The organism is Komagataeibacter saccharivorans (assembly GCF_003207825.1).
Taxonomy (GTDB): Bacteria; Pseudomonadota; Alphaproteobacteria; order Acetobacterales; family Acetobacteraceae; genus Komagataeibacter; species Komagataeibacter saccharivorans.
On sequence record NZ_NKTY01000001.1, the window covers coordinates 113,505 to 228,847 of the forward strand.

General features: G+C 63.5%; 114 protein-coding genes (1 of these 114 only partly in view). 36 read left to right on the top strand and 78 right to left on the bottom strand.

All coding sequences use genetic code 11. From position 1 onward, the window contains the following. Positions 1-64 precede the first annotated feature (64 nt). Positions 65-274: a heavy-metal-associated domain-containing protein gene (locus tag CFR79_RS00555; RefSeq protein WP_102323252.1), complete on the top strand. Its 210-nt coding sequence runs from the start codon at positions 65-67 to the stop codon at positions 272-274. A 49-nt stretch (positions 275-323) separates the two neighbouring features. On the opposite strand, the gene CFR79_RS00560 is transcribed toward CFR79_RS00555, so the two are convergent. From CFR79_RS00560 to CFR79_RS00610, 11 genes are all read right to left on the bottom strand, one after another. Continuing rightward, positions 324-770, bottom strand: a complete 447-nt coding sequence (locus tag CFR79_RS00560; RefSeq protein ID WP_174234152.1) for a SufE family protein — start codon at positions 768-770, stop codon at positions 324-326. 102 nt (positions 771-872) lie between these two features. Then, positions 873-2,186 carry an ATP-dependent protease ATPase subunit HslU gene (gene hslU / locus CFR79_RS00565; protein ID WP_110546443.1) on the bottom strand — a complete coding sequence of 438 codons (1,314 nt, stop codon included), beginning with the start codon at positions 2,184-2,186 and terminating at the stop codon, positions 873-875. Then, on the bottom strand, positions 2,186-2,779 hold the full coding sequence (gene hslV, locus CFR79_RS00570) for an ATP-dependent protease subunit HslV (RefSeq protein WP_110546740.1): 594 nt from the start codon (positions 2,777-2,779) through the stop codon (positions 2,186-2,188). Before hslV ends, hslU begins: the two co-directional genes overlap by 1 nt. A gap of 65 nt (positions 2,780-2,844) precedes the next feature. Beyond that, positions 2,845-4,812, bottom strand: a complete 1,968-nt coding sequence (locus CFR79_RS00575) for a response regulator (RefSeq protein ID WP_110546445.1) — start codon at positions 4,810-4,812, stop codon at positions 2,845-2,847. Continuing rightward, entirely contained in the window at positions 4,809-6,713 is a 1,905-nt protein-coding gene (locus tag CFR79_RS00580; protein WP_258373324.1) for a response regulator, read from the bottom strand. Before CFR79_RS00580 ends, CFR79_RS00575 begins: the two co-directional genes overlap by 4 nt. Positions 6,714-6,723: 10 nt before the next feature. Continuing rightward, entirely contained in the window at positions 6,724-7,815 is a 1,092-nt protein-coding gene (gene cheB, locus CFR79_RS00585) for a chemotaxis-specific protein-glutamate methyltransferase CheB (RefSeq protein ID WP_110546448.1), read from the bottom strand. Further along, entirely contained in the window at positions 7,812-9,914 is a 2,103-nt protein-coding gene (locus tag CFR79_RS00590) for a hybrid sensor histidine kinase/response regulator (RefSeq protein ID WP_102323247.1), read from the bottom strand. The genes cheB and CFR79_RS00590 overlap by 4 nt, the downstream gene beginning before the upstream one ends. Before the next feature lie 10 nt (positions 9,915-9,924). Then, complete coding sequence (locus tag CFR79_RS00595; RefSeq protein ID WP_102323246.1) at positions 9,925-11,607, bottom strand: methyl-accepting chemotaxis protein; 1,683 nt, start codon at positions 11,605-11,607, stop codon at positions 9,925-9,927. 6 nt (positions 11,608-11,613) lie between these two features. Then, entirely contained in the window at positions 11,614-12,150 is a 537-nt protein-coding gene (locus tag CFR79_RS00600; protein WP_110546451.1) for a chemotaxis protein CheW, read from the bottom strand. Beyond that, positions 12,150-13,517, bottom strand: a complete 1,368-nt coding sequence (locus CFR79_RS00605; protein ID WP_110546742.1) for a CheR family methyltransferase — start codon at positions 13,515-13,517, stop codon at positions 12,150-12,152. Before CFR79_RS00605 ends, CFR79_RS00600 begins: the two co-directional genes overlap by 1 nt. Then, positions 13,514-14,095 carry a chemotaxis protein CheW gene (locus CFR79_RS00610; protein WP_110546453.1) on the bottom strand — a complete coding sequence of 194 codons (582 nt, stop codon included), beginning with the start codon at positions 14,093-14,095 and terminating at the stop codon, positions 13,514-13,516. Before CFR79_RS00610 ends, CFR79_RS00605 begins: the two co-directional genes overlap by 4 nt. Before the next feature lie 134 nt (positions 14,096-14,229). Between CFR79_RS00610 and CFR79_RS00615 the strand changes: the two genes are divergently transcribed. The 5 genes from CFR79_RS00615 to CFR79_RS00635 all read left to right on the top strand — a co-directional run bounded on the left by CFR79_RS00615 (position 14,230) and on the right by CFR79_RS00635 (position 17,745). Beyond that, positions 14,230-14,637: a hypothetical protein gene (locus CFR79_RS00615; protein WP_102323244.1), complete on the top strand. Its 408-nt coding sequence runs from the start codon at positions 14,230-14,232 to the stop codon at positions 14,635-14,637. A gap of 21 nt (positions 14,638-14,658) precedes the next feature. Continuing rightward, positions 14,659-15,330, top strand: coding sequence for a cell division ATP-binding protein FtsE (locus CFR79_RS00620; RefSeq protein WP_110546456.1), 672 nt, complete (start codon positions 14,659-14,661; stop codon positions 15,328-15,330). Continuing rightward, complete coding sequence (locus tag CFR79_RS00625) at positions 15,330-16,277, top strand: cell division protein FtsX (RefSeq protein ID WP_110546460.1); 948 nt, start codon at positions 15,330-15,332, stop codon at positions 16,275-16,277. Before CFR79_RS00620 ends, CFR79_RS00625 begins: the two co-directional genes overlap by 1 nt. Continuing rightward, positions 16,256-16,936 (top strand): YdcF family protein, encoded by a 681-nt coding sequence (locus CFR79_RS00630; protein ID WP_408884549.1) that lies wholly within the window; start codon positions 16,256-16,258, stop codon positions 16,934-16,936. Before CFR79_RS00625 ends, CFR79_RS00630 begins: the two co-directional genes overlap by 22 nt. A 77-nt stretch (positions 16,937-17,013) precedes the next feature. Continuing rightward, positions 17,014-17,745, top strand: a complete 732-nt coding sequence (locus tag CFR79_RS00635; protein ID WP_181417325.1) for a lysophospholipid acyltransferase family protein — start codon at positions 17,014-17,016, stop codon at positions 17,743-17,745. A gap of 24 nt (positions 17,746-17,769) precedes the next feature. Here the strand turns inward: CFR79_RS00635 and phaR are convergent, their stop codons facing one another. Both phaR and gloB read right to left on the bottom strand, forming a co-directional pair. Beyond that, the gene (gene phaR, locus CFR79_RS00640) at positions 17,770-18,306 is read right to left on the bottom strand and encodes a polyhydroxyalkanoate synthesis repressor PhaR (protein WP_102323239.1); all 537 of its coding nucleotides are present in this window, start codon (positions 18,304-18,306) and stop codon (positions 17,770-17,772) included. A gap of 324 nt (positions 18,307-18,630) precedes the next feature. Continuing rightward, positions 18,631-19,362, bottom strand: coding sequence for a hydroxyacylglutathione hydrolase (gloB, locus tag CFR79_RS00645; RefSeq protein WP_110546468.1), 732 nt, complete (start codon positions 19,360-19,362; stop codon positions 18,631-18,633). Positions 19,363-19,445: 83 nt separating this feature from the next. On the opposite strand from gloB, the gene CFR79_RS00650 reads away from it, so the two are divergent. Genes CFR79_RS00650 through CFR79_RS00660 form a run of 3 tightly spaced genes read left to right on the top strand, consistent with a single transcriptional unit; the run spans position 19,446 to position 21,798 of the window. Next, positions 19,446-20,210: a class I SAM-dependent methyltransferase gene (locus CFR79_RS00650; protein WP_258373328.1), complete on the top strand. Its 765-nt coding sequence runs from the start codon at positions 19,446-19,448 to the stop codon at positions 20,208-20,210. Continuing rightward, complete coding sequence (locus CFR79_RS00655) at positions 20,194-20,922, top strand: phosphatidylserine decarboxylase (RefSeq protein ID WP_257997491.1); 729 nt, start codon at positions 20,194-20,196, stop codon at positions 20,920-20,922. The genes CFR79_RS00650 and CFR79_RS00655 overlap by 17 nt, the downstream gene beginning before the upstream one ends. 6 nt (positions 20,923-20,928) lie before the next feature. Continuing rightward, on the top strand, positions 20,929-21,798 hold the full coding sequence (locus tag CFR79_RS00660) for a CDP-alcohol phosphatidyltransferase family protein (protein ID WP_174234105.1): 870 nt from the start codon (positions 20,929-20,931) through the stop codon (positions 21,796-21,798). Positions 21,799-21,850: 52 nt separating this feature from the next. Here the strand turns inward: CFR79_RS00660 and CFR79_RS00665 are convergent, their stop codons facing one another. The 9 genes from CFR79_RS00665 to CFR79_RS00705 all read right to left on the bottom strand — a co-directional run bounded on the left by CFR79_RS00665 (position 21,851) and on the right by CFR79_RS00705 (position 31,062). Next, positions 21,851-22,303 carry an NADH-quinone oxidoreductase subunit B family protein gene (locus CFR79_RS00665; protein WP_110546471.1) on the bottom strand — a complete coding sequence of 151 codons (453 nt, stop codon included), beginning with the start codon at positions 22,301-22,303 and terminating at the stop codon, positions 21,851-21,853. A gap of 10 nt (positions 22,304-22,313) precedes the next feature. After that, on the bottom strand, positions 22,314-23,801 hold the full coding sequence (locus CFR79_RS00670) for an NADH-quinone oxidoreductase subunit D-related protein (protein WP_258373329.1): 1,488 nt from the start codon (positions 23,799-23,801) through the stop codon (positions 22,314-22,316). After that, positions 23,798-24,859: a hypothetical protein gene (locus tag CFR79_RS00675; protein ID WP_110546474.1), complete on the bottom strand. Its 1,062-nt coding sequence runs from the start codon at positions 24,857-24,859 to the stop codon at positions 23,798-23,800. Before CFR79_RS00675 ends, CFR79_RS00670 begins: the two co-directional genes overlap by 4 nt. Further along, positions 24,856-25,401, bottom strand: a complete 546-nt coding sequence (locus CFR79_RS00680) for a hypothetical protein (RefSeq protein WP_110546476.1) — start codon at positions 25,399-25,401, stop codon at positions 24,856-24,858. Before CFR79_RS00680 ends, CFR79_RS00675 begins: the two co-directional genes overlap by 4 nt. A gap of 2 nt (positions 25,402-25,403) precedes the next feature. Continuing rightward, positions 25,404-26,372: a hypothetical protein gene (locus CFR79_RS00685; RefSeq protein WP_258373331.1), complete on the bottom strand. Its 969-nt coding sequence runs from the start codon at positions 26,370-26,372 to the stop codon at positions 25,404-25,406. 6 nt (positions 26,373-26,378) lie between these two features. Further along, positions 26,379-28,070, bottom strand: coding sequence for a hypothetical protein (locus CFR79_RS00690; RefSeq protein ID WP_110546479.1), 1,692 nt, complete (start codon positions 28,068-28,070; stop codon positions 26,379-26,381). Between the two features lie 120 nt (positions 28,071-28,190). Further along, positions 28,191-29,042 carry an aldo/keto reductase gene (locus tag CFR79_RS00695; RefSeq protein ID WP_110546481.1) on the bottom strand — a complete coding sequence of 284 codons (852 nt, stop codon included), beginning with the start codon at positions 29,040-29,042 and terminating at the stop codon, positions 28,191-28,193. A 55-nt stretch (positions 29,043-29,097) separates the two neighbouring features. Beyond that, on the bottom strand, positions 29,098-29,544 hold the full coding sequence (locus tag CFR79_RS00700) for a DNA polymerase III subunit chi (protein ID WP_102323231.1): 447 nt from the start codon (positions 29,542-29,544) through the stop codon (positions 29,098-29,100). Positions 29,545-29,586: 42 nt separating this feature from the next. After that, the gene (locus CFR79_RS00705) at positions 29,587-31,062 is read right to left on the bottom strand and encodes a leucyl aminopeptidase (protein WP_174234151.1); all 1,476 of its coding nucleotides are present in this window, start codon (positions 31,060-31,062) and stop codon (positions 29,587-29,589) included. A 152-nt stretch (positions 31,063-31,214) separates the two neighbouring features. Between CFR79_RS00705 and cysQ the strand changes: the two genes are divergently transcribed. The 9 genes from cysQ to rsmA all read left to right on the top strand — a co-directional run bounded on the left by cysQ (position 31,215) and on the right by rsmA (position 42,142). After that, complete coding sequence (cysQ, locus tag CFR79_RS00710; RefSeq protein WP_110546486.1) at positions 31,215-32,000, top strand: 3'(2'),5'-bisphosphate nucleotidase CysQ; 786 nt, start codon at positions 31,215-31,217, stop codon at positions 31,998-32,000. 13 nt (positions 32,001-32,013) lie between these two features. Continuing rightward, on the top strand, positions 32,014-32,988 hold the full coding sequence (locus tag CFR79_RS00715) for an L-threonylcarbamoyladenylate synthase (protein ID WP_110546489.1): 975 nt from the start codon (positions 32,014-32,016) through the stop codon (positions 32,986-32,988). 37 nt (positions 32,989-33,025) lie between these two features. Continuing rightward, positions 33,026-33,658 carry a hypothetical protein gene (locus tag CFR79_RS00720; protein ID WP_110546491.1) on the top strand — a complete coding sequence of 211 codons (633 nt, stop codon included), beginning with the start codon at positions 33,026-33,028 and terminating at the stop codon, positions 33,656-33,658. Further along, the gene (locus CFR79_RS00725) at positions 33,655-35,112 is read left to right on the top strand and encodes an FAD-binding oxidoreductase (protein WP_110546494.1); all 1,458 of its coding nucleotides are present in this window, start codon (positions 33,655-33,657) and stop codon (positions 35,110-35,112) included. Before CFR79_RS00720 ends, CFR79_RS00725 begins: the two co-directional genes overlap by 4 nt. A gap of 99 nt (positions 35,113-35,211) precedes the next feature. After that, positions 35,212-36,378: an LPS export ABC transporter permease LptF gene (gene lptF / locus CFR79_RS00730; RefSeq protein ID WP_102323225.1), complete on the top strand. Its 1,167-nt coding sequence runs from the start codon at positions 35,212-35,214 to the stop codon at positions 36,376-36,378. Then, on the top strand, positions 36,375-37,490 hold the full coding sequence (gene lptG / locus CFR79_RS00735) for an LPS export ABC transporter permease LptG (protein ID WP_102323224.1): 1,116 nt from the start codon (positions 36,375-36,377) through the stop codon (positions 37,488-37,490). Before lptF ends, lptG begins: the two co-directional genes overlap by 4 nt. Further along, positions 37,490-39,880, top strand: a complete 2,391-nt coding sequence (locus tag CFR79_RS00740; RefSeq protein WP_102323223.1) for an LPS-assembly protein LptD — start codon at positions 37,490-37,492, stop codon at positions 39,878-39,880. The genes lptG and CFR79_RS00740 overlap by 1 nt, the downstream gene beginning before the upstream one ends. A gap of 4 nt (positions 39,881-39,884) precedes the next feature. Next, the gene (locus tag CFR79_RS00745) at positions 39,885-41,282 is read left to right on the top strand and encodes a peptidylprolyl isomerase (RefSeq protein ID WP_371207249.1); all 1,398 of its coding nucleotides are present in this window, start codon (positions 39,885-39,887) and stop codon (positions 41,280-41,282) included. Positions 41,283-41,290: 8 nt separating this feature from the next. After that, the gene (rsmA, locus tag CFR79_RS00750; protein WP_110546497.1) at positions 41,291-42,142 is read left to right on the top strand and encodes a 16S rRNA (adenine(1518)-N(6)/adenine(1519)-N(6))-dimethyltransferase RsmA; all 852 of its coding nucleotides are present in this window, start codon (positions 41,291-41,293) and stop codon (positions 42,140-42,142) included. Here rsmA and CFR79_RS00755 read toward each other — a convergent pair. From CFR79_RS00755 to CFR79_RS00790, 8 genes are all read right to left on the bottom strand, one after another. Continuing rightward, positions 42,112-43,386: an SAM-dependent methyltransferase gene (locus tag CFR79_RS00755; RefSeq protein ID WP_110546499.1), complete on the bottom strand. Its 1,275-nt coding sequence runs from the start codon at positions 43,384-43,386 to the stop codon at positions 42,112-42,114. The genes rsmA and CFR79_RS00755 overlap by 31 nt on opposite strands. Before the next feature lie 132 nt (positions 43,387-43,518). Continuing rightward, positions 43,519-44,109, bottom strand: a complete 591-nt coding sequence (gene rplI / locus CFR79_RS00760) for a 50S ribosomal protein L9 (protein ID WP_102323219.1) — start codon at positions 44,107-44,109, stop codon at positions 43,519-43,521. A gap of 13 nt (positions 44,110-44,122) precedes the next feature. Then, a complete protein-coding gene (gene rpsR / locus CFR79_RS00765; RefSeq protein ID WP_007399693.1) occupies positions 44,123-44,398 on the bottom strand; it encodes a 30S ribosomal protein S18 in 276 nt (91 codons plus the stop codon). Between the two features lie 6 nt (positions 44,399-44,404). Continuing rightward, a complete protein-coding gene (rpsF, locus tag CFR79_RS00770; RefSeq protein WP_102323218.1) occupies positions 44,405-44,881 on the bottom strand; it encodes a 30S ribosomal protein S6 in 477 nt (158 codons plus the stop codon). Positions 44,882-45,047: 166 nt separating this feature from the next. Next, positions 45,048-45,650: a GNAT family N-acetyltransferase gene (locus CFR79_RS00775; protein WP_102323217.1), complete on the bottom strand. Its 603-nt coding sequence runs from the start codon at positions 45,648-45,650 to the stop codon at positions 45,048-45,050. Then, entirely contained in the window at positions 45,640-47,628 is a 1,989-nt protein-coding gene (gene rpoD / locus CFR79_RS00780; RefSeq protein WP_110546502.1) for an RNA polymerase sigma factor RpoD, read from the bottom strand. The genes CFR79_RS00775 and rpoD overlap by 11 nt, the downstream gene beginning before the upstream one ends. Positions 47,629-47,845: 217 nt before the next feature. Then, positions 47,846-49,645 (bottom strand): DNA primase, encoded by a 1,800-nt coding sequence (dnaG, locus tag CFR79_RS00785; RefSeq protein WP_110546504.1) that lies wholly within the window; start codon positions 49,643-49,645, stop codon positions 47,846-47,848. A 22-nt stretch (positions 49,646-49,667) separates the two neighbouring features. Further along, positions 49,668-50,126: a GatB/YqeY domain-containing protein gene (locus CFR79_RS00790; RefSeq protein WP_110546508.1), complete on the bottom strand. Its 459-nt coding sequence runs from the start codon at positions 50,124-50,126 to the stop codon at positions 49,668-49,670. Positions 50,127-50,279: 153 nt separating this feature from the next. Here CFR79_RS00790 and carA point away from each other — a divergent pair, with 153 nt between their 5' ends. The 4 genes from carA (at position 50,280) to CFR79_RS00810 (ending at position 56,766) form a co-directional block, all read left to right on the top strand. Next, complete coding sequence (carA, locus tag CFR79_RS00795) at positions 50,280-51,677, top strand: glutamine-hydrolyzing carbamoyl-phosphate synthase small subunit (RefSeq protein ID WP_102323213.1); 1,398 nt, start codon at positions 50,280-50,282, stop codon at positions 51,675-51,677. Between the two features lie 13 nt (positions 51,678-51,690). Continuing rightward, the gene (gene carB, locus CFR79_RS00800) at positions 51,691-54,945 is read left to right on the top strand and encodes a carbamoyl-phosphate synthase large subunit (RefSeq protein ID WP_110546510.1); all 3,255 of its coding nucleotides are present in this window, start codon (positions 51,691-51,693) and stop codon (positions 54,943-54,945) included. Between the two features lie 140 nt (positions 54,946-55,085). Further along, positions 55,086-55,559 (top strand): transcription elongation factor GreA, encoded by a 474-nt coding sequence (greA, locus tag CFR79_RS00805; RefSeq protein WP_102323211.1) that lies wholly within the window; start codon positions 55,086-55,088, stop codon positions 55,557-55,559. Between the two features lie 10 nt (positions 55,560-55,569). After that, positions 55,570-56,766 (top strand): threonine ammonia-lyase, encoded by a 1,197-nt coding sequence (locus CFR79_RS00810; RefSeq protein WP_102323210.1) that lies wholly within the window; start codon positions 55,570-55,572, stop codon positions 56,764-56,766. 178 nt (positions 56,767-56,944) lie between these two features. Here the strand turns inward: CFR79_RS00810 and upp are convergent, their stop codons facing one another. Both upp and msrB read right to left on the bottom strand, forming a co-directional pair. Beyond that, positions 56,945-57,598, bottom strand: coding sequence for a uracil phosphoribosyltransferase (upp, locus tag CFR79_RS00815; protein ID WP_102323209.1), 654 nt, complete (start codon positions 57,596-57,598; stop codon positions 56,945-56,947). 32 nt (positions 57,599-57,630) lie between these two features. After that, positions 57,631-58,032, bottom strand: a complete 402-nt coding sequence (msrB, locus tag CFR79_RS00820; protein WP_102323208.1) for a peptide-methionine (R)-S-oxide reductase MsrB — start codon at positions 58,030-58,032, stop codon at positions 57,631-57,633. A gap of 90 nt (positions 58,033-58,122) precedes the next feature. Here msrB and gpmI point away from each other — a divergent pair, with 90 nt between their 5' ends. The 4 genes from gpmI to CFR79_RS00840 all read left to right on the top strand — a co-directional run bounded on the left by gpmI (position 58,123) and on the right by CFR79_RS00840 (position 63,325). Next, entirely contained in the window at positions 58,123-59,676 is a 1,554-nt protein-coding gene (gpmI, locus tag CFR79_RS00825) for a 2,3-bisphosphoglycerate-independent phosphoglycerate mutase (RefSeq protein WP_110546513.1), read from the top strand. 53 nt (positions 59,677-59,729) lie between these two features. Continuing rightward, positions 59,730-61,043, top strand: a complete 1,314-nt coding sequence (locus CFR79_RS00830; RefSeq protein WP_110546515.1) for a murein hydrolase activator EnvC family protein — start codon at positions 59,730-59,732, stop codon at positions 61,041-61,043. Positions 61,044-61,189: 146 nt separating this feature from the next. Beyond that, positions 61,190-62,800, top strand: coding sequence for a S41 family peptidase (locus tag CFR79_RS00835; protein WP_110546518.1), 1,611 nt, complete (start codon positions 61,190-61,192; stop codon positions 62,798-62,800). A 21-nt stretch (positions 62,801-62,821) separates the two neighbouring features. Next, positions 62,822-63,325 carry an RNA pyrophosphohydrolase gene (locus CFR79_RS00840; protein ID WP_110546521.1) on the top strand — a complete coding sequence of 168 codons (504 nt, stop codon included), beginning with the start codon at positions 62,822-62,824 and terminating at the stop codon, positions 63,323-63,325. Here CFR79_RS00840 and CFR79_RS00845 read toward each other — a convergent pair. The 6 genes from CFR79_RS00845 to CFR79_RS00870 form a co-directional block, all read right to left on the bottom strand. Next, entirely contained in the window at positions 63,307-63,726 is a 420-nt protein-coding gene (locus tag CFR79_RS00845) for an NUDIX hydrolase (protein ID WP_110546523.1), read from the bottom strand. The two genes, CFR79_RS00840 and CFR79_RS00845, sit on opposite strands and share 19 nt — an antisense overlap. Before the next feature lie 15 nt (positions 63,727-63,741). Beyond that, positions 63,742-65,319, bottom strand: coding sequence for a DHA2 family efflux MFS transporter permease subunit (locus tag CFR79_RS00850; RefSeq protein WP_110546526.1), 1,578 nt, complete (start codon positions 65,317-65,319; stop codon positions 63,742-63,744). Beyond that, entirely contained in the window at positions 65,316-66,425 is a 1,110-nt protein-coding gene (locus CFR79_RS00855; protein ID WP_102323201.1) for an HlyD family secretion protein, read from the bottom strand. The genes CFR79_RS00850 and CFR79_RS00855 overlap by 4 nt, the downstream gene beginning before the upstream one ends. 215 nt (positions 66,426-66,640) lie before the next feature. Further along, positions 66,641-68,425, bottom strand: a complete 1,785-nt coding sequence (locus CFR79_RS00860) for an ABC transporter ATP-binding protein (protein ID WP_110546528.1) — start codon at positions 68,423-68,425, stop codon at positions 66,641-66,643. 52 nt (positions 68,426-68,477) lie between these two features. After that, positions 68,478-69,701 (bottom strand): CCA tRNA nucleotidyltransferase, encoded by a 1,224-nt coding sequence (locus tag CFR79_RS00865; RefSeq protein ID WP_110546531.1) that lies wholly within the window; start codon positions 69,699-69,701, stop codon positions 68,478-68,480. After that, positions 69,698-70,273, bottom strand: coding sequence for a DUF1285 domain-containing protein (locus tag CFR79_RS00870; RefSeq protein WP_102323198.1), 576 nt, complete (start codon positions 70,271-70,273; stop codon positions 69,698-69,700). Before CFR79_RS00870 ends, CFR79_RS00865 begins: the two co-directional genes overlap by 4 nt. A 94-nt stretch (positions 70,274-70,367) precedes the next feature. Here CFR79_RS00870 and CFR79_RS00875 point away from each other — a divergent pair, with 94 nt between their 5' ends. The 5 genes from CFR79_RS00875 to CFR79_RS00895 all read left to right on the top strand — a co-directional run bounded on the left by CFR79_RS00875 (position 70,368) and on the right by CFR79_RS00895 (position 77,993). Continuing rightward, a complete protein-coding gene (locus tag CFR79_RS00875) occupies positions 70,368-71,420 on the top strand; it encodes an AAA family ATPase (protein WP_110546533.1) in 1,053 nt (350 codons plus the stop codon). A gap of 2 nt (positions 71,421-71,422) precedes the next feature. After that, entirely contained in the window at positions 71,423-72,424 is a 1,002-nt protein-coding gene (locus CFR79_RS00880) for a DUF58 domain-containing protein (RefSeq protein WP_110546536.1), read from the top strand. Further along, on the top strand, positions 72,421-75,147 hold the full coding sequence (locus CFR79_RS00885; protein ID WP_110546538.1) for a DUF4159 domain-containing protein: 2,727 nt from the start codon (positions 72,421-72,423) through the stop codon (positions 75,145-75,147). The genes CFR79_RS00880 and CFR79_RS00885 overlap by 4 nt, the downstream gene beginning before the upstream one ends. After that, on the top strand, positions 75,144-77,288 hold the full coding sequence (locus CFR79_RS00890; RefSeq protein WP_110546541.1) for a VWA domain-containing protein: 2,145 nt from the start codon (positions 75,144-75,146) through the stop codon (positions 77,286-77,288). Before CFR79_RS00885 ends, CFR79_RS00890 begins: the two co-directional genes overlap by 4 nt. Before the next feature lie 114 nt (positions 77,289-77,402). After that, positions 77,403-77,993 carry a hypothetical protein gene (locus CFR79_RS00895; protein ID WP_102323193.1) on the top strand — a complete coding sequence of 197 codons (591 nt, stop codon included), beginning with the start codon at positions 77,403-77,405 and terminating at the stop codon, positions 77,991-77,993. Between the two features lie 138 nt (positions 77,994-78,131). On the opposite strand, the gene CFR79_RS00900 is transcribed toward CFR79_RS00895, so the two are convergent. The 4 genes from CFR79_RS00900 to CFR79_RS00915 form a co-directional block, all read right to left on the bottom strand. Next, entirely contained in the window at positions 78,132-79,409 is a 1,278-nt protein-coding gene (locus CFR79_RS00900) for a DNA adenine methylase (protein ID WP_110546544.1), read from the bottom strand. Positions 79,410-79,454: 45 nt separating this feature from the next. Next, positions 79,455-80,558 (bottom strand): site-specific DNA-methyltransferase, encoded by a 1,104-nt coding sequence (locus tag CFR79_RS00905; protein ID WP_110546546.1) that lies wholly within the window; start codon positions 80,556-80,558, stop codon positions 79,455-79,457. A gap of 7 nt (positions 80,559-80,565) precedes the next feature. After that, positions 80,566-81,219 carry a ribonuclease HII gene (locus tag CFR79_RS00910; RefSeq protein ID WP_165927291.1) on the bottom strand — a complete coding sequence of 218 codons (654 nt, stop codon included), beginning with the start codon at positions 81,217-81,219 and terminating at the stop codon, positions 80,566-80,568. Positions 81,220-81,376: 157 nt separating this feature from the next. Continuing rightward, complete coding sequence (locus CFR79_RS00915) at positions 81,377-81,679, bottom strand: CsbD family protein (protein ID WP_102323190.1); 303 nt, start codon at positions 81,677-81,679, stop codon at positions 81,377-81,379. Between the two features lie 109 nt (positions 81,680-81,788). On the opposite strand from CFR79_RS00915, the gene CFR79_RS00925 reads away from it, so the two are divergent. From CFR79_RS00925 to CFR79_RS00945, 5 genes are all read left to right on the top strand, one after another. Beyond that, the gene (locus CFR79_RS00925; protein ID WP_408884550.1) at positions 81,789-83,264 is read left to right on the top strand and encodes an MFS transporter; all 1,476 of its coding nucleotides are present in this window, start codon (positions 81,789-81,791) and stop codon (positions 83,262-83,264) included. A gap of 175 nt (positions 83,265-83,439) precedes the next feature. Further along, the gene (locus CFR79_RS00930; RefSeq protein ID WP_110546551.1) at positions 83,440-84,687 is read left to right on the top strand and encodes an MdtA/MuxA family multidrug efflux RND transporter periplasmic adaptor subunit; all 1,248 of its coding nucleotides are present in this window, start codon (positions 83,440-83,442) and stop codon (positions 84,685-84,687) included. A gap of 70 nt (positions 84,688-84,757) precedes the next feature. Next, positions 84,758-87,934, top strand: coding sequence for an efflux RND transporter permease subunit (locus CFR79_RS00935; RefSeq protein WP_110546554.1), 3,177 nt, complete (start codon positions 84,758-84,760; stop codon positions 87,932-87,934). Beyond that, entirely contained in the window at positions 87,931-91,227 is a 3,297-nt protein-coding gene (locus CFR79_RS00940) for an efflux RND transporter permease subunit (RefSeq protein ID WP_102323185.1), read from the top strand. The genes CFR79_RS00935 and CFR79_RS00940 overlap by 4 nt, the downstream gene beginning before the upstream one ends. A gap of 5 nt (positions 91,228-91,232) precedes the next feature. Beyond that, positions 91,233-92,801, top strand: coding sequence for an efflux transporter outer membrane subunit (locus CFR79_RS00945; protein WP_102323184.1), 1,569 nt, complete (start codon positions 91,233-91,235; stop codon positions 92,799-92,801). A 58-nt stretch (positions 92,802-92,859) separates the two neighbouring features. Here CFR79_RS00945 and CFR79_RS00950 read toward each other — a convergent pair whose 3' ends face one another. From CFR79_RS00950 to rpoC, 36 genes are all read right to left on the bottom strand, one after another. Beyond that, positions 92,860-93,039, bottom strand: coding sequence for a DUF1328 domain-containing protein (locus CFR79_RS00950; RefSeq protein ID WP_102323183.1), 180 nt, complete (start codon positions 93,037-93,039; stop codon positions 92,860-92,862). A 62-nt stretch (positions 93,040-93,101) separates the two neighbouring features. Further along, on the bottom strand, positions 93,102-93,359 hold the full coding sequence (locus CFR79_RS00955) for a CsbD family protein (RefSeq protein WP_102323182.1): 258 nt from the start codon (positions 93,357-93,359) through the stop codon (positions 93,102-93,104). A 109-nt stretch (positions 93,360-93,468) separates the two neighbouring features. Beyond that, positions 93,469-94,296, bottom strand: coding sequence for an ABC transporter ATP-binding protein (locus CFR79_RS00960; RefSeq protein WP_110546557.1), 828 nt, complete (start codon positions 94,294-94,296; stop codon positions 93,469-93,471). Continuing rightward, positions 94,293-95,057: an ABC transporter permease gene (locus CFR79_RS00965; protein ID WP_110546559.1), complete on the bottom strand. Its 765-nt coding sequence runs from the start codon at positions 95,055-95,057 to the stop codon at positions 94,293-94,295. The genes CFR79_RS00960 and CFR79_RS00965 overlap by 4 nt, the downstream gene beginning before the upstream one ends. Beyond that, complete coding sequence (locus CFR79_RS00970; RefSeq protein ID WP_102324142.1) at positions 95,054-96,094, bottom strand: ABC transporter substrate-binding protein; 1,041 nt, start codon at positions 96,092-96,094, stop codon at positions 95,054-95,056. The genes CFR79_RS00965 and CFR79_RS00970 overlap by 4 nt, the downstream gene beginning before the upstream one ends. 167 nt (positions 96,095-96,261) lie before the next feature. Continuing rightward, positions 96,262-96,687 (bottom strand): 50S ribosomal protein L17, encoded by a 426-nt coding sequence (gene rplQ, locus CFR79_RS00975; protein WP_102323179.1) that lies wholly within the window; start codon positions 96,685-96,687, stop codon positions 96,262-96,264. A 33-nt stretch (positions 96,688-96,720) separates the two neighbouring features. Continuing rightward, entirely contained in the window at positions 96,721-97,740 is a 1,020-nt protein-coding gene (locus CFR79_RS00980; RefSeq protein WP_007399646.1) for a DNA-directed RNA polymerase subunit alpha, read from the bottom strand. Between the two features lie 121 nt (positions 97,741-97,861). Continuing rightward, positions 97,862-98,254, bottom strand: a complete 393-nt coding sequence (gene rpsK, locus CFR79_RS00985) for a 30S ribosomal protein S11 (RefSeq protein WP_003621069.1) — start codon at positions 98,252-98,254, stop codon at positions 97,862-97,864. 78 nt (positions 98,255-98,332) lie between these two features. Continuing rightward, positions 98,333-98,710: a 30S ribosomal protein S13 gene (gene rpsM, locus CFR79_RS00990; RefSeq protein ID WP_102323178.1), complete on the bottom strand. Its 378-nt coding sequence runs from the start codon at positions 98,708-98,710 to the stop codon at positions 98,333-98,335. A 230-nt stretch (positions 98,711-98,940) separates the two neighbouring features. Next, on the bottom strand, positions 98,941-99,600 hold the full coding sequence (locus CFR79_RS00995; protein WP_110546562.1) for an adenylate kinase: 660 nt from the start codon (positions 99,598-99,600) through the stop codon (positions 98,941-98,943). Next, on the bottom strand, positions 99,597-100,946 hold the full coding sequence (secY, locus tag CFR79_RS01000; protein ID WP_102323176.1) for a preprotein translocase subunit SecY: 1,350 nt from the start codon (positions 100,944-100,946) through the stop codon (positions 99,597-99,599). Before secY ends, CFR79_RS00995 begins: the two co-directional genes overlap by 4 nt. Before the next feature lie 158 nt (positions 100,947-101,104). Continuing rightward, complete coding sequence (gene rplO / locus CFR79_RS01005) at positions 101,105-101,593, bottom strand: 50S ribosomal protein L15 (protein ID WP_110546565.1); 489 nt, start codon at positions 101,591-101,593, stop codon at positions 101,105-101,107. A 1-nt stretch (position 101,594) separates the two neighbouring features. Continuing rightward, complete coding sequence (gene rpmD / locus CFR79_RS01010) at positions 101,595-101,783, bottom strand: 50S ribosomal protein L30 (protein ID WP_102323174.1); 189 nt, start codon at positions 101,781-101,783, stop codon at positions 101,595-101,597. After that, entirely contained in the window at positions 101,776-102,354 is a 579-nt protein-coding gene (rpsE, locus tag CFR79_RS01015; protein ID WP_102323173.1) for a 30S ribosomal protein S5, read from the bottom strand. Before rpsE ends, rpmD begins: the two co-directional genes overlap by 8 nt. Before the next feature lie 17 nt (positions 102,355-102,371). Continuing rightward, positions 102,372-102,734, bottom strand: coding sequence for a 50S ribosomal protein L18 (gene rplR / locus CFR79_RS01020; RefSeq protein ID WP_102323172.1), 363 nt, complete (start codon positions 102,732-102,734; stop codon positions 102,372-102,374). Continuing rightward, a complete protein-coding gene (rplF, locus tag CFR79_RS01025) occupies positions 102,734-103,267 on the bottom strand; it encodes a 50S ribosomal protein L6 (RefSeq protein ID WP_102323171.1) in 534 nt (177 codons plus the stop codon). Before rplF ends, rplR begins: the two co-directional genes overlap by 1 nt. A 10-nt stretch (positions 103,268-103,277) precedes the next feature. Then, positions 103,278-103,676, bottom strand: coding sequence for a 30S ribosomal protein S8 (gene rpsH / locus CFR79_RS01030; protein WP_010506719.1), 399 nt, complete (start codon positions 103,674-103,676; stop codon positions 103,278-103,280). A gap of 12 nt (positions 103,677-103,688) precedes the next feature. Continuing rightward, positions 103,689-103,994 (bottom strand): 30S ribosomal protein S14, encoded by a 306-nt coding sequence (rpsN, locus tag CFR79_RS01035; protein ID WP_007399632.1) that lies wholly within the window; start codon positions 103,992-103,994, stop codon positions 103,689-103,691. Between the two features lie 105 nt (positions 103,995-104,099). Beyond that, on the bottom strand, positions 104,100-104,669 hold the full coding sequence (gene rplE / locus CFR79_RS01040; protein WP_102323170.1) for a 50S ribosomal protein L5: 570 nt from the start codon (positions 104,667-104,669) through the stop codon (positions 104,100-104,102). 10 nt (positions 104,670-104,679) lie between these two features. Next, on the bottom strand, positions 104,680-105,000 hold the full coding sequence (gene rplX, locus CFR79_RS01045) for a 50S ribosomal protein L24 (protein WP_110546568.1): 321 nt from the start codon (positions 104,998-105,000) through the stop codon (positions 104,680-104,682). Next, complete coding sequence (gene rplN, locus CFR79_RS01050) at positions 105,000-105,368, bottom strand: 50S ribosomal protein L14 (protein ID WP_007399629.1); 369 nt, start codon at positions 105,366-105,368, stop codon at positions 105,000-105,002. The genes rplX and rplN overlap by 1 nt, the downstream gene beginning before the upstream one ends. Before the next feature lie 15 nt (positions 105,369-105,383). Next, positions 105,384-105,665, bottom strand: coding sequence for a 30S ribosomal protein S17 (gene rpsQ / locus CFR79_RS01055; RefSeq protein WP_102323168.1), 282 nt, complete (start codon positions 105,663-105,665; stop codon positions 105,384-105,386). Between the two features lie 13 nt (positions 105,666-105,678). Then, positions 105,679-105,915, bottom strand: a complete 237-nt coding sequence (rpmC, locus tag CFR79_RS01060) for a 50S ribosomal protein L29 (protein ID WP_102323167.1) — start codon at positions 105,913-105,915, stop codon at positions 105,679-105,681. Between the two features lies 1 nt (position 105,916). Continuing rightward, positions 105,917-106,333 carry a 50S ribosomal protein L16 gene (gene rplP, locus CFR79_RS01065; RefSeq protein ID WP_014105026.1) on the bottom strand — a complete coding sequence of 139 codons (417 nt, stop codon included), beginning with the start codon at positions 106,331-106,333 and terminating at the stop codon, positions 105,917-105,919. Positions 106,334-106,387: 54 nt separating this feature from the next. Then, positions 106,388-107,065, bottom strand: a complete 678-nt coding sequence (gene rpsC, locus CFR79_RS01070; RefSeq protein WP_007399625.1) for a 30S ribosomal protein S3 — start codon at positions 107,063-107,065, stop codon at positions 106,388-106,390. Positions 107,066-107,068: 3 nt separating this feature from the next. Then, complete coding sequence (rplV, locus tag CFR79_RS01075) at positions 107,069-107,470, bottom strand: 50S ribosomal protein L22 (RefSeq protein WP_025811622.1); 402 nt, start codon at positions 107,468-107,470, stop codon at positions 107,069-107,071. Between the two features lie 2 nt (positions 107,471-107,472). Next, the gene (gene rpsS, locus CFR79_RS01080; protein ID WP_007399623.1) at positions 107,473-107,751 is read right to left on the bottom strand and encodes a 30S ribosomal protein S19; all 279 of its coding nucleotides are present in this window, start codon (positions 107,749-107,751) and stop codon (positions 107,473-107,475) included. 12 nt (positions 107,752-107,763) lie between these two features. Then, positions 107,764-108,594, bottom strand: a complete 831-nt coding sequence (rplB, locus tag CFR79_RS01085; RefSeq protein ID WP_102323166.1) for a 50S ribosomal protein L2 — start codon at positions 108,592-108,594, stop codon at positions 107,764-107,766. Positions 108,595-108,610: 16 nt separating this feature from the next. Continuing rightward, complete coding sequence (locus CFR79_RS01090) at positions 108,611-108,907, bottom strand: 50S ribosomal protein L23 (RefSeq protein WP_172157796.1); 297 nt, start codon at positions 108,905-108,907, stop codon at positions 108,611-108,613. Between the two features lie 35 nt (positions 108,908-108,942). Beyond that, positions 108,943-109,557: a 50S ribosomal protein L4 gene (gene rplD, locus CFR79_RS01095; protein ID WP_102323165.1), complete on the bottom strand. Its 615-nt coding sequence runs from the start codon at positions 109,555-109,557 to the stop codon at positions 108,943-108,945. Between the two features lie 12 nt (positions 109,558-109,569). Next, the gene (rplC, locus tag CFR79_RS01100; RefSeq protein ID WP_102323164.1) at positions 109,570-110,253 is read right to left on the bottom strand and encodes a 50S ribosomal protein L3; all 684 of its coding nucleotides are present in this window, start codon (positions 110,251-110,253) and stop codon (positions 109,570-109,572) included. Between the two features lie 10 nt (positions 110,254-110,263). After that, positions 110,264-110,572, bottom strand: coding sequence for a 30S ribosomal protein S10 (gene rpsJ / locus CFR79_RS01105; protein WP_007282720.1), 309 nt, complete (start codon positions 110,570-110,572; stop codon positions 110,264-110,266). Between the two features lie 105 nt (positions 110,573-110,677). Beyond that, positions 110,678-111,868 carry an elongation factor Tu gene (gene tuf, locus CFR79_RS01110; protein ID WP_102323163.1) on the bottom strand — a complete coding sequence of 397 codons (1,191 nt, stop codon included), beginning with the start codon at positions 111,866-111,868 and terminating at the stop codon, positions 110,678-110,680. A gap of 93 nt (positions 111,869-111,961) precedes the next feature. Further along, positions 111,962-112,438: a 30S ribosomal protein S7 gene (rpsG, locus tag CFR79_RS01115; protein WP_102323162.1), complete on the bottom strand. Its 477-nt coding sequence runs from the start codon at positions 112,436-112,438 to the stop codon at positions 111,962-111,964. Between the two features lie 15 nt (positions 112,439-112,453). After that, positions 112,454-112,825 carry a 30S ribosomal protein S12 gene (gene rpsL / locus CFR79_RS01120; protein ID WP_003621118.1) on the bottom strand — a complete coding sequence of 124 codons (372 nt, stop codon included), beginning with the start codon at positions 112,823-112,825 and terminating at the stop codon, positions 112,454-112,456. A gap of 417 nt (positions 112,826-113,242) precedes the next feature. Further along, positions 113,243-115,343: the 3' portion of a DNA-directed RNA polymerase subunit beta' gene (rpoC, locus tag CFR79_RS01125; RefSeq protein WP_102323161.1), read on the bottom strand. Its footprint extends 2,096 nt past the window's final position; the window shows 2,101 of its 4,197 coding nt (coding positions 2,097-4,197); its start codon lies beyond the right edge, outside the window; it ends in the stop codon at positions 113,243-113,245.

The following is a 115,343-nucleotide window of genomic DNA, read 5'->3' on the forward strand; positions in this document are numbered from 1 at the left end:
TTTGCGTTGCCCGGTCACATGCGCACATTATGATTGGCAACACAGAAAAAAAGGTAGCCAGATAATGGAAACGTTAACACTGCACATAAGCGGCATGACCTGCGATGGCTGCGTCGCCAACGTGGTGCGCGCGCTGGAAGGCGTGGAGGGCGTGGCGATGGCGGATGTCTCGCTGGAACAGGGCACCGCCCGTGTCACCTTCGATGGCCGCAGCACCAATCCTGCCGACCTGATCTCGGCGGTTGAAGATGCGGGATTTGACGTCTCCCCATAAGGCAGACGTGGTGGGCAGGCCATCTGTGCCTGCCCCACCCTTGACCTGATTATTCCACCGGCAGTGCGGCGGCGGCCTTGCGAATGGCTTTCGCCATGGCTTCCACGCCATTGCCCCGGTTGGTGGACAATGCCTGCACCAGCCCAAGATCGCGCAGGAATTTCGGGTCCGTATTCAGGATTTCATCGCGGCTGCGACCGGAATAAACCCGCAGCAGCAGCGCCACCAGACCGGATACGATGGCCGCATCCGATGTCCCGGCCAGATACAGGACGCCATCCTTTGGCTGGACTTCCATCCAGACCTGGCTCTGACATCCCGGCACGCGATGGGCGTCATCCTGCCATTCGGCGGGAAAAGGCGGCAGCTTGCGGCCCAGTTCGATAATATACTGGTAACGCTGCATCCAGTCATCGAACAGGGCCAGTTCATCACCGATCTCGGCAATGGCATCTGCGGCGGTATCGTCCTCTGGCTTCACGAAGGGGTCGGTCATCATCTTTCCTGTTACGCGCGGCCCGGTTGGGCGGATATCGGTCAACGTGCAAAAGGCCGCGCCTTCAGGCACGGCCCCTGCGCAGGCTCCAGTCCCGGCCTGTTACAGGATAAAGCGGCTCAGATCACCCTTGCGGGCCAGCGGGGCCACCTTTTCCTGCACATCGGCTGCGGTAATCTCCACATTCTGTCCGGCGCGGTCGGCGGCAGTGAAGGATACATCTTCCAGCAGGCGTTCCAGAACGGTAGCGAGCCGCCGCGCGCCAATATTCTCCACCCGTTCATTGATATCAGCCGCCAGTTCCGCCAGTGCCCCGATCGCATCATCGGTAAAGGTCAGGGTGAGCTGTTCCGTCCCCAGCAGGGCGATATACTGCTGAAGCAGGGAGTGTTCGGGCTCCGTCAGGATACGGCGCAGGTCGTCGCGCGTAAGCGATGCAAGTTCCACGCGGATCGGCAACCGCCCCTGCAGTTCGGGCAGCAGGTCGGACGGCTTGGCGATATGGAACGCCCCTGATGCAATGAACAGGATATGATCCGTGCGCACCGGCCCGTATTTGGTGGAAACGGTTGTCCCTTCGATCAGCGGCAGCAGATCGCGCTGCACCCCTTCACGCGAGACATCGCCACCACGCGCGCCCCCTTCCGCAGAACGGGCGCAGACCTTGTCGATTTCATCAAGGAACACGATGCCATGATCCTGCGCGTGGGCCACCGCCTCACGCGTCAGGGCGTCGGTGTCGAGCATCTTGTCCGCTTCCTGCCGGATCAGGGCGATGCGCGCGGCTGCCACCGTCATGCGCCGCTGCTGCGGCATGCGGTTCATGAAGCCCTTCATCATGTCGGAAAAGTTGATGACGGTGCCCGGCGTCATGTTCGGCATGTCCGCCTGCGCGGGATTTCCGCCCTCGGCGATCGAGATCTCGACTTCCTTGTTTTCAAGCTCCCCATTACGCAGCATACGCCGGAACTTGTTCTTTGTATCGGCCGAGGCCCCTTCGCCCACCAAGGCATCAAGCAGGATATTTTCAGCAGCCAGTTCGGCTTTCGCTTCCACATCCTTGCGCCGCAGGTCGCGCAGCATGTTGATCGAAACCTCGACCAGATCACGCACGATGCTTTCCACGTCGCGCCCGACATAGCCGACTTCGGTAAACTTGGTGGCCTCGACCTTCAGGAACGGGGCCTGCGCCAGCTTGGCCAGACGGCGTGCGATCTCGGTCTTGCCGCAGCCCGTCGGACCGATCATGAGGATGTTTTTGGGCACGACCTCGTCACGCATCGCATCGGTAAGCTGCGCACGGCGCCACCGGTTACGCAACGCGATGGCCACGGCGCGCTTCGCGTCGCCCTGCCCGATAATGTAGCGGTCGAGTTCGGATACGATCTCACGCGGGGAATGATTGGGAATGTCCATTACGCCGCTCCATCCTGCGCGCCCGCACCCAGTGTTTCCACAATGACGGAATGGTTGGTGTAGACACAGATATCACCTGCGATCTTCATGGACCGCCGTGCGATATCAACCGCTGACAGCCCATCAATCCCCAGCAGGGCACGCGCGGCGGACAGGGCGTAATTGCCGCCCGAACCGATGGCGATGATCCCGTCTTCCGGCTCCAGCACGTCGCCATTGCCGGTCAGGGTATAGGAATGTTCGGCATCCGCCACCGCCATCATCGCCTCAAGCCGACGCAGGTAGCGGTCCGTCCGCCAGTCCTTGGCCAGTTCCACACAGGCGCGTTCAAGCTGGTTGGGATAACGTTCAAGCTTGTTTTCCAACCGTTCGAGCAGGGTGAAGGCATCAGCGGTCGCACCCGCGAAACCTGCCAGTATCTGCCCGGTGGGACCGATGCGGCGGACCTTGCGGGCGTTACCCTTGATGACGGTGGCGCCCAGCGTCACCTGTCCATCGCCGGCCATGGCCACCTGGCCTTCACGCCGGACACACAGAATGGTCGTACCATGCCACCCGACCGGGTCATGGGGAGATGAATGATGATCTTGCATGGTAATAGAGATAAAACCTTCTTCCGCCAGCACAAGGGGGCAGCACGGACATCACCCCCGCCCTGCTATGCCCCCTGCGGGGCACGGTTCATGATACGGTCGATATGGGTGGCCAGGTCCGCGCGGGTGAAGGGCTTGTGCATGACATCGGCGCTACCCGCGGGCAGCGCACCCGCATTGGCGTAGCCGGTCAGGTACAGGACCCGCAGGCCCGGTCGTAGCGCCTGAAGGCGATGCGCCGTTTCCAGTCCGCCCATGCCCGGCATCATCACATCCATGATGACCAGATCAACCGGTTCCAGCCCCTGTTCCATGGCCTGCACGGCGGCGGCACCACTGCCATATTCCACCACGTCATGCCCGCGCGCGCGCAGGAAACCCGCCGTCACCGCCCGCACGCCCGGTTCATCATCCACCACCATGACATGCAGCGGCCGCCCGGTCGTGGCTCCACCCGTTGCGGCGGGCGTGCCCGCACCCGCAGGCAAGGCTTCCACCGCGCCCGCAGGCACTGGCAGGCACAGGTCAACGCGCGTCCCCTCGCCCGGCCTGCTGCGGACCTGCACCTCGCCACCCACATGCCGGATGAAACCATAGATCATCGACAGGCCCAGCCCGGTGCCGCGCCCCACATCCTTGGTGGTGAAAAAGGGCTCGAACACGCGGGCCAGCGTTTCGGGCGACATGCCAATACCCTGATCCGTAACCGAGACCATGACATAATCGCCCGGCACCAGATTGGTGCCCGCCACGATTTCCTTCACCCGCTTCAACGCCGTGGATACCCGGATCATGCCGCCTTCGGGCATCGCGTCCACAGCGTTGATGCAAAGGTTGAGCACCGCCAGTTCAAGCTGGCCGGCATCGGTATTGACCGGCGGCAACCCGCCTTCGGACGCGCCCGTATCGACCACGATGGTACAGGGCACCCCACCACCCTTGCCCTGCCGGGATATGACGGTCTGGGCCAGCAGGTCGTTCATGCCATGCAGCAGGGCATTGACGTCCACCGGTTCCAGACTCAGGTCACGCGGGCGGCTGAAATTGAGCAGCCGCCGCGTAAGGGACGCACCGCGCTGTGCCGCGGCGGAGGCATTGTCCAGCAGCCGCGCCATCGGCCCCGTTTCTGGCCCCATGTCGCGCACCAGTTCAAGCGAACCCAGCACGGCGGTCAGCAGGTTGTTGAAATCATGTGCGATGCCACCGGCCAGCGTTCCCAGCGCCTGCATCTTTTCCGCCTGCCGCAGCCGGGCGGCCATTTCCTGCTGGCGGGTTACGTCACGGTTGATGACGACGGAACACGCCGTGCCATCACCCAGCGCCCCCAGCACGACGCGGGTGATTTCCCGCCACCGGCCCTGCGCGCCACCACGGATATGGGCGGGCAGTTCGAGGGTTTCCTCATCCCGTCCTTCGGTATGCAGGCGTTCTTCCGCCGCCTGGATAACCGGCAGCAGTTCCGCGTCACACAGTTCCGCTTCCGTCCGGCCCAGACAGGATGCGATGTCGCGGCCATAGAAATCGGCGGCCTGCTGGTTGATGCGGATGAAGCGTCCCTGCGCGTCCTTGAAGCCCAGACCGGAACGCAGGTTGTCCAGCAGCCCGTGCAGCAGCCTGCGTTCGGTGCGCAGTTCACGTTCCAGCCGGTGGTAGTCCGCCGCCTGCACGATCATGGCGCGCAGGGCGTCGGGGTCCCATGGCTTGTGCGAATAGAACGAGATACGCCCCTGATTCAGGGCCGCCGCCACGGCGCCGATATCGGCATAGCCCGTCAGCAGGATCGCCTGCGCATCACATTTTTCACGCGCGCGGGCCAGCATCACGTCCCCGCCCATTTCGGGCATGCGCTGGTCGGATACGATCACGTCCACATCATTGCGGGTGGACAGGATCTCCAGCGCCCTGGCAGGGGATGTGGTGGACACGACGGTAAAGGCGTCTTCCAGCAGGTCGGTCAGGGCGACAAGGATTTCCGCCTCGTCATCCACCAGCAGGACGACAGGACGCGCCTGTACCGTGGAATCGGTATTCATTGATCTGCACCTCCGTGCTGCGGGGGTTCATTGCGCGCCAGGTATCCGGCCCCTGCGGGGGACTGGGCCGGTGGCAGGCTTTCACCACCCGGCCCCGCGTTCCACGGCACGGAAATGGTAAACCGCGCGCCACCCTGCGGGGCCGTGCCGACCGACAGGCTGCCATGATGGGCCTGCACCACGCTGTAGGCGATGGCCAGCCCCAGCCCGGTTCCGGCCCCCACCGGCTTGGTTGTAAAAAACGGCTCGAAAATACGTTCCTGCACATCGGGCGGAATACCGGGGCCGCTATCGGTGATGACAAAGACGTAGCTGTCCTGTCCCTCCCCGTTATGCGTCAGGAATGTATGGATATCGATTTCCCCTTCCGCGATGCCGCTTCTTGTCGACATATCATCAGGCTGGGCCGCAAGAATTGCATCCGCCGCATTGCTGATAATATTCATGATGACCTGATTGAGCAGCGCCGCCTGACAGTACAGCCGCTCCGGCGCTTCATACCGCCGCCGGACCACGATCCCGCTGCCCAGTTTCTGGGTCAGCAGCGCCATCACCGTTTCCAGTGCTTCCGGCACGTCGATCAACTGGAACAGCCCTTCATCCAGCCGGGAAAATTTGCGCAGGTTCAGCACGAGGTTCTGGATACGCCGCAACCCCATGTTCATGGACCCCATCCGGTCGCGGCATTTGGTCAGGACGGTCTCGCGCGCCTCATGCGCGGGGTCAGTGCATGCGGCTTCCATCCCCAGCACGCGATCCAGCCCCCTGGCCACGGTATCCTTGTGGGCAAGGATGAAGGCCAGCGGGTTGTTGATTTCATGTGCAATACCCGCCACCAGTTCACCCAGCGAGGCCATCTTGGCGGTCTGCACCAGCTTGGCCTGTGTCTCGATCAGCTTGTGGTTGGCATCGGCCAGTTCACGGTTGGCCTGTTCCAGCGCTTCGGCCAGCGATGCCTTGGACGCGATGGCGGCGGCTTCCGCGCGTGCGCTCTTGACCGCGATTTCACGCGCCTGACGTTCCGTCTCGATCCGGCGCACGTCATCCTGCAGCAGCTTGCGCCGCACCAGAACGCGGATACGCAACGCCAGCGCGGCAGGCCCCACATCGCGTGAGACGAGATCATCTATCCCCGCCTCGAACACACGGGCCGCGAATTCCCGCGCATCGGGGCGCGCCGCGCCATCCACGCCCAGTATGCGCAGCGGCACATTGCCCGACAGCAGATCCTCCTGCCGCCATTCATCCAGCCTGCGACAGACTTCAAGCCCGTCGAATTCCCGGCATGCAAGGTCGATCACCACACAGTCGGGCACATGTTCAGGGTCATGCAGCACGGACGGGTCCAGCAGGGCGGGATCATGACACAGGGTCACGATATGCCCGTCACGCCGCAACTGCCCGATCAGTTCGGGCACCGCCTGCTGCCGCGCGGGTTCGGGTGCGATCACCATGATACGCGCGCGGCGGAAGACCCGCTCCGGCCGCAGTGTGGGGGTATGGGCTGCGTGTTCGCGCAGCAGCGCGCGGATACGAAAGACGATCAGCGCCGGATCGGATGATTTGGGGATATACGCATCCGCCCCGCTTTCCAGTCCCTCGCGCTCAAGCCCCGGCTCGATCCCTTCGGTCAGGATCAGGACAGGGATCGTGCGCGTTACGGCATTCATGCGAAGCTGGCGGGCAAGCTGGCCGCCATTCATGCCGGGGAGGTGATAGTCCGCGATCACCAGACCGGGCAGACCCTCATCAAGGGTATCCAGCGCCGCCTCCCCGCTGGCCACGCGATGGACGTGAAAGCCGTGACCTTCCAGCATGCGGCGGATGCGCAGGGCCTGCGTGTCCGAATCCTCGACCAGCAGCAGCGTGTCGGGGTGATCCTCTCCGTTCGTCAGGGGCATCAGCGTGCGGTCATCCTTTCAGGGGGCTGTCGGCAAGGGTCTGGCCACCGGCCATAATCCTCATGATATGGGGGCTGATCTCATGCACCGGCAGGCTGATGCAGGCCGCACCCGCGCGTTCCGCCGCACCGGGCATGCCATGGATGACCGCCGTGCTGCGGTCTTCCACCACCGTATAGCCGCCGCGGGCGCGGATGCGGCCCAGCCCTTCCACGCCGTCTTCCCCCATGCCGGTCAGCAGCACGCCCAGACCATCGGAGCCAAAGACCTGTGCCACGGAAGAAAACAGCACGTCCGCCGAAGGGCGCTGCCCCTGTATGCGGGCGCCATCATGCAGCACGATCTCGCCGCGCGTGCCCAGCGTCATGTGCTGGTCGCCCGGCGCCACCAGAACGCGACCGCGTTCCAGTGGCATCCCGTGCCGCGCCAGCGTGACCGGCAGGGCCACCTGCTGGTCCAGCCATTGCGCGAACCCTTCCATGAAGGCGTGGCCCATATGCTGCACCAGCACGACCGGCAGCCCGAAATCGGCGGGCAGGTCGCCCAGCACGCGCGCAAAGGCGGTCGGCCCGCCGGTAGAGGCGGCAAGGGCAAGAATCCGCGGGCGGATATCAAGCGGGCGCGTCCACATGCCCTTATGCCGGAAGGGTTCGGCCTGTAGCAGCCTGCGCCGGATGACCGGCACCTGGCTCATGATATAAAGCTGGGTCGCGATCGCATGCGCGCCCGTCCCCCCTGCGGCGCCGCACAGGCCCTGCGGTTTCTCGATCACCGCCAGTGCTCCCGACCGCAGTGCGTTCATGGATATCCGCGTGGCTTCCCCACCCACCGTATCGCTGACAATGACGATGGGTGTAGGGAAATGCGCCATGATCTGGCGGGTGGCTTCCAGCCCGTCCATGCCCGGCAGGCAGATATCCATCGAAATCACGTCCGGCCGCAGGAGCGGGACAAGCCGCAGCGCCTCCTCCGCCGTTTCCACGGCTTCGAGCAGTTCAAGCCGGGGATCGCCCGCGACCACGCGCGTCAGCAGGTGGCGCAGCACCGCCGAATCCTCGACAACCAGCACCCGGCGGGGGCGCTGGTCCGTGATGGTGCTCACAACAGGCCCCTGATGGTGTCGATCAGTTCGCCCTGATCGAATTTCTGCTTGGTCAGATAGGCCCGCGCGCCCCCTTCCATGCCACGGCGCACGTCATCGCCATCATCGCGCGATGTCATCAGCACCACCGGAATGCCCGCCAGATGCGGATCGGCCTGCATGGCCGCCAGTAGCCCAAACCCGTCCATGCGCGGCATTTCAACATCGGTCACCACCACATCGACATGCCGCGAGGACTGCTGGAGCAGGGCAAGCGCCTCCTCCCCGTCGACAGCCAGACAGACATCGTAACCGTGGGACTGAAGGATCGTTTTCTGCAATGTCCGGGTCGTGATCGAATCATCCACCACCATCACCAGCGGCGCATGACGCACGGGCACGATGGGCGCGGCGCTGTCCACATCGCTGAAGCGTACGACACCGGCATTGCCGCGCAGCCGCCAGCGCGCGAAAAGCCGGTCGGGACTGAGGACGAAAACCGGCTGGTCGTCGCGTGCCCACGCAATACCGGGCACCAGTTCACTGTCCAGCCCCACGGCGGTCGCATCGGATACCAGCAGGGTGCGCACATCCAGCATCCGTTCCACCGCGAACCCGCAGCGCACGCCATCGACTTCCATCACCGCCACGCTGACCGCGCCGTCACGGACCGGCAGGGCGGCATCCTCATCCCCCACAAAGGCGTGGAGGGGGACCAGCGCCACCAGTTCCTCCTCCGCAGGGGGGGCGATCTCGGGGCGGGTTCCATCGGGGGGATGGGGCACCACGCCGAACGGCATGCCGTTGAGCATGCGGATTTCCTCGCGCCTTATGCGCAGCAGGTGCCGTATGACCCGACCGGGCAGACCCAGCGTCTGGCCTGCGTTTTCCACCAGCAGCACGGTGCGCTGCCGCTGGGATACCGGCACGGTCAGGGTTACGGTCGTGCCCGCGGGCTGGCGCTGTTCCATGCGCACGGTGCCGTGCAGTGCGCGCGCCGCCTCGGCCACGACCGACAGGCCGACCCCGCGCCCGGCCAGACTGTCCGCCTGTCCGCGCGTGGAAAATCCCGGCTCGAACACGCGCGCCAGCAACTGCCGCGCATCCAGCGGCGCATCGGCATGGACCAGCCCCTGCCCCGCCGCCCGCGCGGCAATGGCGCGCAGGTCCGGGCCGCGCCCGTCATCACTGACCGCAACCTGCAGCCGCACCCCGGTCAGGGTGACGGAAATGGTGATGTTGAGCCGTTCCGACTTGCCCGCCTTCAGCCGCTGGGCACGGGTTTCATGCCCGTGGACAATGGCGTTGCGCACCAGGTGGATGACCGGATCGCGCAGCGCCTGCATCACCCGGCGTTCGGTCTGCACCCCCATGCCCGACATGTGCACTTCCACACCGGCTTCCGGGCCGCCATGTTCGCGCGCGATACGCCGCGCCATGGCCGCAAGCGAACCGAACACGCTTTCGGCGGGCACGAGGGTTACCGCATGCACTTCCTCCCCCAGCCGCAGCAGCGCGCGGTCGATCTGCCCGGCCATGAGTTCGCGCTCGCGCCCCACCGCCATGAGCCTGCGGGTCATGCGGGCGAATTCGGCCACCGGGTCGGCGCGCATGTGTTCGGGCGCGTGCATCACCGCGCGCTGGTCCGCCAGCAGGTCCATGACCTGCCCCCACAACCGTTCATGCCGGTCCGCCACCGACATGAGATCATGCACGGCGGATGCCAGCGCATCGAGCCGCGCCACCGGCACCTGCACATAGGCCGGATTGTCCACCTGCACGGAAACATCCTCCACCACATCCGTATCCGGCGGGGCGGAGGTCATGAGCAGGTCGATTTCGTCCAGCGTGTCGGTTATGGCCTTCAGGTCGGCAGCATCCGGCAGCGATCCCGCCGCCAGCAATGTTGAAAGACGGTTTTCAAGCGTATGGGCCACGCCTTCGACAACCGGCAGTTCCACCGCGCGGGCCGCCCCCTTGAGGGAGTGGACACGACGGAAGATTTCCGCAACCGCCCGCGCATCCGGACAGCCCGCCGCCACAATGCCCCGTATGGCGCGGAGATGGTCGCGGTATTCCGCATCGAATACCGCCAGCAGTTCGTCCCTGAGATTGTCCACGGCCCGGCCGTCAGGTCCGGTAGCGCGCGGAAATGGTCAGGAGCTGCTTGGACAGCTTGCCAAGGTTGCTGGCCGACACCTCCAGATTACGGGTGCCCGCCGATGTCTGCTGGCTGGCCTGACGGATGCTCTGCAGCGCGGTCATGACCTGCTCGATACCGATCTGCTGCTGGTTGGTTGACGCCACGATCTGCTGGAAGGCGTGGACCCCTTCCTCGATCCCGCCGGTCATGCGCTCGATGGTGCGGTAGGCGATGTCGGTCCGCTCCTTGCCCGCCGAGACGCGCTTGACCGCTTCTTCCGTCAGCATGACCGATGTGTTGATGCCGCGCTGGATGTCGCCCAGTATGGCGCGCACGTTCTGCGTTGCATCGCGCGACTGGTCGGCGAGGATCTTCATCTCGGCCGCCACCACGGCGAAGGAGCGGCCATGCTCGCCCGCCGCAGCCGCCTCGATCGCGGCATTGAGTGCGAGCAGGTGCGAACGCTCCGACAGGTCATTGACGGTGGCGATGATCTCACTGATCGCCTCGGTCCGTTCGGACAGCGCCACGATGTTCGACGCCACCGCTTCGGCCCCGTCATGGGTATGGGCCATGGCGCGGGCGGTTTCCTCCACCGCTTCCAGCCCGCTGGCTGAACTGTGGACGATCACCTCCGCCGAGGAAATCACTTCCCGCGCGCGCTTGCTGATCTGAGCGCCGGAATGGGTGATCTCATCCACGGTTGCGGCGGTTTCCTGCACGGCGGCGAACTGTTCTTCCACACTCGCGGCCTGCTGCTGGGTGGATGCACGGATCTCCGCCACGGCGGCATCAAGGTTCTGGGTGACTTCCCCGCTCTGCCGGGCGATTTCGCGCAGCCCGTCGATCATCCGGTTCAGTCCCGCCGCAAGGCGCGCGACCTCGTCACGTTCCTCGCCCATGCCGCCAACCTTGGCGCGGGTGGCAAGGTCGCCCTGCCCCACACGTTCCATTACATGCATGATGGATGATATAGGCTCCATGATCGACCGGCGGGTCCAGAAGGTGACGATCAGCGCCACCACAACCGCGACCCCCATGCCAATGGCAAGCGAACGGCGGCTGTAATCATAGGATGCCGCCCCCTGCGTTTCCGCCACCTGCACCCCGTGATCCAGCAGGGACGCCGCCCGCCCGACCAGCATGTCGATCGACTGTTCGCGGCTGTCGATGCGCGATGCCTGCTCGCGCACGCTGTCATCATTCGTCGCCCGCATGGCCTGGAACAGCAGCCCCGCGCCATGGGTATCCATCTGGAACTGGCTGGAAATATCACGTAGCTGGCTGGCTACGGTATTGAACATCTCGCGCTGGTCATCGCTGCGGGCAAGGCGTCCGGCCTCTTCCGCGCGTGACAGCACGCCTGCCAGCAGCCCTTCTTCCTCGCGCGCCTTTTCGTCCCAGCTTGCAATGGCATCTTCCAGCACGGCAGGCGCGGTCTGGAAATCACGCGCGTAATAATGCGCCAGAATGGCGAGACGCCGGGCGACAAGATCGTTTTCGTTCGCACGGATATGGGTCAGTTCACGATAGACCGACAGGTCGCGCGTGACGATGATGGTCATTTCATCGCGCACCTCCCGGATCTGCCCCAGCGCGTAGATACCCAGCGATACCAGCAGCAGGACACCGACCATGAAGCCGAACAGCAGGCGATTGGCGATTGTCACGGGATTTCACACTCCGACATAACGGGAAGAAAACAGGCGCGCGGGGTCGATGACCGTCAGGCTGCGCCCGTCGGGCAGGCCAACCTGCGGAAAGCCGGACGGGGTCAGCGGCGCGGGCGTTCCGGCCACGTCCACCGTACCGGCCGCCGATGTGGCCAGAAGGGCGATGCGACCGAGCGGGATACTGGAAACCGAGCGCAGCAGCAGCATCACGCCCGGCTTTTCCAGCCGCGCCCCACCCAGCAGCACCGACAGGTCGAACACGGTATACAGATCACCCTGATAACCATGCACGCCCCGCACGCCGGGGGGACAGTCCGGGCGACGGGGCATATCGCTCCATACCGGATCGGTCACGCGCAGCACGGCATGCAGGTCCACCCCGCACGCCTGCCCCGCCAGATCAAGCATGACAAGCGGTCGGGCCGCCATGGCATGCCGGTCATCCCCGCCCCGCGCCGCCATGCTGCGCGCGCGGGCATGCATGACGCGGCGGGCAAAATCGTCCCGGCCGATGGGCTGCGTCTCCCCGTCATTCCCCATCACGAGGAGACCCGCGCATCCCGCGCCACCGGCATGTCACCGACCTGCTGCGCCAGCCGGAGCAGACCGCCCGCGGTCAGTCCGCCCCCATCGGGCAGGATCGTGTCGGGCGGGCAGCGGCGCACCAGTGCGATCATCTGCTCGCGCAGCCTGCGCGCCTGCGCCCGCCCACCGGCTTCTTCCAGCAGGCGGGCGAGGTAGCAATGCGCCATGACATGGTTGCGGCACAGATAGATGACCCGGCGGAACGATTCTTCCGCCTGCAGGCAGGAACCTTCGCCCCATGCCAGCACGGCGAACAGGAAGTGAATGCTGGCATCGACGGGATTGCGCGCCAGATAGTCACGGCACATCTGCATGCCGCGCCGGACATGGCCGCTATCGGCCACACGCCTGATCTCGGCGGCGATGCCGGCGCTGTCCACGCTTTGTGCGGGCGGCGCGTCATACACCGGCCTGCGCCGGGGGACGGCGGGAGGCGCTGGCGGCATCGGGGCCGGTTCACACGCTGGCGGCACGCGGAAAGCCAGCGTGCCGGGCAGGCGCACGGTTTCAAGAAGCGGCGCGAAATCGCATAGCGGTTCGGAATGCCCCTGCAGAAGCCAGCCTTCGGGCGCAAGCCGACCGGCCATGGCTTTTACCAGGGCCGCCACCTGCGCCTGTTCAAAATAGATCAGCACATTGCGGCACAGGATCAGATCGAAGGGACCGGCAGGCCCGCAATCGGGCTGCAGCAGGTCAAGGATGTTGCTGTAGCGGAAGCGGACCATGCGGCGGTAACGCTCATGCAGCCGCCATGTGCGCGGGGTTACGGGGGTAAACCAGCCCTGACGCCGGGCGGGGGGAATGTCGCGCAGGGTCCATGCACTGAATTCCGCCTGCCGGGCCTGTTCCAGCGCACGGCTGCTTATGTCGGTGCCAAGGATCTCGATATGCCAGTCGCATGGCTCCATCCCCGCTTCTTCCAGAAGGCGGGTCAGCAGGATGGCGATGGAATAGGGTTCCGCCCCGTTGGAGCAGCCGACACTCCATATCCGCAGATGGCGGGTTGCGGCAGCCCTGCGGATCAGTTGTGGCAGGATGGTATGTTCAAGCGCCTGAAACTGCTCGGCATAACGGAAGAAGAATGTTTCCCCGATCGTGATGGCGGATTCCAGTTCCTGCCATTCGGCATCCCCGCGCGCACCATCGGACAGGAGCGCGAGATAGTCATGACACGTGGCACAGCCATGCAGAAGCATACGCGCGCCCACCGCCTGTTTCAGCAGGTCGGTCTTGTCCACGTAGTAATGCAGCCCGGTGCGCTGGGTCACGGCACTGACCAGCCGCCGGAAACCCGCAGGCGGAAAGGCCACCGATCCGGTCATGGCCTGCATTCCCCTTCCCCTTCGTCAGCCGCCCATAATGCGGCGCGGGCACGCGTGCGTTCCATCAGGTCATCAAGGCGCATGCGCTCATCCCGGCTCAGGATGTCGGACATATGCAGCATAAATGCAATACTGCCATCCTTCAGTTCCAGTTCCTGCCCCGTGGCATGTGCGACCTGCGGGCCGCCGTCCAACATGCCGGGCGACACGGTTGCAGGGTGCGCGACCTCGCACGCCATGTCCACCAGCAGCGCCACCTGCCCGCCACCGGGCAGGCTGCACAGAAGCAGCGGGCGGTAGAGCAGGTCCACCGGCTGGCTGAGCGCCTGCGTCCGCTCCCCCAGCAGGACGCCCAGATCCAGCACCACGACCATTGCCGCCCCCAGCCGGAACCAGCCCGATACATGCGGCGGCATGACTGCCATGGGCAGCAGTTCAGGCACCGGCATGCATTCACGCACCACCAGCCCCGCAGGCAGCCCATACTGCCGCGCGCCCACCCGAAAGATCATGACGGGCGCTGCATTGGCGCGGGCATGTTCCTGCCCGCTGCCGTTATGTGTTCTGGCGTGATCCATGCCGGTGCCGCAACCTGCTGTTTCCCATATGCACAAGGCAGAAGTTTGCATTTAATACAAGCCGTCGCTACCTCGGTCAGGAATGCGTTTCCTACAATCCGGGGAAGCTGCCCCGTGGCCGGAGTCTTGTTTTGATGGACAGTTCCTTTTCCAACCGTTCCCAGGACCGTGCACTGCCACCCGAAACCGGTAGCGGAAAAGGGTGGGGCGTGGCGCGTATCGTGCGGGTCGCGGTGTGGTCCGTTTTCTACTTCCTGTTCTATCTGGTGCAGCAGGTATCCGAACTGGTGGCCCCGCTTGTCCTGATCCTTGGCATTGGATGGAGCGCGCTGCCCCATATCGTGGGCATCGTCAGCAGCGCCGCGGGTGGCGACCCGCAGACCCGCGACATGATCGCGCGCGTGGCGCATTCCATCCCCGACCATGTGGAGTTCGGATCGCACCTGCTTACACCGTCATCGCTGGTATTCGACGGGCTGCTGCTCATGGCCGCCGCCGCCCTGTGCGCCACATTGTCGACCATCGCCGCGCGTACCATGTAAGCCCATCAGGGACACATCCCCATGTTCCGCCTGCACGATGTCAGTTACGCCTATGGTGGCAGCCGCACGGCGCAAGCCGCGCTGTCGCATATCAGCCTGGATGTGCCGCAGGGTGAATTCCGCTGGCTGCTGGGGCCATCGGGGGCGGGAAAATCGTCCCTTCTGTCCATTCTGGCGCTGGAGGCGCAGGCCAGTGCGGGCATGGTGGAAATACTGGGCGTGCCCGTCATGCAGGCGCGACGCGGTGCGCTTGCGCGGCTGCGGCGGCGCATTGGCGCCGTGTATCAGGATTTCCGCCTGCTGCCCGACCTGAACGTATTTGACAATGTGGCCCTGCCGCTGCGGCTCCAGCACCGCGCGGAAGCCGAAATCAGCCACGAGGTACATGCCATCATGAAATGGGTGGGGCTGGAAACCCGGCTGGACGCCCTGCCGCCGCAGCTTTCGGGCGGGGAGCAGCAGCGCGTGGCGATCGCGCGCGCGGTGATCTACCGCCCTGCCCTGCTGGTGGCGGATGAACCGACCAACGCGCTTGACGACCGTCAGGCCGCGCGCCTGCTTGCGATGTTCCACCGTCTGGCGGAACTGGGCACCACCATCGTGGTTGCGACCCATAACGATTCCATCGTGCGCAAATACCCTGCCCCCGCCATCGAACTGGCGCATGGTCATCTGGTGCGGGATTACCGCTGATGGCCCGGCAGCGCTACCATGACGGACTGGCCCTGCATCAGGCGCTGCCGGGGCGTTTCCTGCCCTTCCTTGTCGGGGCCATGACATTTCTTGCGGCCCTTGCGCTGGCGGGCGGCATCGCGGCCCATGCCCTGTCGCAACGCTGGACGCATGGCGCAGGCGCGGTCACGACCGTACAGGTACCAAACCCCGATGACCCTGCGGCCGCGAATGCCGGGGGCGCTTCCCCCGCCGCGACGCGCATCCACGCCGTGCAGGACATCCTTGCCACCACGCCCGCCATTACCGCCGCCCACCGCCTGACGGATGCGGAACTGCGCGCGCTGCTGGCCCCGTGGATCGAACAGACCGGTGATGGCAGCCTGCCGCTTCCCGCCGTGATCGAGGTCCATATCGCCCCCACTCGCAACCCCGACAATGCCCTGCTGGCGCGGTTGCAGGCCAGCGCGCCGGGAACCATGGTGGAGCATGACAGCGTATGGAGTGACAGGCTTGCAGCCCTGGCGGGCAGTCTTCAGGCCTGTGCGCTGCTGGCGGTGCTGATTGTCATGACGGTTGCGGTATGCGTGGTCATGGCCGCCACCCGCGCGGGGCTTCAGACCCGGCGACAGGCCATTGCGCTGATCCATTCGCTGGGTGCGACCGATGGGTACATATCCGGCCGGTTTTCCAGCCGTGTGGGGCTGCTGGCCCTTGGCGGCGGGTTATGCGGGGGTGTCCTCGCCCTGCCCATGCTGCTGGCCATGTCCCATCTCGCAGCGCCCTTCACCGCCACGACCGATACCCTGCCCACCATGGGCATGGAGTGGCGCAATCCGCGCATGCTGCTCGATCTGCTGCCGCATGCGCTGTTATGGATGTTGCTGGCCCTGCCCCCCGCAGCCGGGCTTACGGGATGGATCACGACGCAACTGACGGTCCGGGCGTGGCTGCGTCGCCTGCCATGAAATCGCGCCTGCGCGTACGCACCCGGCTTCGTCGCACGGTGATCGGGACCGGCCTGCTGGTGGCCATCATCGCATGGGTCAGCGGACTGGGGTGGTTCATCCATGACGCGATGCGCGCCCCTGCCCCGCCACCGCATTCGGACGGGATCGTGGCGCTGACAGGTGGACAGGGCCGGATCGAGGAATCCCTGCGCCTGCTGGCCCGGGGCGATGCCGACAGGCTGCTTATTTCGGGCGTGGACCTGCATGCGACACTGGGGGATTTCCTGCGCCACCAGCCGCAACCCGTGCCGCTGCGGCTGTGGTCACGTACCACGCTGGGCCGCCGCGCCACGTCCACGCTGGGCAATGCGGATGAAACGGCGGCGTGGGTGCGTGACCATGACATTCACAGTCTGATCGTCGTCACGGCGGGCTATCATATCCGCCGCGCCATGCTGGAGATTTCGCGCACCGCGCCCGATGTCCGGCTCCACGCCTACCCGATCCGATCCCCCGCACTGCGTCACCTGCTGCATCCCGCCACGCTGCGGCTTATGGTGCTGGAATATGATAAATGGCTGCTGGCCTGTCTGGACATGGCGCGACTGACCCGTCCGGTGCATACCCTGTTCAACCATGGCGATACCCGCCCCGGCATCGGCCCCCATATGGGCTGACAGGGCGGATGGCTTGTCCTGCGGGCGGTTTTCTGGTGTTAGGGTAGCCGCCTTCCGCACTGATGGACCCGTTTGTGATGACCGTACTGCGCGCGCTTGCATTCAACCTGTATTTCATACTGCTGACCATCGTGATGGGGATCATGGCCTTTCCCATCCGGCTGGTCGCACCGGGACGCGCGCTTGCCTATGCCAAGCTGTGGACGGCGCTGACCCTGCGCGGGCTGTGCCGTATCTGCAATATCGACATACAGGTCAGCGGCAGGGAGAACCTGCCCGCCGGTCCGTGCCTGCTGGCATGCCAGCACCAGTCCATGTTTGACACGCTGGTATGGATGAATCTGGTGCCGCGCCCGACCTATGTGATGAAACGGGAACTGGAGCGCATTCCACTGGTCGGTCCCATGCTGCGGCTGAGCGGCATGATCCCCGTTGACCGCGATGGCAAGGCCAGGGCCCTGCGCGCCCTGCTGGCCGAGGCGGATCGGGCCGTAAGCGACAATCGCCAGATCATCATCTTCCCCGAAGGCACGCGCAGGCCGCCCGGCGCGCCGATTTCCCTTCAGCCTGGAATCGCCGCCCTGTCCGGCCATACCCGCGTGCCGGTCATTCCCGTCGCTACCGATGCGGGACTGCACTGGGGGCCCAATGCGCTGGTCAAACAGCCGGGCACGATCCACATCGTCATTGGCGCGCCGCTGCCCGATGGCCTGCGTCGCGCGCAGCTTCTGCCCGCCATTGGCGCGGCATGGCGGGAACTGTGCGCGGACCATGCCCTGCCGCTTCCCGCACCCGATACGACGCCCTGATTACACGAACACCTTCCGACAGGGTCAGTCGGATGTGCCCGCGCGATCGGTCCCGTTATCCAGCCGGGTCTGAAGGGTTTCAACCTGCTGGCGCAGGTCCATGATTTCCTGCAGCAGGTTTTCCACCGTGCGGTTACCGGTCCGCTCCACCGCATAAAGCGATGTAAACAGCGACATCGCCTGTCGCACGACGGCGGCATTTTCCTGTCCCAGCCCATCCACCGTGCCGCCCGGCGGTTGCTGGTCCATGAATTCGCCCATCATGCGTTCCAGATAATCGGAAACCTCGCCCTGCCGGCTATGGCCATAGCAGCGTATGAGCTGCCGCAGGAACGCCACGGGCAGCATGGCGCGACCACGCGTTTCCTCCTCCAGCATGACCTGTGCCAGAACGCCGCGCGTTATGTCATCGCCGGTCCGGGCGTCGAGAATGACAAACCCCCGGTCCTGCTTGACCATATCCATAAGGTTCTCAAGCGTAATATATGCAGAAAGCTCGGTATCGTACAGCCGTCGATTTGCATATTTCTTGATTACGACCGGAGCGGGAGATACCGACAAATGCCTTCCTTTCCGCGTGAAACAGGCGCCTGCCGCCCGATTGGCCGTGACACCGGCTTCATGCAATGGATGCCACAGGGAAACCGGCCTTACTGTATCCCATAATACAGGGGCGGACCATGCGGCCTGAAACACTTTAACAGACGGCCCGCACAGGATTGCAGCGCCCTGCCAACGCGTGCCACGCGATCCGATACGATCAGCACCGGGCATCATGCTGCCCCCGCCCGCCCGGCAGGGCCATTTTTCCCATCACGACATGACAGGCACGAACAGACCAGCAGGGGACTGTTTCAATGCAAAACCCGATCGTGACATATTATTTCAGAAATTATCCTTCTCTTTTCGCAATCGTGCAAGGGTCGGCGCATCCGCGGCACGCAGGAAGGGGTTGGTCGCCCGTTCCACCCCAAGCCTTACCGGCACGGTCGCAAGCCCCCTGCGGCGCAGGTCGGCCACCTGTTGCGCGCGTGCCTGCACGGCCGCGTTGTCGGGATCGACATGCAGGGCGAAACGCGCGTTTGACTGCGTGTATTCGTGGCCACAGCATATCAGCGTATCGTCCGGCAGGGTGGCGATGCGCTGAAGGCTTGTAAACATATCCGCAGGCGTGCCCTCAAACAGTCGCCCACAGCCCATGCTGAACAGCGTATCGCCGCAGAACAGGGCGGGACCGGCGGGAAAGTAATACGATACCTCCCCCGATGTATGGCCAGGCGTCGCGATGACCTGCGCCTGCACCTGCCCCAGCGTGACGACATCGCCGTCCTTCACCGCGACATCAAGGGCGGGCAGACGGCGGGCATCCGCTGCCGCCCCCACGATCCGCGCGCCATAACGCTGGCGCAGGGCAGCGGCAGCGGCGATATGGTCGGCATGGTGATGGGTCAGGAAAATCATGTCCAGCCTGCCGCCCGCCGCGTCAATGGCAGCGACCAGCGGCGCTTCTTCCGCCGGATCTATCATGCCAGCCGCCCCGGTCGCGCCGTCATGCACGAACCATGCATAATTATCCGACAGGATGGGAATCGCCTTGATGGAAAGATGCCGTGTCATGTCTGTCCTCCACGCCTGCGCTACATGATGGGCCCCGGGCCATGGATGATGGTCCCGACCGCCTTGTGTGCTAGTGTGTACCAATGCCATCCAACATGCACATCGCCGCAAGCTTCTATGCGTCCCGCCGGGGGCGGGTGACCGCACGCCTGCTGGCGCAGCGCATGGCTGCCTTCTGGCCTGAAAAGCCGTTTGGGCATACGCTTGGCCTTGGCTACGCCCTGCCCTTCCTCCCGTTATGGGACGGGGCGGAAACCCCGTGCATTTCCGCCCGGCTGGACACGCATGTAACGCGCGATGCGCCACCGTGGCATGGACGGGACTGCATCGCCAATGGCACGCACCTGCCGTTTGATGACCTGAAATTCGACCGTATCGTGCTGATCCACGCGCTGGAAGTCAGCGAGGACAAGGGCAGCCTGCTGCGGCAGGTATGGAAGATACTCAAGGATGACGGCAGGCTGCTGCTGGTTGTCCCCAACCGGGCAGGGTTGTGGGCGCATGCGGATAACTCCCCTTTCGGGCAGGGCACGCCGTTTTCGCGCCGCCAGATCAGCCGATGGCTGGGGGATGCCTGCTTCCGTGCGGAGCGTCATGAAGACGCGCTGTATATCCCCCCTGCCGGTCCGTGCCCGGCGGCACCCGCGCGCATGATCGAATGGACGGGCCGCAACCTGTTTCCCCGTCTGGGCGGGGTGTGCATGATAGAAGCCGTAAAGGACATCTACGCAGGTATTCCCGCCCGCCCCTTAAGCCTTGTGCCCGCGGGGCTTATGGGGCGGGCGGCGGGTGTCTTTTCCCGGCTTCCCACATCGCGCCCGCCGCCCGGTGATGCGCAGAATACTTGACCAATTTTACCGGAATCTTCATGAACATGGTCCCATGTCGCTGATTCAATCCCTCAAGCTCGTGATCGCCCCGCCGCACCCGGCCGCGCGTCCCTTCCTCCTCGCCTCCGGGGCGGGGGCTGTCATCGGTCGGCTGCTGCCGTTCCGGGCCACGAAATGGCTGGGCACGGCCAGCGGGCTGTTCTTTGGCTTCTGCCTGTATTTCTTCCGTGACCCCGAGCGCGTCACCCCGGCCGAGCCGAACGTGGCCGTCGCCCCTGCGGACGGGCATATCGTCTCGATCGAAAAAGTGGCCCCGCCGCCGGAACTGGAGATGGGCGACACCCCGGTATGGCGCATTGCCACGTTCCTGTCGGTTCTGGACGTGCATGTGAACCGCATGCCGGTCGCGGGCACGGTGACGCGCATTTCCTACCATGCGGGGCAGTTCCTGAACGCCAGCCTCGACAAGGCATCGGAACTCAATGAACGCAACGCCCTGCGCCTGACGCTCAATGACGGGCGGCAGGTTGCGGTGGTGCAGATCGCGGGGCTGATCGCGCGCCGTATCCTGTGTGATGCGGAAGAAGGCATGCAGTATGAAACCGGCGAGCGGTTCGGCCTGATCCGCTTCGGCTCCCGCACCGACCTGTACCTGCCCGCTGATGTGACCCCGCTTGTGGAAGTCGGGCAGACGATGATTGGTGGCGAAACCGTAATGGCGCGGCTCTGACCCGGCATGGCCGCGCCTTCCAACCAGCCTGCACGCCGCATCCGACGGTTGAAGAAACGCCCCCATCCGCGCCCACGCGTGCGGGGGCTTTCATTCAACCGGATGATCCCCAACCTGCTGACAATGCTGGGCCTGTGCGCGGGCCTGACGGGCATGCGATTCGGACTTGAAGGCCGTTTCGGCAACGCTGCCGCCGCCCTGCTGATCGCCGCGTGCATCGACGGGCTGGACGGGCGCATCGCCCGCCTGCTGCGGGGGACCAGCCGCTTCGGGGCCGAATTCGACAGCCTGTCCGATTTCCTGTGTTTTGGCGTGGCCCCCGCGTTCGTGCTCTACCTATGGGCGCTGCATGAAGGGGGGCGGTTTGGCTACATCCCGTGCATCATGTTCACGGTGTGCATGGCGCTGCGGCTGGCACGGTTCAACGCCAGTCTGGATGACGACGCCGACAAGCCGAAATACGCCAGCAATTTCTTTACCGGCGTGCCTGCCCCCGCTGGCGCGGGCCTTGCGCTGTTCCCGCTTTTCCTGGGGCTGGAAGCACAGCACCTGCACTGGGACTGGCTGTACAATTTCACCCGTGATCCGCTGCTGCCTGCGCTGACGTTAAGCGGCACGGCGTTCCTGCTGGTTTCCACCCTGCCGGTATGGTCCTTCAAGAACTTCAAGGTCCCATCGCCCATGATCCTGCCCACCATGCTGGGCACGGGGGCCTATGCCGCCATTCTGGTGGCCGAACCATGGGGCGCGCTGGCTGCGGCGGGCATCATCTACATCCTGCTGCTACCGATGAGCCGCATGAGCTTCCACCGCCTGCGCCGTGAAGCCGATGCCCTGCAGGAAAGCGACGAACCGGCACCATCAACGCCAGCCTGAACAGGGCTGCCGCCCTGCGGATACGATAAAACAGACGGGCCGTAAGAACCCGCTATACGGTCCCCGCCTGTTCTCCTGACGTATGCCAGTCCACAAGAGCACGCAGTATTTCAGCAGGCGATGGCGGACAGCCCGGCAGCAGCAGGCTGGTATGGGCATGCCGCGCCACGCCACCCAGCACGGCATAATTCGGCGGAAACAGGCCCCCATCCACCGCACAGTCACCCACGGCGGCAAGGCTGCGAGGACCGGGCATGGCCTGCCATGCCTGCTCCACGACCGGAGCCATACTGACCGTAAGACTGCCCGTTACCAGCAGCAGGGCGGCCTGCCGGGGGGTGGGCACAAAACGGATGGCGGCACGTGCCGCGACCAGCGCCCGCGACAGACTGCGCAGTTCCATCGCGCAACCGGTACAGCCCCCCGTTTCCATATGGAAAATATCCAGCGTCACCAGACGTGGCACCGCCACCCCATCGGGGCCGAACAGATGCAGGTATGCCATTTCCGTCCTCCTACAGATCCGCCCCGGCTGCTGACAGGCCGAGGGAGGTCACGATCAGTCCCACATCATCGTATGTGGCACCCCGCAGGATGTCAGGCAGCGCCTGTATCCGCGCCAGCGATGGATCGCCACACCACCATGCGGCAATCCGCCCCCCTTCCAGACGGACCCAGTGCCAGACCGGCCCGCTCGGTCCCTCCGCATGGCCTATGCCTTCGCCCGTTCCATCACTGAATGATGGAATGGATGCAGGCATGACGGTTTCATGGGCTGCGGACAGGCGCTGCACGCCCAACCCGATTTCATGCAGGCGGATGGCAAGCCGGGCGGTAACATCGCCCATGCCCTCCCCCACATCACCGACCCGATGTGTCCGATAGCCGGGCAGGGAAGGACGTGGTTCGTATTCGATACCGCTGGCCTGCCCCACGCATCCCATGATCCCCCACCGCCGGGCATGATCGGCTGACAGGATGCCAAGATCACGCCCCTGCATCGCAAGCCCGCGTGGACGCCGGAAAAGCCGCCGCAATTCCGCACGGCCGGTCTGTAACGCCCGTATCATTTCCTCTGCCGGGGACAGATCGTACGGAGGAACCGCCCTGCCCGGCAGCAGCCGGTCAAGCAGCAGGCGGCGGCCATACTGCGCCCGACAGGTCTCACGCACATATTCCAGCAATTCCCCGGCAAGACTGGCGAAACGCACATCCCCCACCCGCTCGGCCGCCTGCATCAGACAGTCCAGATGGGTAGCGATACGTTCCACTTCCCCCAGCACGACGCCCGCAGCACTGATCCCGTCCATCGCAGTCCCGGTGACTGCGGCAAGGGCACGGAAAAAAGCCAGTTGATGGGCCATGGTCGCCGTCGCATCAATCCGGGCGGCCAGTTGCGCCGCCTGCGCTGGCGCAAGTCCCCGCATACGCGCGCACAATCCTCGATGGGCGTATCCCATGCGGGTCGTAACCTGCGTGATACGTTCCCCCGGCGTGCCGAGGCGAAGGTGAAAGGGCGAATCAAAGCCCCCATCCGCCGGTCCATAGCCCAGCACGACACCCCCGGCCTGTTGCAGGGCTATGTCATCGGTAAACTCCTCCCCATCCGGCGCGGCAGAAGCAGGCGGCGGACGATCGCGCAGGGGCCATGTAACGGGCCAGCGTCCCTGATCCAGCCAGGGGACGTCATCATGGCTTCCCATGGCCGCGATTCCCCAAAGATCATGGATAATACGTTCATGCGCCGCCGCCCCGGCCCGCATGGGAGACAGGGCCTGATAACGTCCATCCGTCACCGCCACGCTCGCGATCAGCGACGCTTCCCCATCCATGAACAGGGCATGCACCTGCACGCCATCCGCCCACAACCCCAGTAGCGGCATGGTTGTGCGGGACAGGGCATGGGCCATATCCAACCACCGGTCGGGCGTCAGCACGAAACGCGCGGCACAGGTAGTGCGCCCACCCGTACGGATCAGGGCTGCTGCATCATCCCCGTTCACGGCTGGATCATGCCCTGACGCACCACCATGCCCAGTACCACACACCCCATCAGCAGCAGGAAGGGCACTTCCGCCCGCCCGACCGGAACTGACGATCCCTGCCGCGCAAACATGGGCCATAAAGATATCCCCGCCAGTACGGCAACCCACACGGCATGACCCATTTCCGCCACCAGTACAAGAACCAGCGCCATACCCGGCAGGAATGGTGGCCAGAACAGCATGGTGCCGCGCCTTTCCGCCTCAATCTGCGGTGACGAATCATCGGGAAGCAGGCAGGCCAGTGCAAGCATGCTGGCTGCAAGGGGAATGGAGGATGCCGCGCCAGGCAAGCCAGCGGCCAGCACCGCCCATGCCGTCCAGTCCGGCGTAACTGATGCCCTGCCCGGTTGCGGCAGGCAATTCCACAGCAGGCCGGTCAGCCCCATGAATGTCAGCACCGGCTGTAATACGGGCCATGAAACGGCTGCCTGCGCCAGCACAGGCAGCACCGCGAGGGCATCCACATTCCACCCTGTTCGTCCTGTCCCCGGTCGAGACAGGAAACCACAGGCCATGAGCAGCCCACCCACCAGCAGAACCGCGCCCGCCTGATCCTGTAGCGGCCCCCATGCCGCCTGCAACACGAACAGGCCCCCCTGCGCCATCATCAGTCCACCCAGCACGCTACGCAGCAGGTGCTGCCCCTGACGATCCAGCCCCCGGATCCCATGAGCCACGGCCAGTCGCAGAATCAATGAAGCCCCGACAAACACCCACAACAGGTCGCACCGCCCGAAAGCAAGGGCTAGCGCCGCATTGCCCGACGTAACGAAAGGCGGCACGGCACCCGACGCATCATGCCGGAAAACATGAATGCACAATGCCAGCGCCGGACATAACGCCATGATCGCGCGTGGCAGATCGGGCGCGATCACGCCGCCAACGCCCGCGCATAACCCAAGAAAAAGCACAGCCAGCAGACGCCGCAGGGGCGGTGAAGCACCCGCCCCCAGCAGGGCAGTCGTGGCCAGCGCCATCCATCCGGCCAGCAGGGCGATGTAAAGCCCCGATGTCATGGCTGCCCCCCACCATCACGGAAAAGATCGGCCATGACCCAGTTCAGGCCGGCAGCGACCACCAATGCCTCAATGATGACCGGGATACTGTCTGCCTGCGCGCCCAGCAGCATCATGCCATCCACGGCACAGGCCAGACCCGCGCACAGGGCCACCACCCCGCGTGTCACACACGCTGCCCAGACCCCGCATACAATGGCGGACAGACCGACCAGTCCCATAAGCCGCGCCATCACGTCCGCGGCCCCTTCGGACACGATCATCTGCGCCAGCACCGCAACGCATACAAGCCCACCCACCAGGCGGATACCACCCCGCCCATCGGGAACGGCGGGAGCCTGCCGCATCTGGATGGCCAGCACGCCAACCAGACCGGCGGCAACCAGCGCCAGCGGCACGACCATGCCGCCCTGTCCCCGCACCCAGCATGAAAAGCAGATGCACGCAGCCGTAAGCGCGGCATGCCACAACAGCGCGCCACCACCACCCGCCCCCCCGGAAACAGACAGGATCACAAGCATGCCCAGCAACAGTACCAGCACGTTCAGCCCATCCCCCGCCCGGCGAAAAGCAGTACCCCCGCCATAAGGGCACATAACAGCGCCAGCCCTCCGCGTCGCGCCGCCTGCCGCCTGCCCGATACGATAAAGACCTGCATGGCCGCCACACAGCCACAGGCCACCAGCATATGCAGCATCCACAACCCCACCGCCGCAGCGATGGACACCACCAGCCATGAGCGGGGCAGAATGTCCGGCTCCATGACACTTTCAGGCCAGACCAGATCACGCGCAAGCATCATCCATACAACCACCAGCAGATCCCGCGCATATTGGGCAACGGCGCGGTCAGGGCCTGCAAGATCCTCCACCATGATGGTGAACGGGCCGGAATCCGGGCCGCTGCTCTCCGTCACCCCCACCAGCAGCAGCGCACCGGCAACCAGCGCCAGCGGCACGCGGATGATGTTCATGTCCGCCACATGCGCCTGCCGCACCAGCCCGGCCAGCGTGCCATCGGGCAGGCACATGCCCAGCACGGCACAGGCAAGCAGCAGCACGGGCTGGATCATGATCCCTCTTACCGCCGTGCGCAGCCCCGCCTGTCCCGGTCGGGCCAGTCCTGCAGCAAGGGATACGATCACCAGCGCCAGAAACCCCATTTCCAGCAGCCCACCGACAGCCAGCAGATCGGACAGGTCCCCACCGGGCATGCCAAGGGTAAAGGAAGGCACGAGCAGGGCCGCCCCCAGCCCCGCCGCCAGCGCCACCCACGGCGCAACCGCCGTAATCTGCGCACCGGCAGCCGAACGCACACCCGGCTGCCGCCATGCCCGGCGTAACAGCCGCCAGTAAGATGCAGGGTCCGGCAGGCTGCGTGCGCCATCCATGGTCGCCATCATCCAGCGCAGCAGGCCGATCCATAACGGCACCGTCACCACGACCAGCGCCGTATGACAGGCCAGCAGCAGCAGTGACTGCATCCGTGCCAGCAGAACAAGGGAGAGCGTCACCGCCGCCTATCCATGCCACGCAATAAATATCAGCCCACCCATACACAGGGCGACCATCATCACCGGCCCATAAACTGCACTTTCACGCCACGGTCTCGACAGACGCCGCGTGCCCTTGCACACCGTCTGCCGGATGTGCCGCCGTAATCGCGCGTAATCGTACATATCCGCCCGCCGCCGTGTCAGCCCCGTCATCATGTCCAGCACGATACGGGCTGGATTACCCGGCCCTGCCTGTGTCAGCGGATCACCAAAGACCATCCATGGCGGCACGGCGGGAGCGCCCTGCTGCCAGCCCGCCACCTGCCGCGCCGGACGGGGGACGGCAAGACGCCGCAATACCGCTACACACCCGCCCCCAGCAGCCACAAGCAGGCATAACCGCCCCGGATGAAGGATGGCGGCCCCATCTGGCGACAGCAGCCCGACCTCCGCCAGAACGGGCCATCCCGATCCATGCGCCGGATGGCCAGCGCCTTCCATCAGTCCCAGCCAGTATTCGGGCCAGATGGAAACCACAATGACCGGCAGCACCGCCAGCACGACCGGCCACAACGCACGCCCGCGCGGATCACTTGCGCCCGCGCAGCGCGGCGTACGGGGACGCCCGCACAGCATGACCGCAACCATACGGATAAGGGCGAGCATGCGGACAGCCCACCCCACCCCGAGTGCCAGAAGGGCCAGCAGCAGCGGTATGGTCCCGGCCAGCCCGCCGCCATGCGGCATGGCTGCCAGCAGGCGCAACAGCATCCAGACAACGGAAAAACCGATAAGGGGCGGCAGGCCGCTTTCCGCCAGCAGGCCGATGGCGCACAGCAGCGAAAGACGGGGCATGAGTACGCCCAGCCCCCCCAGACGGAGCAGTACGAGCGGCCCCGCCTCCCGCTCCATAACAGTAACGACCCGCGCCATGAACGCCCATGTCAGCATCATGCCCGCGACCAGCATGAATGTCCGGCTGGCACAGGCCGTCATGGCAGGCAGGTCATCAGCCTGCGCCAGACGCGTAAGACCCGCAATGACAATGACCAGCGCCCCGGTCCCGCCAAGAAGCCCCGCGAGAACCCTGCGCCCGTCGCCTGCGCACAGCGCCCGCCACGAAGCCGTGCCATACAGCAGGCACCCCGCAACGATCAGCATGCCGCCCCAGCGCGTATCCGCCACCATGCCCCCGGCAGGCAGATGCAGCCACAGCGCCATGCCCGCGATCAGGGCCGCCATGTCCATCATGTGAAAAGGACGTATCGCGCGGGCCGCTACACGCGGGGAAAAAGAAAGGCCGAGCAGTCCCCTCGTGGCGATCCAGCACAGGCCGGGCAGCAGGAAGTCCATTCGACCGGCCCATGCCGTCCCCGCCGCCAGAAGCAGCAGGGCGACCCTGTCGGGTGCATGCTGTACCCGCTGTGGTGGGGCATGCGGGCTGTTATCGCACACCCACAGCACCCATCCCGCCCCGATGCACGACGGCACGGGGCCGCCTGTTATCGCAAGTGCCGCCCCGGCGCAGGCGGCAAGGTCATACCGACCACAGGCCACCATCCCCGCCACGGCCAGCGGCACAAGCAGGGCGACCGATCCGGTGCCTGCGAAAAAGCCAGATCCCGGCGCAACCCCACCCGGCAGCGCCACACCCAGACAGACAAGGAGAGCCAGCAGACAGACTGCCGCCCACCCCGCCCGGATGAAGGGAACCATCCCGTCCGCCTGCCGTGACCAGCAGGCCAGAAGGACCGAAGCCAGCCCGACCGACAGCAGGAGTGCAACGAGCAGAACAGGAATGGTGGCGTCCCCTTGAAACGCCCCGAAACGGGCGGGTCAGATCATGGCCAGCGGCTCCTTGCGGCGCGGCGGCGCGATGGCTTCATCAATCTCCGCCAGATCATCGCGCGTCAAGATGATCTCCTGCGCCGCGATGTTTTCGTGCTGGTGGCGCAGGCTGCCAGCCTTGGGAATGGCCAGTACGTTTTCATCCCGCAGCACCCAGGCCAGCGCAATCTGTGCGGGGGATGCGGGGCCAAGCGATGTTTCATGGCGCTGCGCCACGCGCCTGAGCACCGGCGCACGCAGCAGATCGCCCCCCTGGCCCAGCGGGGAATAGGCCATGGTCACGATCCCGGCCTTGCGGTCGTATTCCAGCAGATCGAATTCCGGGCCACGGTAATCCAGACTGTAAAGCACCTGATTGGCGGCGCACGGCGTGGCGCTATGGACGCTTTTGACTTCGCGCATGGCGTCCGTATCAAAATTGGACACACCCCAGCTACGAATCATCCCGGCTTCGACCAGATCGTTGAAACCGGCGATGGTCTCCTCCAGCGGTTCGCTCCCTTCCCAGTGCAGCAGGTACAGATCCAGACAGTCCGTGCCCAGCCGCTCAAGGGAGGCGGCACAGGCACGCCGCACCCCCTTGCGCGACGCATTGGACGGCAGGACCTTGCTGACAAGGAAAACCTCGTCCCGCAGGCCACGGATCGCCTCACCCACCAGTTTTTCGGAACGGCCCGAACCATACATTTCCGCCGTGTCCACCACGCGGATACCGGCTTCCACACCCGCGCGGATACTGCGTATCTCGTCAGCGCGGCGGCTGTCGCTGTCCCCCATGTTCCATGTGCCCATGCCAAGAGCGGGCACCACGCGACCATCGGGGAAAGTAACCGTCTTCATTACAGAACCTGCCTTTCATCACGTCACCCCGCACCATCGGGCCGTGCGGCAGTGACTATTTACGGCGCGTCCAGCCTCTGGGCTGCTGTTGCCAGTAGCTCAGATCATGTCCCCCATCGCGCCCCGCGACCCAGCGGCGCCGCGCGGCGGCGACAGCGGTTTCATCATGGCCGTCGAACAGGTCGAACACCCGCTCGAACGGGGAAAGGTCCGTAACCTCCACCCCGTCCAGCAGGAACAGGAACGTGGCCCCGTTGGGCACATCGGCACCATCAGTCAGCCAGATGGGCTGCCAGGGACCATGGCCCAGCGCCTGCGTGCCATGGGGCAGCCATAGCGGGTCGGTCGCCCGCCACAGGCCATCGTCGAGTTCCTGCACCCGTTCGGCCGAGGCGCAGCGGATCACCGCGCGCCGCCGGGCATCGAGCGTGCGGCCCAGCAACGCGGGCAGCACCTCCACCGCCCTTGAACGCGTCAGGTGATAGAAGCCGATCTGCGCCATGGAGTTCCCTGTTCTGTCCTGTCCTGCCACGCGGGGCAGGCATTACCCCTCGTAATACGTGCTGACCAGACGGTCGAGCAGCCGCACGCCAAAGCCGGACGCGCCCTTGGGCGCCTGCGCCGTGCCCTTGGTGGAAAAAGCAACGCCCGCAATGTCCAGATGCGCCCATGGTACGTCGTTTACGAAGCATTCAAGGAACTTGGCTGCCGTGATCGACCCGCCGGGACGCCCGCCGATGTTCTTGAGATCGGCGATGTCCGAGCGCAGCCGTTCCAGATAGACGGCATCCAGCGGCATGCGCCACAGCTTTTCGGCCGTCTTCTCACCCGTTTCGGACAGGTGGGCCGCCAGTTCGTCATTATTGGAGAACAGGCCCGCGCGCTCGTTGCCAAGGCTGACCACGATCGCCCCGGTCAGCGTGGCGAGGTCAACCATGAAGCGCGGATTGAAACGCTGCTGGGTGTACCACAGCACATCGGCCAGAACGAGCCGTCCCTCCGCATCGGTGTTCAGGACTTCCACCGTCTGGCCTGCCGCCGTGCGCACCACGTCACCGGGGCGCTGGGCATTGCCCGACAGCATGTTTTCAACCAGCCCCACGACGCCCACGGCGTTGACCTTCGCCTTGCGCCCCGCCAGCGCGGCCATGGTGCCAACCACGGCGGCAGCACCGGCCATGTCGGTTTTCATTTCCTCCATGCCCGCAGCGGGCTTGATGGAGATGCCCCCCGAATCAAAGGTCACGCCCTTGCCGACGAAGGCAACCGGGGCATCCGCCTCAGCCCCCCCGTTCCAGCGCATGATGACGGTGCGCGGCGGGGCGTCGCTGCCCTGCGCCACGCCCAGCAGCGCGCCGAAACCCAGCTCCAGCATCGCGTCACGGTCCAGCACCTCGATCTCGACGCCAAGATCGGCCAGCGCGTTGATACGCTGCTCGAATTCGGGCGGACGCAGCATGTTTGCGGGTTCGGACACCAGATCGCGGCACAGATAAATCCCGCGCGCCACGGCGGAAAGGGGCGTCCACGCGGCCTGCGCCGCAGCCGTGTCGGCACAGGCGATGGTCAGCGCGGTCAGTTTCGTAGGTTCGCCCGCGCGCGGACGTGTCCGGTACGAATCGAAACGGTAGCTGCCCATCACCGCACCCAGCGCCACATGGGCGGCCAGTGACGGCGCAAGCCCGTCAGCCACGATCACGCCGGTCGATGCCCCGGCGGCGGATGCCAGCGCACCCGCGGCAGTCGCCCCGGCCTGTTCGGCAACAGTCCCGTCCAGTTCATCCGCGCTGCCCAGCCCGACCAGAACAATACGGTCGTAACCCGCACCCGGCGCCAGCACGACGCAGGTCTTTGATGCCTCGAACCCGAATCTGGCGGCCTTCATGGCGCGTTCCAGCGCGCCACCCACGGCGGCGTCGAGCGTGGCGAAAGCGCCCGCAGGTGTCGCGCCGGATACGGCCAGCAGGGCAATGGCGCCACCGGTGGGCGCGGTCGTGTCGGAAAAGGCAATATCGAGCATATGGATCACATGGCTCCGCTACGAGGGTTTGGGACGGACAGGATAAATTTCCGTAACCCCACGGCATCGCCATGACCGGAATATCCGTATCCGAAGCCATCAACACCGATAAAGGCATGACGGCGCGGCATGAGTAAGCTAATGCGAACAGCATGAATACACCATCCATCCCAGCATATGAGGACAGATTCCTTCTGGATCTGGCCCTTCGCCTGGCCGATGAGGCCGCCGACCTGATCCGGGAGATCCGTGCACGCGGCTTCGCCACACAGGTCAAGTCCGACAGTTCCCCCGTGACGGAAGCCGACCACGCGGCGGAAGCCCATATCCTCAAGGGGCTTCGCGCCCATGCCCCCGCCATCCCCGTGGTGGCGGAAGAGGAAATGGCCGCTGGCATCCACACCGATACCGGCAGCGAGTTCTGGCTGGTCGACCCGCTGGATGGCACGCGTGAATTCGCGGCGGGACGGGATGATTTCACCGTCAATATCGCGCTGGTGCGTGATGGTCGCCCGGTCATCGGCGCGGTGGCGCTGCCGGCCTATCACCAGCTTTATGGCGCGGGTGCCGGACGTGGGGCCTTCCGCATCGATGCGAACGGGGAACAGGCCATTCACGTCCGCACGCCCCCTGCCGAGGGACTGACCGTGCTGGCGTCGCGCCATTATGCGGATGATCCACGGCTGAAGGACTTTCTGGGCGGCCATACCATCGCGCATCTGGGCAATATCGGTTCGGCGGCCAAGTTCATCCGCGTGGCGGAAGGCATCGCCGACCTGTACCCCCGTCTTGGCACCACCATGGAATGGGACACCGCCGCGCCACAGGCGATCGTGGAAGCAGCCGGGGGCAGCGTAACCACGCCCGATGGCGCGACACTGGCCTACGGCAAGCCCGGCTGGCGCAATCCGCATTTCATCTGTCGTGGCGCACGGTAGTCGCGCCGTATCGATGGATACACGACTGCTGCATAATGACCCGCAGGGCATTGAGGCCGCCGCCACCATCCTGCGCGCGGGCGGTCTTGTCGCCTTCGGGACGGAAACGGTCTACGGGCTGGGCGCGGATGCGCGCAACGACCGGGCCGTGGCCGCAATTTACACCGCCAAGGGCCGACCCGGCATCAACCCGCTGATAAGCCATTTCGTCAGCGCCGATGCCGCATTTGAACAGGTGGCCGCCAGCCCGCTTGCCCGCAGGCTGGCCGCACGGTTCTGGCCCGGACCGCTGACGCTTGTCCTGCCCCGTGCGGAAGAATGCGCCATTTCCACCATCGCGACCGCCGGACTGCCGACGGCAGGGGTGCGCGTGCCCGCCGGGGCGACCACACAGGCCCTGCTGGCGGCATGCGGCTTTCCCGTTGTCGCCCCTTCGGCCAATCCATCGGGCCGGGTCAGCCCATCCGATGCGCAGCATGTGCTGGCGGGGCTGGATGGCCGGATTGACGCCGTGCTGGATTGCGGACCGTGCCGGGTGGGAGTGGAAAGCACCATCGTCGACCTGAGCGGGGAACGCCCCGTCCTGCTGCGCCCCGGTGGCATCACGCTTGAGGCGCTGGAAGACGCCTGCGGCGCGCCACTTGTCACCCCGGCGGGCAGTAATGACATCAATCCCTCCGCCCCCGGTCAGCTTTCGTCGCATTATGCGCCGGGCCTGCCGGTGCGGCTGGATGCCGATACGGTTGCCGGTGACGAGGCGCTGCTGGCATTTGGCAGCGAACTGCCGGGCAGCCCGCTGGTGTGGAATCTGAGCAGAACCGCCGATTTGCATGAAGCGGCGGCACGCCTCTTCGCGGGGCTGCGGTTTCTTGATATGGAGGGACGCCGCCGTGGGCTGGTCAGGATTGCGGTGCAGCATGTACCCGGACATGGTCTGGGCCGTGCCATCCGTGACCGGCTGATCCGTGCTGCCAGTCCGCGTCCGTAATGGTTTTTAACCGCATGATCCGACCCCGGTGCCCGAAATGAGCGACACATTCGATCCCAAGGAACTGAAAATCCTTTCGGATATCCTTGCACTTGTGCTGGAGGAACATGCAGGCCAGTCGGAAAACGCACTGGCCGCCATCCGGGCGCGGGCAAAGAAGAATCAGGTTACGGGCGGCGCACTGAAGAACCTTTTTTCAGCCATTGCCCCCAACCCGCCGCCCAAGGCCGCGCCCAAGCCGCGCGCGCCCCGCAGCACAAAGACCGGCACGGCGGCGGCAAAGGAAATACAGGAGTCGCACGCGCGCATTTCCAAGCTGACGGACAGCATCCGCAAGCTGGATCTGGAACTGCGCGACGCGCGCGCCCACAACGCCGCCCTGCGTTCGGAACTGTACCAGACGCAGCAGGCACGGGCCGAAACGCAGGCCGCCCTATCCATCGTGCAGACCCGTCAGGCCCCGCGCCGGTCGGGCGGGCTGGTGGTTGCGGTGGCCGTGGGCGTGCTGACCGGCTTTGCCCTGACGGAAATGTGGCACACCCTTGTATCGAGCAGCCCCGCGCAGGCCAGCGCCGCCTACCCCCCGGTCCACCATGACGGGGTGGAGAACGGGCAGGCCTTTCTCATGCCGCTCTCCCATCCCCTCTATTCCGGAAGCATGTTGTCATGACCGCATCTCCCTCCCCCGCACTGGCACGTCATGACCTGATCGCCCGCTTCAGCGAAATACTGGGGCCTGCGGGCGTGCTGACGGATGCGACGGATATCGCCCCTTTCTGCACCGACTGGCGCAGCCTGTACCATGGCCGCGCGCTGGCCGTGCTGCGCCCCGCCAGCACGGACGAACTGGCCGCCATCGTACGCCTGTGCGTGGCGCATGATGTTCCCATGGTGCCGCAGGGCGGCAATACCAGCATGGTGGGCGGTGCAACGCCTGATGATACGGGGCGCGAGGTTGTCATCTGCCTGTCGCGCATGAACCGTATCCGCGGCATCGACCCGCGCGACCTGACCATGGAAATCGAAGCCGGGGTCACGCTGAAAGCGGCACAGGACGCCGCGTGGGAAGCCGGTTTCATGCTGCCGCTGTCCATTTCATCCGAAGGGTCGGCCCAGATCGGCGGCGTGCTGGCCACCAATGCCGGGGGCAACAACACGCTGCGCTACGGCAATGCACGCGAACTGACGCTGGGGCTGGAAGCGGTCATGCCCGATGGCAGCGTATTCAACGGGCTGCGCCGCCTGCGCAAGGACAATACCGGCTACGCCCTGCGGCAGTTGCTGGTGGGATCGGAAGGGACGCTGGGATTCATCACCACCGCCATCCTGCAGCTTCATCCCCAGCCGCGCGAAATCGACGCCGCCCTGTGTGCGGTGGAAGACGCCAGCGCCGCGCTGGACCTGCTGGGGCTGCTGCGTTCGCGCGATCCGTCACTGCTGCAGGCGTTCGAGTTCATGTCGGGCACCGGCATGGAACTGGTTACAGGCCTTATCCCCGGCGCGGGCCTGCCGCTGGAGGAAACCGCCCCGGCCTACGTACTGCTTGAACTTGCCACCCCCCGCCCCGATGCCGACCTGCGTGAGTTCACGGAATCCGTTCTGGGAGAAGCGCTGGAAGAAGGCATCATTACCGATGCCGTCATAGCCGAGAGCGAAAGCCAGCGCGCCGGGCTGTGGAAACTGCGCGAGGAACATGCCGAAGCCCAGCGCCGCGCGGGCGCCAGCGTCAAGAACGACGTCTCGGTTCCCGTAACCCATGTGCCCGAACTGATTACACGCGCCACCAGCGCGTGCGAGGCGCTGATACCCGGCATCCGCCCCGCCCCGTTCGGCCACATGGGCGACGGCAACATCCACTTCAACCTTGTCCAGCCCGAAGGCATGGCGCCGGAAGCCTTCCTCGCGCGCAGCCACGACATCATGGACACGGTGTCCGCGATCGTGAAGGAACTGGATGGTTCCTTCTCCGCCGAGCATGGGGTGGGCCAGCTCAAGCCCTACATGATGCCGTCGTGGCGCGGGGGCGCGGAACTGGCGGCCATGCGCCATATCAAGACAGCGCTTGATCCCCGCAACCTGATGAATCCCGGCAAGGTCCTGCCCCCCGCCACGCAGGGGGCCTGACGGAACGGCCCGCGCGACCGCGCGTAACAGACTGTTCCCACACCCATGCCGCAGGGGATCACCCCTTTTGCCCCGGCGGGAACGGGGCTAGACAGGGGCATGCCTGTCGCCCGCCCCGTTCCCGACCGCCTTGCGCTGCGCCTGTCGATTCTGGACCGCTACGTACTGCGTCAGCTCCTGCTGGCGCTGGTGGCCAGCACGGGCGCGCTGGCGGTGCTGATCTGGCTGACGCAGTCGCTGCATTTCGTATCGCTGGTGGTGGGGCGCGGGCTTTCGCTGCGCGTGTTCCTTGAACTGACCAGCCTGCTTATTCCGTCCTTCGTCGCGGTCATCCTGCCGATCACGACCTTCGTGGTGGTGCAGTTCATCTACCAGCGCCTGGGCACCGACCGGGAACTGACCGTCATGCAGGCGGCGGGGCTGTCCCCCGTCATGATGGCGCGGCCGGGACTGCTGTGCGCCAGCATTGCCACGGGGCTGTGCCTGATCCTGAACATATGGATCGTGCCGGTTTCGTACCACGCCTTCCGCCAGTACGAATTCCAGATACGCAACCGCATGGCCGCCTTCCTGATACAGGATGGGGTATTCACGCAGGTATCGGACAACATGACCGTCTATATCCGCGCACGCGACAAGGACGGCACGCTGCATGGCATCATGGTGGAAGATGACCGCACGCCGGGAGCGGAAGCGACGATCCTTGCGGAAGACGGCAACCTGCTCGTCACCGGCGATCAGCCCCGCGTGGTGCTATTCAACGGATCACGGCAGGAAATCGACAGCCATACCGGGCGGCTGAACGTGCTGACCTTCGCGCGCAACACCATAGACCTGTCCAGTCCGCACGGGTCGCATACGCGCCAGCCGGACGCCAATGAACTTTCGATTGCGGAACTACTTCATCCCGACATGCGCCTGTATTCCCGACGTGACGAAAGCAAGATGTTCATCGAAGCCTGGCGCAGGCTCAGCACGCCGTTCTGCGCCTTTTCCTTCGCCATGATCGGGCTGGTTGGCGCCATGGGCGGCAATTATTCCCGGCAGGCCAGCATCCTGCGCCCTGTGCTGGCCATTCTCGGGGTCGTGGCGGTGCAGGCGCTGACGCTGCTGGTGCAGAACCTCGCCTCGCGCAACCTGCAGCTCATGCCGCTCATGTGGATCTGCACGCTGGGTCCGGGGCTGGTCTGCGCGGCCATCCTGTTCGTGCCGGAATTCCGTTCGGACCGCCCGACTGCCCGGGCCGTGCGTGGCCCGCGCGCATGAAACCCGCCTTCACCCTCTCATTCTATATCGCGCGGCAGTTCACTTTCGCCACGCTGGCGGTGATCGCCTTCCTGACCGCGCTGATAACGATGTTCGATTTCATCGACCTGCTGCGCCGGGTTTCGACGCGACCCAACGTACCCACGTCGCTGGTCAGTGAGATCGCCTTCCTGCATGTGCCTTTCGCCTGCCTTGAAATCCTGCCCTTCGGCGTGCTGCTGGGCGGGATCATCTGCTTCTGGCGGCTGGCGCGCACATCGGAACTGGTCGTGGCGCGGGCGGCGGGGATTTCGGCATGGCAGTTCCTGGCGGGGCCCGTCATCTGCGCGGTCCTGATCGGGGCGACGGCCACCACCTGTATCTCGCCCCTGTCATCCGTCATGTACCGGCGGGCGGAAGCGCTGGACCGGCAGTACCTGCGCGACAATAACGGCAAGTCCCTGAACCTGAGCGGTGGCACGCTATGGCTGCGCCAGGGCGATAACGGGCTGGTGGACCATGGCGTGGACATCATTCACGCCCGACGCGTCAAGCTGCACGGCGGCGTGCTGCACCTTGGCGGCGTCACCGTCTTTCGCATGGGACCTGATGACAGCCTGCTGACCCGGCTGGAGGCCGAAAGCGGCTATCTGGGCCGCGGCCGGTGGATACTGGATTCCACGCGCCAGCTCCGCCCCGATGAAATGCCGCAGGACATGGGCCACATGACGCTGCCCGCCGACCTGACGCTGGCGGGGGTTGAGGAAAGCTTTGCCTCGCCTGATACACTGTCCGTCTGGGCGCTGCCGGGTTTCATCCGCCAGCTTGAGCGTTCGGGCTTTTCCACCATCCGCCACCGGCTGCATTTCCAGACCCTGCTGACGCTGCCCGTACTGTCGGGTACCATGGCGCTGGTGGCGGCGGGATTTTCCATGCGGCCCGCGCGGCGCGGCGGGGTCGTGCGCATGATAAGCTTTGGCGTGGCGGCGGGTTTCGCGCTGTTCGCCATCTCCAAGATCGCGGCGCAGTTTGGTGAAACGGGCGCACTTCCCCCCCTTCTCGCCGCCTGGGCACCAACGGGGGCGGGGCTTTGTCTTGCGGTCACGCTACTTCTTCATCTAGAGGACGGTTAATGTCCCGTCCCGCCCCTTCCCCGCGCGCGCCGCTTACCCGGCGGCCCATCGCCGCCATGCGGCGGTTCCCGCGCGGGTTTTTGCTTGCGGCGACGATGCTGGGCGGGATCGTGTCCGGTCTGGGCACGGGCAACCCGGCCCGTGCGGACGCGCCCAAGCGCACCCAGCCCATCCATGCCCCCAAAAGCCAGCCACAGGCCCCGGTCAGTTTTTCCGGCACGGTATCCAATAGCGACCCGATGACCTTTCAGGCCGATCATGTGTCGTATGACAGCCGCAACGGCATCGCCACATGGACCGGCAATGTCCAGATCTGGCAGAACGATCAGATCATGCGGGCGGACAAGGTCATATATGACCGCAATACCGGCGTGGCCTCCGCACGCGGCAACGTGGCGATGGTCGAGCCGGACGGAACCGTGCTGTTCACCGATTACGCGGAACTGAGCAACGGCATGCGCGACGGGATCATGACGCGCATGTATGCCCAGATGTTCGATAACGCCCGGCTGGCGGCCAACGGGGTGCGCCGCACCGGCGGCAAGCTCAGCGACCTGACCCGCGTGGTCTATACCGCATGCGAAGTGTGCGCCCGCCATCCCGAACGCGCGCCGTTCTGGCAGCTACGCGCTTATGACGCCACGCATGACATGCAGCACAAGCGGCTGGAATTCCGCGATGCGTTTGTCGATTTCTTCGGCGTGCCGGTTTTCTACCTGCCTACCTTCTCCATGACCGATCCGTCCGTCCGGCGGCAGAGCGGCTTCCTGACACCGGGATTCACGCCGCATAACCGCTACCTGGGCACGTATGTCACCATTCCCTATTACTGGGTGCTGGACAAACAGTCGGACATCACGCTGGAAGGGCTGTTCTCCACCCGCACGGGGCCTGAACTCAGTTCGGTCTACCGCCGCTATTTCCGCAATGCGCGCGTCAACATCAATGCCGGCATCGCCTATGACACGCATCACGACATTGATTACGTCAACACCTTCGGCCAGACGGTCGACAGCAACGACAACCATGGCGTGCAGGGCTACTTCTTCGGCAGTGGACAGGTATCCATCAACAAGACATGGCGCGCGGGGGCGAACATCCGCTGGGCCAGTTCGCCCAACTACATGCGCGACTACCGCGTAAGCGGCTATGGGCAGGATACGCTCAATTCCAATGTCTATCTTGAAGGCTTCGGCACCGGATCGTATTCCCGCATCGACGCCGAAGGCTATCAGGGCCTGAATCAGGGCATCATCCACAATCAGGACCTGCCATGGGTCCTGCCGCGCTACACCTACAGCTATTTTGGCAGGCCGGACGCATGGGGCGGGCGGTTCAGTCTCGATACGACCGATTTCTATGTCTATCGTGACAATGGCACGTCGGACCAGCGCGGGCAGCTTTCGCTTAACTGGGACCGGCCCTTCCACAACTCGCTGGGGCAGATCTGGAACCTGACGCTGCATGTGGAATCCGCGATCCACCGCGCCACATCGCTTTACCAGCAGCCCAATTACGCCGCCGCCACCCGCGCGCAGGTCGAAGGACAGGTGCTGCCCACGGTCGGGCTGAAAATGAACTGGCCCTTCCTGCGCAGTTTCAACCATAATACCGGCACCCAGATACTGGAGCCGATCGTGCAGATCCTTGCCGCGCCCAATACGGGGAACAGTTCTTCGCGCAATATTCCCAACGAGGACAGCCTGACCTACGAATTCACGGATTCGACCCTGTTCTCCATCAACCGCTATCCGGGTACCGACCGGCTGGACGGGGGGCTGCGCGCCAATATCGGGCTGCACAACAACTGGACATGGAACGGCCACCAGATCGACATGCTGATTGGCGAAAGCTTTCAGGAACATGTCGAACATGACCGCATTCCCTATTCCGGCCTGAGCCATCACCTGTCGGATCTGGTGATGGGCACGCATGTCGTGCCCAACCAGTTTTTCGATTTCGACGGCAAGATGCGGCTTGATCCATACGCCGGGAAGGTGGATTTCGCCGATGCCCTGGGCAGCACGGGTTTCCGCCATTTCCGCGTGACGGGTGGCTATCTGTATGAACCGGTGACGTCCTATTACTATTATGCCCAGCGGTCCTACGCCAACACGCCGCCTGCCGTTTATTACACACCGGTCAGCGAACTGACGGTGGGCGCGGCCTCGAACTGGCAGAACTGGCATCTGGCCGCCTATCTGCGCCGCAGCCTGTCGCGCAAGGAAAGTGTGTCGGTGGGTGGGGACGCCGGGTTCCAGAATGACTGCTTCGGGCTGGATGTCATGTATCTCAAGCAGTACACCACCATTGGTGGCCAACAGAGCAATTCGACCGTAATGTTCTCCCTTACGTTCAAAACCATCGGTACATTTGGTATGAATGGCTGACCTGATGCGTGAAAGACCGAGCCGGATGTCCTTCTTCCCCGCCACCCGTGGCGCCGTACCCTCCCCCGCACCGCGACGCAGGCGTGCAGGCCGCGCGCTGACCGCCGGCCTGCTGGCCTGTCTGGCGCTGGCCGGGCATGAACAGGCCGCGGCGGCACGCAGCGCCCGCTCCATCGCGCAGCAGGCACAGGCGGCGGAAGAACAGGACGCCATCATCGCCACCGTCAACGGATCGGTCCTGACCAAGCGTGATGTCGATACGCGCGGGCGGCTGTTCGCCCTTTCCTCCGGCCTTGATGTCAGCGATGACGTGATGGAGCGCCTGCGCCCGCAGATCGTGCGGCAGTTGATTGACGAACGGCTGCGCATGCAGGAAATGCTCGACCGCCACATCAACGTGCCCATCAAGCAGATTGCCGACGCCATCGCCGGGATCGAGCAGCGCAACGGCATGCCGGAAAATGCGCTGCGCAACAAACTGGCGGAAGATGGCGTCTCGCTGACGACACTGATCGACCAGATCCGCGTGCAGCTTGGCTGGTCGCAGGTGCTGCGACAGGAAACGGGCGAACGTGGCCGCATCACCGCAGCCGAGATCGAACAGCGGACCGAGGCGCTGAAACGTGAGGACGGCAAGCCGGAATACATGATCAGCGAGATATTCATTCCCGTTGACGATCCACGCCACACCGAAAACGAACTGAAATTCACCGAAACCATCATTCAGGAACTGCGTGAAGGCGCGCCGTTCCCCATCGTCGCCGCCCAGTTTTCGCAGGGGCAGAGCGCGCTGGAAGGCGGCATGATGGGCTGGACGCAGGAAGACGGGCTGGACCCGCAGGTCGTGGCCGTGGCACGCCAGATGCCCGATGGCGCGATTTCCAACGCCATCCGCGTGGCGGGCGGCTACGTCATCGCCACCATTGCCGAACGCCGCACGGTGGGTCACCAGATGGCGACAATCCTGTCCATGCGTCAGGCTTTCTTCCCCTTCGAAAGCCCGCTTGACCCGGAAAATCCGACAGACCAGCAGAAAAGCATGCTGGATTCGGCCAACGCCTTTGTGGCCAACGCCAAGAACTGCGATCAGGTGGAAGCCCAGAACAAGAAGCTGGGTGAAAAGCATCCTTCCGATCCGGGGGAACTGCTGCTCAACCGCCTCAATCCGCGCATGCGTGAAGTGCTTGAGCCCCTGCCCGTCGGCCAGCCCAGCCAGCCGCTGGTGTCGGAAGATGGCATCGCCGTGCTGATGGTATGCAAACGTGAGGAACGCAACATTGCCATCCAGACCCCCAGCGAAATCGCCGACCACCTGCTGAACGAACGTGTGGAACAGACATCGCGCCAGCTCAACCGTGACCTCCAGCGCCGCGCGATCATCGATATGCGCTCCAAGTCCTGAACGCGGACATGACTGTACCGGAAGGGCTGAAGGGCCTTGAGCCGCTGCGCCAGACGATCGCGCGGCACGGACTGGATGCACGCAAGGCGCTGGGCCAGCACTTTCTGCTGGACCCGGCCATTACGGCGCGGATCACGTCCCTGGCGGGGGATCTGGCGGGACAGCATATCGTTGAGGTGGGACCCGGCCCCGGTGGCCTGACCCGCGCGCTGCTGGACTCGGATGCCGCCAGCATTACGGCGGTGGAAGTCGATACCCGCGCCGTGGCAATCATTACGGAACTGGCGGCCCTTATGCCGGACCGGCTGCAGGTGGTCGAAGCCGACGCCATGCGCCGTGACCTGACCACGCTGTGCCCCGCGCCACGCCAGATCATTGCCAACCTGCCCTATAATGTCGGCACGCCGCTTCTGGTTGGCTGGCTGCGGCAGGCCAGCGCATGGTCGCGCCTGACGCTCATGTTCCAGCAGGAAGTGGCGGAGCGCATCTGCGCAGCCCCCGGTTCCGACCATTACGGGCGGCTGGGCGTTCTGGCGCAATGGACCTGCCGTTGCGGGATGCTTATGCATATCCCGCCCGGTGCGTTTTCACCGCCGCCCAAGGTCCATTCCGCCGTAGTGGGCCTGATCCCCCATGCACAGCAGCCTGACGCCACCCTGTTCCGCGCGATGGAACAGATTACGGCAGCGGCCTTTGGCCAGCGGCGCAAGATGCTGCGCGGGGCGCTGAAATCAGTCGGGGGCGAAGCCCTGCTGACTGAAGCAGGCATTGATGGCAGCCGCCGGGCGGAAACACTGGATATTGCGGAATTTGATAGGCTGGCCCGCCTTCATGCCCGCAGGACTGCCGCCCCGGCATAGGATACCGGCTCCATTACGGGGCAGGAAACCTGCTGCTCCACCGGTTCGTGACCCAGCATGTAATCCCGCGCCAGAGGCACGGCATCAATCTCCCGCGTTAGCTGCAACTGGAAATTGAGATGCCCCTGCACGCGGAAGGCGAGTTCGGATACGCACAGGTAGAATTCGAACATCCGGCAGAACCGTTCATCATACATCCGTGCAATGGCGGCACGCTGCGTGGCGAAACGGCTGCGCCAGTGGGCGATGGTGCGGGCATAATGCAGCCGCCATATCTCACAATCCGTCAGCCATAGCCCCGCGCGTTCAACCGCCCCGACCGCCTCGCTTACCGCAGGGGAATACCCGCCGGGGAAAATGTAGCGATCTATCCATGGGTTGGTCACATTTGGCCCCTCCACCCGCCCGATGGAATGCAGCACCATCACACCCCGGGGTTTGAGGGCCTGGCGCATGGTGGAAAAAAATGAACCGTAATGCGCGACGCCGACATGCTCGAACATGCCGATGGAAATGATGCGGTCGTACTGACGCCTGACCGCGCGATAATCCAGCAGTTCAAAACGCACCCGGTCATCCAGCCCGGCCTCACGCGCGCGGCGGCGTGCAATGTGCAACTGTTCCACCGACAGGGTGATGCCCGTCACCTGCGCGCCATAGTCACGCCCCAGCGTAAGCGCCATTCCACCCCAGCCGCAGCCCACATCCAGTACGCTCATGCCCGGTCGTGTCAGGTGCAGCTTGGCTGCAAGGTGGTGTTTCTTGGCGGCCTGCGCCTGTGCCAGCGTTTCATAGCCGGTGGGAAAATAGCCACAGGAATACTGCATGTCCTCATCAAGGAACAATCGGTACAGCCTGCTGTCCAGATCATAATGGTGGGCGACGTTACGCCGCGCGCGCCGCAGGGTGTTGTTCTGCAGCCATTTGCGGACCATGTAGCGCAGCGAGGAGAAAAAACGTTCTCCCGCCGGGCTGCGCCGCATCACGTTGAGCATGAGCACATGCAGCAGTTCGTACAGCGAACAGTCCACCGGACGCAGGTGACCGGCCATATAGGCTTCCCCAACCTTCAGCGCGGGGTCCAGCAGCAGGGCGCGGCAGGTAGCGGGATCGGCAATCCACATGGCGGCATGGGGGCCGGGCTGGCCCGTATAGACCCGCCTGTCGCCACCGGGATAATACACATCCAGCCGCCCAACCGTGATGAAATGCGCAAAGGCCCGGTCCAGCAATACAGACGCCATCGGCTTTCTCCCCGCCTGTCCGTACGGGCGGACCGCACACGCCCCGAAAACGACGAAAGCCCGGAAGAGTTTCCTCTTCCGGGCTTTCGCAACCAGATCCGACACCCCTTGCAGGGCGCCGGAACGGATCAGTTATTCAGCCGGCGCTTCCTCAACGGCGGTTTCTTCCGAAACCCCGCCTTCGGTCAGCGTGTCTTCTTCGACCAGTGCCGGTTCGTCGTCGCGCTCGACGCCGATTTCCTCACCGCGTGCCTGACGTTCCGCTTCTTCTTCGGAACGCGCGACGTTCACGGTCACCTGCATCGCCACTTCCGGGTGCAGGGCAACGCGCACGTCATACAGGCCAAGCTGCTTGATCGGCTCGGGCAGGATCACCTGGTTACGGGTGATGGTCAGACCAGCCTTCGTCGCGGCTTCGGCGATGTCACGGGTGGTGACGGAGCCATACAGGCTGCCGCTGTCGCCAGCCTGACGGATCAGGATGACGGACAGGCCGTGCATACGCTCGGACAGGCGCTCGGCCTCCTCGCGGTTCTTGAGGTTCTGCGCCTCAAGCTGCACGCGCTCACGCTCGAAACGCTCGCGGTTATGTGCGTTGGCGCGGATCGCCTTGCCCTGGGGCAGGAGGAAGTTACGGGCATAGCCCGGCTTCACCGTTACGATCTCGCCCATCTGGCCCAGCTTCTCGACGCGCTGGAGCAGAATGAGTTCTACTGCGGACATGTTCCTGCCTCCCTCAGCTTACAATGTAGGGCAGCAACGCCAGGAAACGCGCACGCTTGATGGCCTGGGCCAGCTCACGCTGCTTCTTGGCGGATACGGCCGTGATACGGCTGGGAACGATCTTGCCACGCTCGGACAGGAAGCGGCTCAGCAGACGCACGTCCTTGTAGTCGATCTTCGGCGCGTTCGGGCCGGAGAACGGGCAGGACTTGCGACGACGGTAGAACGGACGGCGCGCACCAACCGCAACGCGGCGGGCGGCGGGATTGATCTCGGTAGATTCGGACATCAGCTCTTACTCCGCTTCAGCGCTGGCGCTGGCGCGCTGCTGCTCTTCACGCTCGTTACGGGCGCGGAACTCTTCGCGGTCATCGAAATTGCGGCGCGGACGCCCGCTTTCGAACCGGCCTGCGGGCTTGGGCCCACGGAAGCCACGCTCACGCTCATCGCCCTTGCGCGACAGGATGACGGAGGGAGCTTCGTCAATCTCGTCCACACGCAGGGTGAGCACGCGCAGGACGTCCTCGTTCAGGCCGAGCTGACGCTCGATTTCCTTGATGGCGGCAGGAGACGCGTCAAGACCCAGAAGCATGTAATGCCCCTTGCGGTTCTTCTTGATACGGTAAGCCAGCGTACGCAGGCCCCAGTATTCACGCTTCTTTACGGAACCGGATTCCGCTTCTGCCTGGGTCGCGATGCCATCAGCAATGGCTTCGACCTGCTGCTGCGACACGTCATTACGTGCGATCAGCACGATTTCATACAACGGCATTGGTACTCCCTTCGGATCACTTCAACCCCGCATGGACGGACACGGTCCGCCATTTCGCCCCGAGGGGCACGGGTATAGCCGGACGCGATGCCACGCATCCGGCAGGGAAGGAGCGGTTTGAAACACAAACCCCGTCAATAAACAAGGGAAAAGTGCGCCCGCCCCGTCAGGCCACGCGCAGCCGCCGGGGCAGCGGCAGGCCCAGCGCATCGGGAATGTCCCATATTTCGCGCACGGTCCTGACCTTGAGGAACCCCGCGCGAAGATAATTGGGCAGTGCGCGCGGATGATCGGCCGAACACGTATTGACCCGGACTGCGGCCGGATGCGCCTGCCATGCGCGCGCGATCATCTGGTGCAGGAAAATCCGCCCGACCCCGCGGCCTATCCATGCAGGCAGCAGGCCGAAATAGGCGATGTTCACATCGGGGCTGTAGCGGGCGTCCAGTTCGCAGAAACCGGCAACCCTGTCGCCCTCATACAGCACATGCACACCAATACCCGGATCGGCCAGCAGGTTCGCAAGCTGCGCATCTGACATGAGGCGACGCAGCCACCAGCAGTAATCGCGACCCACCGCGTCGTACATTTCGCGGTACCACCCCACGGTGGGATGTGTGACCGGACGGATCGTATAGCCATCCGGCAGGGCTGGTGGCGATCCCGGCGGCTGCCTGTCCATGCACAGGAAGGTTACATCCACACCGATCCGCGTTCCATCGCCGCCCGGTTCATCACGGGCGGCAGGACATGGAACCTCAGTTATCATCAAGGAAGGACCGCAGCTTGCGGCTGCGGCTGGGGTGCTTGAGCTTGCGCAGCGCCTTCGCCTCGATCTGGCGGATACGTTCGCGGGTCACGTTGAACTGCTGGCCGACTTCCTCAAGCGTATGGTCGGTGTTCATGCCGATGCCGAAACGCATGCGCAGCACACGTTCCTCACGCGGGGTGAGCGAGGACAGCACCCGCGTCGTGGCTTCGCGCAGGTTGGTCTGGATCGCGGCGTCAAGCGGGATGACCGCCGTCTTGTCCTCGATGAAGTCACCAAGATGGCTGTCTTCCTCATCCCCGATCGGGGTTTCGAGGGAAATCGGCTCCTTGGCGATCTTGAGGACCTTGCGCACCTTTTCCAGCGGCATGCCCAGCTTTTCAGCCAGTTCTTCCGGCGCCGGCTCGCGCCCGATCTCATGCAGCATCTGGCGCGAGGTACGGACCAGCTTGTTGATCGTCTCGATCATATGGACCGGGATACGGATGGTCCGCGCCTGATCCGCGATCGAACGCGTGATCGCCTGCCTGATCCACCATGTTGCATAGGTGGAGAACTTGTAGCCACGACGGTATTCGAATTTGTCCACCGCCTTCATCAGGCCGATATTGCCTTCCTGAATCAGGTCAAGGAACTGAAGACCGCGATTGGTGTATTTCTTGGCGATCGAGATCACCAGCCGCAGGTTGGCCTCGATCATTTCCTTCTTGGCGCGCGCCGAATCCCGCTCCCCGCGCGACACGGTGGCGTAGACGCGACGGAACTCACCCACCGGCAGGCCGGTTTCCTGTGTCAGTTCGGCCACCTGGTTACGCAGGCGGACCACCGTCTCGCCATGCTTGGCGATGAAGTTCTTCCACGACTTGCCCGGCAGGGCGGACGCCATTTCCATCCAGCCGGGGTCCAGTTCGCGGCCACGATATTTCAGCAGGAAGTCATCGCGTGATACGCGGGTGCTTTCAGCCAGACGCAGCATGCGCCCTTCCAGACCGTTGAGGCGCTGGAAGATTTCCTTGAGGTGTTCGACCAGCACCTCGATCCGCGCATTGTGCAGGTGGACCTGCTGCACCTTGCCCACCAGTTCCATACGGAGCTGTTCGTAGCGGCTTTCGTCCTCGGCGGAGATTTCGCTACCACCCGTGAATTTTTCCAGCCGTTCGGCCTGCACCTTGTGCAGGGCTTCGTACAGCGCCTCGATTTCCTTGAACTGTTCAAGGATTTCGGGCTTCAGCTTTTCTTCCAGCGCGGACAGCGACAGGCCGGCACCTTCGCCTTCGCCCTCACCTTCGCCCTCGGTTTCCTCGGCCTCGTCGTTCTCGCTGCCTTCGTTTTCGGCAAAGGCATCCTCGCCTTCGGCAGACTCGGCGGGATCGTTGCCGCCGGACTGCATGGCTTCAAGGTCCACGATGTCGCGCAGCAGCATCTCACCGGCCTTGAGCCGTTCATGCCAAGAAATGATGGCGCGGAAGGTCAGCGGGCTTTCGCACAGCCCGCCGATCATCTCGTCACGACCGGCCTCGATGCGCTTGGCGATCGCGATTTCGCCTTCACGCGACAGCAGTTCGACCGAACCCATTTCACGCAGGTACATGCGCACGGGATCGTCCGTGCGGCCAAGGCTTTCGGTATCGACGTTGCCGGCAGCGGTTTCCCCGCTTTCGCTTTCCTCTTCCTCGGCGGTGTCGTCGCTCTTGGTTTCGGCGGGGGCGGCGGCTTCACTCTCGTCGCTGTCGTTGTCTTCGTTCTCGACAACCTGCATGCCCATTTCCGACAGGGCAGCCATCACGTCCTCGATCTGTTCGGAGGACATCTGATCCTGCGGCAGGACGGCGTTCAGTTCATCAAACGTGATGTAACCGCGTTCCTTGCCGCGGGCGATCAGTTTCTTGACGGCGCCGGACCGGGTGTCCAGCAGGGTCGTATCGTTGTCCTGATCCCCCGAAGCCGTGTCCGTACCCGTGGCTGTCTTTGTCGCCATGCCCGATCAATCCCCACCCAGCAAATCCGTTTACGCGCGCGCCAACCCTGCCTGCGCGAGGTTGGCCGCTCCTTTCCCGCCCACCGCATATGCCGGAGGACAGGACAGGGCCAATTATACCGTTTTCATCTGCATTTGTCTGGTGCAGGTGGTCGATAACATGGCCGAAGTCAAGGGCACGCCCGGTGCATTTGATGCAAACGGGCAATTTTCCATTCTACTCATCCGCCTCGTTCCCACCGCGACGCAGGCTGTCCAGCGCCAGCAGGCGGGTGCGCAGGCTCTGCCACGCGGCTTCATCCAGATTGCCCGCGCACATGCGTTCGGTATCGGCGCGGACTTCGGCGGCAAAGCGTTCGACGTTGAGCAGCGCGTAGAAATGCCACCATTCACGCCGCGGGTCGGATGCAAAAATATCGCCATCATCCTGTCCGCGCGTACGCCGCCCGCGTGTTGTGTGGACACGCGCGCAGACTTCATCCAGCCCGGTGCGCGAAAGGCAGGCGGCCAGTTCATCAGGGGATGGCAGTTCGCCCCGGGCATCATACATATCCAGCAGTTCCTCGCGCAGCGCGGCCAGATCGGCGGGCAGTTCAAGGCGGCAGTAGGCGTCCTGTACCTCATCCAGTATGGCGGGCTGCTCAAGGATGATCGCACTGAGGATGCACTGGCGCTGCAGGTCGGCATCCACCGCAGCCACGGGCGCGGTCGCCACCGGTGCCGGCCTGCCCCCGCCACGCGCCCCGGAGCGGCGGAAGGTCTCGAAGAAACTGTCCAGCAGGGTGGAGCGGTATTCCGATGCCAGCGCCTTGTCAGGAATCAGTGCCGCGACTTCCACCAGCCTGCGCCGCAACGCCGCGCGCTGTTCGGGACCGGGATTGCGCACGCCCTCGCTCAGCAGGCCGAACAGCACCTGTCCCATCGGGCGCGCACCGTCGACAAGGGCGGCCATCGCGGCGGGGCCGTGGCGGCGGACAAGGCTGTCCGGGTCTTCCTTTTCAGGCAGGACGCAGAAGCGCAGCGTGCGATCCACGTTCAGCAGGGGCAGCGCCGTTTCCGCAGCCTTCACCGCCGCGCGCTGGCCTGCCGCGTCACCATCGAAACACAGCACCGGCGCCGGGGCGACCTGCCACAGCGCCTCAAGCTGTTCCGCCGTCAGGGCTGTGCCCAGCGGGGCGACCGCACCGCCGAATCCGGCCTGATGCAGCGCGATGACATCCATGTAGCCCTCAACCACCAGCAGGTCGGCCTGCGCGCCGGTACCCCGCACGGCACCGCGAGCACGATCCAGGCCGAACAGCACCCGCCGCTTGGAAAAAATCGCCGTTTCGGGACCATTGAGGTATTTGGGCTGCCCGTCGCCCAGAATGCGCCCACCGAAGGAAACCAGCCTGCCGCGCCGGTCGCGGATGGGAAAGGTGACGCGGTTGAAGAACAGTTCACGCTGTGGCGTGCCGCTTTCATCAGCCCGCATCACACCGGCATCGCGCAGCATGGCGGGCGTTATGTCCAGTGCCGCCATTTCCGCCACCAGCGCGCCGCGCCCTTCCCCCGACCAGCCCAGTCCGAAAGCGGCGATGGTTTCATCGCTCAGCCCGCGGTCATGCAGATAGGCCAGCCCTTCCCGCCCTTCGGCCAGGTACAGCCTGCGCTGCCATGACTGCTGCACGGCTTCAAGCACATCGCCCAGCGTGCGGGCACGTTCGTCCTGCTGCTGCCGGGCGCGGTCGGGCCGGGGCATTTCCATGCCCGCCGCCGTGGCCAGTTCTTCCACCGCCTCGGGGAAGGAGCGGCCTTCGCTCTGCATGACAAAGGTAATGACATCACCATGCGCCTGACAGCCGAAGCAGTGGTAATGGTCATCATAGATATAGAATGATGGCGTCTTTTCCCCATGGAAGGGGCAGCATGCCTTCCAGTATTTCCCCGAACGCACCAGCTTTGTCCGTCGTCCGATAACCGGGGCGATGGGCGTGCGGGCACGCAGTTCATCAAGGAATGCGGGGTCAAGCGCCATCCGGCTTACCTTTCGCCGCCGATCAGGCCGAAAGCTGCGCGCGCACGACAGCACTTGCGCGCGACGGGTCAAAGGCCGCGCCAAACTGTTCCTTCAGCGCCGCCATGACCTTGCCCATATCCTTCATGGAGGTGGCGTCCGTGCGGCCGATGGCCTCACGGACCGCGGCCTCGATCGTGGCGTCATCCAGATCGGCGGGCAGGTATTCACGGATGATGGCGATTTCCGCCTCTTCCTTTTCCGCCAGTTCGGGGCGGCCACCCTTGATGTACAGCGCCGCCGACTCCGTCCGCGACTTGACCATGCCACGCAGCATGGAAATCACGGCGTCGTCGCTGACCTCGTCATCCCCCTTGGCGCGCCCCGCGATATCGACATCCTTCAGCTTCGCGGTGATCATGCGGATCGTGCCGACCTTTCCGCTCTGGCCTGCCTTCATGGCTGTTTTCAGGTCATCCTTGAAACGTGCGCGCAGGGACATGACTGTCAACTCCTCTGCCCGGCGGAAGGGCGAAATGCCCCCTCTGGCGCCGGGAATAATTTTCCCACCGTCCTGTTGCGGCGATATGTGGGAATTTTCTTCCCAATCGCGCAGGACGCTGTTAGGCAATACTCCCGGAAGGGACATCATCCAATGCCGATGACGATAGAAAGTATTATCGAACGCCTTGGCGGCGCCGAACAGGCGGCAAAGCTGACCGGTGTCAGCACCGAGGCCATTCGCAAATGGCGACAGGCCCGCGCCATACCGCCCAAGCACTGGACAACCGTGCTGCGCGCGACGGGCCTGTCACTGTCCGACCTGCAACCCGATACAGAATCCGACCGACCGGAGCCCCCGATGAGCACGCCAAACCCGCCCGCACCGGCCGACAGGCCCAAAGCCGCGACAGCAGCCCTGATTCTGGCCGATGGCACCGTCCTGTGGGGGCGTGGTTTCGGTGCGCATGGCACGGATGCCGCCATTGGCGAGATCTGCTTTTCCACCGGCATGACCGGCTATCAGGAAACCCTGACCGATCCGTCCTTCGCAGGGCAGATCATCACCTTCACCTTCCCCCATATCGGCAACACCGGCGCCACCGCCGAAGATGATGAAGCCGATGTCGTGCGTGCCCGCGCGCTGGTGGTGAAGGAGGACCTGACCGCCCCGGCCAACTGGCGCGCGACCGAGTCGCTGGATGCGTGGCTCAGGACACGCGGCATTCCGGGCATCTGCGGTGTCGATACCCGCGCGATCACCCGCCGCATCCGTGAAGGTGGACCGCAGACGGCGGTTGTCGCCTACCCCGCCGACGGAAAGTTCGACCTGCCAGCCCTGCAGGCCCGCGCCCGCCAGTGGCCGGGGCTGGAAGGCATGGACCTTGCACGCGAAGTCACCTGCGCCAGCCCCTATGCCTGGAGCGAGGGCGTATGGCACTGGCCCCACGGCACCGATCCCCTGCCCGAAAAGCGCCGCAAGGTGGTGGCGGTCGATTATGGCGCCAAGCGCAACATCCTGCGCTGCCTTGCATCCGCCGGGTGTGACGTGACCGTCGTACCCGCCACCGCCACGGCGGAAGAAATCCTTGCCCTCAACCCCGATGGGGTTTTCCTGTCCAACGGACCGGGTGACCCGGCGGCGACGGCGGCCTATGCGGTTCCGGCCATCCGGGGCGTGCTGGAGGCGGGCAAGCCGCTGTTCGGCATCTGCCTTGGCCACCAGCTTCTGGCCCTGACCCTTGGGGCCAGCACATACAAGCTGGCGCGCGGCCACCGTGGCGCCAACCAGCCGGTCAAGGATCTGGCGACGGGGCGCGTGGAAATCACCAGCCAGAACCACGGTTTCGCAGTGGATGAAAAATCCCTGCCAGCCGATGTGCGGGCCACCCATGTCAGCCTGTTCGACGGATCGAATGAAGGGATCGCCACCAGCCGCTATCCCGCCTTCTCGGTGCAGTATCACCCCGAAGCCAGCCCCGGCCCGTCCGACAGCCATTACCTGTTCCGTCGTTTTGTCGATCTGATCGACACCACAACCAAGACCGCGTGAAAGCCGACCCGACATGCCAAAACGGACAGACATCAGCTCCATCCTGATTATCGGCGCCGGCCCGATCGTTATCGGTCAGGCGTGCGAATTCGACTATTCCGGCGCACAGGCCTGCAAGGCGCTGCGTGAGGAAGGGTACCGCGTCATTCTGGTCAACTCCAATCCCGCCACGATCATGACCGATCCGGGGCTGGCGGATGCGACCTATATCGAACCGATCACCCCGGAATTCGTCGAACGCATCATCCTGCGTGAAAAACCCGACGCCATCCTGCCCACCATGGGCGGCCAGACCGCGCTGAACACGGCGATGGCGCTGGACAAGTCGGGCTTCCTCAAAAAGCACAATGTCGAACTGATCGGCGCCAATGCCGAAGTGATCGACCGTGCCGAGGACCGGCAGAAATTCCGCGAGGCGATGGACGAAATCGGCATCGAAAGCCCGCGCAGCCTGATCGCCCACACGCTGGACGAAGCGCGTTCGGCGCTGGAAAGCGTGGGCCTGCCCGCCGTCATCCGGCCGTCCTTCACCATGGGCGGTTCCGGCGGCGGCATCGCCTACAACAAGGAGGAGTTCGACCGCATCGTCTCCTCCGGTCTCGACGCCTCGCCCACCACGGAAGTCCTGATCGAGGAATCCGTGCTGGGCTGGAAAGAGTACGAGATGGAAGTCGTACGCGACACGGCGGATAACTGCATCATCATCTGCTCGATCGAAAACATCGACCCGATGGGCGTGCATACCGGCGACTCCATCACCGTAGCCCCTGCCCTGACGCTGACGGACAAGGAATACCAGCGCCTGCGCGATGCGTCGCTTGCCTGCCTGCGCAAGATCGGCGTGGAAACCGGCGGGTCGAACGTGCAGTTCGGCATCAATCCCGTCGATGGCCGCGTGGTGGTGATCGAGATGAATCCGCGCGTGTCGCGTTCGTCCGCCCTTGCATCCAAGGCGACGGGCTTCCCCATCGCCAAGGTCGCGGCCAAGCTTGCGGTCGGCTACACGCTGGATGAACTGACCAACGACATCACCGGCAGCACGCCCGCATCGTTCGAGCCGACGATTGACTACGTCGTGGTCAAGATCCCCCGCTTCACGTTCGAGAAGTTCCCCGGCACCCCTGCCCTGCTGTCCACCAGCATGAAGTCGGTTGGCGAGGCGATGGCCATTGGCCGCTCCTTCCCCGAGGCCCTGCAGAAGGGCCTGCGTTCGATGGAAATCGGGCTGGCGGGTCTGGACCCGGTCGAAGTGCCGGGCGATGGCGGTGCCGATGCATTCCGTGCCGCGCTGTCACAGCCCCGGCCGGAGCGTATCCTGATGACGGCGCAGGCGCTGCGCGCAGGGCTGAGTGTCGAGGACATTCACGACGCCTGCCGCTTCGAGCCGTGGTTCCTGCGCGAAATCGCGAAAATCGTCGAAGCCGAGCACCGAGTGGTGCGCGACGGCCTGCCCGAAGATGCGGACAGCCTGCGCGCGCTCAAGGCGATGGGCTTCTCCGACATCCAGCTTGCCCGCCTGTCCGGCACGCAGGAAACGGAAGTGGCGAAGCTGCGCGAAAGCCGTGGCGTGACCCCGGTCTACAAGCGCATCGACACCTGCGCGGGTGAGTTCGCATCGCCCACGCCGTATATGTATTCCTCCTACGAAGGTGGATACGGCGTGCCGGAATGTGAAAGCCGCCCCACGGACCGCAAGAAGATCGTCATCCTTGGTGGCGGCCCGAACCGGATCGGACAGGGGATCGAATTCGACTACTGCTGCGTCCATGCCGCCTACGCCCTGCGCGAAGCCGGTTTCGAGACCATCATGGTCAACTGCAACCCGGAAACCGTCTCGACCGATTACGATACCTCCGACCGGCTGTATTTCGAGCCGCTGACGGCGGAAGACGTCATCGCCCTGATCCGGCGCGAACAGGAAAACGGTACCGTTCTGGGCTGCATCGTGCAGTATGGCGGCCAGACGCCGCTCAAGCTGTCGCGCGCGCTGGAAGCCGCAGGCATCCCGCTGCTGGGCACGCCCGCGGACGCGATCGACCGTGCAGAAGACCGTGAACGCTTCCAGGCCATGCTGCACAGGCTGGGCCTGCGCCAGCCTGCCAACGGCATCGCGCGCAGCCCGACGGAAGCCGAAGCGGTGGCCGAGAAGATCGGCTACCCCGTGGTGGTCCGCCCGTCCTACGTTCTGGGTGGGCGCGCGATGGAAATCGTGCATGACCGCGCGAGCCTGCAGCGTTACATGCGCGTGGCGCTACAGCTTGCCGGTGCGGAAGTGGCCAACGGCCCCGTGCTGATCGACCATTACCTGAACGATGCGATCGAGGCGGATGTGGACTGCATCGCCGATGGCAACGAGGTCTACGTCGCGGGCGTCATGGAACATATCGAGGAAGCCGGCATCCATTCCGGTGACAGCGCATGTTCGCTCCCGCCCTATACCCTGTCACCCGCCATCGTGACCGAACTGAAAAGCCAGACCGAAGCCATGGCCCGCGAGCTTGGCATTGTTGGCCTCATGAACGTTCAGTACGCGATCAAGGGACAGGAAATCTTCGTGCTGGAAGTCAACCCGCGCGCCTCGCGCACCGTGCCGTTCGTGGCCAAGGCCACCGGGGTTCCGGTCGCCAAGATCGGCGCGCGTGTCATGGCGGGTGCGAAGCTGGGTGAATTCCGCCTTGATGACCGTGCCGTCGCCCCGCATGTGGCGGTGAAGGAAGCGGTGTTCCCCTTCAACCGCTTCCCGGACGTGGATACGATCCTTGGCCCGGAAATGCGCTCCACGGGTGAAGTGATGGGCCTCGACGCATCGTTCGAGCGCGCATTCGCCAAGTCACAGCTTGCCGCTGGCGTGAAGCTGCCCCTGTCGGGTGCGGTGTTCCTGTCGGTGCGCGACAGTGACAAGGCTGCGGTGAAATCCATCGGCCGCCTGCTGTCGGACATGGGCTTCCGCATCGTGGCGACACGCGGCACGGCAAAGTGCCTGCGTGAAGCGGGCGTAAGCGTGGATGTGGTGAACAAGGTGCTTGAGGGCCGCCCGAACTGTGTGGACGCCATCCGTTCGGGTGATATCCAGATGGTCATCAACACGGCGCAGGGCGCGCAGGCCGTGACCGACAGTTTCGATATCCGCCGTTCCGCGCTGACGCATGGCGTTCCCCACTACACCACCATCGCGGGCGCACGGGCGGCAACGCATGCGATTTCTGCGATGCGTGAGGGGGTTCTTGAAGTCGCGCCCCTTCAATCCTATTTTAAAGGATCATTCTGAGCGTATCGCACCAACGCGGACGTCCTGCCGGTCACCATCAGTGGTCCGGCGGGGTGTCCGCGTGGCCTTGCGTGCGATATGCCCGGTTACGGCAACCAACAGTCAGTTGCGGAAACTGACCTTCACCTCGGGGACAAATCTTGCAGAAATTTCCGATGACAGGCCCCGGCCTGCAACGGCTTGAAGACGAACTGCGCAAGCTCAAGAGTGAAGAACGCCCCGCGATCATACGCGCGATTGCCGAGGCACGCAGCCACGGCGACCTGTCGGAAAACGCGGAATACCACGCTGCGCGTGAACGCCAGTCCTTTACCGAAGGCCGCATTCAGGAACTTGAGGAAATCGTCTCCTCCGCCGAAGTGATCGACCCGGCCAGCCTGTCGGGCGATCAGGTCAAGTTCGGCGCGCGCGTCAAGCTGGTGGATGAGGAAACGGACAAGGAAGTTTCCTACCAGATCGTGGGCGTGTACGAAGCCGACATCAAGCAGGGACTGCTGTCCATTTCCTCGCCGCTGGCCAAATCGCTGATCGGCAAGAGCGTTGGTGACAGCGTGTCCGTTCCCGCCCCCGGCGGCGACCGGACCTATGAAATCCTGGAAGTCATCTACGGCTAGGCGCAAAACCTTGATCACCTTTGAAGATATCCGCGCCGCCGCACAGCGGATCAAGGGGCGCGTGCTGCACACGCCCACCGTCCCGTGCCAGACACTCTCACGGGTTACGGGTGCGGATATCGTCCTCAAGCTCGACAACCTGCAGGCGGTCGGCTCGTTCAAGGAACGCGGGGCCGCCAACAAGCTGGCCCTGCTGACCGAACGCGAACGCGAGCGCGGCGTCATTACCGTATCCGCTGGCAATCATGCGCAGGGCGTGGCCCGCCATGCCGCGATGCTGGGCATTGATGCGGTGATTGTCATGCCGCGCTTCACCCCTGTCGCCAAGGTGACGCGCACTGCCGCATGGGGCGCGCGCGTCATTCTGGAAGGCGACAACTTTGCCGAAGCCACGGCACACGCCAACGCCCTGTGCCAGCGTGAAGGCCGCGTTTTCGTCCATCCCTATGACGATCCCGAAGTCATGGCCGGTCAGGGCACGTTCGCGCTGGAACTGCTTGAGGACGCCGGGCCGCTGGACACCTTCGTCTGCCCCATCGGCGGTGGCGGCCTGCTATCGGGCTGCGCCGTTGCCGCGCGCGCCATGCGCCCGGAGATGGACATCATCGGGGTGCAGGTGGAAAATTTCTCCTCCCTCGCCGGTTTTCCGGGCGATGAGGTCATGCCTTCGGGTGGCGCCACCATTGCCGAGGGCATTGCCGTGCTCCAGATCGGTCGCCAGCCGCTGGAAGTGATCCGCGAACACGTCTCCAACGTGCTGGTCGTGCCCGAAAGTGCCATCGAAACCGCGATCACCATGCTGGCCGAAGGGGCAAAGCAGGTCAGTGAAGGGGCCGGGGCCACAGCCCTTGCCGCCGTTCTGACCTATCCCGAACTGTTCCGTGACAGGCGTGTGGCGCTACCCATCACGGGCGGCAATATCGACAGCCGCATTCTGGCCAATACGCTGCTGCGTTCGCTGCTGCGCGATGGGCGGCTTCTGTGCCTGAAAATGGAAATACCGGACCGTCCCGGCGTGCTGGCCGATATTTCGCGCAAGATCGGCGATGCCGGTGGCAACATCATCGAAGTCTCGCACCAGCGCCTGTTCACCACCCCCAGCGTGCAGGCGGCGGAACTGGAAGTCATGATCGAGGCCCGCGACCCCGAACATGCCCGCATGCTGGAAGCGGAACTGGCCAAGACCTATATCGTGCGCCGCGCCTGACCCCCGGCGGCTTAGGCAGCAACACGGACCACACAGAAAAAACCCGCGAGGTGGCCTGCGCCGCTTCGCGGGTTTTTTTATCCTATTCCGCCTGAGCGCCCATAACCACGCATCTGGTCAAGGATTCCCTTCGGGGACATCCCGGCGGCCCCGGGATGCTTTCATGCGTGCTGCGCGTTCATTTCGTACCGAACAGGCGGTCACCCGCATCGCCCAGACCGGGGCGGATATAGCCATGTTCGTCCAGCCCCCGGTCGATCGCACAGGTGACGATCCGCACATCGGGATGGGCCTTGCGCAGGCAGGCGATCCCTTCGGACGAGGCAAGCAGGCATACGAAAACCATACGCGTGCAACCCGCCTGCTTCAGCCGGTCGATGGCGGCAACGGCGCTGTGGCCGGTGGCCAGCATGGGGTCCACCACCAGACAGATGCGGTTGCCGACATCATCGGGCAGCTTCAGGTAATATTCGACCGGCTCCAGCGTTTCAGGGTCACGGTACAGACCGACATGACCGATCCGTGCGGAAGGGACCAGATCAAGCAGCCCGTCCAGAATGCCATTGCCCGCGCGCAGGATGGAAATCAGGCACAGTTTCTTGCCCGCAAGGCGCCTGGCCTGCATGGTTTCAAGCGGGGTTTCGATTTCCACCGCTTCAAGCGGCAGGTCACGCATGGCTTCGTAGCCGATCAGCAGGCTGAGTTCGCGCGCCAGATGGCGAAAGGCACCGGTTGACGTATCGCGCTCACGCATGAGGGTCAGCTTGTGCTGGACCAGCGGGTGGTTGACGACAATCACATCTTCATCATGCGGGGCGGCAGGCTCGGTCATATTCACTCCTTCAGGATCGTTGGTTTGCGCTATCAGCTTGCGCCATCACGCGGCACGAATGTCAGGGCCAGCCCATTCATGCAATAGCGCAGGCCGGTCGGCGGTGGCCCATCAGGGAATACATGGCCCAGATGGCCATGGCAGTGCGCGCAGTGGACCTCCGTCCTGGTCATGCCATGGCTGGTGTCGGTCGTGGTGCCGACCGCGCCGGGAATGGCATCGAAAAAGGAAGGCCATCCGCTGCCGCTCTCATACTTCGTGCCCGAACGGAACAGCGGTGTCCCGCAGCCCGCGCAACGATATTCCCCGGCCCGCTTTTCATTGTTGAGCGGGCTTGAACCGGGGCGTTCGGTGCCGTGTTCACGCAGGATGCGCAACTGTTCGGGTGACAGGCAGCCACACTGCTGCGCATTTGTGTTCGGAGTATCGGACATGGCTGTTTTTTCCTCCAGCAGACGGGCATTTCACGCTGACTGCTTTTAGGGCATGATGCCACATAAAATAAAACAGGGAGATAATACCCCATGAGCGACCATGAAGCAGCAAACAGGGTGCCGCGTCCGGTCATGCTTGCCGTTCTGGACGGCTTTGGCTGGCGCGAGGACCCGTCGAACAACGCGGTAAGTGCCGCGCATACCCCGGCCTTCGACCGGCTGTGGCAGGCGGGACCACGCGCCTTCCTCAAGACCTGTGGGGAGGATGTCGGCCTGCCGCAAGGGCAGATGGGCAATTCGGAGGTCGGGCACCTCAATATCGGTGCCGGGCGCGTCGTGATGCAGGAACTGCCGCGCATCTCCACCGGACTGGCGGACGGATCGGTCGCACAGGGCGCAGTCATGCAGGATTTCATCGCCGCGCTGAAAGCCAGCGGGGGCACGTGTCACCTGCTTGGCCTCGTCTCCCCCGGCGGGGTGCATGCCCATCAGGACCATGCCGTGGCCCTTGCCCGCATCGTGCGCGCGGCAGGCGTGCCTGTCACCTTCCACATCTTCACCGATGGACGGGATACCGCGCCGCAATCGGGGCATGGTTATGTCAGCCAGCTTCTGTCCCAGCTTCCGGCGGGTGTGCGGGTTGGCACGGTCTCGGGCCGCTATTACGCCATGGATCGCGACCGGCGGTGGGACCGGGTGGAAAAAACCTACAACGCCATCGTCGCCGGTCAGGGCGAGCGGGCGGGCGACGCGCTGGAAGTGCTGGACCGGGCCTATGCCGCGGGCACGACGGATGAGTTCGTGCTGCCCACGGTAATCGGGGAATATGGCGGCATGCGCGACGGGGACGGCGTGCTGAGCTTCAATTTCCGCGCCGACCGTATCCGCCAGTTGCTTGATGCGCTGCTGGAGCCGAATTTCGATGGCTTCAAACGAAGCCGTCTGGTCAACCTCGCCGCCGTTACCGGCATGACGCGCTATAGCGACCGGCTGGCTGAACTGATTACCGTGCTGTTCCCGCCGCAGGAACTGCATGACCTGCTGGGGGATGTGGTCTCGGCCGCCGGACGCAGGCAGATCCGCATGGCGGAAACCGAAAAATATCCCCACGTCACCTACTTCCTCAACGGTGGGCGCGAAGGGGAACTGCCGGGGGAAGACCGGATCATGGTCCCGTCGCCCAAGGTCGCGACCTATGACCTTCAGCCGGAAATGTCGGCGCCCGAACTGACCGACCGCGCGGTGGAAGCCATCGACAGCGGCAAATACGACCTGATCGTGCTCAACTTCGCCAATGCGGACATGGTCGGCCATACCGGCGTGCTGTCCGCTGCCATCAAGGCGGTCGAAGCCGTGGATCAGGGGCTGGGCCGGATCGTGGACGCCATTCACCGCGCGGGTGGCGCGCTGCTGGTCACGGCGGATCATGGCAATGCGGAAACCATGTTTGACCCGCAGACCAATGGCCCGCACACTGCCCATACCCTCAATGTGGTGCCGGTGGTGCTGACGGGTGCGGACGGGGTCAGCCTGCATGATGGCCGTCTGGCCGATATCGCGCCCACGCTGCTGCAGCTCATGGGCCTGCCCCAACCCGCCGCCATGACCGGCCATTCCCTGATCGACGGGTCCACGCCATCCTGACATCACGCCAGAACCCGCTATCCCGCTGGCCCGGCCATCTGGCCGGCGGGCTTATGCTTTTATGGGGCACAATAACATACGCATGGTGCGCGCCCGCGCCCCATGCCACTACTGCGACAGGAGCCAGCCACACCCACCATCTGGTGGCTGGCGTGGCCACGAATGACGCCAATGCGCGCAGAATCCGCCAGCAACTGGATGCCGCCCGCACCGCGCATGAAAACCTGCTCGCCCGCGAACAGCAGCAGGCGCATGATCTGGAAGAACGCCGCAAGGTGCAGCAGGCCGCCCGCGAACAGGCCCGTATGGACGCGGAAAAAGCGGCCAGCCTGTCCGCCGCTATGGTGGATGCAAGCGCCCGCCTGCAACATACGGAACAGCAGGCAGCCGATCTGGACAGCCGCATTGCCGACCTGCACACCGAACAGGCGACGCTGCGCCAGCAGCTTGACCGGGAAGTCGCGCGCCTGTCCCCCCTGCTGCCGCTGGCTGAACGGCTGTCCCTTTACCCGGCGGATACGCTGCTGGCCGTGCCCCTGCCCGCCGACCGGGCCGTAACCGGGCTGCTTGTGGTCCATGGCATGATGGCCGACATCGCCCGCCAGACCCGCGCCATTCACGACCGCCGCACCCGCCTGCTCCAGCTTGACAGCGAACTGGCCCAGCAGCAGCAGCAGATGCGCCTTGTGGTCAGCGCGCGCGAAAGCCAGCGCGATACGGTCAATCGCGCGGCGCGGGCGGCACTTGAGGCCCAGCAGCGCTCCAACGCCGCTGCCGCAAGCGCCACGCAGGCGGTGGAGGAAGCAGCCCGCCGGGCATCAAGCGTGCAGGATGCGATTGCCCGCATCGAGGAAACCGAACAGCAGGCAGAAAAGAACCTTGAACAGGCCGCCCGCGCTGCCGAGCGCGCCCATAACATGCAGGAAGCCACCGCCGCCCGCAGGCAGGCGCATGAAATGGCGGCAGGCGCCGGACCCGGCATCACCCCCGCTACCAGCAGTAGCGCGGGCGCGCCCGTGGCGGGCACGGTGCTGACCGCATGGGGCCAGTCGACCGAAACCGGACCGGCGACAGGCGTGACCTACGCCCCCCCGTCGCGCGCGACCGTGCGCGCACCATGCACCGGACGTATTGATTTTGCCGGCCCGTTCCGCACATACGGACAGATGATGATCCTTGATTGCGGGAAACACTACCGCTTCGTACTGGCGGGACTGGGCGATATCGCGGTCACGGCGGGCCAGCAGGTCAGCCATGGGGCCGCGGTGGGGCAGATGCCGCAATGGAATGGGGGCGGCAGCAGGCCCACCCTGTTCGTGCAGTTGCGCCAGGGGGGTAATACCGTCAATCCGGCCCCATATCTGTGATATGGTGCGAGACGGTTTTGCCCGCATGCAAGTTCGGTATATGCTGCCACCCGTGACGGATGGGCAGGATCACGTTACAACGCAACGCGAAGAATACATGCAGGCCAGCCGGGACAAGGCGGCGGGCATCCAGGAGACAACGACGCATGAAGTTCCGTAATGGCTTGCTGATCGGTTGCGCCTTTCTTGCAGGGATCGCAGCAGCCCCGCAGATCGCCCACTATTCAGCCAGCAGGTGGGGCAACCTTGCCCCCATGGCCCATGCGGCTGACATTGTCTCCAAGGATGACAACTCTCCGCGTGAAATCGAACAGCTCATGTTCCTGTTCGGTTACGTTCTGGAAAAGGTGAAGGCCAATTATGTCGAACCCGTTTCCACCCGCGACCTGATCACCAACGCGCTGAACGGCATGCTGAGCGGACTGGACCCGCACAGCTCCTACATGACGGAAAAGCAGTTCTCCGACCTGCAGGTCCAGACCAAGGGCACGTTTGGCGGGCTGGGACTGGAAGTTCAGGGTGAGGACGGGCATGTCCGCGTGGTCTCCCCCATTGACGATACCCCCGCCGCGCGCGCGGGCATCAAGCCTGGCGATTTCATTGTCGCCATCGACGGCAAGAATATCGACGGCCAGCCGCTGGATCAGGTGGTCACCCGCATGCGCGGCAAGCCCGATACCCGCATCACGCTGACGCTGATCCGCGAAAAGGCGCCCAAGCCCCTTATCCTGACCCTGACGCGCGCGGTCATTCCGCTGCTGGTCATCAAATCCTCGCTGTATGACACGATCGGCTATATCCGAATCGCGCAGTTCAATGAGGAAACGCAGTCCGGCCTGCTCGCGGCCTACAAGAAGCTGCAGGCCCAGACCCATAACAAGATGGCAGGGCTTATCATCGACCTGCGTTCCGATCCGGGCGGGCTGCTGACGCAGGCCATTGATGTGGGTTCGGACTTCATCCGCAATGGCGAGATCGTGTCCACCCGCGCCCGCCACCCGCAGGACAGCCAGCGCTGGGATGCGCATAATACCGACATTACCAACGGCCTGCCGATCGTGGTGCTGATCAATGGCGGCTCCGCCTCCGCCAGCGAGATCGTGGCCGGTGCGCTTCAGGATCACCAGCGCGCCGTGCTGCTGGGTGAAAAGACCTTTGGCAAGGGATCGGTGCAGACCATCCTGCCCATTCCGGGCGAAGGGGCGATCCGCCTGACCACGGCGCGCTACTACACGCCGTCCGGCCGTTCGATTCAGGGTCTGGGGATCATACCCGACATTACCGTGCGTGAAGCACATGATGATGCGGGCTACAGCATCCATGAAGCGGATCTGGCGCATATCATCAAGAACCGCGGCGGCAATACGGCGCAGCCCCCTTCGCGCACCGACCTGCCCGCCATCGCCAGGTCCATCCCCGCCCAGCCCCCGGCGAACTGGCCGGAATTCGACCCGCTGAAGCCCACGACGGACTTCCAGTTGCAGGAAGGGCTGAAGGTCGTACGGTCCATGGCGGGCCTGCCGGTTGCAGCAGATGCGCCGGTGCATGACGACAAATCCCACAATAATGACAAATCCCAGCCGACACCGCCTGCCACCACATCGGCACCGGCAGGCGGGGAACCGAAGGCCCCCGTGCCGACGACGACACCCTCACCCACATCCACCCCGGCGGAAAAGCAGGCACCTGCCACGGCTCCATCGACACCGGCAGCGCCTGCGGCACCCGCTGCGCCTGCCACACCTGCCCATCCCTGATCGTGCCGGAAGCCTGACCCCATGACCGATCCCGCCACCCTGCCCTACCGCCCGAATGTGGGTGCGCTTGTATTCAACCGACAGGGCATGGTGCTGGTCGCGCGCCGGACGGACATGCCCGGCGCGGGTGGCCCGCCCGATGAAGGCGTATGGCAGTGCCCGCAGGGCGGCATTGATGAAGGCGAAGCGCCCGAAGCCGCCGTACTACGTGAAGTGCGCGAAGAAATCGGGACCAGCGCCGTGCAGGTCGTCGGCACCTATCCCGAATGGCTCAGTTACGACCTGCCCGCGCACCTGATCGGTCGGGCGCTGGGCGGCCGTTACCGTGGACAGACCCAGCGCTGGTTCGCCCTGCGCTTTACCGGACAGGATGCGGATATCAGGCTGGATACGCACCTGCCTGCGGAATTCGACCTGTGGAAATGGGTCAGGCTGGAGCAGCTTCCCCATCTCAATGTCGGCATCAAAAAAGAAATCTATACCAAACTGGCGGATTATTTCGCCTGCTACGCCGTCGCGGCCTGAGGCATAAGACCACCGCGCACGAGCGCGGTCATGACCTTGCCGCGCAGTAGCGGGGCAAGCGGCAGGGTCATCATATCATCGACCGTAACCCAGCGCAGTTCCGCAATCTCGGCTGCGGCTACGGGCGCGCCGTCCAGAAGGGCAAGCCATATGCGTGCCTGGACGATATGACCGGGTTCATTGGCCGCCGCATCAGAAAAATCACCTGTCAGTTCCCTGCCCGGTGTCAGGCCACATCCCAGTTCTTCGCGTATTTCACGCTGTAACGCCTGTTGCGGGCTTTCACCCGCATCGGGCTTGCCGCCGGGCAGCATGAAGGCGGTCGTGCCCTGCTTGCGCACGACCAGCAACCGTTCGCGCACGATGACCGCCGCACATACAACCCGGATAACCCCCGCCATACACCTAAGCCCTTATTACTTGTCGCCCCCCTTGAGTGGCGCCATGAGGAAACAGAACGGCACGACCAGCATTGCGCCGATGCCCAGAATCATGAACACCTCATTATAGGCCAGAATGGCGACCTGTCTCTGGAACTCCTTATACAACCGCCCCATCGCCACATTATTGATGGCGCTCTGCGCATAACCACGGGCAAGGGCCACTGCCCGGCTCTGTGCCAGGTATTCATTGAATGGCTGGTGGTAGGGCGTCATCCAGTGGACCATCTGGTTCTGGTGGGCCTGCCGCAGTTCCGTCACCAATGCGGTGGCCCCGGAAATGCTCAGCGACCCCAGAACGTTACGTGACATGCTGAACAGGGCCGATCCATCGGCGTTCAGTTCGCGTGGCAGGGTGGCATAGGTGATGGTCGAAATCGGCACGAACAGGAAGGCCAGCGTGGCCGTCTGGCTCATGCGGAACATGACCAGATGCCGGAAATCCAGTGATGGCACCAGTTGCGCCGACCACAGCATTGATGCGCCCATAAGGAAGAAGCCACAGGCGATGATGTAGCGAAGCTGGACGTGCTTCATCGCAATACCGACCATCGGGATCAGGATGATGACCGCCACACCGCCCGGTGAAAGGATCAGCCCCGACAGGGTGGCCGTATACCCCATGATCTGCTGGGAAAACTGCGGCACGATAATGGCCGAGGAATAGAGCAGCGCCCCAACCGCCCCCATGAGACCGGTCCCCACGGCGAAATTCCTGTCCTTGAACACCCGCAGGTCCACAGCCGGATGCTTGACCCGCAGCAGCCACATGATCGCACCGCCGATACCCAGCACGGCGAGGATGCTCATGATCACGATGATGCGCGAACCGAACCAGTCCTCATCCTCACCCCGGTCAACCGCCACTTCCAGACAGCCGAAGCCGATGGTGATCAGGCCGATCCCCACGAAATCGAGCGGCGCGCTCTGCTTGCGGGCCCATGGCGGGTCATCAATCATGATCGAAACCGCAATGGTGGCAAGGATGCCCACCGGTACGTTGATGAAAAACACCCACCGCCACGAATAGTTATCGGTGATCCACCCGCCAAGGGACGGGCCGAGGACCGGGGCCACCACTGTGGCAATGGCGGTCAGCCCGAAGGCCGCCGCACGCTTGTTGGGCGGGAAGGTGTCCAGAATGATGGACTGCTGGTTGGGTTGCAGTCCGCCGCCGAAAAAGCCCTGCATCAGACGGAACAGGATCAGTTCGGGCAGGCTGGTCGCGATGCCGCACAGAAAGGACGACAGCGAGAACATGGCGATACAGATAAGGAAATAGCGCTTGCGCCCGAGCAGCTTGCCCAGCCAGCCCGAGATGGTCAGCACGATCCCGTTCGCCACCAGATAGGAGGTCAGCGTCCACGTCGCATCATCATAGGTTGATGACAGGCTGCCCGCGATATGCGGCAGGGCCACGTTGACGATGGTGGTGTCGAGAATCTCCATGAAGGCGGCGACGGTCACCACCACGGCGATCAGCCATGGGTTGTGCTTCGGCTTCCAGCCCCCGCCATCCGCCGCGCCAGCGGGGCCTGCCGCCTGCGCGCTCATTCCGTGTGGACCGTCGGCTCGACCGACAGGCCAAGCGACAGCGGCACGTCCTGGCGCAGTCCTTCATCAATCAGGATCTTGACCGGCACGCGCTGGACAATCTTCACGTAGTTGCCCGTCGCATTCTCCGGCGGGAAGGCGCTGAAGGTGGCACCCGTGCCGAGCTGGAGCGAATCCACATGTCCGCGCAGCTTCAGAAAGGGATAGGCGTCAACGGCAATATCCACCTTCTGGCCCGGACGCATGCGGGTAAGCTGCGTTTCCTTGTAGTTGGCCACGACCCACACCTCCGGCTCGACCACGGACATGACCGTCTGGCCCGCGTTGACATAGGTGCCGCGTTCGATATTGCGCTGCGAGATCCAGCCATCATGCGGCGCGCGGATGGTGGTCCATTCCACGTTCAGTTCCGCTTCGCGCAGTTTGGCCTCGGCCTGCGCCAGCTGGGCTTCCTGCTCCGTCACGCGGGCTTCGGTGCTGGAAATATTGGGAATGACAGGCAGCGCGGTTTCAAGGTTGCCCTGCGCCTCAAGCACCTGCGCCTTCGCCGCATTCAGGGCGGCGGTGGCGTAGTCGATATTCTGCTGCGATGTCGCCTCACGCGTGACACCATGCTGGCGGCGGTAATCGGTTTCCGCGCGGAACTGCTGCGCCTGCGCGGCGGCAAGCTGGCCCTGCGCCACCATCAGGTGGCCGGGGAAATTCTTTTTCGCCACTTCCGACAGCAGGCTGTAGTTGCGGACCTGCGCACGCGCGATATCCACCGCAGCCTGGGCCTGATCGCGCTGGGCGCGCCAGTTACGGTCATCGATACGGGCCAGCACGTCGCCCTGATGAACATACTGGTTATCATTCACCGCCAGTTCGGTCACATAGCCGGAAACATGCGGGGCCACCGCCACGGCGCGACCGGCAGTAAAGGCGTCGTCCGTTTCCACCTCATGACGGTGCAGGAACCAGTAGAGACCACCCAGAAGCAGCACCACCACCACAACGCCAATCAGGATCAGCTTGCGGCGCGATGATCCCTCTTTCGTCTGATTATCCCCGTCATCCTGTGCGACGACATGTCCGTCTTCAGCTGCCTTGCCTTCGTCCGCGGCCATCTGGTTCCCTCATCACTTTGATTGCAGCCCCTGATCCTGTCATTCCACGCATTGACCGAACGGGTCGGTCAATCCATGACACGAAGCTTGCCACACTTCAACCGCCATCACCGCTCCGGATGCATATTCCACCACGTCGGATCGATGTTTTCGCGGCTGCCTGCCCCCGGCTACGGATATTTCAGTCCGCCGGAATCCGGGTTGGGGAACAGTCCCTAAAGGGTGAAAGCCTGATTGCGCACCATGCGCGCATACAGTCCGTCATGCTGGATCAGGGCATCATGCGTGCCGCATTCCACCGCCCTGCCCGCCGCCATCACCACCACAAGGTCGGCAGACCGGACGGTGGACAGTCGATGCGCGACGACGATGGTTGTCCGCTCATGGCGCAGGTGGGCAAGGGCCTGCTGGACAATGGCCTCGCTCTCGCTGTCCAGCGCGCTGGTGGCTTCATCAAGCAGCAGCACGCGGGGATTGCGCAGCAGGGCGCGTGCAAGTGCCACACGCTGCCGCTGGCCGCCAGACAGGCGCTGCCCTCCCGGCCCGACCCGCGTATGGTAGCCCTGCGGCAGGGCCTGAATGAATTCATCTGCCGCCGCGGCACGCGCGGCGTCGCGCACCTGCGCATCCGTCGCCTGCGGGTTGCCCATGCGGATGTTGTCCACGACCGGCAGGTCAAACAGCAACGTATCCTGACTGACATAGGCAATTGCATCGCGCAGTTCAGGCAGGATCAGGTGCCGCAGATCAACGCCATCAAGCGTGATGCGACCGCCCGATACGTCATGCAGGCGCGGGATCAGGGACAGCGCCGTCGACTTGCCCGCGCCCGATGGTCCGACCAGCGCCACGGTCAGACCCGGCCGGGCGATGAAATCCAGCCCGTCCAGCCCCATGCGCCCATCAGGATACTGAAAGGAAACCTGCTCGAAACACAGTTCGCCATGGCCTGCAGGCAGCCCGACCGCATCGGGCGCCTGCGCCACCGCCACGGGTTCGTCAATCACGTCAAAGACCCGTTGCAGGCCGCCAAGCCCTTCCTGCAGGGCGATGTTGAGGGTACCCAGCGCACGCAGCGGACGGGCAGCCAGAAGCAGGGCCGCGACAAAACCGGAAAAATCGCCAAGCGTCGCGCCGCCCTGCGTCGCCCGCCAGCCCGCGAAGCCCAGAACGGCGGCCACGGCGATCCCGCCCAGTACCTCCAGCATCGGATCAACACGGGCGCGTCCCCGCGCAATGCGCAGCAGACGGTCATGCAGCACGTCCAGAACGTTATCCGCACGCGCCTGCTCGGCCTGTTCCAGACGATAGACGCGGATGGTACGCGACTGGTTGAAGCTTTCCGCCAGCATGGCGCTGGTCTCGCCTATCTGCTCATGCACCCCGCCGGATTCCCGTCGCAGCCGTTTGCCCAGCTTACGCACCGGCATGGCGGCGATCGGATACAGCACGGCGGCGATCAGGCTCAGTTCCCAGTCCATATACAGCATGGAGGCAATCAGCCCCACCACCGTAACACCGTCGCCCAGGGCGTTGGTGGCACGGATCATCGCCTCCCGAATCGAGACGGCATCGGTGGTGAACCGCGCGGCGATCTGGGCCGGGGCCTCGGTTTCGATACGGGAAATATCGGCATGGACCAGATGGTGGAACATCCGCCCCTGCAGGCCACGAATGACGATCAGCACCAGCGACTGCACCGCGATGGACTGCCCGTACTGGGAGATGGCCTTCGCCACCGTAATCACCACGACCAGAAGCGGCACCTGATAAAGTATGCGCGGATCATGGGCTGCGAACATGTCCAGCGCGCGCTGGATCACCAGCGGATAAAGCGCGCTGAATATGGCCATGAGCGCGGTCATGACCATAACCCCCAGTATGCGCAGCTTGTGACCGGCCAGTTCATCGCGCCACAGCCGCCGCATGAGGCGACGCGACGGCACCGTATCGGCCTGCGGGGCCTGTCGGTCTGGTCCGGGCGTTGGAATTACGTTCATTCGTCGGCCTATAACGGCAAGCCTGTGCAAAACAAAGTGCCGCGACATACGGTTACAAATTATGTCCGACCCGCCGCAGGACGTCATGCATATGCCGCAGGCAGGCGGCATGATCCGCAACGCACCCGTTATCCAGCCACCACTGGCGCATTTCCACCAGCGCCCGCCCCACCCCCACGCCGGGCGCGCAGCCTGCCGCCACAAGATCACGTCCGGTCAGGGGAAAGACCGGACGTGGCATTTTTTCCAGCCGGTGGCGCAGCGCATCCCACTGCATGTCGGGCTGCCCGATCCGGTCGGCCTGACACAGCCATGTGCGCCACAGCAGGTCACGCAGGGCATGGTCGGCCAGCAGGCGGGCAAGCGTGCCCGCATCCATGCCGGGCAGCGGCACGGCATCCCCGCGTGTCTGCGCCAGCGCCGTTCCATCGGCACGCGACAGTTTCAGCCGCCGGGCCACGGCGCGCACATCGCCTGCTACAAGGGACGCAAGACGCAGCACCGCATCCGCTGGCGCGCCACAGGCCAGCAGCCTGCCCACGCGCACCATGTCGCAGCCTTCTGGCAGGACATGGTCCAGCACACCGCTGGCCTGCATCTGTTCCAGCGTTTCCATGACATTGGGGCCGACAAGGATACGCCGCAGTTCCGACCAGACGCGCTCGACCGAAAGACGCTCGATCAGGGCAGCCAGATCGGTGATGGCCGCCATGGCCGCCGCATCCGGCCTGCCCCGGCCATAACGGGCCTGAAAGCGGAAAAAGCGCAGGATACGCAGGGCGTCCTCGGTAATGCGCTGGCGGGCGTCGCCTACAAACCGCACACATCCCGCCGCAAGGTCGGCCTGACCATTGAAAGCGTCATGCACCACGCCTGCCCGGTCGCATGACATGGCGTTGATGGTGAAATCGCGTCGTGCCGCATCCTCGCGCCAGTCATGGGTCCATGCGACGGTGGCGTGGCGACCGTCGGTTTCCTCATCGCGGCGCAGGGTCGTGATCTCGAACGGACGGCCATCCAGAACCGCCGTCACCGTTCCGTGGGCAAGGCCCGTCGGCACCACCTTGATCCCGGCATGGCCAAGGCGTTCCATCACCTCCTCCGGCGTGTGGGGGGAAGCCAGATCCATGTCCGTCACCGTCCGCCCGCACAGAAGATCGCGCACAGCCCCACCCACCAGCCGCGCATCGGGCACGATGGCCCATAGCGTATCCAGTTGCCGCGCCACATCGGGCATATCGCGACGCAGGCGGACAAGCGGGCTATCTACCGTCATGAACAGCCTTCAGCCGGCATGGCCGACAGGGGGAAGAAGACATTCTGGCTCCACACTCCCAGACAGGGCACGCCCCGGTGATGTCCTGCCACCGCCAGCGCCGCCAGTTCGTAATAGACGGGACGGGCGATGCGGGCTTCGACAGGTAAAGCCCCGTCCCCGTCACGCACATGGATGTAGGGTACCGGCCCGGTGCCGCAGCTTTCGCACGGCACGTCCCAGTCGCAGCGAATCGGATGCGACGGCCCGGCACAGATCACCTGATCGACATTGGTGCGAAACGACAGCACCTGCCCGCGCCCGCAGCCATGCCATTCCAGTTCGGTTGCGACGAAGGGTGCGTCCTCCACCTCTATCGTGCCCTGTTCTACCGGTGTCTGTAACCGGTAGCCGCCCTGCGCATCGCGGCGCAGGGTGGATGCGAACAGGCACACCATCGGTTTGCGGCGGATCGGGCTGCCCCGGTACAGCCATGTCCCGTCCCGCTGGATCAGAAAAGGCAGCGCGCCACATGTGGTCGCCGACTGCAGGTTTGGATGCGGCTGGATCTCTCCAGCCTCGAAATCGTCCATCAATTGCGTTAACCCGACACTATGGAAGCTGCTTGACTTGATATAGGGATCAACACCGGCTTGATGAAACCCCCGGACCTGTCAGACTGTTGGAATGATGACCATGGATGATAATTCGCCCCTCCATGCAGCGCCGCAGGCGGGCATGACATTTTCCACTGCCCTGACCGGCGAACAGATCGCCGCGCAGGCCGAAGCCATGGCCGGCCGCCTCAAGCAGGCGCGTACGGAACTGGGCCGTGTCATCCTTGGTCAGGACCGGGTGATCGAGCTTGTGCTGACCAGCATCCTTGCGGGTGGCCATGCGCTGCTGGTCGGTGCGCCGGGACTGGGCAAGACGCTGCTGGTCACGACGCTGGGCCGTGTGATGGGCATGGATGCGCGACGCGTGCAGTTCACGCCCGACCTCATGCCGTCAGATATTCTGGGCAGCGAAATCCTTGATGAGGATGAAAGCGGCCGCCGCAGCTTCCGTTTCGTGGCGGGGCCGGTGTTCTGCCAGTTGCTCATGGCCGATGAAATCAACCGCGCCAGCCCCCGCACCCAGTCCGCCCTGCTGCAGGCGATGCAGGAGCGCGAGGTCGCGATCGCCGGGACCAACCACCTGCTGCCGCGCCCCTTCCATGTGCTGGCGACCCAGAACCCGATCGAGCAGGAAGGCACCTACCCCCTGCCCGAAGCCCAGCTTGACCGTTTCATGATGCAGGTCACGCTCGATTTCCCGGACATTCAGGCCGAACGCGCCATGCTGCTGGCCACCACGGGCACCACCACCGCCACCGCCAGTCCGGTGCTGGGTGCAGCCGACGTGCTGCACGCGCAGGGGCTGGTCCGCGCCCTGCCGGTGGGCGAACAGGTCGTGGATGCGATCGTGCGCCTTGTCCGCTCCGCCCGCCCCGAAACCACCGATGATCCCGTGATACGCGAAGCCGTGGCATGGGGTCCCGGCCCCCGCGCCGCACAGGCCCTGATGCTGGCCACCCGTGCGCGCGCCCTGCTGGACGGGCGGCTTTCCCCCACCATTGCGGATGTGGCGGCGCTGGCGCATCCCATCCTTGTCCACCGCATGGCCCTGTCCTTTACCGCGCGGGCGGAAAATACCAGCCTGTCGGGACTGGTCGATACGCTGGTCGGGCGGATCGGCTGACCTTGCCTGCTCCCCTGTCCTTCCTCTCACGCCTGTCACGTCGCGCCCGGCAGGCTACCGGACGGCCCGCGCCAGCGCCGGATGCGACGGGCGGGACGTTCCTGCCCCGCAATGCGGTTTCCGCCACGGCGCTGGCCGATTCACTGGCCAGCAGGCTGCCCGCGCTGATCGTGACCGCCCGCCGCATTGCGGAAAATACCGGTCAGGGTGCCCATCCGCGCCGCAAGGCCGGACAGGGGGACGAATTCTGGCAGTACCGGCCCGCGGCACCCGGTGAACCCAGCACCCATATCGACTGGCGGCAGTCCGCGCGGGGCGACAGGGCTTTCGTGCGTGAGCGTGAGGCCCAGACCCCGCACACCATCTGCCTGTGGTGCGATAACAGCGCCTCCATGCGGTGGCATTCGGATGACGCGCTGCCACTCAAGGCCGAAAGCGCCTTCGTTCTGGCGCTGGCCAGCGCCGCCATGCTGCTGCGACGGGGCGAACATATCCGGCTGCTCGATACGGGTGGCGGGCCGCCCCTGCGGCTGCAGGGACGGCATGCACTGGAACAGATGGCGCATGGCCTGATCGCATCCCTCCGCCGGGCGGCGGATGAGGCCACCCTGCCGCAGCCTGCCGCAATCCCCACGCGCAGCCGCGTGCTGCTGTTTGGCGACGGGCTGTATCCCCCAGCCCTGTTCACGACATTCCTGCGCGCGCTGACCGCCCGGCAGGCAATTGGCACGCTGGTGGAAATCATCGACCCGGCGGAGACGACCCTGCCCTATGAAGGCCATGTCCGCTTTACCGGACTGGAGGAGGAATCGGCCCTGCTGCTGACCGGCGGCCCGGAACTGCGCCAGGGTTATGCAGCGGTATGGAAACGTCATCAGGAACGGCTGCGCGGCCTGTGTCAGGCGGCGGGCAGCCTGCCGGTGCCCTATATGACCGACCAGCCGCCTGAAAAGGCGCTGCTGGCGCTGCACGCGCTGCTGGGCATGGGGGGCAACAGGCCATGATCCTGCTTGCGCCGTGGATGTTGCTGGGCCTTGTCGCCCTGCCTGTAGTGTGGTGGCTGCTGCATGCGCTGCCACCCGCGCCCAGATCCCAGTCCTTTCCGCCCGTCCGGTTGCTGGCGCAGCTTGATTCATCGCCGCCGGATGCGACCTCCGCCCCGTTATGGCGGCTTCTGTTGCGCTGTCTTGCGGTGCTGCTGCTGGTTCTTGGGCTGGCTCAGCCCATCTTTCCGCGCGGACAGACCGGCATGGCAGATGCAGACTGCCTGATCGTGCTCGATAACGGCTGGGCTGCAGCCTCCACATGGCCGCAGCGTCTCCGCGCGCTGGATGGCATGCTCGATCATCTGGCCCGTACCAGGCATACCGTTCGCCTGCTGCTGACCGCGCGCAGCGATGCGCTTGATACGCCCGCCGTGCAACCCGCCCGGCAGGCCGCCGTGCTGCGCGGGATCATTGATCCCATGCTGCCGCGTTCATGGCCAGTGGACCGCGTGGCCGCGACACACGCACTGGAACAGCTTGCGCAGCAGAACTGGCATGGTCCCGTCCTGTATATCGCCGATGGACTGGCGACTTCCGCCGATGCCGGTTTCGCCGCCGCACTTTCGCGGATCGGTCCGGTGCATGAAATGCAGCTACCGAATTCGGACATCACGCTGCTGGCGCCATCCGGCGGGGACAGCAGCCTTGCCACCCGCATCCGCGCCGTGCCGCGTGCCTTCCCGCGCAACTGGCAGCTTCGCCTTGAAACCCCGACCGGCGGCACGCTCGGGCTGCTGCCCGTCAGCATGCCAGCGGGCGCGGACCATGTGGATGTAAAGCCCGACCTGCCCGCCGAAATGCGCGGCAAGATCGATCATCTTTCGCTGGACGGCGTGGCGGGGCCTGCGGGCATCCGCCTGCTGGATGAGCGCGAACGCCAGCGCCCGGTGGGGCTGATCGCCAGTTCCGCTTCGGATACGCCGCTCATGGGCAGCCTGTTCTACCTTCGCCGCGCATTGCAGCCGAGTGCCGAACTGCGTGAAGGCGATCTGGATACCCTGCTTTCACGCCCGCTATCGGTCATCATCGCGCCCGATGGCACGCTGGGCAATCCCGACAGCCGCAGAAAAGTTGAAGCATGGGTGCGCGCGGGTGGCACGCTGATCCGCTTTGCCGGACCGCTGCTGATTCAGGGAACGGATACGCCCGACCACGCCCCTTCAGGCCCGGATGCGCTGCTGCCGGTGCCGCTTATGGGCGGCGAACGCGTGCTGGGCGGCACCATGTCATGGAGCAGACCGGAAGCCCTTGCGCCCTTCCCGGCGTCGTCCCCGTTTCATGACCTTGATATTCCCGCCGATGTCACCGTCTCGCGTCAGGTTCTGGCACAGCCTTCCACCGATCTGGACAACCATAGCTGGGCGCGACTGACGGATGGCACGCCGCTCGTTACCCATACCGCGCTGGGGGCGGGACAGGTCGTGCTGTTCCACGTCACCAGCACGGCGGAATGGTCGAACCTGCCACTGTCGGGCCTGTTCGTTGGTATGCTGCAACACCTGATCGACCAGGCATCAGGTATCGAAACCCCGGCGGGGGCAACGCTGCTTGCCCCCTATATGGTGCTGGATGGTGATGGTGCGCTGGTTTCCCCGCCCGCGGGCGTACAGGCGATGCGGGCCGACGCGTTTGGCCGGACCGCACCCTCCCCCGAGCATCCGCCCGGACTTTACGGGCCACGCAACAGCCGCCGCGCGCTCAACCCCGGCGACATGGCCCCACCCATGGTGGCCGAGGGGCCCATCGGAACCGTATCCGATCTGCGCGGACAGGTGCCCGACATCGCCATCGGGCCGCTACTTATGGTGCTGGCGACCGTGCTGCTGCTGATTGACGGGGCCATCACGATACACCAGCGCGGGCGCAGGCTAGCACGGCGGTCCATGGCGGCAGTGCTGCTGGGGGGCTGCATGCTGCACGGACCGGCCCATGCGGCGGACATCCCGCCCGATGTGCCCGCCGCCGCGCTGGAAACCCGGCTGGCCTATATCACGACAGGCGACAGCGAGATCGATACCGTGTCCAGAGAGGGGCTTCAGGGCCTGTCCGACTACGTCAACGCCCGCACTTCCGCTGTGCTGGGCCACCCGGACGGTGTGGTGCCGGAACATGATGACCTGTCTTACTATCCGCTGATCTACTGGCCCGTCACGGCCAGTGCCAGCACCACGCCCGCGCGCACGGCAGCACTGAATACCTACATGCGCCATGGCGGCATCCTGATGATCGATACGCAGGGTCAGGACCCGGCCACGGCACCGGACAACGCCAGCGGCTTTACCGGTTCGGCCCCCGGCACGGCGGCAGCACTGCGCCGGATGACGGCGGGTCTGGACGTGCCGCCGCTCATGCGCCTCGACAGTCATCATGTGCTGGCCCACACCTTCTACCTGCTGCACGACTTCCCCGGGCGCTACGATGGCATGCCCGTATGGGTGGCGCAGGAAGGCGACAGCACCAATGATGGCGTCAGTCCCGTCATTATCGGTAGCAATGACTGGGCGCATGCCTGGGCCGTGGATGAAGGTGGCAACAACCCCTACGCCCCGGTGCCAGATGGGGCCAGCCAGCGGGTCATGGCCTACCGGTTCGGGGTCAATGCCGTCATTTACGCGCTGACGGGTAACTACAAGGCCGATCAGGTGCATGTGCCCGCGCTGCTGAAACGGCTGGGGGAATGATGGGAATGCCCGATCTGTCCCGCCATATGATGACTTTCAGCCCGCTGGTGGCGCCGTGGTGTCTTGATCTGCTGCTGGTGGGGGTCATGCTGCTGGCCGCTGCCGGCATGATACGCCGCGTGCGCGGCAGTATATGGCGGTTGCTGGCGGCCATTGCCGTCATCACGTGGCTGTATAATCCCCAGCGCATCACGGAAACATGGCATCCGCTGCCGGAAACCGCACTGATCGTCGTGGACCAGTCGGCATCCATGTCCGAACGCGGGCGTGGCGACATGGCCCGCAACGCGGCCGAGCGCGTGCAGGCCGAAATGAACCGCGTGCCGGGACTGGTGCCCCGTATCGTAACCCTGCGGGAAGCACAGCATGGCGGCACGCGCCTGTTCGGGGCATTGCAGCAGGCGGCGGCGGACATCCCGCCCTCCCGCCTTGCGGGTGCCGTGCTGATTACGGATGGCGAGGATCATGATGTCCCTGCCAGCCTGCCCGACACGCTCAACCCCGATGACGGGCATGGCCACCGCACGGTCCTGCCGCTGCATGTGCTGCTGACCGCGAAGGGCGAGGAAACCGACCGTCACCTGCGCGTGCTGCAGGCCCCGCCTTTCGCCATTGTAGGCAAGGACGTGACCATCCGCGTCGAGATTGACGATCAGGGCGCCAGTCCCACCCCCGGCGCGACCACGCAGCTTACGCTGACGCAGGGCGACGGCACGACATTCTCCCGCCCCGTACGGATCGGCCAGCCGCAGGACATCACCCTGCCCGTTACCCATCCGGGTGAAATGCTGGTGGGCCTGTCCGCCCCCGAACTGCCCGGCGAGGTCTCGACACGCAACAACCATGATGTCATCCGCATCAATGGCGTGCGCGACCGGCTGCGCGTCCTGCTGGTATCGGGCACCCCGAATCAGGGGGAACGGGTATGGCGGCGACTGCTGAAGGCCGACCCTTCGGTCGATCTGGTGCATTTCACCATCCTGCGGCCGCCTGACCGCGATGACGGGACGCCGCTGTCCGATCTGGCGCTGATCGCCTTCCCGGTGGAAGAACTGTTCCAGCAGAAGATCGACCAGTTTGACCTCATCATTCTTGACGGGTTTGAAAACCGGGGCATCCTGCCCGAAGCCTATCTGCGCAATATCGTCCGGCACATCCGCGCCGGTGGCGGGCTGCTGCTGATTGGCGGGCCGGAATTCCTGACCCCCGGTTCGCTACAGAACACTCCCCTGTCCGATATCCTGCCCGCCCATGTCGCACCCGACGAGGGCATGACCGTACGCCGTTTCCGGCCCGACCTGACCGAAACCGGCATGCGCCATCCCGTAACATCCGGCCTGCCCGGCGCCCCCGAACATGCCGAGACGCAGCCGGGATGGGGACCATGGTACCGCAGCCTGCGCACGGATTCTGCCAGTGGCGAAGTCCTTATGACCGGGCCGGACCGGCAGCCCCTGCTGGTGCTGGATCATGCGGGCAAGGGACGTGTCGCGTTCCTGCTGTCCGATCAGGCATGGCTGTGGTCGCATGGCGAAGGGGGTGGCGGCCCACAGTCGGAACTGCTGCGCCGGATTTCCCACTGGCTGATGAAGGAACCGGAGCTGGAGGAAAACCAGCTTGAAGCTGGCATATCCGCAGGCCAGATGACCATTACCCGGCGTTCGATCACCTCCGGCCCGCCGCCGGTCGTCCATGTCACGGCCCCCGATGGCAGGACACAGTCCATCACACTGGAACCTGCGGGCACCACGGGTCTGGCGCGTGCCCGCCTGCCCGCGCAGCAGGACGGGATCTGGACCGTTCGTGATGATGCGGGCCATGAGGCCTTCGCCGCGCCACGCGCGGAAGATCCGGTCGAGTTCGCCGACCTGCGGGCCACGGCCTCCATCCTTGCCCCCATGGCGGCGGCAACGGGCGGGGGTGTACACTGGCTGGGCGATAATGCGGATCAGCCGTCGCTGCCACAGATGGTAATGGTCGGCGGGAAAGTTACATCAAGCGCCGATCGCTTCGCCTTTCCCGCGCGCAATGCGCACAGCATATCGGGCCAGCAGGCCCGTACCATCCTGCCCGCATGGGCCGTGGGGCTGTTCGTTATCGCCATGCTGCTTATGGCATGGTGGCGGGAAAGCCGTTCATGACGGAAAGATGATTACATATCGCATCCGCCATCATTTTGCGCTAATGAGCAATTCTGTCTGGTTCCGTGCGGGAACACCGCGCGGCGGCCCAGACGTTCACTCTCGGGACAGGACATGATTTCCAGATCCGGTATATATCTTCTTGTCGCCGCCCTGTTTGCGGGCCTGCCCGTGCTGCACATGCCGCTTCACGCCGCTTACGCACAGGATGCCGACGACGCGGAAGCCGAGGCCGAAGCCGCTGACGCGGCCAAGAAATCCGAAGCCCGACGCGCCGCGAAAGCCGCCGCCCCGCCCGCGGCGCTGCCCGGTGCTGAATCGCGTGAGGAAGAACACGGCCACGCCAATTCGGACATGAACCCGACGGATGCGCTGTTCGACGCCATCAACCGTGGCAGTCTGGGCGCCGCCAAGGAAGCCCTGAACCGGGGCGCGGACATGACCGGCCATAACGTGCTGGGACAGACGCCGCTGGATATGTCGATCGATCTGAACCGCAATGACATCACCTTCCTGCTGCTGTCCATGCGCACCTTCTCGGATTCCGACCCCCGTTTTACGGACAGCAATGATGCAGGGGGGGAAGACGATGGGCCGCCCCTGACCATGCCCCGCCATGCGCCCACCACGGTGGACCGCCGCTACGATGCATCAGGCGGGCATGCCCAGCCTTCCATCGGATTCTTGGGTTTTGGTGGCAGCTAGTACGTCTGCCCCTTCGTTCAGGGTATACCGTAACGGGCGCATGTGGCGCGCCACATGGCAGGGCACAGCGGTCTTGTGGGCATAAAGCCCGCCCCGCCAGGAAAAGGTTTGCCCGATACGGCGGCTCCCTGCCCCTTATCAGGCCGAAGGGTTATCCAAACTGGCCTCAATCGTGGTGATTTCGTGCATGATTTCGTCAGGCGTGCGCGTGGCGTTACGCCGGGTATGGGTCAGCAGGATGAATTCGACCGTCATCGGACGCGGTGACTGGCGCTGGCTGCTGACGCGGTAACGCTTGTAGCTACGGGTAAACACCTGAACATCACCCCGCTCACAATTGGCGCGGAGCATGTCGGTCAGGGGAATGAAGCCGTCTGTGCTGTAACTGGTGGCAATCCAGCGGGTATCGAGTGTGCGCAGAAGCTGTCGATACGCATCCAGCGCCTGCCCCCGGTAGTTGTAGGGACTGCGTCGTGCTGTCCGCCAGTCCTGCCTGATCCCTGCCTTGTTCCGTCCCGTGATCTTGGGGGCAAGTTCCGGCTTGTCCCATAAGGCTATGGTATTGAGCACATGGTAATTCGCGCCATAAGGGTGCTGGTTATAGGGCGGGTCCACATACGCGATCGCCGCATCCGCCACCTGCCCGCGCAGTTCTGCGGCCAGCGCCTGCGCATCCATGCGCAGCACGCGGTTATCGCGCCCGTTATCCATGAAACAGGCCGGGCGCAGGCACAGATCAGCGGCGATACGATACAGTGCGGTACCCGTCCGGCCACCCCAGCCATGGTGAAATCCCTTGAACAACCCGCTGGTATTACTGTTGTAACTGGCACTGTACAATAACGGAGCCAGCAGGCAGGCTTTCTGCCCGGCATCCAGCAGTCCCGCATGGTCCCATTGCGCGATCTGGTTACGGATCGCGTCAATGCGCATGCCGTTCTTGCGCATGTAGAACATCCTGTCGCGCGCCGTATCGTAATGCACGTCGTCATCAGGACATAAATGCCGCGTTACCCACCCTTCCGTTGCAGGCAGGGCATTAAGTTCGGCAATAACATCAGCATAATCGCGGCCACCATGAAAGCGGGGGGCTGACTGCATGCCGATATGGCAGAGATTCAGGTATTCGCTATAGGGTTCCCAGTCATTGGTCAGGACACGGAACCCAAGGCTTTTGGCCAGACGGGAGACAACACCCGTACCCGCAAACAGGTCCACAAAATCCGCCTGCTGCGGTATTTCCCCGGTTGCGGCGATGGCCTGCGCGATCAGACCCAGCAGTTTACGCTTGTTGCCTATATAGGGGATGATCTGGCTGAACAGGTAATCATCCGTCACAAGGGCAGAATGCCGCGCCGCGTTCCATTCGGCGGGCGACGCATCACGCGGCCCGGCGGCGCCGGGCGACACGGTCATGCCATGTTCCCCTGTAACATCGTGGCCACGGGTCGCCACCCCTGTTCAGGATGCGACGGCAGCCTGCTCCGCCCGGATTTCGCCCCGCAATTCGTCAAGCTGTACCAGTTCGCCTTCACGCTCGAAATACCAGAAGGTCCATCCATTGCATGACGGCGCATTCGTCAACGTCGCACCCATTTTATGGATCGAACCCCGGTTATGCCCGCTGACCAGCGTGCCATCGGGCGAGACCGTGGCCCGCACCCGCTTCTGCCGGTCCATAAGCACGGTACCCGCCGGCACCATACCGCGTTCAACCAGCAGGCCAAAGGGCACGCGCGGACTTTCACGCCGCGCAGGCGTGGTCAGAACACTGTCCAGCGGCACGGGTTTTTCACGCCGCGCACGACCGATTGCGGCTTCAGCATAGTCGGGATGCCGTTCGATCCCGATAAAGCGCCGCCGCAGCCTGCGCGCCATGGCCGTGGTGGTGCCCGTGCCGGTAAAGGGGTCAAGCACCACATCATCCACATTGGTCGAGGCGACCAGCACGCGATGCAGCAGGCTTTCGGGCTTCTGGGTCGGATGCAGCTTCAGCCCATGTTCATTGCGCAGCCGTTCCCCCCCCGTGCACAGCGGCAGGTACCAGTCCGAACGCATCTGCACATCATCATTCAGCGCCTTCATGGCCTGATAATTGAATCGGTAACGGCTGTCGGGACCACGCGCGGCCCAGATCAGCGTTTCATGCGCATTGGTAAAGCGCCGGCCACGGAAATTGGGCATGGGATTGGATTTACGCCAGATCACGTCATTGAGGATCCAGAATCCCAGATCCTGCAAAATCGCGCCGATGCGGAAAATGTTATGGTACGACCCGATCACCCATATCGTGCCATCCTTGCGCAGCACGCGCCGGGCTTCGGTCAGCCACGCGCGGGTGAAGGCATCATACGCCTGCAGGTCGGTAAACTTGTCCCAGTCGTCATCCACGCCATCGACCACGCTATCGTCGGGACGGCGCAGTTCGCCACGCAACTGAAGGTTATAGGGCGGATCAGCGAACACGCAGTCGATCGAACCGGCCGGAAGCGTCTGCATCATCTCGACACAGTCCCCCCGCAGCACCTGATCCAAGGGCAATTCCATCATAACCGCACCGCTCATGAATTGTTCAGCATGATGGCTGCTCCGCGCTAGGGTGTGAAAAAGGGGAAACGGATGCCTGCACGATGCGGCGCACCGTACCGAATGCCGCACGGTGATGCGGGCTGACGCCATCGGCCATCAGGGCCGCGCGATGGATGGCCGTGCCATAGCCCGCGTTGCAGTCCCAGCCATAGCTGGGCCAGCGTCGTGCAAGCCGTGTCATCAACCGGTCACGAACAACCTTGGCCACGACGGACGCGGCCGAGATGGACAGGCTGATCGCATCCCCGCCCACGACGCATTGCGCCGGACACCCGAAGGCGGGTGCGGCGTTTCCATCGACCAGCACCAGTTCGGGCTGGCGCGGCAGGCGCATGACGGCACGCTGCATGGCGATCCATGAAGCGCGCAGGATGTTATGCTGTTCGATTTCAGCGACAGAGGCGGCCCCCACTCCGATCAGGGCGTCGGGCGTGGCATGGAGGATATCGTATAGCTTCTGCCGCATGGCGGGCCGGAGCTTTTTTGAATCGTCAAGCCGCTCGGCCAGCACGTCGGGAACACCGGAGGAGAATATTACCGCCGCCGCGACAACGGGGCCGGCCAGCGGGCCGCGACCGACCTCGTCCACCCCGGCGACCAGCCCCCCATGCGCATCCTCAAGCGTGTAATCCGGCATCCATTCCTTCCCGCCCGAATGCGAATCGGACTGTAAGTGCCCGATTCGCATCCGATTTCCGTTCTGAAAGGATGGAAACCATTTTTATGTGGGGTTGCGCAAGATGCTGTGGACTCATCGAGTCCCTTAAAATGAAAAAAAACGACTCGGGGCGGTTTCAGCCCTTGCGACGGGGGAAGAAAAGAAAGCCCAGAACGGTACCGACAGCCGCCGCGATACCCAGCGAAAACAGCGGACGCTCCCGCACGAAGGTCACGGCGCGTTCCACGCGGCCTTCATTTTCTTCGTACAGGTCGGCAAATTCCTGCCGGGCCATGCCCGCGAGCTGATCGACCTTGCCTTCGGCCTGAAGCCCCATATCGCCCGTCAGGCCGCCTGCGGCATCCTTCAGCCGACCGACACCTTCTTCCACAACGCCCGAAGCCTTGGTTTCGACAGTATTCGGTTTGTCTTCCGACATAATTTACACTCCAATAAATGGCCCGGCCCAATAACAGCACAGGTGGGCAACATCGACGTATAACGCAGCAATGGCGCATACGGTTCCGTACCGGCTATCATGCATCATCATGCCCCCCTTGACGACCGCCTCCTCCACATTCCCCCCACCGCCCCCGAACATGGCGCCGCCGCTGTCCACTACCCGCAAGCGCCTCATGGCGCTGATCGTGGCCAGCCTCATGATGATGGAACAGCTTGACGGCACGGCCCTGATCACCGCGCTGCCCGCCATGGCGGGCGACTTCCACGTCGATATTCCCCAGACCAGCATCGCGCTGACGCTGTACATGCTTGGCCTTGCAGCCCTCATTCCCGCATCGGGCCATATGGCGGAACGCTTTGGCAGCCGGGCCACGCTACGCTGCGCCATCATGCTGTTCCTGTCCGGATCGCTGCTGTGCGCATGGGCGTCCAGCCTGCCGGTACTGGCGCTGGCGCGGCTGGTGCAGGGGGCGGGTGGTGCGATGATGGTGCCGGTGGGGCGGCTTGTGATCCTGCGCAGCGTGCCGAAATCGGAACTGCTGTCGGTCATGGCATGGGTCATGCTGCCCGCGACCATCGGCCCCATGTCCGGCCCCGTTCTGGGCGGTTTCCTGACCACTTACCTGTCATGGCGATGGATCTTCTACATCAACATTCCACTGGGGCTGGTGGCGATCGCCCTTACGGGACGGTTCATTCCCCATTTTCGCGCCAGTGCGCCACCGCCCTTTGACCTGCGGGGCAATATCCTGTCCAGCACCGCGCTGGCGGGGCTGATATTTGGCATGGAAATGCTGACCCGCCCGGGCTTTCCGCGCCCGCTGGCCGTTGGCCTGCTGCTGCTGGCACCCCTTGGCGGGGTGGCGTATGTGCGCCATGCGCGGGGCATGACACATCCGGTGCTTGACCTGACCCTGCTGCGGGTTTCCACTTTCCGCGTTTCGGTCATTGCGGGGGGACTGACGCGCATTGCGACGGCAGGGGTCATCTTCCTTATCCCTTCCCTGCTCCAGACACGTTTTGGCATCAGCGCGGCGCAAAGCGGGCTGATCACCTTCATCGCGCCGGTTGGCGCGCTGGCCATGCGCTTTGCCGCGCCGGGCATCTATCGGGGGCGCGGGTTCCGCACGGTCATGTGCGCGACCAGCCTTGTACTACCGTGCATCTGCCTGCTGCTTGCCCTGTTCCGGCCCGGTGCGCCACTGGTCTGGCTGCTGGTCCTGCTGGGCCTGAACGGCGTGGGGCAGACCCTTCTTTACACGGGTTACAACACCGTGGCCTATGCCGACATGGCGCCCGCACGGATGAGTGCCGCGACCAGCCTGTATGCCACCTGCCAGCAGGTGATGCTGACGCTGGGCATATGCGTCGCCGCGGGCTGCCTGGCCTTCGGTCAGGTGGCGCTGCCTGTGCGGTGGCAGGCAGCGGATTACAGCCTTACATTCGTGGTGTGTGGCGTGATTGCGATAATGGCGCTGCCCGTCCTGCTGCGGCTTTCAGCCAATGCGGGGGCTGCCGTAAGCGGTCATGACGGAACGGACGGAAAAAAGGACCGGCCTTGAAACATTAGGTGGTTTTTACATTCCGCCATGTCTTTATGATGTTACATTCAATAACTTCGTACACCTCACCCCCATGTTAACCTTCTGACAAAGTCGATCTGAAACCACAGTCCTCCACATGGCCCGGTTTGTTCAGACTGGACGCCCCCACGATAGCAGGCAGAAAACCGACCGCATGGCTACATCTTCCTCCTCGACCACTCCGCCGACGAACAGTACGCCCCCTGCGGACAGCACGCCCCCCGCGCCCCGGCCACGCCATGGCCGCCGGCTGATCTATCTGGCCGGCGGGGCGCTGGCGGTCGTCCTTGCCGTCGCATTCCTGCGCCCCCACACCACCACGACCAAACACGCACGCACGGGCGACCAGCCGGTTGCGGTCGCAACCGTGGGCAAGGGCGACATGCCCGTGATCCTGACGGAACTGGGCACGGTGGTGCCGATCACCAACGTAACGGTGCAGTCGCGTATTGATGGCTATCTCATGCAGGTCCTGTTCACCGAAGGGCAGCACGTGCACAAGGGCGACCTTCTGGCCCTGATCGATACCCGCCCGTATGAAGTCCTGCTGGCGCAGTATCAGGGCCAGCTTGAGCAGGATCAGGCCCAGCTTGCCGCCGCCCGCGTGGACAATGCCCGCTATCAGCGCCTGATCCGCCAGAACAGCGTCGCCGCGATGACGGCGAAAGACCAGCAGTACAAGGTCGAACAGCTTGAAGGCACCGTAAAGGCCGATCAGGCGCTGGTGGACAACGAAAAGCTGCAGATCACCTACTGCCACATCCTGGCCCCGGTGGATGGCCGTGTGGGCATCCGTCAGGTGGACATGGGCAATTACATCACGGCCGGCCAGACCAACGGGCTGGTGATCCTGACGCAGATGCAGCCGATCTCGGTCATCTTCACCCTGCCGGAAAATGACATCGGGCCGGTGGCCGCCCGCCTGCGCACGGGCACGCCGCTGCCCGTCGATGCGTGGGACAGCAGCAACCTTACCCATATCGCGACCGGGCAGGTCAGCGTGCTGGACAGCCAGATCGACACATCGACCGGTACGGTGCGCATGCGCGCCATCTTCCCCAATTCGCAGGAAGAGCTGTTCCCCAACCAGTTCGTCAATGCGCGCCTGCTGGTCAATACAGATCATGATGTGCTGCTGGTGCCGACCAATGCGTTGCAGACCGGCCCGAACGGCCAGTTCGTATATGTCGTGCGCGCCGACAGCACTGTGGAGGTCCGCAACGTCAAGGTCGGCCATGCCAGTGATTCCATGACCGTGGTGACGGACGGCGTGAAGGAAGGCGAGCGCGTCGTAACCGACGGGGTCGACCACCTGCGCGATGGCGTAAAAGTCTCCATCCCGCAGCCGGGCGATGCCACAGCCACACCGGCCACCGGCGCCCCGCAGGGGCAGAAGGGCTAGACGTGCGCGTATCCACGCCCATCCTCCCCCCGACTGAACGACTGCCCTGCCTGCCGCCGGAGATTGCCGCGTGAATCCGTCCCGCCTGTTTATCCGCCGCCCGGTCGCCACCACGCTGCTCATGCTGGCCATCCTGCTGGCGGGGCTGCTGGGTTACCATTTCCTGCCGGTTTCCGCGCTGCCGGAAGTTGAATACCCCACCATCACGGTCCAGACCTTCTATCCCGGCGCCAGCCCGGACGTGATGGCGACATCCGTTACCGCGCCGCTGGAAACGCAACTGGGCGAAATGTCGGGGCTTGAGCAGATGACCTCACGCTCCTCCGGCGGGGCGTCGGTCATTACGCTGCGCTTCGGTCTGGACATGACCATGGACATCGCGGAGCAGGAAGTGCAGGCCGCGATAAACGAGGCCAATTCCCTGCTGCCGACCGATCTGCCCGCGCCGCCGGTCTATGCCAAGGTCAATCCTGCCGATACGCCGGTCATGACGCTGGGCATTTCATCGCAGACCATGCCTCTGACGGAAGTCGAGGATTACGTCGATACGCGGCTTGCGGAAAAGATCAGCCAGATTTCGGGCGTGGGACTGGTCACGCTGTCGGGCGGGAACCGCAAGGCGCTGCGCGTGCGGGTCAACATTCCCAAGCTGACATCCTTCGGCGTCGATCTTGATACGCTGCGCACGACCATCGGCAACGTGAACGTCAATTCCCCTACCGGCACGTTCGACGGCCCCAGGCGTGCGACGACGCTGCGTATCGACGGGCAGATTTCGGGCGCGGAGCAGTTGCTCAATCAGGTCATCGCCTACCAGAACAACGGGCCGGTGCGCATCCGTGACGTGGCGAGCGTGGTGGTCGGGCCGGAGAATACCGAACTGGCCGCATGGGCGAACCGCACCCCCGCCCTCATCATGAACGTGCAGCGCCAGCCGGGCGCCAACGTAATCTCGGTGGTGGACAACATCAAATACGCCCTGCCGCGCCTGCAGCAGTCGCTGCCGCCGGGCATCATCATCACGCCGCTTACGGACCGGACCACGACCATCCGCGCATCGGTGGCGGATGTCGAATTCGAACTGGGTCTGGCGCTTGTGCTGGTGGTGGGCGTGATTTTCGTCTTCCTGCGCAACGTGCCCGCGACACTCATTCCCAGCCTGTCGGTGCCGCTGTCGCTGGTGGGCACGCTGGCGGTGATGTACCTGTTCGGCTTCTCCCTCGATAATCTCTCACTCATGGCGCTCACCATTTCCACCGGCTTCGTGGTGGATGATGCCATCGTCATGATCGAGAACATCGCCCGCTACATCGAAATGGGTGACAGCCGCATGGAAGCGGCCCTGAAGGGGGCTGGCGAAATCGGGTTCACCATCATCTCGCTTACCGTCTCGCTCATCGCGGTGCTGATTCCGCTCCTGTTCATGGGCGATGTGGTGGGACGCCTGTTCCACGAATTCGCCATGACGCTGGCCGTCACCATCATCCTGTCCGCCGTGGTCTCGCTTACGCTGGTGCCCATGATGTGCGCGCGCCTGCTGCATGAACGCGCTGACAGACGGACCGAACCCGCATGGTCACAGGCGGTGGAACGCTGGACCACCAGCACCATCGCCGCCTACGGGCGGGCGCTGGACGTGGTGCTGCGCCACCAGCGGCTGACGCTGGCGGTATTTGCCGCGACACTGGCGCTGACCGGCGTGCTGGCGGTGGTCATACCCAAGGGCTTCTTTCCCGTGCAGGATACGGGCGTGATCCAGGGCATTTCGGTCATGGCGCAGTCCACGTCCTTCACCGCGATGAAACGCCACCAGCAGGAACTGGCCGAACGTATCCTCAGCGATCCCGATGTCAGCAGCCTGTCGTCCTTCGTTGGGGTGGACGGGCAGAACGTCACCCTCAATCAGGGGCGTTTCCTCATCAACCTCAAGCCCGAGGCCAGCCGCAGCGCCACCGCGCAGGAAGTCGCCACCCGCCTGCGCGCCGAAACGGCAGACATAGCCGGGGCTGAACTGTTCGTGCAGCCGGTGCAGGATCTCTCCCTTGATACGTCGGTCGCGGCGACCCAGTACCAGTTCCTGCTGGAAAACCCCGATTACAACCAGTTCACGACATGGGTGCCCAAATTCATCGCCCGCCTTCAGCAGGAAAAGGCCCTGTCGGATGTCACCTCCGACCTGCAGGCCGAAGGGCTGGTGGCGCATGTCGATCTGGACCGGACCACGGGGGCGCGGTACTCCATCACGCCCCAGACCATCGACAACGTGCTGTATGACAGTTTTGGCCAGCGCCAGATCTCGACCATCTTCACGCAGTCCAACCAGTACCGCGTGATTCTGGAGGCCGATCCCGCCTTCCAGCAGGACATGGCGTCGCTGGCGCAGATCTACCTGCCGGGCATCAGTGGCAATGCGGGGGAGAGCACCTCCGGCCCGACGCGCTCGCCCACATCGGGGCTGGTGCCGCTGGCGACCGTTACCCACGTAACGCAGGACACGGCCCCGCTGCTGATTACCCATGTGGGACAGTTCCCGGCCACTACGGTCTCGTTCAACGTGCGGCCGGGCTATGCGCTGGGTGATGCGACGGATGCGATCGAACGCGCGGCGAAGGACATCCACCTACCATCAAGCTTCCAGACCTCGTTCCAGGGCACGGCGGCGGCATTCCGCAGTTCGCTTTCCAACGAGGCATGGCTGGTTCTGGCGGCACTGGTGGCGGTCTATATCGTTCTGGGCATCCTGTATGAAAGCTTCGTCCACCCCATCACCATCCTGTCCACCCTGCCCTCTGCCGGGATCGGGGCGCTGCTGGCGCTATGGATTACGGGTTCGGGGCTGGATGTCATGGGCATCATCGGGCTTGTGCTGCTGATCGGCATTGTCAAGAAAAACGCCATCATGATGATCGACTTCGCGCTGGAGGCCGAACGGGTTGAAGGCATGTCGTCCATCAATTCCATCCGTCATGCCGCCATGCTGCGTTTCCGTCCCATCCTCATGACCACGCTGGCCGCCATGCTGGGTGCGGTGCCGATGATGCTGGGCACCGGCACCGGGTCGGAACTGCGCCGCCCGCTGGGTATCGCCATTGTGGGCGGGCTGCTGGTCAGCCAGTTGCTGACGCTGTTCACGACGCCGGTGATCTACCTGCTTATGGACGGGATCAGCCAGAAACTGACGCGACGCTTCGGCGGGGCCGGTAGCAATGACACTGATGGCCTGCCCGGACCGCAGGCCTCCGCATGAATCCCCTCTCCTTTTTCGTACGAAGGCCGGTTGCCACTGTCCTGCTGACGGTGGCGCTGCTGCTGGGGGGAGTGATCGGCTATCTTACGCTGCCGGTGGCGGACCTGCCCAATGTCGACTTCCCGGTCATACAGGTGCAGGCCCGGCAGGCTGGCGGCTCGCCGGAGGAAATCGCCAGTTCCGTCGCAGCCCCCCTGGAGCGGCATCTGGGTGCGATTGCCGACCTGACGGAAATGACATCGCAGTCATCGGCCAATCAGGCACGCATCACCCTGCAGTTCGCCCTGACCCGCGACATCAACGGCGCCGCGCGCGATGTGGAAGCCGCCCTTCAGGCCGCGCATGCCGACCTGCCGTCCTCGCTGCGGCAGAACCCGAGTTACTTCAAGGCCAACCCCAATGGCGCGCCGGTGATGATCCTGGCGCTGACATCACGCACGCGCACCGCCCCTCAGCTTTACGATCTGGCGTCCAATGTCCTGCAGCAGCATCTTTCGCAGATACAGGGCGTGGGCGAGGTCGAGATCGGGGGCAGTTCACTGCCTGCGGTGCGGGTGGAGATGAACCCGCTGGCGCTGTATAAATTCGGCATCGGGTTCGAGGATATCCGCGCGGCCCTCGCCTCGGCCAACGCGCATACGCCGAAAGGTTTTGTCGATCAGGGCGACAGCCGCTTCGTGCTGGCCACCAACGATCAGGTCCATAACGCACAGGCCTATCGTGACCTGATCGTAGCCTATCATGACAGCCGCCCCGTGCGGCTGGCGGACGTGGCCTATGTGCGCGACAGCGTGGAAGACGTGCGCAATGCCGGTTACGTGGATGGCGGCCCGGCGGTTCTGGCCGTCATCTTCGCGCAGGCTGGCGCCAATATCATCAACACCAACGACCAGATCCGCGCCAAGCTGCCCATCCTGCGCGCCGCCCTGCCCCGTGATGTGGACCTGAGTGACCTTATGGACCGGTCCATCACCATCCGCGCCGCGCTGGCGGATACGCAGTTCACGCTGTTCCTGTCCGTGGCGCTTGTGGTGCTGGTTGTGCTGCTGTTCCTGCGCTCGCCACGCATCACCATCATTCCCGCAATCGTTGTGCCGACGTCCATCATCACCACCTTCGGCGCGATGAAGCTCATGGGCTACTCGCTCGATAACCTGTCGCTCATGGCGCTGACGGTCTCGACCGGCTTCGTGGTGGATGATGCGATCGTGGTGGTGGAAAACATAAGCCGCCACATGGAAGCGGGCATGGACCGCCTGCAGGCAACACTGCTGGGCACGCGCGAAGTGGCGTTTACGGTGCTGTCCATCACCGTATCGCTGATTGCGGTATTCCTGCCGATCCTGCTGCTGAGCGGCGTGGCGGGACGCCTGTTCCATGAATTCGCCATGACGATGTCGATCACCATCGTCATTTCCATGCTGCTGTCGCTTTCGCTTACCCCCATGATGACGGCCCGCCTGCTGCGCCAGCACGAAGCGGCCCCCAGCCCTACCGGCTTCGGGCGCATCTGGCTGTGGCTGGAACAGGCGCTGGCGCATGCCCAGCAGGGCTATGCCCGGTCGCTGGAATGGGCGATCACGCACCGGCGGCTGACCATCCTGTCCCTGCCGCTGACCATCGCCATCATGGTCGGGCTGTTCATCAAGATGCCCAAGGGCCTGTTCCCGGATTCCGATACCGGCATGCTGATGGGACATCTGCAGGGCGACCAGTCCATTTCGTTCCAGGCCATGCAGGGCAAGATCCAGACGGTCCAGCAGGCGATCATGGCGGACAGGGACGTATCGCGCGTCATGGGCTTCATGGGCGGTCGTGGCACATCGAATCAGGCCAACCTGTTCGTGGTGCTGAAGGACAAATCCGAACGCTCCGACCCACCGGCGGTGACAATCGCCCGTATTTCCCGGCGGCTGCGCCATATGGTGGGGGCGCAGTTCTATGCCTCCGCCCCCGGACAGCTACGCATGGGCGGACGGCAGAGCAACGCGGCATACCAGTATTCGCTCCAGTCCGATTCCGCGCGCGACCTGTATGAATGGACACCACAACTGGTCACGATGCTGCAGAAGCATCATGAACTGACCGATATCTCATCGGATGTATTGCAGGGCGGTTCGGCGCTGGATGTGATGGTGGACCGCGATACGTCCAGCCGCCTCAACATCACGCCTCAGCTTGTTTCCAATACCCTGTATGATGCCTATGGCCAGCGTTCGGCCTCGGTCATCTACAATGCGCTGAACCAGTATCGCGTGGTGATGGAAGTCGAACCGCGCTTCTGGCAGGACCCGACCACGCTCAAGCAGGTCTGGGTCAGTGTCGCGGGCGGTTCGGCGGGCGGTGGCACACAGTCGAACACCATCCGGGTGCGCACCGACACCGGCACCACGGCATCGCAGCTAAGCGCCCAGTCCTTCCGCAATCAGGTCGCCAATACGCTGGCGGGTGGCAACAGCGCGTCCACGGGTTCCGCCGTCTCGACCAATTCCGAAGAAATGGTGCCGCTTACGCTGGTTTCCGTCATCAAGCCCACGCTGACCGCACTGAGCGTCAACCATTCGGGGCAGTCCGTCTCCAGCACGATCTCGTTCAATCTGGCCAATGGCGTATCACTCAGTCAGGCAGTGCAGATCATCAATGAGGAGACGGTGCGCCTGCACATGCCCGCCAACATTCAGGGCAGTTTCGCGGGGAATGCCGCCCAGTTCCAGAAATCGGTCAATAACGAACCGTTGCTGATCCTGGCGGCGCTGGCGGCGGTGTACATGACGCTGGGCATCCTGTATGAAAGCTATGTCCACCCGCTGACCATCCTGTCCACCCTGCCTTCGGCCGGAGTTGGCGCGCTGCTCGCACTTCAGGTCTTTGGGGAGGAATTTTCCCTTATCGCCATGATCGGGGTGATCCTGCTGATCGGCATCGTCAAGAAAAACGCGATCATGCTGGTGGACTTCGCCCTGACCGTCGAACGTGATGAGGGACATACCCCGCTGGACGCCATCCGCACCGCCTGCATGCTACGCTTCCGCCCGATCATGATGACCACCTTTGCCGCCGCCCTTGGGGCGCTGCCGCTGATTTTCGGCCACGGCTACGGTTCCGAACTACGTCGTCCGCTGGGTATTGCGATTGTGGGCGGGCTGCTCGTCAGTCAGGCGCTGACACTTTATACAACGCCGGTTGTCTATCTCTACCTCGACCATCTGGGGATAGTGTGCCGCACGCGTTTCAACCGGCTGTATGGGCGGCTGTCCCGACGCCATCGTCTTTCCCCCCAGCAGGATTCCTGAACCGGATGACTTTCTTTCCGCCATCCCCCGCGCAAGCCGGTATCCGTCCCTCCCGCACCCGTCGCGGGGCACGTCGTCTGGCGCTGGCCGCCTTGCCGCTGGTCGTGCTGACCGGCTGCATGGTGGGGCCGAAATACCATCGTCCCGCCGCGATCGTTTCCCCCCGTTTCAAGGAACTGCGCCCCGAAGCAGGATGGGAAATGGCACAGCCGCAGATGGCGGCGCTGCCCAAGCATGACTGGTGGACCATCTATAACGACCCGGTGCTGAACGGGCTGGAATCGCAGGTTGCGATTTCCAACCAGAACATCAAGCAGTACGAAGCCAGCTACCGTAACGCCCGCGCGATGATCGACAGTGTCCGCGCCCAGCTTTTCCCCACCATAAGCGGCAGTCTGGGCTTTAACCGCAACGGGCATGGCGCGGGATCGCTGTCATCATCGGGCAGCAATTACGCCAAGGCCGGCAGCACGTACAACACCTACGACATCGGCCCGAGCGCAAGCTGGGATCTGGACCTGTGGGGCAAGATCCGCCGGCAGGTGCAGGAACAGGTTACGGCGGCACAGGCCAGCGCTGCCGATCTGGCCAATGCAACCCTGTCCTATCAGGCACAACTGGCCACGGCCTATTTCAACCTGCGCTATCAGGACAGCCTGACCGACCTGTTGCAGCGTTATGTCCGTTTCAATGAACAGGCTCTCGAAATAACGCAGAACCAGTTCGATGCGGGCACGGCGGACCCGACGGCGGTGCTGCAGGCACGTACCACGCTGGAACAGAACCGGGCATCGCTGGTGCAGGCTGGCATCAACCGCGCGCAGTACGAACATGCGATTGCGGTGCTGATTGGCAAGCCGCCTGCCGATGTCTCGATCGCGCCCGCCGAACTGTCGCGCACGGTGCCGCCCATCCCTGTCACGGTTCCCGCCGACCTGCTGCAACGCCGTCCGGACATAGCGTCCGCCGAACGCACCATGGAAGAATACAACGCCATGATTGGCGCGGACATGGCCGCATTCTTTCCCGACGTCACCATCAATGCCAGCTATTCACAAAGTGGCGGCGATCCCGTGACCTCCCTCATGCAGGCCATGAACCGTGTCTGGTCACTTGGCGCATCGGCAACGGAAGTGCTGTTTGAAGGCGGATCACGTACCGCCGCCGTGCATGAAGCCAACGCCCAGTACGACAGCGCGGTGGCCACATATCGCCAGACCGTGCTGACGGCGCTGCAGAACACGGAAGACCAGCTTTCCAACCTGCGCATCCTGTCGCAGCAGGCCATACAGCAGCAGAAGGCGCTGGATTTCGCCAACCGCACGGTCGAAGTCTCGCTTAACCAGTACCAGGCTGGCACCGAAATCTATACGACCGTCATCACCAACGAAAACTCGGCCCTGAGCGATGCCGAAACCCTGCTGGGCATCCAGCAGCAGCGCATGGTGGACAGTGTCAGTCTTGTGCAGGCCCTTGGCGGCGGCTGGGATGCGTCACGCCTGCCGAGCAAGAAATCGCTCCAGAAGGATAATCCCTTCCTCCCGGCCTTCATCCAGAAAGACACCAACCAGTAGGCATGAAAAAACCCCCTGCACCGGATGATGCAGGGGGTTTTCCGTTTCGGACCAGCGGCTAGTTGTTGAATAGCGACTTGGCCGAAAACAGGATGATGAGCGCCACGATCACAAATGCCAGAATGGCGATAAAGAACAGAATTTTTGCCATTCCTGCCGAAACGGCGGAAATGCCACTAAAGCCGAACAGACCGGCAACCAATGAAACAATCAAAAAAAACAGCGCCAGTTTCAGCATGGCTTTCTTCCCCGCAAATCAGTCATGGGGTTACAACGCCCCGGTAGCCGGTCCGTTGCGTTTTAACGCCGGCGCCGGATGAACAGGCTGGCTACAAAGCCCAGAAAGGATGCGCCCAGCAGCGCCACCAGCGGGCGGTCCGCCGTGAAATCGCGCACGGTATCGCAGATTTCGCCCAGCCCCTGCTGCGCCATGCCACCGGCATTATGCATGCGCCCTGACAGCGGGGTGCCGGAATCCCCGATAAAGCCATCCAGACCGTCCTGAAGGCGGCCGACGCCTTCTTCCAGGTGCGCTTCGAGATTGGAGGGATTCGTCATGCTCTGTATTCCCTTTTGCCACTGCGCGGGGGCAGCGCGTGTCTCCCCGCTCCCGCTACCAATGCCTGTCAGGCCCGCACGCGGCAGGCCAGGCGATCAGGCAGACTTATCATATCTCGGATGCCTGCCAATAGGCCGCAACCTCGCCGGGATCATCTTCCCCCGCGATAAGCTGGCGCATCCGCTCCGCCATCGCGCGCATGCCGGGCGCAGAATTGTCGCGTGGGCGGGGACCAACGCGGAAATCCCCACGCAGGCCCGCCGGATGTCCCTCAAGGATAATGATCCGGTCAGCAAGAATAAGCGCCTCATCCAGATCGTGGGTCACGAACAGTACGGTGCCATGGGTGCGGGCGTGAATACGCAGCAGTTCTTCCTGCAATCCGGTGCGGGTAATCGCATCCAGCGCGCCAAAGGGTTCATCCATCAGCAGCAGGTCCGGTTCGACCGTCAGCGCACGGGCGACACCAACGCGCTGCCGCTGGCCGCCTGAAAGCTGGCGGGGCCATCTGTCCGCCTTGTCGCCCAGCCCCACGAGTTCCAGCGCCGCCATGGCGCGCTCACGCCGCCGGGCCGCATTCAGCCCCAGCCCCTCAAGCCCCAGTTCCACATTGCGCCGTACGCTACGCCACGGCATGAGCTTGGCATCCTGAAACACCATGGCCGCCGGTCTGTGCGCCGCAACGGGGGTGGAGTGTAAATGGACCTGTCCCTCGGTCGGGCGCACCAGTCCCATTATCACCCGCAGCAGGGTGGACTTGCCCACGCCTGATGGCCCGAGCAGGGCCACGAATTCCCCACGCCGGATTTCAAGATCCACATGCCGCAGGATAAAGCTGCGTCCATGGTCATGCGACAGCCCGATATTCTCCAGCCTTACTACGCTGTCCGTCACGTTGCCTGCTTCCGCCCTGTTCCCTGTTTCCCCGCCACTCATCCCTGCCAGCCCAGCAACCGCCTGCGCACCAGCATGAACAGCGTATCGGTCACGGCGTAAAGCAGCGCCATGGTCAGCATATAGACCACCACCAGATCGGTCGCCAGCAGGCTGGATGCCTGCATCATCCGCGCGCCGATACCCGGCACACCAAACAGTTCGGCCGCCACGACGGACATCCATGCCTGCCCCAGCCCCGTGCGCAGCCCCGCCAGCAGGCCGGGGGCGGAAGCGGGGATCACCACCGTCCGCAGCCGTCCCCAGAAGCCGCCATGACCGAAGGAAGCAGCCACTTCATACAGGTCGGGGTCAATTGCCTGCACCGCCCCGTAGGCTGCATAAAAATTGATCCAGAATACCGAAATGGCGATAACGAATGTCGCCCCCGCCGTATTGAGACCGAACCACAGGATGGCGAACGGCACCCATGCCAGCCCCGGGATCGGCCGCAATACGCGCACTACGCCCGACAGCAGCCCATCCAGTAGCGGCACCGCACCACAGAGCAGCCCCAGCACCGCCCCCGTTACAGACCCGATCAGCAGGCCACTGAGGTAATGCGTCAGGCTGTCCCTGATGGCCTGTATCCACGCCCCGCTACGCAGTTCGTCCAGCCATGCCGGCCCAAGGCTGGAAGGTGCCGGCAGCAGGCCGAAGGGAACCCAGCCCAGACGGATCGCGGCCTCCCAGCCACCAAACAGCACGACAAGACCCACGGCCCCCAGCAGGGGCCGTAGCAGAACGGAACGGCGCAGGGTCACTGTGCGATCTGCCTGTAACTTTCCAGATCAAACAGCGCATCAACCGGTTCGGCCTTGCGTAGCAGTCCGGCCTGCACCTCGAAATCCTGCAACTGGCTGACCGCATCCACGATACGGGCCGGATCGGACACGTAACCGGCTGCCGATGCCTTCAGCGCCTCGATAATGATTTCCTTGGGCAGCATCCCGCCCCCCAGTGCCTGCTGCACATAGGGTTCAACCTGTTCGGGGTCTGTAGCCAGCAGATGCGTGGCCTTGACGAAGCTGGTGATGAACGCGGTTTTCCATGCCGCACGGTCCGGCGCGTTTTCATTCAGGATCGCCAGTACGGACCCCGGCTGGCCGGGCATCAGGTCATGACCGGACGCCAGAACACGCATGCCGGGCATACGATGGCGGATAATGGTCAGGGCAGGTTCACGCAGGATCGCGCCATCCACCGCCCCCGCAAGAAACGCCTGCTGTGCGGCGTCAATATCAATACCGATGATGTCAGCCGCCTGCGCTGGTTCCAGTCCGTTGCGGACCTTCAGCCAGTACCGCAGCAATGTATCCGGCACCGAGCCGAGCGGCTGGGCGGCAAGTTTCGGGGGGTGGCCAGCCTTGGCGGCGAAATCGGCAAAGCGCTGACGGACAGCTTCTGCGGTCAGGGCCTGCGGCTGTTCGGGCAGTCCGGCAGCCAGCGCACCGCGCGAGACGACTTCCAGTTCCTCAATCGCGGCACTGGCCACCACCTTCACATCTGCGCCATGAGCACGCGCCTGAAGTAGCGGCAGGACCCCTGCCACATACGCATCGATCTTTCCCGACACCAGTGCCTGAATGGCCTGCGGGCCTGACTGGAAACGCACAAGCTGCATGTCTATGCCCGCATCACGCGTCCAGTTCTTGCCCTGCATGACAAAAAGCGGCGCCGACCCGATAACGGGAATATAGCCCACCCGCACGGTCGCGGCCTGCGCCGCACTGCACAGACCAACCACGGCGGTGAAAGCGTAAAAGCTGCGGCGCAACACACGCCCTAAAAATCCTGTCATGGTGGAAGCCCTGTCTGCAATGCTGGTTAAATCCTGCATCTCGGTATTCTTTTAAAATATACACAAATACGATTGAATATCTATATCACGATAAAAAAATGTTAGATTGAAAAAGGGCACAAAAAAACCCGACCGAAGCCGGGCTTTTTTGGAAAGGATCAGATCCTTCACGCAGCAAGGTCTGCTTCCTGCGCCGTTTCCGGGCGCGGGCCGCTGTCCTGGCCTTTGGCGGACACGTCGCGGTCAACCAGTTCGATCACGGCCATGTCGGCCGCATCGCCGTGGCGCATGCCGGCACGCAGCACGCGGGTGTAACCACCCTGACGCGTCTTGTAGCGCTCGGCCACCGTCGCGAACAGCTTGGACACGATCTTGTCGTCACGCAGCTGGGCGAAAGCCAGGCGGCGGGCGTGCAGATCGCCACGCTTGCCAAGGGTGATCAGCTTTTCCACAACCGGACGCAGCTCTTTCGCCTTCGGCAGCGTGGTGGTGATCTGTTCGTGCTTGATCAGGGCGACAGCCATGTTGCGAAACATGGCCAGTCGATGGGACGAGGTAACGCCGAGCTTACGGCCGGCAACACCGTGACGCATGATGTAATTTCCTGTTTTATCCGGTTCGGAGGATCAGAACGGCTCGTCGAGCCTCTTTGCCAGATCTTCGATATTTTCCGGCGGCCAGGCCGGGACATTCATACCCAGTGAAAGTCCCATGGCGGTCAGGACTTCCTTGATCTCGTTCAGCGACTTGCGGCCGAAGTTCGGGGTGCGCAGCATCTCCTGCTCGGTCTTCTGAACCAGATCACCGATATAGACGATATTGTCGTTCTTCAGGCAGTTCGCGCTACGGACCGACAGTTCAAGCTCGTCAACCTTACGCAGCAGGTTGCGGTTGAACGGCAGGTCATCCTGCGGCTCTTCCGTACGCACCGTGCGGGGTTCGTCGAAGTTGATGAACAGCTGAAGCTGATCCTGCAGGATACGCGCGGCAAGTGCCACGGCATCTTCAGGCGTCACCGCGCCATTCGTCTCTACCGTCAGCAGCAGGCGGTCATAGTCGGTGACCTGACCCACGCGGGTCTGCTCCACCTTGTAGGACACGCGACGCACGGGGGAATAGATGGCATCGACCGGGATCAGGCCAATCGGCGCATCTTCCGGGCGGTTCGCCGCTGCCGGAACATAGCCCTTGCCCATGTTCACGGTGAATTCCATCCCGAACTTCACCCCTTCATCAAGGGTGCAGATAACCAGGTCGGGGTTCATGACTTCGATGTCATGGCCCGTCTGGATCTGGCCGGCACGCACTTCACCCGGCCCCGTGGCCGTCAGCACCATGCGCTTCGGACCCTCACCATGCATCCGCAGGGCAAGCTGCTTGATGTTGAGGACGATATCGGTCACGTCTTCACGAACACCCGCCACCGACGAGAATTCATGCAGCACGCCGTCAATCTGGATTGCCGTAACCGCAGCCCCCTGCAGGGACGACAGCAGAACCCGACGGATCGCATTGCCCAGCGTCATGCCAAAACCGCGTTCCAGCGGCTCCGCAACAACTGTTGCAATACGTGAAGGTTCCGCCCCCGGTTCGACTTCCAGCTTTTCCGGCTTGATCAGGGATTGCCAGTTTTTCTGGAGGACCAAGGTAATGGCCTTTCAAGACTGATCTGCCGCCTGTTACAGCGACAGATGGTATCCCGCATGGAGATACCGGAATGACAATCTTCCCCCGGCATGCGGGGGAATACGACTCAACTGATGCGGATCAGACGCGACGGCGCTTGCGCGGGCGGCAGCCGTTATGCGGCACCGGCGTCATGTCGCGGATGGCCGTGATCGAGAACCCGACGGCCTGCAGGGCACGCAGCGCGCTTTCACGCCCCGAACCCGGACCGGAGACCTCGATTTCCAGCGTCTCCATGCCGTGTTCGCGTGCCTTGCGGCCAGCGTCCTCAGCCGCAACCTGCGCCGCATACGGCGTGGACTTGCGCGATCCCTTGAAGCCCTGGGCACCAGCGGAAGACCAGGCAATCGCATTGCCCTGCGCATCCGAGATGGTGATCATGGTGTTGTTGAATGTGGACAGCACATGCGCCACACCGGAAATGATGTTTTTCCGCTCTTTCTTGCGAATACGCGGAGCCGCAGCTTTCGCCATAGTTTTCTCGATCCTGTCAGTTCAAACGGTGCATGGGGCGGATAATGCCCCATGCCTACATACCGGGCAGTCCGCTGATTAGCGGGTTGCCTTCTTCTTGCCCGCGATAGCCACGGCCTTACCCTTGCGGGTACGGGCGTTGGTATGAGTCCGCTGACCATGGACAGGCAGCCCACGCCGGTGACGCAGACCACGATAGCAACCAAGGTCCATCAGGCGCTTGATGTTCATCGCGACTTCACGACGAAGATCACCTTCAACGCGGTACTCGCTGTCGATCAGTTCACGGATCTTGCCGATCTCGTCATCCGACAGTTCGTTCACGCGCCGCTCGGCCGGGATGGCCAGCTGATCGCAGATCGACTGGGCCTTGGTAGCCCCGATACCATAGATATAACGCAGGCCAATTGTTACCCGCTTGTTGGTTGGGATGTTCACGCCCGCAATACGCGCCACGCCACTTACTCCTCGTCCGCCCCTTCGGGGCACTAACATTCAGGCAGGGCTGCTTCACACCACCTGCCCTTGTGGCAGGAGCGCCGTGAACATACCGGTTCAGAACCGGCCAACCCCATCATCATTCATTCAGGCCGTACCCGTCATGTCATCGTGACCGACTCATACGACACTCATACCTTGAGGGCGCGCAATATACCGGCGCCCCCATCCGAGTCAATTATTTCACATCACTTTTTCGTGATGCTATCAATGACAGCGAAGACTTCCTTGGTCACTGCATCAATATCGGCCATGCCATCCACACGGTACAGGCGCCTCTCCCCCTCGTAATAAGGCAGGATCGGCGCGGTCTGCTCCCGATAGGTTTTCAGGCGTGCCGCCACGGTTTCGCGCCGGTCATCTTCCCGGCGGATGAACTCGTGGCCACCACACACATCGCATGTCCCTTCGACCTTCGGCCGCTTGAACAGGTCATTATATCCTGCACCGCACCTGGCACAGGTGTAACGACCGGCAATGCGGTCGGCCAGAGCATCCTCATCCACGTCCAGCAGCAGCACGGCGTCGATATGCCGCCCGCTACGCGCCAGCATGGTGTCCAGTGCCTCCGCCTGCGCACGGGTGCGCGGGAAGCCATCCAGAATAAAGCCCCTGGCGCAGTCGGGCTGCTGGATGCGGCTTTCAATCATGGCGATGATCAGGTCATCGGGCACCAGCCCGCCTTCCGCCATGATGGTCTTGACCTTCTGCCCCAGCGGGCTTCCGGCCGCGACTTCCGCACGCAGCATGTCACCTGTCGAAATCTGGGCGATTCCGTACCGTTCTTCCAGCCGCTTGGACTGGGTGCCCTTTCCGGCACCCGGCGGCCCGAGAAAAATAATATTCAACGCATTCTGCCCTTTCTGCCCCGTCCCCGGCGCATAAGCCCCTGATACTGATGCGCGACCAGATGGGACTGGACCTGCGTCACCGTATCGATCGTCACCGTCACGATGATGATCAGGCTGGTGCCACCAAAGTAGAATGGCACGTTGTAATGGCTGATCAGGATCTGCGGCAACAGGCAGACGGCGACAAGATACAGTGCACCGATCGTCGTGATGCGCGTCAGGATCCGGTCAAAGAATGTGGCCGTATTCGCCCCCGGACGGATACCTGGCACGAAGCCGCCCTGCTTGCGCAGGTTTTCCGCCGTTTCCTGCGGGTTGAAAGTGACCGCCGCATAGAAATACGAGAAGAACACGATCATCGCCGCATAGAACAGCATGTAAAGCGGCTGCCCCTGCCCCAGTTCCTGCCCAAGGAAGGAAAGCCAGCCTGGCATGGAACTGTTATTGACGAATCCCGCGATGGTCACGGGAATCAGCAGCACCGAGGACGCAAAAATCGGGGGAATCGATCCTGCCGTATTCACCTTCAGAGGCATATGGGTCGAATCGCCACCGAACATCCGCTGGCCAACCTGACGCTTGGGGTACTGGATGATCACCCGCCGCTGCGCGAGTTCCATGAACACGATGAAGGCAATGGTGATCGCCGCCAGCACCAGGAACACCAGCACGAAGAACGGCGAAAGCGCGCCCGTATAACCAAGCTGGAACAGGCTTGCCAACGCATTGGGCAGATTGGCCACGATACCGGCAAAGATGATCAGCGAGATCCCGTTACCCACCCCGCGGGAGGTAATCTGTTCACCCAGCCACATCAGGAACATGGTCCCGCCCACAAGGGTCAGCACGCACGACACGATGAAGAAAAGCCCGGGGGAGACAACGGCGGAACCAGCCTCCGTATGCATGTTCTCCAGCCCGATCGCGATGCCATAGGCCTGGAACAGCGCAATCACCACCGTCAGGTAACGGGTGTATTCGTTCAGCTTGCGTCGACCACCCTCACCTTCCTTTTTCAGCGCTTCAAGGGAAGGGATTGCCGCCGACATGAGCTGGACGATGATCGAGGCACTGATATAGGGCATGATATTCAATGCAAACACGGTCATGCGCCCCAGCGCGCCACCGGTAAACATATCGAACATACCCAGAATACCGCCCTGATGCCGGGCCAGAAGCTGCCCCATAACCGTCGCATCGACGCCAGGAACGGGGATATAGGTGCCAATCCGGTATACGATCAGCGCGCCCAGTGTGAACCAGATGCGCTTCTTCAGTTCCGTCGCGTTGGCGAAAGAACTGAAATTCAGATTGGCAGCCAACTGTTCGGCCGCGGAGGCCATGCGCCCATCCTTTCACAAGAACAGCGCCACCGCCGGAAGCGGGACGCTGTCATGATAAAAAAAACCGCAAAAAGTAATAAAGCGATGCGCCCGCCGAGTGCAAGCAGCATCGCTTTTATTATGCTTCGGGAACAGAACGGGCCTGTACCCCGAACCGGTCATTCCGCGGCAGGAGCCTGCTGCTTCTGCGCCTTGACCTGCACCTTGCCGCCAGCCTTCTCGACTGCGGCAACGGCAGCAGCCGAAGCCCCGGCAACTTCGATCGTCACGGCATGGTTCAGTTCACCATCCGCCAGAAGGCGGATACCGGCGAAACGCCCGGAGCCGATCAGGCCGGCACCAGCCAGAACTTCTTCCGTCACGACCGACTTGGCATCAAGCTTGCCAGCCGTGATGGCCTTGTCCAGCACGCCCAGATTCACGACAGCATATTCCTTGCGGAAGATGTTCTTGAATCCACGCTTGGGCAGACGACGGTAGATCGGCAGCTGACCACCTTCAAAACCGTTCAGCGACACGCCGGAACGCGCCTTCTGACCCTTGACACCCTTACCGGATGTCTTGCCCTTTCCAGAGCCGATGCCGCGACCAAGGCGCTTCTTGCGATAACGCGCGCCTTCGTTGTCACGTAATTCGTTCAGGTTCATCTCAATCCTCCACCTTCACCAGGTGGGACACCTTGCGGATCATACCGCGAACCGAAGGGGTATCCTCCAGTTCACGTGTACGACCGATCTTGTTCAGACCCAGACCGACCAGCGTAGCCTGCTGGCCCGGCTTGCGACCGTTCCCGGAATGCACCTGGGTGACGCGGACTGTAGCCTTCGTATCAGACATCGGCCGTGGCCTCCGTCGCTACAGCGGCCTCACGACGCCCCAGAATGTCCGAAACCTTCTTGCCACGGCGGTTGGCAACCGAACGCGGGCTGGCGCAACGCTCCAGCGCGGCGAAAGTCGCCTTCACCATGTTATGCGGGTTCCGGGTTCCAAGCGACTTGGCCACCACGTCATTGATGCCCAGGCTTTCGAACACGGCGCGCATCGGACCACCGGCAATGATGCCCGTGCCTGCATCAGCAGAGCGCAGGACAACCTTGCCCGCCCCGAAGTGACCGGCCACATCATGATGCAGCGTGCGGCCTTCCTTCATCGGAACGCGGATCATCGAACGCTTCGCGCGGTCGGTTGCCTTACGGATCGCTTCGGGAACCTCACGGGCCTTGCCCGCGCCGAACCCTACACGACCCTTCTGGTCACCCACCACAACCAGAGCTGCGAATGCAAAGCGGCGACCGCCCTTTACAACCTTCGCAACGCGGTTGATCGTGACCAGCTTGTCGACCAGATCGTCACCTTCGCGGTCACGATCGCGACCACCCCGGCCGCCGTCTCTCGGTTCACGTGCCATTATGCGTGACCCTTTCGTCAGAACGAGAGACCGCCCTCACGGGCAGCCTCCGCCAGGGCCTTGATACGCCCATGATAGAGATAAGCGCCGCGGTCGAAAACGACCTTCGACACACCAGCAGCCACCGCGCGTTCCGCCAGAAGCTTGCCAACCGCACCCGCTGCCTTGACGTCCGTGCCACCTTCGATGGTGGAACGCAGCCCCTTGTCCAGCGTCGATGCGGCTGCCAGCGTACGGCCGGCAGCATCGTCGATCACCTGCGCATAGATGTTCTTGCCTGAACGGAACACCGACAGACGCGGACGCCCGCCGCTCTTCAGGCGAAGCTGGAAACGGAGACGCTGGCGCCGCCGTTCCCGCAGATCCTTCTGCGTGCTCATTATTTCTTCTTGCCTTCCTTGCGACGGATGGTTTCCGTTTCATAACGGACACCCTTGCCCTTGTAGGGCTCAGGCTTGCGGAAGCTGCGGATATCAAGCGCCACCTGACCAACACGCTGCTTGTCGATACCTTCGACAGTTACAGCAGTCGGACGCGGGGTCGTGATCTTGATGCCTGCGGGAATCGCATAGACGATGTCATGCGAATAACCGAGGTTCATGACCAGATTGCTACCCTGCACCGCCGCACGATAACCCGTTCCGGAGATTTCCAGCGTCTTGGAAAACCCTTCGGACACGCCCTTGACCATACCCGCGATCAGGGAGCGTGTGGTGCCCCACATCATGCGGGCCGGTGCTGCCGTATCATTCGGCTTAACCGCAACCTTGCCATCCGCGATATCAACCGCAACGTGATGAGACAGCGGCAGCTTGAGTTCACCCAGCTTGCCTTTTGCCGTCAGCACACCATCAGCAATGGAAACCTGAACGCCCGACGGAACTTCGACGGGATATTTGCCCACTCGCGACATTTATCCCTCCTCAGAACACACGGCAGAGGACTTCACCGCCAACATTGGCAGCGCGGGCCTCCGCATCGGACAGAACACCGCGCGGCGTCGACAGGATCGACACACCCAGCCCGGCATAGACACGCGGCAGTTCCTTGATCTTGGAATAGACGCGGCGCCCCGGCTTGGACACACGGTGGATTTCTTTGATGACCGGCTCACCATCGAGATACTTCAGCTCGATGCGCAGCTGGGCCACACCCTTGCGCAGTTCCTCACGCGAGAAACCACGGATATATCCTTCGCGGCGCAGGGCCTCGAGGACACTGGCGCGCAGCTTGGAAGCCGGCGCCACGCATGCAGCATGCCGTGCACGCTGCGCATTGCGGATCCGGGTGAGCAGATCACCCAAAGGATCAGAAAGTGACATCGTTCCCTGCCCTTACCAGCTCGATTTGACCATGCCCGGGATCTGACCATTAGAGGCCAGGTCGCGCAGGGCGATACGGCAGAGTTCGAACTTTCTGTAATTGGCGCGCGGACGCCCCGTCAACTTGCAGCGCAGGCGCACGCGGACGCGCGACCCATTGCGAGGAAGTTCAGCAAGCTTAAGCGAAGCATCGAAGCGATCTTCAACCGGCAGAGACCGGTCCATGATGATGTTCTTCAGTGCTGTCCGCTTAGCCCGGTCCCGGGTTGCCATGCGCTCGCGCTTGACATTCCGGTTAACGGCGGAAATTTTGGCCATGCCTTGTTTTACCCTCCGGAACCTGTCGGGCCATTCCCAACGGTTTTCCAAACAACGTGTGTATTAGGTCTTCTGGACTTCAGACGGAAGCCCTTTCGCAACATTTTATGCAGCGAAGGGCAGATCAAACGCCTTGAGCAGAGCCTTTGCTTCCGCATCCGTCTTCGCGGTGGTCACGAAGATGATGTCCATGCCACGGATCTCGTCTACCTTGTCGTATTCGATTTCCGGGAAGACGATCTGTTCCTTCAGGCCCATGGCAAAGTTGCCACGACCATCAAAACCCTTGTTCGCGGGCAGGCCGCGGAAGTCGCGCACGCGCGGCAGGGCGATCGTCACAAACCGGTCCAAGAATTCGAACATCTGGGCACGACGCAGCGTGACCTTGCACCCGATAGGCAGACCTTCACGGATCTTGAAGCCCGCGATCGCCTTCTTGGCAACCGTCTTGACCGGCTTCTGACCTGCGATCAGGGTCATTTCCTTGACTGCGGCGTCCAGCTTCTTCTGGTCGCCGGCAGCTTCACCCACACCCATGTTCAGGACGATTTTCTCGAGACGCGGAACCTGCATCTCGTTCTCGTACCCGAATTCCTCGCGCAGCTTCGCGCGCAGCTCGCTCTGGTAGCGCTGCTGCATGCGCGGCACAGGACGGGCTTCTTTCACTTCAGACATTCCCGCCCCCTCAGCCTTCGATAACTTCGCCGGTCGCCTTGGCGACACGGAGCTTGCGACCATCTTCCAGAATACGGAAGCCAACTTTCGTCGGGTCCCCGCTCTTGGGATCGATCAGCTTCAGGTTCGACAGGTGAACCGGCATTTCCTTCTGGATAATACCGCCCTGCTCACCCATGCGGGATGCGCGGGTGTGCCGCTTGGCGATCGCTACGCCACGGACGACAGCCTTGTTGACAGCCGGAAGGACCGTAACAACCTCGCCACGGGTTCCCTTGGAACTGCCGGTGATGACCAGAACCTGGTCACCCTTCTTGATACGAGCAGCCATTACAGCACCTCCGGTGCCAGCGAGATGATCTTCATGAACTTGCGCGCACGCAGTTCGCGCACGACCGGGCCAAAGATACGGGTACCGATCGGTTCCTGCTGCTTGTTGATCAGCACGGCCGCATTGCGGTCAAACCGGATAGCGCTGCCGTCGGCGCGACGCACGGGATAGGAAGTGCGCACGATCACGGCCTGGTGAACGTCACCCTTCTTCACCTTCCCACGGGGGATGGCCTCCTTGACGGACACGACAATCACGTCGCCGACCGAGGCAGTCTTCCGCTTGGAACCGCCCAGCACCTTGATGCACTGCACCTGACGGGCACCGGAATTGTCGGCCACGTCAAGGTTGGTCTCGGGATGGATCATGGTCTATGCCCTTCTTTACGCCTGCGCACCAGACGCGGCACCGGCGGCAGCCGCTACGGGCTGACCATTCCGGACAACGACAGTCCAGGTCTTGCGGCGGGAAATCGGCTTGCATTCTTCAATGCGCACCATGTCCCCCACCTTGCATTCATTCAATCCGTCATGCGCCGCGTACTTTTTCGAGCGGCGAATGAACTTCTTATACAACGGATGGATAATGCGACGATCGACAAGAACCGTTACGGTCTTGTCCATCTTGTCGCTTGTTACCCGCCCGGTCAGGACGCGCCTTGGCATCGCCCGTCTCCCTTCAGGACTTTACTGCCGGCGCCTGGCCAGCGGAACTCTTCTTCACAACCTGGGCCGCAATCGTCTTCACACGCGCGATGTCACGACGGACCTCGCGCATGCGGGACTGACCCTCGGTCTGGCCGGTCGCGTGCTGGAACCGAAGATTGAACTGCTCGCGCTTCAGATCAACGAGAAGCGTGTCCAGTTCTTCAACAGTTTTGGCACGCAGATCGGCCGGCTTTGTTGCCTTTGCCATCTCACGCCTCTCCGATACGGGTCACGAACTTGGTCTTGATCGGCAGCTTCGCAGCCCCCAGAGCCAGCGCTTCACGCGCGACTTCCGGTGACACACCTTCGATCTCGAACAGAATCCGACCCGGCTTCACACGAGCCACCCAATATTCAGGCGACCCCTTGCCGGACCCCATACGCACTTCTGCGGGCTTTGTCGAGACCGGAAGATCAGGGAAGATCCGAATCCACACACGACCGGCACGCTTCATGGCGCGGGTAATGGCACGACGGGCGGCTTCGATCTGGCGGGCCGTGATCCGTTCAGGCTGGAGAGCCTTCAGGCCGAACGCCCCGAAATTCAGGGTTGTGCCACCCTTGGCCAACCCATGAATGCGGCCCTTGTGGGCCTTGCGGTACTTTGTCCGCTTGGGAGAAAGCATTTTCTAAATCCTCACGCGCCGCCTGGCGCATCTAGGTCCATTTGACCGCGCAGATCAGCGCTGCGGGGCCTGCTCGGCGGCGCGACGGTCCTGCGCCAGCGGATCATGGGCAAGAATCTCACCCTTGAAGATCCAGACCTTCACACCACAGGTGCCGTAGGTCGTCTTGGCGGTCGCCACACCGTAATCGATGTCCGCACGCAGCGTGTGCAGCGGCACCCGGCCTTCACGATACCACTCGATACGCGCGATTTCCGCGCCACCGAGACGGCCCGAGCAGTTGATCCGGATACCCTGCGCACCCAGACGCATGGCGGACTGCACGGCGCGCTTCATCGCCCGGCGGAACGCAACGCGGCGCTCCAGCTGCTGGGCAATGTTTTCGGCCACCAGAGTCGCATCGATTTCCGGCTTGCGGATCTCGACGATGTTCAGCGCCACATCGGTCTTGGCCATACGGGCCAGATCCTTGCGCAGCACATCGATATCCTGCCCCTTCTTGCCGATGACCACACCCGGACGTGCCGCGTAGATGGTCACGCGCGGCTTCTTGGCCGGACGTTCGATCACCACGCGGGACACACCCGCGCCGGACAGCTTGCGACGCAGGTAGGCGCGCAGCTTCAGGTCATCATGCAGCAGCCGTGCATAATCGGCATCGGCGTACCAGCGGCTGTCCCATGTCCGGTTAATACCGAGCCGCAGCCCGATCGGATTAACTTTGTGTCCCATGGATCAGGCTGCCTTTTTTTCGGTTTCAGCTTCGGACTTCTTTTCGGCCACCACAATAGTCAGGTGGCTGAAAAACTTCTCGATGCGGGCCGAACGGCCACGACCACGTGCGTGGAAACGACGCATCACGATCGACTTGCCCACCTCTGCACGGGCAACGACCAGCTGGTCAACGTCCAGCTGATGGTTGTTCTCGGCATTGGCGATCGCGCTTTCCAGGGTCTTCTTGACCTGCTGGGCGATGCGCCGCTTGGAGAAGGTGAGGGTGGCGATCGCCTGCCCGGCCGGCTTGTTGCGGATGAGACCCGCAACAAGGTTCAGCTTGCGCGGGCTGATGCGGATGTTCCGCGTCATGGCCTGCGCTTCGGTTTCCGCGAGCGTGCGCGGATGCTTAGGCTTGCTCATGATCAGCCCCGCTTCGCTTTCTTGTCCGAAGAATGACCCGTGAAGGTACGGGTCGGCGAAAATTCACCGAACTTGTGCCCCACCATATTCTCGGAGACCTGCACGGGCAGGAACTTATGCCCGTTATAGACGCCGAACGTCAGTCCGACGAACTGCGGCAGGATGGTGGATCGACGCGACCAGATCTTGATCACTTCGTTACGGCCCGACGCGCGCGACGCATCGGCTTTGTTCAGCAGATACCCGTCCACGAACGGGCCCTTCCAGACGGAACGTGCCATCTTAAATGCCCCTTACTTGCCGGTCTTCCGGCGACGGATAATCAGACTGTCCGTACGCTTGTTGACCCTGGTCTTGTAACCCTTAGTCGGCTTGCCCCATGGCGTAACCGGATGACGTCCACCGGACGTGCGCCCTTCACCACCACCATGCGGGTGGTCAACCGGGTTCATGACGACACCACGGTTGTGCGGACGGCGGCCCAGCCAGCGATTGCGGCCGGCCTTGCCCAGATGCTGGTTCATGTTGTCCGGGTTGGACACGGCACCGATGGTGGCCATGCATTCCGCGCGGACAACACGCAGTTCACCGGACTGCAGCTTGATCTGGGCATAGCCCATATCCTTGCCGACCAGCTGTGCATAGGTACCAGCGGAACGTGCGATCTTCCCGCCACCACCGGCCTTGAGCTCGATGTTGTGGATGATCGTTCCCACCGGAACCGCTGACAGGGGCATGGCGTTGCCCGGCTTGATGTCGGCGCGGGCGCCGGCAACAACCTGATCGCCAGCCTTCAGGCGCTGCGGTGCGATGATGTAGGCCAGTTCGCCGTCATCGTACTTGATCAGCGCAATGAACGCGGTGCGGTTGGGATCGTATTCAAGACGCTCCACCGTGCCGACCACGTCGAACTTGCGACGCTTGAAGTCGACATAACGGTAGGACTGCTTGTGTCCGCCACCGATGAAACGCGAGGTGGTGCGACCGTGGTTGTTACGGCCGCCGCTCTTGTTCTTCCCCTCGGTCAGGCCCTTGACGGGCTTGCCTTTCCACAGCTCCTTGCGGTCGATAAGAACCGTTCCGCGCAGGCTGGGGGTAACTGGATTAAAGTGCTTCAATGCCATTTCTTGTCACCCCGCGTCAGACCAGCTTCGCGGTCAGGTCAATGGACTGACCTTCTGCAAGCTGAACAAACGCCTTCTTCACATCCGAACGCTGGCCGGGACGTCCCTTGAAGCGCTTGGCCTTCCCCTTCTGGATGAGTGTGTTCACACCCAGAACCTTCACACCAAACAGCGTCTCGACCGCTACCTTGATCTCTGGCTTCGTCGCGCTGATCGCAACCTTGAAACCGACCTGATTCTTCTCGGACAGGGCTGTCGCCTTTTCCGTGATCAGGGGGGAGCGGATGATGTCATACATCGCTTCCCGAGACATACGTTCCGCCTTCTTGCGGATTGCCAGGATGTTGGTCATGCCAGACGCTCCTTCAGTCCCTCAACCCCGGCGCGGGTGATGGCCAGCACCTCATGGTTCAGGATGTCGTAGACATTCGCGCCAACCGTCGGAAGAATGTCGATCTTCGGCAGGTTGCGCGCGGCGCGGCCGAAGTTCTCTTCAACCGTGGCATCCACGATCAGGGCGGATGTCCAGCCCAGGACCTTCAGCTTCTTCGCCAGCTCAGCGGACTTGCCCGAAGCCGTCGCCGCATCAAGCACGACCAGCTTGCCTTCGGCAGCCTTCTGTGACAGCGCGGAAATCAGGCCCAGACGACGCACCTTCTTGGGCAGGTCATAGCCATGGTCACGCACGACCGGACCATGCACCACACCACCGGTACGGTACTGCGGCGAACGCAGCGAACCCTGACGGGCGCTACCTGTTCCCTTCTGGCGGTAGGGCTTCTTGGTCGTGCCGGAGACTTCCCCCATGCCCTTGACCTTGTGCGTCCCTGCGCGGCGCTTTGCCAGCTGCCAGTGCACCACACGCGCCAGAATGTCGCTGCGCGGGGTTGCGGCGAAAATCTCGTCCGGAAGGCTGGCGGTACCTGCGCTCCCGTTATCGAGGGTTTTGATCTCGTAATCCATTGCCCTCTATCCTCAGCCCGCAGCCTCAACCAGGGCCGCCGGATACGGCGCCTCGGCATGACGGGCCTTCTTGATCGCATCACGAATCAGAACCACCTCGTTCTTCCCGCCCGGCACGGAGCCGCGGATCATGAGGAGGTTCTTTTCGGCGTCGACAGCCGCTACCTCAAGGTTCAGCGTGGTGATACGCTCGGAACCGAGATGGCCAGCCATCTTCTTGTTCTTGAAAACCTTGCCCGGGTCCTGACGGTTACCCGTCGAACCGTGCGAACGGTGACTGATCGAGACACCATGGGAGGCTTCGAGACCGGCAAAGTTCCAGCGCTTCATGGCGCCGGCAAAACCCTTACCCTTGCTGGTGCCGGTAACGTCCACCTTCTGTCCCGCCACGAAATGGGCGGCGGACAGAGAAGCCCCGACTTCCAGGACGGCATCATCCGCAACGCGGAATTCAGCCAGCTTCTTCTTGGGCTCGACCTTGGCCTTGGCAAAATGGCCGCGGTTCGGCTTCGACACATTTTTGACCTTGGCCTTGCCCGCGCCAAGCTGGACGGCCGTGTAGCCATCACGCTCGGTATTACGGACATCAACCACCTGCAGATCATCAATCTGCAGGACAGTCACCGGCACATGTGTGCCGTCTTCCTTGAACAGCCGGGTCATACCCAGCTTTTTTGCGATCAATCCGGTGCGCATCGTCTGGACCTTAGAGTTTAATCTCGACATCCACGCCAGCGGCGAGGTCGAGTTTCATGAGAGCGTCCACGGTCTGCGGGGTCGGCTCGACAATGTCGAGCAGCCGGCGATGGGTCCGAATTTCGAACTGCTCGCGGCTTTTCTTATCCACGTGGGGGGAGCGGTTTACAGTAAACCGTTCAATATGCGTCGGCAGCGGGATAGGACCCCGAACCCGCGCACCCGTACGCTTCGCCGTATTGACGATCTCTTTCGTGCTGTTGTCCAGCACCCGGTGATCGTACGCCTTCAGGCGAATGCGGATGTTCTGGTTGTCCATCTTTCTGTTTCAGTCCAACTTTACCTGATTCGGGGGAACCCGATCCGCAATGGAAACCCGGCCGGATCGCTCCGACCGGGATACCACAGTTCAGTTACTGTCCAATCACGCCGTGATGGAAGCAACAACACCTGCACCAACGGTGCGGCCACCTTCGCGGATAGCGAAGCGCAGGCCTTCATCCATGGCGATCGGAGCGATCAGCTCGACATCCATGGCGACGTTATCGCCAGGCATGACCATTTCCGTGCCTTCCGGCAGGTGAACAACGCCGGTGACGTCGGTCGTGCGGAAATAGAACTGCGGACGATAGTTGGTGAAGAACGGCGTGTGACGGCCACCCTCTTCCTTCGTCAGGATGTAGGCTTCCGCCTTGAACTTGGTGTGCGGGGTGATGGAACCCGGCTTTGCCAGCACCTGGCCACGCTCAACGTCTTCACGCTTCGTGCCACGCACCAGTGCGCCGATGTTGTCACCTGCTTCACCACGATCGAGCAGCTTGCGGAACATTTCAACGCCGGTCACGGTCGTCTTCTGCGTCGGGCGCAGGCCAACGATCTCGATTTCGTCGCCAACGTTCACAACGCCACGCTCGACACGGCCCGTAACCACGGTGCCACGACCGGAGATGGAGAACACGTCTTCGATCGGCATCAGGAACGGACGGTCAACCGGACGCTCCGGCTGCGGGATGTATTCGTCAACAGCGTTCATCAGATCCAGAACGCGGTTTTCACCGATTTCCGCATCGCCGTCTTCCAGCGTCACCAGGGCCGAACCCTTGATGATGGGGATATCGTCGCCGGGGAACTGGTAAGCGGAAAGCAGCTCGCGCACTTCCATCTCAACGAGTTCCAGCAGTTCCGGATCGTCAACCTGGTCAACCTTGTTCAGGAAGACGACCAGTGCCGGCACGCCGACCTGACGGGCAAGCAGGATGTGCTCGCGGGTCTGGGGCATCGGGCCGTCAGCAGCGGACACAACCAGGATCGCGCCGTCCATCTGCGCGGCACCCGTGATCATGTTCTTCACATAGTCAGCATGGCCGGGGCAGTCGACGTGAGCGTAGTGACGCTTCGCGGTCTCGTACTCGACGTGAGCGGTCGAGATCGTGATGCCACGGGCGCGTTCTTCCGGCGCCGCGTCGATCATGTCGTACGCCTTGAACTCGGCGCCGCCGGCCTTCGCCAGCGTCTTCGTGATAGCAGCGGTCAGCGATGTCTTGCCATGATCGACGTGACCGATCGTGCCAATGTTACAATGCGGCTTGTTCCGCTCAAATTTAGCCTTTGCCATCGTTTTCTCCGTTAACTCGGCCTCGTGCCGAGAGTCGGGTTGGAAAGTTCCGTTTCGGAAGTCGAGCCGGTAGATAGACCGGCCAGACCGCCTTTACCAGCGGTAATGACTGAATGCCTTGTTGGCTTCCGCCATACGGTGCGTGTCTTCGCGCTTCTTGACTGCCGAACCACGGTTGTTCACGGCGTCGAGAAGCTCGTTGGACAGACGCTCCTGCATGGTGTTCTCGCCACGCTTGCGCGAGGCGTCGATCAGCCAGCGGATGGCCAGCGCCTGACGACGCTCGGCCCGGACTTCGACCGGAACCTGGTAGGTCGCGCCACCAACACGGCGGGAACGCACCTCGACGGCCGGCTTGACGTTGTCCAGCGCGCTGTGGAACATCACCACAGGGTCCGCAGCAGCGCCACCACGGCGACGCAGCACCTCAAGGGCGCCATAGACGATCCCTTCGGCGGTGGACTTCTTGCCGTCGTACATCAGGGCGTTCATGAAACGCGTAATGACGACATCACCAAATTTCGGATCGGGAAGAATCTCGCGCTTTACTGCGCGATGACGGCGACTCATGCCTCGTTATTCCTTTTACTTAGGACGCTTCGCGCCATAGAGCGAGCGACGCTGACGACGCTTGGCGATACCCTGGGTGTCCAGAACGCCGCGCAGGATGTGATAACGCACGCCAGGAAGATCCTTGACGCGACCACCACGGATCAGGACGACACTATGTTCCTGGAGGTTATGCCCCTCACCCGGAATATAGCTCACAACCTCATAACCGTTTGTCAGGCGCACCTTTGCCACCTTACGCAGAGCCGAGTTCGGCTTCTTCGGTGTGGTTGTGTAAACACGAGTACAAACGCCACGCTTCTGCGGACAGCCCTGCAGAGCAGGAACCTTGTTGCGTTTGGCTGCGGGCTCGCGACCTTTCGCGATCAACTGGTTGATGGTCGGCATACGCCTTTCCCGATCCTTACAAAATTCGGCCGGCCAACCTCATGTCCGGTTGCCGACTGTCGTTCACAACAAAACCCCAACGAATGACAACCATCCGTTCGGGCATCATATTTACATCCGGCCTTGGCAGCCCGATTCCCGAGCTGCGGCGCCGCATGTCTGCATGCTGCATTCGACGGCCAACAACGTCTTTCAGACAGGGCTAGCCGAGGGCGCGGAACCTACGGGCATAATGACTTCAAGTCAAGCCTTACGCAGGATTCGCGCGGGTCAGGGAGAACGAATCCGTTTCACCAACCCGCAAACACCGTTCCGCCCGGCAGCAGATACTGCCTGAAGCGGATGGTGACAATAGTGCAGCACCGAATCATTCCGGATACCAGCTTCCCGGTATCCGGATATGGTATGCGCCCGAGCTTACTCGGCCGCCTTGGTTGGCGGGACGGCAGCACGGGCCTGCGCCAGACGCTGCTTGTCCTCACCCGCGGCAACCGCGCGGAGCTTGTTCATGACGCTGCCTGTCCCAGCGGGGATCAGGCGACCGACAATCACGTTCTCCTTCAGGCCGTTCAGGGTATCCTTCTTCCCTGCCGTAGCAGCCTCTGTCAGGACACGTGTGGTCTCCTGGAAGGATGCGGCGGAGATGAAGGACTGGGTCTGCAGCGACGCCTTGGTGATGCCCTGCAGCACCGGCATGGCCACTGCGGGACGTTCACCCATGTTCAGGCGCTTGGTGTTCTCTTCCTCGTACTCGATACGATCCACCGTCTCACCGATCAGGTAGGTCGTGTCACCGGGTTCAAGGATTTCCACCTTCTGCAGCATCTGCCGGACGATGACCTCAATGTGCTTGTCATTGATCTTCACGCCCTGCAGTCGATACACGTCCTGAATCTCGTTCACGAGATAGTCGGACAGTGCCTCGACGCCCAGCACCTTCAGGATGTCATGCGGCACGCGGGGACCGTCGACCAGCGGATCGCCAACCTGGACAAAGTCGCCTTCCTGAACGGAAACGTGCTTGCCCTTGGGGATCAGGTAATCCGTCTCCTCGCCCGTCTCGTCATTTTTCACGATGACGCGACGCTTGGACTTGTAGTCCTTGCCGAACTCAACGCGCCCCTCGGTTTCCGAGATGATGGCGTGATCCTTCGGCTTACGGGCCTCGAACAGTTCCGCCACACGCGGCAGACCACCGGTAATGTCACGCGTCTTGGAACCTTCACGCGGGATACGGGCCAGCACGTCACCGGCGTTGACCTGCGCGCCATTTTCAACCGACAGCAGCGAATCCGGGGACAGGAAGTAGCGGGCGTCGTTGCCGTTGGCCAGCTTCACCACATCGCCCTTCGCATCCTTCAGCTGCAGGCGCGGACGCAGGTCGATTCCCTTGGAAGCCTGCTTGTAGTCCACGACCACCTTGGATGTCAGGCCGGTGACTTCATCCATCCGCTCAACCAGCGTGATGGAGTCGATCAGGTCGAGATATTCAACCTTACCGGGCTGCTCGGTGATGATCGGCAGGGTGTACGGATCCCACTCGGCCATCTTCTGGCCACGCGTCACATCGGCACCGTCCTCGACCAGCAGGCGCGCACCATACGGCACACGGTAGCGGGCACGCTCGGTTCCACGGTCGTCCGTCAGCAGGATTTCGCAGTTACGCGACATGACGATGGGCACGTTCTGGCTGTTCTGCACAACGTTCTTGTTGCGGATCGTCACCTTGCCATCGCGCGAGGCTTCCACCATCGACTGCTCGGCACCACGCTGGGCCGCGCCACCAATATGGAAGGTACGCATGGTAAGCTGGGTGCCCGGCTCACCGATGGACTGGGCTGCGATCACGCCCACGGCCTCACCGATATTGACCGGCGTGCCACGTGCAAGATCACGGCCATAGCAGTGACCGCATACGCCAACCCGGCTGTCACAGGTGAGCACCGAGCGGATCAGCAGGCTTTCGACGCCAGCCTTCTCGATCAGTTCGGCCTGAGCTTCCTCGATCAGCGTATTGCGCGGGAACAGGACCTTCCCGGTGGCCGGATCAAGCACATCAGCCGCCAGCGTGCGGCCCAGCATACGCTCGGACAGGGAGGCGATCACCTCACCGCCATCCATGACCGCACGCACGGTCAGGCCGCGTTCGGTGCCGCAATCTTCCTCGACAATGATGCTGTCCTGCGCCACGTCAACCAGACGGCGGGTCAGGTAACCCGAGTTCGCCGTCTTGAGCGCGGTATCGGCCAGACCCTTACGGGCACCATGGCTGGAGGTGAAGTAATCGAGAACCGACAGGCCTTCCTTGAAGTTGGCGATAATCGGCTGTTCGATAATCTCACCAGACGGCTTGGCCATCAGGCCACGCATGCCGGCAAGCTGCTTCATCTGCGCTGGCGACCCACGGGCACCGGAGTGGCTCATCATCCACACCGAGTTGGTGGGCTTGCCGATCTCCTGCTTGGAGATCTCCTTCATCATCGCGGCCTGCACTTCGTCCGTGCAGCGCGACCATGCG

Coding starts and splice junctions, on each gene's coding strand:
- rplC (WP_102323164.1), bottom strand. CDS start 110,253: ATGCGCACCGGATTGATCGCAAAAAAGCTGGGTATGACCCGGCTGTTC.
- rplP (WP_014105026.1), bottom strand. CDS start 106,333: ATGCTTTCTCCCAAGCGGACAAAGTACCGCAAGGCCCACAAGGGCCGC.
- carA (WP_102323213.1), top strand. CDS start 50,280: ATGCCGATGACGATAGAAAGTATTATCGAACGCCTTGGCGGCGCCGAA.
- CFR79_RS00580 (WP_258373324.1), bottom strand. CDS start 6,713: ATGCCCCTGACGAACGGAGAGGATCACCCCGACACGCTGCTGCTGGTC.
- CFR79_RS00915 (WP_102323190.1), bottom strand. CDS start 81,679: ATGTCGGAAGACAAACCGAATACTGTCGAAACCAAGGCTTCGGGCGTT.
- CFR79_RS00690 (WP_110546479.1), bottom strand. CDS start 28,070: ATGGTTCCCTTCATCCGGGCGGGGTGGGCGGCAGTCTGTCTGCTGGCT.
- CFR79_RS00865 (WP_110546531.1), bottom strand. CDS start 69,701: ATGACGGTAGATAGCCCGCTTGTCCGCCTGCGTCGCGATATGCCCGAT.
- rplN (WP_007399629.1), bottom strand. CDS start 105,368: ATGATCCATCCCGAGACCAACCTTGACGTGGCCGACAATTCCGGTGCC.
- CFR79_RS00705 (WP_174234151.1), bottom strand. CDS start 31,062: ATGCTCGATATTGCCTTTTCCGACACGACCGCGCCCACCGGTGGCGCC.
- rpsQ (WP_102323168.1), bottom strand. CDS start 105,665: ATGCCAAGGCGCGTCCTGACCGGGCGGGTAACAAGCGACAAGATGGAC.
- CFR79_RS01090 (WP_172157796.1), bottom strand. CDS start 108,907: ATGTCTCGGGAAGCGATGTATGACATCATCCGCTCCCCCCTGATCACG.
- rplR (WP_102323172.1), bottom strand. CDS start 102,734: ATGAGCACGCAGAAGGATCTGCGGGAACGGCGGCGCCAGCGTCTCCGT.
- CFR79_RS00840 (WP_110546521.1), top strand. CDS start 62,822: ATGACCGATCCCGCCACCCTGCCCTACCGCCCGAATGTGGGTGCGCTT.
- CFR79_RS00845 (WP_110546523.1), bottom strand. CDS start 63,726: ATGGCGGGGGTTATCCGGGTTGTATGTGCGGCGGTCATCGTGCGCGAA.
- CFR79_RS00870 (WP_102323198.1), bottom strand. CDS start 70,273: ATGGACGATTTCGAGGCTGGAGAGATCCAGCCGCATCCAAACCTGCAG.
- CFR79_RS00835 (WP_110546518.1), top strand. CDS start 61,190: ATGAAGTTCCGTAATGGCTTGCTGATCGGTTGCGCCTTTCTTGCAGGG.
- rpsN (WP_007399632.1), bottom strand. CDS start 103,994: ATGGCCAAAATTTCCGCCGTTAACCGGAATGTCAAGCGCGAGCGCATG.
- msrB (WP_102323208.1), bottom strand. CDS start 58,032: ATGTCCGATACTCCGAACACAAATGCGCAGCAGTGTGGCTGCCTGTCA.
- rpsH (WP_010506719.1), bottom strand. CDS start 103,676: ATGTCACTTTCTGATCCTTTGGGTGATCTGCTCACCCGGATCCGCAAT.
- CFR79_RS00665 (WP_110546471.1), bottom strand. CDS start 22,303: ATGGCATACCTGCATCTGTTCGGCCCCGATGGGGTGGCGGTGCCACGT.
- CFR79_RS00755 (WP_110546499.1), bottom strand. CDS start 43,386: ATGGCGTCTGTATTGCTGGACCGGGCCTTTGCGCATTTCATCACGGTT.
- CFR79_RS00940 (WP_102323185.1), top strand. CDS start 87,931: ATGAATCCCCTCTCCTTTTTCGTACGAAGGCCGGTTGCCACTGTCCTG.
- CFR79_RS00830 (WP_110546515.1), top strand. CDS start 59,730: ATGCTTTTATGGGGCACAATAACATACGCATGGTGCGCGCCCGCGCCC.
- CFR79_RS00930 (WP_110546551.1), top strand. CDS start 83,440: ATGGCTACATCTTCCTCCTCGACCACTCCGCCGACGAACAGTACGCCC.
- secY (WP_102323176.1), bottom strand. CDS start 100,946: ATGGCCTCCGCGGCCGAACAGTTGGCTGCCAATCTGAATTTCAGTTCT.
- CFR79_RS00615 (WP_102323244.1), top strand. CDS start 14,230: ATGGACAGTTCCTTTTCCAACCGTTCCCAGGACCGTGCACTGCCACCC.
- rpsS (WP_007399623.1), bottom strand. CDS start 107,751: ATGGCACGTTCCGTCTGGAAGGGCCCGTTCGTGGACGGGTATCTGCTG.
- cysQ (WP_110546486.1), top strand. CDS start 31,215: ATGAATACACCATCCATCCCAGCATATGAGGACAGATTCCTTCTGGAT.
- CFR79_RS00875 (WP_110546533.1), top strand. CDS start 70,368: ATGATGACCATGGATGATAATTCGCCCCTCCATGCAGCGCCGCAGGCG.
- CFR79_RS00955 (WP_102323182.1), bottom strand. CDS start 93,359: ATGACGAATCCCTCCAATCTCGAAGCGCACCTGGAAGAAGGCGTCGGC.
- rplV (WP_025811622.1), bottom strand. CDS start 107,470: ATGAGCAAGCCTAAGCATCCGCGCACGCTCGCGGAAACCGAAGCGCAG.
- CFR79_RS00600 (WP_110546451.1), bottom strand. CDS start 12,150: ATGGGGAATGACGGGGAGACGCAGCCCATCGGCCGGGACGATTTTGCC.
- CFR79_RS00605 (WP_110546742.1), bottom strand. CDS start 13,517: ATGACCGGATCGGTGGCCTTTCCGCCTGCGGGTTTCCGGCGGCTGGTC.
- CFR79_RS00905 (WP_110546546.1), bottom strand. CDS start 80,558: ATGAGCGGTGCGGTTATGATGGAATTGCCCTTGGATCAGGTGCTGCGG.
- rpsE (WP_102323173.1), bottom strand. CDS start 102,354: ATGGCACGTGAACCGAGAGACGGCGGCCGGGGTGGTCGCGATCGTGAC.
- CFR79_RS00620 (WP_110546456.1), top strand. CDS start 14,659: ATGTTCCGCCTGCACGATGTCAGTTACGCCTATGGTGGCAGCCGCACG.
- hslV (WP_110546740.1), bottom strand. CDS start 2,779: ATGCAAGATCATCATTCATCTCCCCATGACCCGGTCGGGTGGCATGGT.
- rpsG (WP_102323162.1), bottom strand. CDS start 112,438: ATGAGTCGCCGTCATCGCGCAGTAAAGCGCGAGATTCTTCCCGATCCG.
- CFR79_RS00890 (WP_110546541.1), top strand. CDS start 75,144: ATGATGGGAATGCCCGATCTGTCCCGCCATATGATGACTTTCAGCCCG.
- CFR79_RS00945 (WP_102323184.1), top strand. CDS start 91,233: ATGACTTTCTTTCCGCCATCCCCCGCGCAAGCCGGTATCCGTCCCTCC.
- CFR79_RS00910 (WP_165927291.1), bottom strand. CDS start 81,219: ATGCCGGATTACACGCTTGAGGATGCGCATGGGGGGCTGGTCGCCGGG.
- rplO (WP_110546565.1), bottom strand. CDS start 101,593: ATGAACCTGAACGAATTACGTGACAACGAAGGCGCGCGTTATCGCAAG.
- CFR79_RS00715 (WP_110546489.1), top strand. CDS start 32,014: ATGGATACACGACTGCTGCATAATGACCCGCAGGGCATTGAGGCCGCC.
- upp (WP_102323209.1), bottom strand. CDS start 57,598: ATGACCGAGCCTGCCGCCCCGCATGATGAAGATGTGATTGTCGTCAAC.
- rplI (WP_102323219.1), bottom strand. CDS start 44,109: ATGTCCGCAGTAGAACTCATTCTGCTCCAGCGCGTCGAGAAGCTGGGC.
- rpsC (WP_007399625.1), bottom strand. CDS start 107,065: ATGGGACACAAAGTTAATCCGATCGGGCTGCGGCTCGGTATTAACCGG.
- CFR79_RS00610 (WP_110546453.1), bottom strand. CDS start 14,095: ATGGATCACGCCAGAACACATAACGGCAGCGGGCAGGAACATGCCCGC.
- rpoD (WP_110546502.1), bottom strand. CDS start 47,628: ATGGCGACAAAGACAGCCACGGGTACGGACACGGCTTCGGGGGATCAG.
- tuf (WP_102323163.1), bottom strand. CDS start 111,868: ATGGCAAAGGCTAAATTTGAGCGGAACAAGCCGCATTGTAACATTGGC.
- rplD (WP_102323165.1), bottom strand. CDS start 109,557: ATGGATTACGAGATCAAAACCCTCGATAACGGGAGCGCAGGTACCGCC.
- hslU (WP_110546443.1), bottom strand. CDS start 2,186: ATGGACATTCCCAATCATTCCCCGCGTGAGATCGTATCCGAACTCGAC.
- rsmA (WP_110546497.1), top strand. CDS start 41,291: ATGACTGTACCGGAAGGGCTGAAGGGCCTTGAGCCGCTGCGCCAGACG.
- CFR79_RS00740 (WP_102323223.1), top strand. CDS start 37,490: ATGTCCCGTCCCGCCCCTTCCCCGCGCGCGCCGCTTACCCGGCGGCCC.
- CFR79_RS00575 (WP_110546445.1), bottom strand. CDS start 4,812: ATGAATACCGATTCCACGGTACAGGCGCGTCCTGTCGTCCTGCTGGTG.
- rplF (WP_102323171.1), bottom strand. CDS start 103,267: ATGTCGCGAGTGGGCAAATATCCCGTCGAAGTTCCGTCGGGCGTTCAG.
- CFR79_RS00700 (WP_102323231.1), bottom strand. CDS start 29,544: ATGGCGCAGATCGGCTTCTATCACCTGACGCGTTCAAGGGCGGTGGAG.
- CFR79_RS00925 (WP_408884550.1), top strand. CDS start 81,789: ATGCCCCCCTTGACGACCGCCTCCTCCACATTCCCCCCACCGCCCCCG.
- CFR79_RS00745 (WP_371207249.1), top strand. CDS start 39,885: ATGCGTGAAAGACCGAGCCGGATGTCCTTCTTCCCCGCCACCCGTGGC.
- rpsL (WP_003621118.1), bottom strand. CDS start 112,825: ATGCCGACCATCAACCAGTTGATCGCGAAAGGTCGCGAGCCCGCAGCC.
- CFR79_RS00625 (WP_110546460.1), top strand. CDS start 15,330: ATGGCCCGGCAGCGCTACCATGACGGACTGGCCCTGCATCAGGCGCTG.
- CFR79_RS00970 (WP_102324142.1), bottom strand. CDS start 96,094: ATGACAGGATTTTTAGGGCGTGTGTTGCGCCGCAGCTTTTACGCTTTC.
- CFR79_RS00655 (WP_257997491.1), top strand. CDS start 20,194: ATGCGCAGAATACTTGACCAATTTTACCGGAATCTTCATGAACATGGT.
- CFR79_RS00790 (WP_110546508.1), bottom strand. CDS start 50,126: ATGTCCCTGCGCGCACGTTTCAAGGATGACCTGAAAACAGCCATGAAG.
- lptG (WP_102323224.1), top strand. CDS start 36,375: ATGAAACCCGCCTTCACCCTCTCATTCTATATCGCGCGGCAGTTCACT.
- rplQ (WP_102323179.1), bottom strand. CDS start 96,687: ATGCGTCACGGTGTTGCCGGCCGTAAGCTCGGCGTTACCTCGTCCCAT.
- CFR79_RS00950 (WP_102323183.1), bottom strand. CDS start 93,039: ATGCTGAAACTGGCGCTGTTTTTTTTGATTGTTTCATTGGTTGCCGGT.
- CFR79_RS00650 (WP_258373328.1), top strand. CDS start 19,446: ATGCCATCCAACATGCACATCGCCGCAAGCTTCTATGCGTCCCGCCGG.
- carB (WP_110546510.1), top strand. CDS start 51,691: ATGCCAAAACGGACAGACATCAGCTCCATCCTGATTATCGGCGCCGGC.
- rpmD (WP_102323174.1), bottom strand. CDS start 101,783: ATGTCTGATACGAAGGCTACAGTCCGCGTCACCCAGGTGCATTCCGGG.
- rpmC (WP_102323167.1), bottom strand. CDS start 105,915: ATGGCAAAGGCAACAAAGCCGGCCGATCTGCGTGCCAAAACTGTTGAA.
- rplE (WP_102323170.1), bottom strand. CDS start 104,669: ATGTCTGAAGTGAAAGAAGCCCGTCCTGTGCCGCGCATGCAGCAGCGC.
- gpmI (WP_110546513.1), top strand. CDS start 58,123: ATGAGCGACCATGAAGCAGCAAACAGGGTGCCGCGTCCGGTCATGCTT.
- gloB (WP_110546468.1), bottom strand. CDS start 19,362: ATGACACGGCATCTTTCCATCAAGGCGATTCCCATCCTGTCGGATAAT.
- dnaG (WP_110546504.1), bottom strand. CDS start 49,645: ATGGCGCTTGACCCCGCATTCCTTGATGAACTGCGTGCCCGCACGCCC.
- CFR79_RS00855 (WP_102323201.1), bottom strand. CDS start 66,425: ATGGCCGCGGACGAAGGCAAGGCAGCTGAAGACGGACATGTCGTCGCA.
- CFR79_RS00775 (WP_102323217.1), bottom strand. CDS start 45,650: ATGATAACTGAGGTTCCATGTCCTGCCGCCCGTGATGAACCGGGCGGC.
- CFR79_RS00675 (WP_110546474.1), bottom strand. CDS start 24,859: ATGACATCGGGGCTTTACATCGCCCTGCTGGCCGGATGGATGGCGCTG.
- CFR79_RS00560 (WP_174234152.1), bottom strand. CDS start 770: ATGACCGACCCCTTCGTGAAGCCAGAGGACGATACCGCCGCAGATGCC.
- CFR79_RS00960 (WP_110546557.1), bottom strand. CDS start 94,296: ATGAGTGGCGGGGAAACAGGGAACAGGGCGGAAGCAGGCAACGTGACG.
- rpsF (WP_102323218.1), bottom strand. CDS start 44,881: ATGCCGTTGTATGAAATCGTGCTGATCGCACGTAATGACGTGTCGCAG.
- CFR79_RS00660 (WP_174234105.1), top strand. CDS start 20,929: ATGGCCGCGCCTTCCAACCAGCCTGCACGCCGCATCCGACGGTTGAAG.
- rpsR (WP_007399693.1), bottom strand. CDS start 44,398: ATGTCCGAATCTACCGAGATCAATCCCGCCGCCCGCCGCGTTGCGGTT.
- CFR79_RS00860 (WP_110546528.1), bottom strand. CDS start 68,425: ATGAACGTAATTCCAACGCCCGGACCAGACCGACAGGCCCCGCAGGCC.
- rpsJ (WP_007282720.1), bottom strand. CDS start 110,572: ATGGACAACCAGAACATCCGCATTCGCCTGAAGGCGTACGATCACCGG.
- rplB (WP_102323166.1), bottom strand. CDS start 108,594: ATGGCATTGAAGCACTTTAATCCAGTTACCCCCAGCCTGCGCGGAACG.
- lptF (WP_102323225.1), top strand. CDS start 35,212: ATGCCTGTCGCCCGCCCCGTTCCCGACCGCCTTGCGCTGCGCCTGTCG.
- CFR79_RS00720 (WP_110546491.1), top strand. CDS start 33,026: ATGAGCGACACATTCGATCCCAAGGAACTGAAAATCCTTTCGGATATC.
- CFR79_RS00725 (WP_110546494.1), top strand. CDS start 33,655: ATGACCGCATCTCCCTCCCCCGCACTGGCACGTCATGACCTGATCGCC.
- CFR79_RS00555 (WP_102323252.1), top strand. CDS start 65: ATGGAAACGTTAACACTGCACATAAGCGGCATGACCTGCGATGGCTGC.
- CFR79_RS00885 (WP_110546538.1), top strand. CDS start 72,421: ATGATCCTGCTTGCGCCGTGGATGTTGCTGGGCCTTGTCGCCCTGCCT.
- CFR79_RS00695 (WP_110546481.1), bottom strand. CDS start 29,042: ATGAAGACGGTTACTTTCCCCGATGGTCGCGTGGTGCCCGCTCTTGGC.
- CFR79_RS00850 (WP_110546526.1), bottom strand. CDS start 65,319: ATGAGCGCGCAGGCGGCAGGCCCCGCTGGCGCGGCGGATGGCGGGGGC.
- rplX (WP_110546568.1), bottom strand. CDS start 105,000: ATGGCTGCTCGTATCAAGAAGGGTGACCAGGTTCTGGTCATCACCGGC.
- CFR79_RS00900 (WP_110546544.1), bottom strand. CDS start 79,409: ATGACCGTGTCGCCCGGCGCCGCCGGGCCGCGTGATGCGTCGCCCGCC.
- CFR79_RS00635 (WP_181417325.1), top strand. CDS start 17,014: ATGACCGTACTGCGCGCGCTTGCATTCAACCTGTATTTCATACTGCTG.
- CFR79_RS00895 (WP_102323193.1), top strand. CDS start 77,403: ATGATTTCCAGATCCGGTATATATCTTCTTGTCGCCGCCCTGTTTGCG.
- rpsK (WP_003621069.1), bottom strand. CDS start 98,254: ATGGCGAAAGCTGCGGCTCCGCGTATTCGCAAGAAAGAGCGGAAAAAC.